Origin of the sequence: Pseudomonas trivialis, from assembly GCF_036864995.1 — a bacterium.
Classification (GTDB): Bacteria; Pseudomonadota; Gammaproteobacteria; order Pseudomonadales; family Pseudomonadaceae; genus Aquipseudomonas; species Aquipseudomonas trivialis.
Genome location: NZ_CP142151.1, coordinates 1,031,161 through 1,145,883 on the forward strand (window position 1 = coordinate 1,031,161; position 114,723 = coordinate 1,145,883).

Annotated in this window: 103 protein-coding genes and 1 pseudogene (1 of these 104 only partly in view); 54 read left to right on the forward strand and 50 right to left on the reverse strand. The window is 61.6% G+C overall.

Features of this window, described 5'->3' with window-relative positions:
* Window positions 1–65 precede the first annotated feature (65 nt).
* The 17 genes from VRB54_RS04485 to VRB54_RS04565 all read right to left on the reverse strand — a co-directional run bounded on the left by VRB54_RS04485 (window position 66) and on the right by VRB54_RS04565 (window position 23,871).
* Window positions 66–1,517 carry a mannose-1-phosphate guanylyltransferase/mannose-6-phosphate isomerase gene (locus VRB54_RS04485; RefSeq protein ID WP_209988827.1) on the reverse strand — a complete coding sequence of 484 codons (1,452 nt, stop codon included), beginning with the start codon at window positions 1,515–1,517 and terminating at the stop codon, window positions 66–68.
* A 49-nt stretch (window positions 1,518–1,566) separates the two neighbouring features.
* The gene (locus tag VRB54_RS04490; protein ID WP_338479676.1) at window positions 1,567–2,223 is read right to left on the reverse strand and encodes an alginate O-acetyltransferase AlgF; all 657 of its coding nucleotides are present in this window, start codon (window positions 2,221–2,223) and stop codon (window positions 1,567–1,569) included.
* A 16-nt stretch (window positions 2,224–2,239) separates the two neighbouring features.
* Window positions 2,240–3,418 carry an alginate O-acetyltransferase gene (locus tag VRB54_RS04495; RefSeq protein WP_338479677.1) on the reverse strand — a complete coding sequence of 393 codons (1,179 nt, stop codon included), beginning with the start codon at window positions 3,416–3,418 and terminating at the stop codon, window positions 2,240–2,242.
* An 11-nt stretch (window positions 3,419–3,429) separates the two neighbouring features.
* Window positions 3,430–4,962 (reverse strand): MBOAT family O-acyltransferase, encoded by a 1,533-nt coding sequence (locus tag VRB54_RS04500; protein WP_015371217.1) that lies wholly within the window; start codon window positions 4,960–4,962, stop codon window positions 3,430–3,432.
* Between the two features lie 216 nt (window positions 4,963–5,178).
* On the reverse strand, window positions 5,179–6,288 hold the full coding sequence (locus tag VRB54_RS04505; protein ID WP_338479678.1) for a mannuronate-specific alginate lyase: 1,110 nt from the start codon (window positions 6,286–6,288) through the stop codon (window positions 5,179–5,181).
* An 8-nt stretch (window positions 6,289–6,296) separates the two neighbouring features.
* Complete coding sequence (locus VRB54_RS04510) at window positions 6,297–7,745, reverse strand: alginate O-acetyltransferase (protein WP_338479679.1); 1,449 nt, start codon at window positions 7,743–7,745, stop codon at window positions 6,297–6,299.
* 11 nt (window positions 7,746–7,756) lie between these two features.
* A complete protein-coding gene (gene algG / locus VRB54_RS04515; RefSeq protein ID WP_338479681.1) occupies window positions 7,757–9,325 on the reverse strand; it encodes a mannuronan 5-epimerase AlgG in 1,569 nt (522 codons plus the stop codon).
* Window positions 9,325–10,812, reverse strand: coding sequence for an alginate export family protein (locus VRB54_RS04520; RefSeq protein WP_209988848.1), 1,488 nt, complete (start codon window positions 10,810–10,812; stop codon window positions 9,325–9,327). Before VRB54_RS04520 ends, algG begins: the two co-directional genes overlap by 1 nt.
* Window positions 10,809–12,233 carry an alginate biosynthesis TPR repeat lipoprotein AlgK gene (gene algK / locus VRB54_RS04525; RefSeq protein ID WP_422396092.1) on the reverse strand — a complete coding sequence of 475 codons (1,425 nt, stop codon included), beginning with the start codon at window positions 12,231–12,233 and terminating at the stop codon, window positions 10,809–10,811. The genes VRB54_RS04520 and algK overlap by 4 nt, the downstream gene beginning before the upstream one ends.
* Window positions 12,234–12,328: 95 nt before the next feature.
* A complete protein-coding gene (locus tag VRB54_RS04530; RefSeq protein ID WP_338479683.1) occupies window positions 12,329–13,495 on the reverse strand; it encodes an alginate biosynthesis protein Alg44 in 1,167 nt (388 codons plus the stop codon).
* Between the two features lie 36 nt (window positions 13,496–13,531).
* On the reverse strand, window positions 13,532–15,013 hold the full coding sequence (alg8, locus tag VRB54_RS04535) for a mannuronan synthase (RefSeq protein WP_162276077.1): 1,482 nt from the start codon (window positions 15,011–15,013) through the stop codon (window positions 13,532–13,534).
* Between the two features lie 77 nt (window positions 15,014–15,090).
* Window positions 15,091–16,407, reverse strand: a complete 1,317-nt coding sequence (locus VRB54_RS04540) for a nucleotide sugar dehydrogenase (RefSeq protein ID WP_338479684.1) — start codon at window positions 16,405–16,407, stop codon at window positions 15,091–15,093.
* Window positions 16,408–17,219: 812 nt separating this feature from the next.
* Complete coding sequence (gene yaaA / locus VRB54_RS04545) at window positions 17,220–17,999, reverse strand: peroxide stress protein YaaA (protein WP_338479685.1); 780 nt, start codon at window positions 17,997–17,999, stop codon at window positions 17,220–17,222.
* Window positions 18,000–18,161: 162 nt separating this feature from the next.
* The gene (gene icmH, locus VRB54_RS04550) at window positions 18,162–19,010 is read right to left on the reverse strand and encodes a type IVB secretion system protein IcmH/DotU (RefSeq protein ID WP_338479686.1); all 849 of its coding nucleotides are present in this window, start codon (window positions 19,008–19,010) and stop codon (window positions 18,162–18,164) included.
* 96 nt (window positions 19,011–19,106) lie between these two features.
* Window positions 19,107–20,213 carry a type VI immunity family protein gene (locus VRB54_RS04555; protein ID WP_338479687.1) on the reverse strand — a complete coding sequence of 369 codons (1,107 nt, stop codon included), beginning with the start codon at window positions 20,211–20,213 and terminating at the stop codon, window positions 19,107–19,109.
* Window positions 20,206–21,537, reverse strand: a complete 1,332-nt coding sequence (locus VRB54_RS04560; RefSeq protein WP_338479688.1) for a VRR-NUC domain-containing protein — start codon at window positions 21,535–21,537, stop codon at window positions 20,206–20,208. Before VRB54_RS04560 ends, VRB54_RS04555 begins: the two co-directional genes overlap by 8 nt.
* 3 nt (window positions 21,538–21,540) lie before the next feature.
* Complete coding sequence (locus VRB54_RS04565; RefSeq protein WP_338479689.1) at window positions 21,541–23,871, reverse strand: type VI secretion system Vgr family protein; 2,331 nt, start codon at window positions 23,869–23,871, stop codon at window positions 21,541–21,543.
* A gap of 239 nt (window positions 23,872–24,110) precedes the next feature.
* Between VRB54_RS04565 and VRB54_RS04570 the strand changes: the two genes are divergently transcribed.
* The 5 genes from VRB54_RS04570 to moaE all read left to right on the forward strand — a co-directional run bounded on the left by VRB54_RS04570 (window position 24,111) and on the right by moaE (window position 28,231).
* Window positions 24,111–25,235, forward strand: a complete 1,125-nt coding sequence (locus tag VRB54_RS04570; RefSeq protein ID WP_338479690.1) for a polysaccharide deacetylase family protein — start codon at window positions 24,111–24,113, stop codon at window positions 25,233–25,235.
* 347 nt (window positions 25,236–25,582) lie between these two features.
* A complete protein-coding gene (locus VRB54_RS04575; protein ID WP_057006789.1) occupies window positions 25,583–26,977 on the forward strand; it encodes a PhoH family protein in 1,395 nt (464 codons plus the stop codon).
* 89 nt (window positions 26,978–27,066) lie between these two features.
* Window positions 27,067–27,540, forward strand: coding sequence for a cyclic pyranopterin monophosphate synthase MoaC (gene moaC, locus VRB54_RS04580; RefSeq protein ID WP_338479691.1), 474 nt, complete (start codon window positions 27,067–27,069; stop codon window positions 27,538–27,540).
* Window positions 27,537–27,779: a molybdopterin converting factor subunit 1 gene (moaD, locus tag VRB54_RS04585; RefSeq protein WP_057006787.1), complete on the forward strand. Its 243-nt coding sequence runs from the start codon at window positions 27,537–27,539 to the stop codon at window positions 27,777–27,779. The genes moaC and moaD overlap by 4 nt, the downstream gene beginning before the upstream one ends.
* Window positions 27,780–27,781: 2 nt before the next feature.
* On the forward strand, window positions 27,782–28,231 hold the full coding sequence (gene moaE, locus VRB54_RS04590) for a molybdopterin synthase catalytic subunit MoaE (protein WP_338479692.1): 450 nt from the start codon (window positions 27,782–27,784) through the stop codon (window positions 28,229–28,231).
* Between the two features lie 149 nt (window positions 28,232–28,380).
* On the opposite strand, the gene rhlB is transcribed toward moaE, so the two are convergent.
* Complete coding sequence (rhlB, locus tag VRB54_RS04595) at window positions 28,381–29,826, reverse strand: ATP-dependent RNA helicase RhlB (protein WP_338481053.1); 1,446 nt, start codon at window positions 29,824–29,826, stop codon at window positions 28,381–28,383.
* A 95-nt stretch (window positions 29,827–29,921) separates the two neighbouring features.
* Window positions 29,922–30,578, reverse strand: a complete 657-nt coding sequence (locus VRB54_RS04600) for an alpha/beta hydrolase (protein WP_338479693.1) — start codon at window positions 30,576–30,578, stop codon at window positions 29,922–29,924.
* 345 nt (window positions 30,579–30,923) lie between these two features.
* Between VRB54_RS04600 and VRB54_RS04605 the strand changes: the two genes are divergently transcribed.
* The 5 genes from VRB54_RS04605 to VRB54_RS04625 all read left to right on the forward strand — a co-directional run bounded on the left by VRB54_RS04605 (window position 30,924) and on the right by VRB54_RS04625 (window position 35,443).
* Window positions 30,924–31,955 carry an amino acid ABC transporter substrate-binding protein gene (locus tag VRB54_RS04605; RefSeq protein WP_053254520.1) on the forward strand — a complete coding sequence of 344 codons (1,032 nt, stop codon included), beginning with the start codon at window positions 30,924–30,926 and terminating at the stop codon, window positions 31,953–31,955.
* A 72-nt stretch (window positions 31,956–32,027) separates the two neighbouring features.
* On the forward strand, window positions 32,028–33,209 hold the full coding sequence (locus VRB54_RS04610; RefSeq protein ID WP_338479694.1) for an amino acid ABC transporter permease: 1,182 nt from the start codon (window positions 32,028–32,030) through the stop codon (window positions 33,207–33,209).
* A 10-nt stretch (window positions 33,210–33,219) separates the two neighbouring features.
* Window positions 33,220–34,317, forward strand: coding sequence for an amino acid ABC transporter permease (locus tag VRB54_RS04615; RefSeq protein WP_057006782.1), 1,098 nt, complete (start codon window positions 33,220–33,222; stop codon window positions 34,315–34,317).
* Window positions 34,318–34,328: 11 nt separating this feature from the next.
* Window positions 34,329–35,093, forward strand: a complete 765-nt coding sequence (locus tag VRB54_RS04620) for an amino acid ABC transporter ATP-binding protein (protein WP_003171943.1) — start codon at window positions 34,329–34,331, stop codon at window positions 35,091–35,093.
* Between the two features lie 11 nt (window positions 35,094–35,104).
* Window positions 35,105–35,443 (forward strand): hypothetical protein, encoded by a 339-nt coding sequence (locus VRB54_RS04625; RefSeq protein ID WP_338479695.1) that lies wholly within the window; start codon window positions 35,105–35,107, stop codon window positions 35,441–35,443.
* A 16-nt stretch (window positions 35,444–35,459) separates the two neighbouring features.
* Here VRB54_RS04625 and VRB54_RS04630 read toward each other — a convergent pair whose 3' ends face one another.
* Both VRB54_RS04630 and VRB54_RS04635 read right to left on the reverse strand, forming a co-directional pair.
* Window positions 35,460–35,954: a type II toxin-antitoxin system MqsA family antitoxin gene (locus VRB54_RS04630; protein ID WP_338479696.1), complete on the reverse strand. Its 495-nt coding sequence runs from the start codon at window positions 35,952–35,954 to the stop codon at window positions 35,460–35,462.
* Window positions 35,951–36,262, reverse strand: a complete 312-nt coding sequence (locus VRB54_RS04635; protein WP_338479697.1) for a type II toxin-antitoxin system MqsR family toxin — start codon at window positions 36,260–36,262, stop codon at window positions 35,951–35,953. Before VRB54_RS04635 ends, VRB54_RS04630 begins: the two co-directional genes overlap by 4 nt.
* Window positions 36,263–36,458: 196 nt before the next feature.
* Between VRB54_RS04635 and VRB54_RS04640 the strand changes: the two genes are divergently transcribed.
* Window positions 36,459–37,724 (forward strand): CynX/NimT family MFS transporter, encoded by a 1,266-nt coding sequence (locus tag VRB54_RS04640; protein ID WP_338479698.1) that lies wholly within the window; start codon window positions 36,459–36,461, stop codon window positions 37,722–37,724.
* Window positions 37,725–37,727: 3 nt separating this feature from the next.
* Here VRB54_RS04640 and VRB54_RS04645 read toward each other — a convergent pair whose 3' ends face one another.
* The 9 genes and pseudogenes from VRB54_RS04645 to VRB54_RS04685 all read right to left on the reverse strand — a co-directional run bounded on the left by VRB54_RS04645 (window position 37,728) and on the right by VRB54_RS04685 (window position 46,137).
* Window positions 37,728–38,345, reverse strand: a complete 618-nt coding sequence (locus tag VRB54_RS04645) for a DUF1120 domain-containing protein (RefSeq protein WP_338479699.1) — start codon at window positions 38,343–38,345, stop codon at window positions 37,728–37,730.
* A 41-nt stretch (window positions 38,346–38,386) separates the two neighbouring features.
* Window positions 38,387–39,004 (reverse strand): DUF1120 domain-containing protein, encoded by a 618-nt coding sequence (locus VRB54_RS04650; protein ID WP_338479700.1) that lies wholly within the window; start codon window positions 39,002–39,004, stop codon window positions 38,387–38,389.
* Window positions 39,005–39,048: 44 nt separating this feature from the next.
* Window positions 39,049–39,693, reverse strand: coding sequence for a DUF1120 domain-containing protein (locus VRB54_RS04655; RefSeq protein ID WP_338479701.1), 645 nt, complete (start codon window positions 39,691–39,693; stop codon window positions 39,049–39,051).
* Between the two features lie 10 nt (window positions 39,694–39,703).
* Entirely contained in the window at window positions 39,704–40,831 is a 1,128-nt protein-coding gene (locus tag VRB54_RS04660) for a DUF1120 domain-containing protein (protein ID WP_338481054.1), read from the reverse strand.
* Window positions 40,832–40,842: 11 nt separating this feature from the next.
* Window positions 40,843–43,255: pseudogene (locus tag VRB54_RS04665) on the reverse strand (fimbria/pilus outer membrane usher protein).
* A gap of 159 nt (window positions 43,256–43,414) precedes the next feature.
* Window positions 43,415–44,161, reverse strand: coding sequence for a fimbria/pilus chaperone family protein (locus VRB54_RS04670; protein ID WP_338479702.1), 747 nt, complete (start codon window positions 44,159–44,161; stop codon window positions 43,415–43,417).
* Between the two features lie 2 nt (window positions 44,162–44,163).
* Window positions 44,164–44,790, reverse strand: a complete 627-nt coding sequence (locus VRB54_RS04675) for a DUF1120 domain-containing protein (protein ID WP_338479703.1) — start codon at window positions 44,788–44,790, stop codon at window positions 44,164–44,166.
* A 171-nt stretch (window positions 44,791–44,961) separates the two neighbouring features.
* Entirely contained in the window at window positions 44,962–45,486 is a 525-nt protein-coding gene (locus VRB54_RS04680) for a DUF1120 domain-containing protein (protein WP_338479704.1), read from the reverse strand.
* A 39-nt stretch (window positions 45,487–45,525) separates the two neighbouring features.
* Window positions 45,526–46,137 carry a DUF1120 domain-containing protein gene (locus VRB54_RS04685; RefSeq protein WP_338479705.1) on the reverse strand — a complete coding sequence of 204 codons (612 nt, stop codon included), beginning with the start codon at window positions 46,135–46,137 and terminating at the stop codon, window positions 45,526–45,528.
* 569 nt (window positions 46,138–46,706) lie between these two features.
* Between VRB54_RS04685 and VRB54_RS04690 the strand changes: the two genes are divergently transcribed.
* From VRB54_RS04690 to dacB, 8 genes are all read left to right on the forward strand, one after another.
* Window positions 46,707–47,525: a response regulator gene (locus VRB54_RS04690; protein WP_338479706.1), complete on the forward strand. Its 819-nt coding sequence runs from the start codon at window positions 46,707–46,709 to the stop codon at window positions 47,523–47,525.
* Between the two features lie 195 nt (window positions 47,526–47,720).
* Entirely contained in the window at window positions 47,721–48,362 is a 642-nt protein-coding gene (locus tag VRB54_RS04695; RefSeq protein WP_338479707.1) for a response regulator transcription factor, read from the forward strand.
* Between the two features lie 221 nt (window positions 48,363–48,583).
* On the forward strand, window positions 48,584–49,234 hold the full coding sequence (locus VRB54_RS04700) for a DUF1120 domain-containing protein (protein WP_338479708.1): 651 nt from the start codon (window positions 48,584–48,586) through the stop codon (window positions 49,232–49,234).
* Between the two features lie 98 nt (window positions 49,235–49,332).
* A complete protein-coding gene (locus VRB54_RS04705; RefSeq protein ID WP_338479709.1) occupies window positions 49,333–49,803 on the forward strand; it encodes a nuclear transport factor 2 family protein in 471 nt (156 codons plus the stop codon).
* A gap of 37 nt (window positions 49,804–49,840) precedes the next feature.
* Window positions 49,841–50,116 (forward strand): GIY-YIG nuclease family protein, encoded by a 276-nt coding sequence (locus tag VRB54_RS04710; protein WP_338479710.1) that lies wholly within the window; start codon window positions 49,841–49,843, stop codon window positions 50,114–50,116.
* A gap of 235 nt (window positions 50,117–50,351) precedes the next feature.
* Window positions 50,352–51,287, forward strand: a complete 936-nt coding sequence (locus tag VRB54_RS04715; RefSeq protein ID WP_338479711.1) for a glutathione S-transferase family protein — start codon at window positions 50,352–50,354, stop codon at window positions 51,285–51,287.
* Between the two features lie 109 nt (window positions 51,288–51,396).
* Window positions 51,397–53,811 (forward strand): TonB-dependent receptor, encoded by a 2,415-nt coding sequence (locus VRB54_RS04720; RefSeq protein WP_338479712.1) that lies wholly within the window; start codon window positions 51,397–51,399, stop codon window positions 53,809–53,811.
* Between the two features lie 229 nt (window positions 53,812–54,040).
* Window positions 54,041–55,495 carry a D-alanyl-D-alanine carboxypeptidase/D-alanyl-D-alanine endopeptidase gene (dacB, locus tag VRB54_RS04725; RefSeq protein WP_338479713.1) on the forward strand — a complete coding sequence of 485 codons (1,455 nt, stop codon included), beginning with the start codon at window positions 54,041–54,043 and terminating at the stop codon, window positions 55,493–55,495.
* 1 nt (window position 55,496) lies between these two features.
* Here the strand turns inward: dacB and VRB54_RS04730 are convergent, their stop codons facing one another.
* Window positions 55,497–56,279: an IclR family transcriptional regulator gene (locus tag VRB54_RS04730; protein WP_338479714.1), complete on the reverse strand. Its 783-nt coding sequence runs from the start codon at window positions 56,277–56,279 to the stop codon at window positions 55,497–55,499.
* A 120-nt stretch (window positions 56,280–56,399) separates the two neighbouring features.
* Here VRB54_RS04730 and hmgA point away from each other — a divergent pair, with 120 nt between their 5' ends.
* From hmgA to maiA, 3 genes are read left to right on the forward strand one after another with little or no spacing between them, the layout of a single operon-like run.
* Window positions 56,400–57,683 carry a homogentisate 1,2-dioxygenase gene (gene hmgA / locus VRB54_RS04735; protein ID WP_338479715.1) on the forward strand — a complete coding sequence of 428 codons (1,284 nt, stop codon included), beginning with the start codon at window positions 56,400–56,402 and terminating at the stop codon, window positions 57,681–57,683.
* Between the two features lie 2 nt (window positions 57,684–57,685).
* On the forward strand, window positions 57,686–58,972 hold the full coding sequence (gene fahA / locus VRB54_RS04740; protein WP_338479716.1) for a fumarylacetoacetase: 1,287 nt from the start codon (window positions 57,686–57,688) through the stop codon (window positions 58,970–58,972).
* Between the two features lie 12 nt (window positions 58,973–58,984).
* Window positions 58,985–59,620 (forward strand): maleylacetoacetate isomerase, encoded by a 636-nt coding sequence (gene maiA / locus VRB54_RS04745; protein WP_338479717.1) that lies wholly within the window; start codon window positions 58,985–58,987, stop codon window positions 59,618–59,620.
* A 272-nt stretch (window positions 59,621–59,892) separates the two neighbouring features.
* On the opposite strand, the gene VRB54_RS04750 is transcribed toward maiA, so the two are convergent.
* Window positions 59,893–60,696 carry a SirB1 family protein gene (locus VRB54_RS04750; protein ID WP_338479718.1) on the reverse strand — a complete coding sequence of 268 codons (804 nt, stop codon included), beginning with the start codon at window positions 60,694–60,696 and terminating at the stop codon, window positions 59,893–59,895.
* Window positions 60,697–60,882: 186 nt separating this feature from the next.
* Between VRB54_RS04750 and VRB54_RS04755 the strand changes: the two genes are divergently transcribed.
* Window positions 60,883–61,902, forward strand: coding sequence for a Leu/Phe/Val dehydrogenase (locus VRB54_RS04755; RefSeq protein WP_057006761.1), 1,020 nt, complete (start codon window positions 60,883–60,885; stop codon window positions 61,900–61,902).
* A gap of 53 nt (window positions 61,903–61,955) precedes the next feature.
* Here VRB54_RS04755 and VRB54_RS04760 read toward each other — a convergent pair whose 3' ends face one another.
* On the reverse strand, window positions 61,956–62,216 hold the full coding sequence (locus VRB54_RS04760) for a YebG family protein (protein ID WP_003171979.1): 261 nt from the start codon (window positions 62,214–62,216) through the stop codon (window positions 61,956–61,958).
* Between the two features lie 254 nt (window positions 62,217–62,470).
* Here VRB54_RS04760 and VRB54_RS04765 point away from each other — a divergent pair, with 254 nt between their 5' ends.
* Window positions 62,471–62,959, forward strand: a complete 489-nt coding sequence (locus tag VRB54_RS04765; protein WP_209988994.1) for a phosphate-starvation-inducible protein PsiE — start codon at window positions 62,471–62,473, stop codon at window positions 62,957–62,959.
* On the opposite strand, the gene VRB54_RS04770 is transcribed toward VRB54_RS04765, so the two are convergent.
* Both VRB54_RS04770 and VRB54_RS04775 read right to left on the reverse strand, forming a co-directional pair.
* Window positions 62,956–63,273, reverse strand: coding sequence for a DUF3509 domain-containing protein (locus VRB54_RS04770; protein ID WP_338479719.1), 318 nt, complete (start codon window positions 63,271–63,273; stop codon window positions 62,956–62,958). The genes VRB54_RS04765 and VRB54_RS04770 overlap by 4 nt on opposite strands.
* A 335-nt stretch (window positions 63,274–63,608) precedes the next feature.
* Window positions 63,609–64,985 (reverse strand): L-serine ammonia-lyase, encoded by a 1,377-nt coding sequence (locus VRB54_RS04775; protein WP_338479720.1) that lies wholly within the window; start codon window positions 64,983–64,985, stop codon window positions 63,609–63,611.
* Between the two features lie 137 nt (window positions 64,986–65,122).
* Between VRB54_RS04775 and VRB54_RS04780 the strand changes: the two genes are divergently transcribed.
* Window positions 65,123–66,070: a LysR substrate-binding domain-containing protein gene (locus VRB54_RS04780; RefSeq protein WP_338479721.1), complete on the forward strand. Its 948-nt coding sequence runs from the start codon at window positions 65,123–65,125 to the stop codon at window positions 66,068–66,070.
* Window positions 66,071–66,283: 213 nt separating this feature from the next.
* Entirely contained in the window at window positions 66,284–66,694 is a 411-nt protein-coding gene (locus VRB54_RS04785) for an HPF/RaiA family ribosome-associated protein (protein ID WP_057006756.1), read from the forward strand.
* A 64-nt stretch (window positions 66,695–66,758) separates the two neighbouring features.
* On the opposite strand, the gene fecA is transcribed toward VRB54_RS04785, so the two are convergent.
* From fecA to VRB54_RS04800, 3 genes are all read right to left on the reverse strand, one after another.
* Entirely contained in the window at window positions 66,759–69,098 is a 2,340-nt protein-coding gene (gene fecA / locus VRB54_RS04790) for a TonB-dependent Fe(3+) dicitrate receptor FecA (RefSeq protein ID WP_338479722.1), read from the reverse strand.
* 90 nt (window positions 69,099–69,188) lie between these two features.
* The gene (locus tag VRB54_RS04795; RefSeq protein ID WP_338479723.1) at window positions 69,189–70,130 is read right to left on the reverse strand and encodes a FecR domain-containing protein; all 942 of its coding nucleotides are present in this window, start codon (window positions 70,128–70,130) and stop codon (window positions 69,189–69,191) included.
* Window positions 70,127–70,615: a sigma-70 family RNA polymerase sigma factor gene (locus tag VRB54_RS04800; protein ID WP_338479724.1), complete on the reverse strand. Its 489-nt coding sequence runs from the start codon at window positions 70,613–70,615 to the stop codon at window positions 70,127–70,129. The genes VRB54_RS04795 and VRB54_RS04800 overlap by 4 nt, the downstream gene beginning before the upstream one ends.
* Before the next feature lie 170 nt (window positions 70,616–70,785).
* Between VRB54_RS04800 and VRB54_RS04805 the strand changes: the two genes are divergently transcribed.
* The 5 genes from VRB54_RS04805 to VRB54_RS04825 are packed head-to-tail and all read left to right on the forward strand — an operon-like array spanning window position 70,786 to window position 74,549.
* Entirely contained in the window at window positions 70,786–71,088 is a 303-nt protein-coding gene (locus VRB54_RS04805) for a DUF3649 domain-containing protein (RefSeq protein ID WP_209989015.1), read from the forward strand.
* A complete protein-coding gene (locus tag VRB54_RS04810) occupies window positions 71,085–72,659 on the forward strand; it encodes a PepSY-associated TM helix domain-containing protein (protein WP_338479725.1) in 1,575 nt (524 codons plus the stop codon). The genes VRB54_RS04805 and VRB54_RS04810 overlap by 4 nt, the downstream gene beginning before the upstream one ends.
* 1 nt (window position 72,660) lies before the next feature.
* Window positions 72,661–72,987, forward strand: coding sequence for a DUF3325 domain-containing protein (locus tag VRB54_RS04815; protein ID WP_338479726.1), 327 nt, complete (start codon window positions 72,661–72,663; stop codon window positions 72,985–72,987).
* Window positions 72,988–72,996: 9 nt separating this feature from the next.
* Window positions 72,997–73,575 (forward strand): RNA polymerase sigma factor, encoded by a 579-nt coding sequence (locus VRB54_RS04820; protein WP_338479727.1) that lies wholly within the window; start codon window positions 72,997–72,999, stop codon window positions 73,573–73,575.
* Window positions 73,572–74,549, forward strand: coding sequence for a FecR family protein (locus VRB54_RS04825; RefSeq protein WP_338479728.1), 978 nt, complete (start codon window positions 73,572–73,574; stop codon window positions 74,547–74,549). Before VRB54_RS04820 ends, VRB54_RS04825 begins: the two co-directional genes overlap by 4 nt.
* On the opposite strand, the gene VRB54_RS04830 is transcribed toward VRB54_RS04825, so the two are convergent.
* On the reverse strand, window positions 74,550–74,900 hold the full coding sequence (locus VRB54_RS04830) for a glutaredoxin family protein (protein ID WP_338479729.1): 351 nt from the start codon (window positions 74,898–74,900) through the stop codon (window positions 74,550–74,552).
* The gene (gene yejK, locus VRB54_RS04835) at window positions 74,900–75,904 is read right to left on the reverse strand and encodes a nucleoid-associated protein YejK (protein ID WP_338479730.1); all 1,005 of its coding nucleotides are present in this window, start codon (window positions 75,902–75,904) and stop codon (window positions 74,900–74,902) included. Before yejK ends, VRB54_RS04830 begins: the two co-directional genes overlap by 1 nt.
* Before the next feature lie 397 nt (window positions 75,905–76,301).
* On the opposite strand from yejK, the gene VRB54_RS04840 reads away from it, so the two are divergent.
* Window positions 76,302–76,583 carry an HU family DNA-binding protein gene (locus VRB54_RS04840; protein WP_003188840.1) on the forward strand — a complete coding sequence of 94 codons (282 nt, stop codon included), beginning with the start codon at window positions 76,302–76,304 and terminating at the stop codon, window positions 76,581–76,583.
* A gap of 67 nt (window positions 76,584–76,650) precedes the next feature.
* Here VRB54_RS04840 and rlmF read toward each other — a convergent pair whose 3' ends face one another.
* From rlmF to VRB54_RS04865, 5 genes are all read right to left on the reverse strand, one after another.
* Entirely contained in the window at window positions 76,651–77,667 is a 1,017-nt protein-coding gene (rlmF, locus tag VRB54_RS04845; RefSeq protein WP_338479731.1) for a 23S rRNA (adenine(1618)-N(6))-methyltransferase RlmF, read from the reverse strand.
* A 218-nt stretch (window positions 77,668–77,885) separates the two neighbouring features.
* Window positions 77,886–80,732: a valine--tRNA ligase gene (locus tag VRB54_RS04850; RefSeq protein ID WP_338479732.1), complete on the reverse strand. Its 2,847-nt coding sequence runs from the start codon at window positions 80,730–80,732 to the stop codon at window positions 77,886–77,888.
* Between the two features lie 210 nt (window positions 80,733–80,942).
* Window positions 80,943–81,290: a DNA polymerase III subunit chi gene (locus tag VRB54_RS04855; RefSeq protein WP_338481055.1), complete on the reverse strand. Its 348-nt coding sequence runs from the start codon at window positions 81,288–81,290 to the stop codon at window positions 80,943–80,945.
* Between the two features lie 7 nt (window positions 81,291–81,297).
* On the reverse strand, window positions 81,298–81,726 hold the full coding sequence (locus VRB54_RS04860) for a DNA polymerase III subunit chi (protein ID WP_338479733.1): 429 nt from the start codon (window positions 81,724–81,726) through the stop codon (window positions 81,298–81,300).
* A gap of 54 nt (window positions 81,727–81,780) precedes the next feature.
* Window positions 81,781–83,271: a leucyl aminopeptidase gene (locus VRB54_RS04865; RefSeq protein ID WP_231423036.1), complete on the reverse strand. Its 1,491-nt coding sequence runs from the start codon at window positions 83,269–83,271 to the stop codon at window positions 81,781–81,783.
* 283 nt (window positions 83,272–83,554) lie between these two features.
* On the opposite strand from VRB54_RS04865, the gene lptF reads away from it, so the two are divergent.
* The 10 genes from lptF (at window position 83,555) to tadA (ending at window position 94,065) form a co-directional block, all read left to right on the forward strand.
* Window positions 83,555–84,673, forward strand: coding sequence for an LPS export ABC transporter permease LptF (lptF, locus tag VRB54_RS04870; RefSeq protein WP_338479734.1), 1,119 nt, complete (start codon window positions 83,555–83,557; stop codon window positions 84,671–84,673).
* A complete protein-coding gene (gene lptG / locus VRB54_RS04875) occupies window positions 84,666–85,745 on the forward strand; it encodes an LPS export ABC transporter permease LptG (RefSeq protein WP_057006742.1) in 1,080 nt (359 codons plus the stop codon). Before lptF ends, lptG begins: the two co-directional genes overlap by 8 nt.
* Before the next feature lie 146 nt (window positions 85,746–85,891).
* Window positions 85,892–87,691: a translation elongation factor 4 gene (lepA, locus tag VRB54_RS04880; protein WP_338479735.1), complete on the forward strand. Its 1,800-nt coding sequence runs from the start codon at window positions 85,892–85,894 to the stop codon at window positions 87,689–87,691.
* Between the two features lie 5 nt (window positions 87,692–87,696).
* Window positions 87,697–88,551, forward strand: a complete 855-nt coding sequence (gene lepB / locus VRB54_RS04885; RefSeq protein ID WP_057006740.1) for a signal peptidase I — start codon at window positions 87,697–87,699, stop codon at window positions 88,549–88,551.
* Between the two features lie 147 nt (window positions 88,552–88,698).
* Window positions 88,699–89,388 (forward strand): ribonuclease III, encoded by a 690-nt coding sequence (gene rnc / locus VRB54_RS04890; protein WP_003188856.1) that lies wholly within the window; start codon window positions 88,699–88,701, stop codon window positions 89,386–89,388.
* Window positions 89,381–90,283, forward strand: a complete 903-nt coding sequence (gene era / locus VRB54_RS04895) for a GTPase Era (RefSeq protein ID WP_124422514.1) — start codon at window positions 89,381–89,383, stop codon at window positions 90,281–90,283. The genes rnc and era overlap by 8 nt, the downstream gene beginning before the upstream one ends.
* Window positions 90,284–90,468: 185 nt before the next feature.
* Window positions 90,469–91,158: a DNA repair protein RecO gene (gene recO, locus VRB54_RS04900; RefSeq protein WP_338479736.1), complete on the forward strand. Its 690-nt coding sequence runs from the start codon at window positions 90,469–90,471 to the stop codon at window positions 91,156–91,158.
* 51 nt (window positions 91,159–91,209) lie between these two features.
* Window positions 91,210–91,953 carry a pyridoxine 5'-phosphate synthase gene (gene pdxJ, locus VRB54_RS04905; RefSeq protein WP_338479737.1) on the forward strand — a complete coding sequence of 248 codons (744 nt, stop codon included), beginning with the start codon at window positions 91,210–91,212 and terminating at the stop codon, window positions 91,951–91,953.
* A gap of 235 nt (window positions 91,954–92,188) precedes the next feature.
* Window positions 92,189–93,565 (forward strand): multicopper oxidase family protein, encoded by a 1,377-nt coding sequence (locus tag VRB54_RS04910; protein WP_338479738.1) that lies wholly within the window; start codon window positions 92,189–92,191, stop codon window positions 93,563–93,565.
* On the forward strand, window positions 93,565–94,065 hold the full coding sequence (gene tadA, locus VRB54_RS04915) for a tRNA adenosine(34) deaminase TadA (RefSeq protein ID WP_338479739.1): 501 nt from the start codon (window positions 93,565–93,567) through the stop codon (window positions 94,063–94,065). The genes VRB54_RS04910 and tadA overlap by 1 nt, the downstream gene beginning before the upstream one ends.
* Before the next feature lie 74 nt (window positions 94,066–94,139).
* Here the strand turns inward: tadA and cmoB are convergent, their stop codons facing one another.
* From cmoB to VRB54_RS04940, 5 genes are all read right to left on the reverse strand, one after another.
* Entirely contained in the window at window positions 94,140–95,096 is a 957-nt protein-coding gene (gene cmoB, locus VRB54_RS04920) for a tRNA 5-methoxyuridine(34)/uridine 5-oxyacetic acid(34) synthase CmoB (RefSeq protein WP_338479740.1), read from the reverse strand.
* On the reverse strand, window positions 95,093–95,836 hold the full coding sequence (gene cmoA, locus VRB54_RS04925) for a carboxy-S-adenosyl-L-methionine synthase CmoA (protein WP_338479741.1): 744 nt from the start codon (window positions 95,834–95,836) through the stop codon (window positions 95,093–95,095). Before cmoA ends, cmoB begins: the two co-directional genes overlap by 4 nt.
* An 81-nt stretch (window positions 95,837–95,917) precedes the next feature.
* Window positions 95,918–96,307, reverse strand: a complete 390-nt coding sequence (locus VRB54_RS04930) for a protease inhibitor I42 family protein (protein WP_338479742.1) — start codon at window positions 96,305–96,307, stop codon at window positions 95,918–95,920.
* 190 nt (window positions 96,308–96,497) lie between these two features.
* A complete protein-coding gene (gene lon, locus VRB54_RS04935) occupies window positions 96,498–98,918 on the reverse strand; it encodes an endopeptidase La (protein WP_338479743.1) in 2,421 nt (806 codons plus the stop codon).
* 109 nt (window positions 98,919–99,027) lie between these two features.
* Window positions 99,028–100,017, reverse strand: coding sequence for a GntR family transcriptional regulator (locus VRB54_RS04940; protein ID WP_338479744.1), 990 nt, complete (start codon window positions 100,015–100,017; stop codon window positions 99,028–99,030).
* 311 nt (window positions 100,018–100,328) lie between these two features.
* On the opposite strand from VRB54_RS04940, the gene VRB54_RS04945 reads away from it, so the two are divergent.
* The 12 genes from VRB54_RS04945 to VRB54_RS05000 all read left to right on the forward strand — a co-directional run.
* Window positions 100,329–101,651, forward strand: coding sequence for an amidase (locus VRB54_RS04945; RefSeq protein WP_338479745.1), 1,323 nt, complete (start codon window positions 100,329–100,331; stop codon window positions 101,649–101,651).
* 11 nt (window positions 101,652–101,662) lie between these two features.
* Window positions 101,663–102,541, forward strand: coding sequence for a polysaccharide deacetylase family protein (locus tag VRB54_RS04950; RefSeq protein ID WP_003234086.1), 879 nt, complete (start codon window positions 101,663–101,665; stop codon window positions 102,539–102,541).
* A 27-nt stretch (window positions 102,542–102,568) separates the two neighbouring features.
* Window positions 102,569–103,909 carry an MFS transporter gene (locus VRB54_RS04955; RefSeq protein ID WP_209989080.1) on the forward strand — a complete coding sequence of 447 codons (1,341 nt, stop codon included), beginning with the start codon at window positions 102,569–102,571 and terminating at the stop codon, window positions 103,907–103,909.
* Window positions 103,910–103,919: 10 nt separating this feature from the next.
* Window positions 103,920–104,681, forward strand: a complete 762-nt coding sequence (locus tag VRB54_RS04960; RefSeq protein WP_338479748.1) for an SDR family NAD(P)-dependent oxidoreductase — start codon at window positions 103,920–103,922, stop codon at window positions 104,679–104,681.
* Between the two features lie 138 nt (window positions 104,682–104,819).
* Complete coding sequence (locus VRB54_RS04965) at window positions 104,820–105,569, forward strand: SDR family NAD(P)-dependent oxidoreductase (RefSeq protein ID WP_338479750.1); 750 nt, start codon at window positions 104,820–104,822, stop codon at window positions 105,567–105,569.
* A gap of 13 nt (window positions 105,570–105,582) precedes the next feature.
* Complete coding sequence (locus VRB54_RS04970) at window positions 105,583–105,879, forward strand: hypothetical protein (protein WP_209989093.1); 297 nt, start codon at window positions 105,583–105,585, stop codon at window positions 105,877–105,879.
* Complete coding sequence (locus VRB54_RS04975) at window positions 105,876–106,850, forward strand: GTP-binding protein (RefSeq protein WP_338479751.1); 975 nt, start codon at window positions 105,876–105,878, stop codon at window positions 106,848–106,850. The genes VRB54_RS04970 and VRB54_RS04975 overlap by 4 nt, the downstream gene beginning before the upstream one ends.
* A complete protein-coding gene (locus tag VRB54_RS04980) occupies window positions 106,847–108,022 on the forward strand; it encodes a PotD/PotF family extracellular solute-binding protein (RefSeq protein WP_338479752.1) in 1,176 nt (391 codons plus the stop codon). The genes VRB54_RS04975 and VRB54_RS04980 overlap by 4 nt, the downstream gene beginning before the upstream one ends.
* Window positions 108,023–108,501: 479 nt before the next feature.
* A complete protein-coding gene (locus VRB54_RS04985) occupies window positions 108,502–110,838 on the forward strand; it encodes a putative bifunctional diguanylate cyclase/phosphodiesterase (protein WP_338479753.1) in 2,337 nt (778 codons plus the stop codon).
* A 194-nt stretch (window positions 110,839–111,032) separates the two neighbouring features.
* Window positions 111,033–111,710 carry a methylamine utilization protein gene (locus tag VRB54_RS04990; protein ID WP_338479755.1) on the forward strand — a complete coding sequence of 226 codons (678 nt, stop codon included), beginning with the start codon at window positions 111,033–111,035 and terminating at the stop codon, window positions 111,708–111,710.
* Window positions 111,694–114,042 carry a putative bifunctional diguanylate cyclase/phosphodiesterase gene (locus VRB54_RS04995; protein ID WP_338479756.1) on the forward strand — a complete coding sequence of 783 codons (2,349 nt, stop codon included), beginning with the start codon at window positions 111,694–111,696 and terminating at the stop codon, window positions 114,040–114,042. The genes VRB54_RS04990 and VRB54_RS04995 overlap by 17 nt, the downstream gene beginning before the upstream one ends.
* A gap of 10 nt (window positions 114,043–114,052) precedes the next feature.
* Window positions 114,053–114,723: the 5' portion of a DUF3034 family protein gene (locus VRB54_RS05000; RefSeq protein WP_338479757.1), read on the forward strand. 184 nt of this gene lie beyond the right edge of the window; the window shows 671 of its 855 coding nt (coding positions 1–671); the start codon lies at window positions 114,053–114,055; its stop codon lies beyond the right edge, outside the window.

A 114,723-nucleotide genomic window follows, 5' to 3' on the forward strand; every position in this document is an offset into this window, starting at 1 on the left:
CCCCACCCGGCCCACTGCGGATAGGGGACGCAGTGGGCCGGGTGGGGGCTTGTTCTACGACCGTGTTACTGCGCGATAGTTTTCACCGACACGCCACGTTCAATCGGCGTCGAGCGGCCGTAGATGTCTTCGAAGCGCTCGATATCGTCTTCGCCCAGGTAGCTGCCCGATTGCACTTCGATGATCTCCAGCGGGATCTTGCCCGGGTTGCGCAGGCGGTGCACCGAGGCGATCGGGATGTAGGTGGACTGGTTCTCGCAGAGCAGGAACACGTTCTCGTCACAGGTGACTTCGGCGGTGCCGCTCACCACGATCCAGTGTTCGGCGCGGTGGTGGTGCATCTGCAGCGACAGGCACGCGCCCGGCTTGACCGAGATGTGCTTGACCTGGAAGCGCCCGCCCATGTCCACCGAGTCGTAGGAACCCCACGGACGATAGACTTCGCAGTGGTTCTGGGTTTCGCTGCGACCCTGCTCGTTGAGGGTGTTGACCATCTGCTTGACGCCCTGGACCTTGTCCTTGTGGGCAATCATCATCGCGTCCTTGGTTTCCACCACGACGATATTGTCCAGACCGATCACCGACACCAGCTTGCCGTTGCCGTGCACCATGCAGTTACGGCTGTCCTGGATCACCACATCGCCTTTGCTCACGTTGCCGTTGGCGTCCTTTTCGTTGACCGCCCACAGCGAGGCCCAGCAGCCCACGTCGCTCCAGCCGGCACTCAGCGGCACCACGCAGGCGCGCTGGGTTTTTTCCATCACGGCGTAGTCGATGGAGTTGTCCGGGCAGCAGGCGAAGGTGGCTTCGTCGAAGGTCACGGTGTCGGCGGTTTGCTCGCTGCGCTCAAGGGTCAGCAGGCAGGTGTCGTAAATGTCCGGATCGTGCTTTTTCAGCTCTTCGAGGAAGCGGCTGGCGCGGAACAGGAACATGCCGCTGTTCCAGAAATAGCCGCCGCTTTTGACGAACTCGACGGCGCGCTTCTCATTGGGTTTTTCCACGAACTGCTCAACGCGGCTGACGCCTTCGGGCAGCAGCGAGTCGTTGGCCGACTTGATGTAGCCATAACCGGTTTCCGGGCGGGTGGCCGGGACACCGAACAGCACCATTTCGCCGCGCTCGGCGGCCACGGTGGCCAGGGCCAGCGCGCGTTGCAGGGCTTTCTGGTCGTCGATCACATGGTCGGCCGGCAGCACCAGCATCAGGTCGTCACGGCCTTCGTTGACCAGCATCATCGCGGTCAGCGCCACGGCCGGCGCGGTGTTGCGACCGAAAGGTTCCATCAGGATGCGCTGGCACTCGAGCTTGCGGGCGCTCAACTGCTCGTTGACGATGAAACGGTGGTCCTTGTTGCACACCACAATCGGCGCGTCCATGCCTTCGAACACCAGGCGCTCCAGGGTTTGCTGGAACAGGGTGTGCTCACCGGTCAGGGCCAGGAACTGTTTTGGGAACTGTTTGCGCGAAAGCGGCCAAAGACGTGAGCCGCTGCCACCGGAAAGGATTACTGGAATCATCGGTATTTCTCCTTGAATCGATTGAGTCAGAGTCAATTTCAAAAGCTAATCAGCGGGTCGATACCGGGCGTTTCACCCACACTGGCGACAGGCTCGAACCTGTGCCGGTGACATACAGCACCGCCGCTTCACCACGTTCCAACGCAACCGGCTTCACATCGCCGACTTTCTTGTCACCGTCATACAACGCCAGGCTTACCTTCACCGGGTTGATTTCACGCTCGCCACGGCCCTTGGCGGCCACCGACTTGACCACATCGGTCTTGCCGTCGGCGGTTTTCAGGGTCAGGGCCTTGTCGCTGAGGTTCTGCACGCGCACCAGGGATTTCTGCTTGTTCTTGAACGGCGGCTCTTCGATCAGCTGCGGCTGGCCGCTGCCGCTGTTGACCAGGGTGTAGTAGTGATCGGCGGCCAACTTGACCGGCACGGTCTGGCTGCCGACCTTGGCGCTGTAGTCACCGCCGGGCATGAAGCTGAAGTCGCTGCTGACCAGTGGCGCAACCTCACTGAGGTTGGTGTTGCCCACGGTGGCGCTGACTTCCTGGTTGCTGGCGTTGTAGATGCGCACAAAGCTCGAGCCTTTTGGCGCGGTGGGGCCGTACAAGGCAGCGTCACCACCGGCGAAGGCGGACATCGATACGAAGCTTACGCCGGCAGCGATGGTCAGGGACTTGGCGAGATGGCGCGCAGTTGTAGTGAAAGTCATGTGAGTTACCTCTCTTTCAGTTTTGCGCCCGGTCGGGCGTCTCGGATTTTTTAAGGGTGTTGTTCAACGCCATGTTTTGCTGGCGCATACCGGCTTGTTTGAGCTGCGCAACCCAGTCGGGGTCGGCGTCGCCGATTTCGTTGTTCACAGGCAGATAACGTTCAGGAAATTCCCAGATCAGCACTTGCGGCGGGGTGTTCTTGAAGTCATCGCTTTTCAGGTAGCTGAGCATCGGCAGGATCGGGCCGTGGCCGTCTTCGGAGTAGTTGATGACGTCGCTGTGCAGGGCCTGCTTGAGCGCACCGACGAAGTTCCAGTTGGGGTTGGCGCTGTAGCTGGTGCCCACCAGTGCCACCGGAGTTTCGCTGTCGGCAAACAGGGCGTCGTCGCCTTTGTCTTCAGCCAGGTGCGTCACGCGCTTTTGCAGGGGCTCCTTGGGCGGCATCAGGTTTTCGAACAGCGGGTCCAGGGGCAGGAACAGGCGCAGGTCACCTTTGTGCGGCTCGGTTTTTTCCGCTTCGGTGACAAAGCGCTGCGGCTCGCCGCTCAACGGCGTTTTCTCGGAGATGGTTTTGGCCAACTGCCTGGCCGCGATTTCCGCGCCGTCCGGGGTCCAGTGGGTGTCGGTGCGCAGGAACACTTGCGTGCCAGCCAGCTTGGCCTGTTGCAGCGGCCCCAGCAGGTCCGGCGCGACGATCTTGTCGGCGGCGACACGGGCGTGGAAGTCCTGGTACAGGTTGGCGTGGATGCTCGCCGGTTTCACCTCATCCAGGTGCTCCGGGTACAGGCGCACCTTGGCCGGCACAATCGCCATCACCAGTTGGATGCCACGGGCCTTGAGCTTCTGGCGTACGCCTTCGACCAGCGCGTAGTTGTCTTGCAGGTTCTGGTCCTGGTTGGCGATGGCGTTGAATTCCTCATCGCTGTACAGCCAGTGATCGCGACCCAGTACCACACCAGTGCGGCCTTCGTTGAACAGCTTGTAGTCCAGCGCTGCCCACAGGTTGGTGCCCAGGCGCTTGATCGGGAACTCTTTGTCGTAATGGGTCTCGACGGCCTTGGTCCAGCGACCGTTGAGCACGGTCGCGTCGGCGTTGGTGCTGAAGCCCATGAAGCTGCGCAGCGACCAGGCGCCCAGGGCCAGCAGCAGCGCCAGGAACAGGCTGATGTAGAGAACGCGTAATGAACGGGTCATGGTCGGCTCCCTCAGAATTGGAAGTAAAGGAACGGCGAGAAACTCTGCGCCGACAGTTTCAGAATCGACGCCACGAACAGCAGCAGCACCGCCGCGCGCATTGCGTAGCGTGGCCAGTCAGCGGTCCAGTAGGCCGGTTGCACGGCCGCATCGCGACCCACGCTGAAACCGGGCTGATGGATGCTGCCGGGGTTGTCGCCCGGTACCGCCTTGATCAGGCTCGGGTCGGCCGGTTTGGCTTTATCCGCAGGGCGGTTGGTGTAGAAGTCGCGCAGGCCGAAGAACGCCAGGGTGGCGTAGGCCACTACCAGGGTTGCCACTTGCAGGCCGGTGAGGCTGGAACGGTTGAGTTCCGACAGCGACCACTCGCCAAAGCTGAACATGGCGCCGTACATACGCCCGGCCACGTGCAGGTTTTCGGCGCGGAAGATCACCCAGCCCATCACCACCAGCAGGAAGGTGAAGGCCCAGCGCACCACGTTGAAGCTGCGCGGCGCGGTGTTCAGGCCAATGGCTTTTTCAATCGCCAGCCACATGCCGTGCCAGGCGCCCCACACAATGTAGGTAATGTTCGCGCCGTGCCACAGGCCACCGAGCAGCATGGTCAGGAACAGGTTGCGGTAGGTGGTCAGTGTGCCTTTGCGGTTGCCGCCCAGGGTGATGTAGAGGTAGTCACGCAGCCAGGTGGAGAGGCTGATGTGCCAGCGCCGCCAGAACTCGGTGATCGACTGGCTGATGTACGGCTGCTTGAAGTTTTCCATGAAGCGAAAACCCATCATCAAGCCCAGGCCGATGGCCATGTCGCTGTAGCCGGAGAAGTCGAAGTACAGCTGCGCGGTGTAGGCCAGCGCGCCGAGCCAGGCATCGCCCGTGGTGGGGTTTTGCAGGGCGAAGCAATGGTCGGCCACCACCGCGAGGGTGTCGGCGATGAACACCTTCTTGATGAAACCCTGCATGAACCGCGTGCAGCCCTCGGAGAATTTATCCAGGGTGTGCGTACGGTTGTTGAACTGGTCGGCCAGGTCGCGGAAACGCAGCACGGGGCCGGCGATCAAGTGCGGGAAGATCGCCACAAACGCGGCAAAGTCGATGAGGTTGCGCGTGGCCGGGGTGTCGCCGCGATACACGTCGATGATGTAGCTGATGGACTCGAAGATGTAGAACGAGATGCCGATCGGCAGCAGTACGTGGGTGAGGATGAACGGCTCCAGGCCCGCCGACTTCATCATCACGTTGATGCTGTCGACGCCGAAGTTGGCGTACTTGAAGTAGCCGAGAATGCACAGGTCGACGGCCACGCCCAGCAGCAGCCAGCGCTGGGCCGGCTTGGTACGCACACCGGCGGCACCGACCTTCAGGCCGATCCAGTAATTCCACAGCGTGACGGCGGCGAACAGCGCCAGGAAGTCCACTCGCCACCAGGCGTAGAACACATAGCTGGCAATCAGCAGCAGCAGGTTGCGATAGCGTTGCCCGCTCAAGTAGTACAAGCCGAGAAAGATCGGCAAGAACAGAAACAGGAACACATTGGACGAGAAAACCATCCCGATCTCTCCATGTTTAACCAACAGTCAAGGGCCAGAGCCCCCCAAACCCCCCACGAAAAGACGGGGAGGGCGGTACAACATTCCTACTGACGAAACCGGCTCAAACTGTGGGAGGGGGCTTGCCCCCGATAGCGGTGTGTCATTCAACACAGATGGCGACTGTTACACCGCCATCGGGAGCAAGCCCCCTCCCACATTTCTAACCGAGTTTGCTCAGGAACCTTTGTTGCCTTTTTCATGCGCCGGGTCGTAGACCTTGGTCAGGTCACCCCCCAGGCGGAACGTCTTGAACGGTTGCATGCCGTGCTTGCGCTCGATCACGTCAGGAGCGCAGGTGTAGAGGGTGCAGAAGGGTTCGAGCCAGGCGAATTTCATGTCCTTTTTCAGGTCCTTCATGTCCTGCTCTTTGCCGTTCTTCTGCTCGAAGATCTCCGGGTCCTTGACCCCGGCCAGCACCTTGTCGCCCAGGCGCTTGAGCGCGCTGTTGTTTTCCTGGCGCAGGTCCACACCGTTCACCAGCGCGAAACTGGCGATCATCGACAGCGGCGGCAGGGCGTAGTTGTGGTACGACAGGGCGCGTTGCTGGCGCTTCAATTCATTGGGCAAAAAGCCCTGGTCGTCGACCTGATTCACGCCGACCTTGTATTCCTTCACGGCCCAGTCAAACAGGTCGCGACGGTTGGTGGCGACGGACGTGGCCATCACCGACCAGGCGGCCCAGTAGGAATGGTTGTTGGTTTTTTCCAGCGGCAGGTTGTCCCAGTCGCTCACCACCTGGTCGGCCAGCTTGTTGAACCAGGCTTCGATCAACTGCGATTCCTGCTGGTGATTGGCCAGCGGGTGCGAGTCGGAGAACTTCAGGCGCACATAGGCCGAGGCCATGCTGCCCAGCGCCCATTTGCGCATGGACTTGCCGGTGTGGTTGAAGTCCTTGGACATCAAGGCGTCGGCCTTGGCCCACGACACCAGCCAGTTCAGCGTGCATTCAAGCTGCTGCGGACGGCCGTCGCGCATGAACTGCATCACGCGCTTGCTGGTGTCTTTTTCCAGCTTGGTGATGTCGGCGGTGCTGTCGCGAAAGGCTTTTTCCGACTGCAGGTTCAGCGTGGAACGTGCCTTGTCGGAGCCTTCGTACTTGCTGCGAAACTGCAACGGCCCGGTGTAGGGCGTGGGCATGGTGTCGCAGTTTTCCTTGAAGTCGCCGGTCTTGAACGCTTCGATCGGGGCGAAATAGCCCTGGGGCGGACGCAGCGGCGCGGCGGCGTTGGCGGCGCCGGCAAAGATCGCCAGGCCGAGCAACGATGGAATCAATAGCTTTTGCATAGGTAACCTCACTTTCCGAGTTGGGCGGTCTGTTGACCACCGCCTGGAAATACGTTGCGTGTGCAAATTTTCGCTTCGACTTTCTGCGCGGCAGCGCCCGCTTCGGGGCCCTGCACTTCCACGGCCAGCAGGTTCTGCGAGGCCCAGTCTTCATCGGTGCGCAGTTCAAAGGCGAAACGCCCGTCTGTATCGGATGTTTCGGGTTTCTCGATCTTGATGTCCTCGTGGCGCCCGTTCATGTACCAGAGGGTGGCTTGCAAGGTTTTCACCGACGGATCGGCGAAGCGGATATCGACCTGGTGGTTTACGTTACGCAGGTCCTTGTTCGAACTGTTGACCATCAGTTCGTTCTTGCCGGGTTTGAGCGTGGTGCTGGCACTCATCTGCGCAGGCTTGCCTTCGCAGCCGTTGTCGAGCAGCGCCATCATCTGGCGGTAGATGGTTTCCTGGTCCAGGCGATACAGCGGCGAGAATTCCCAGATAAGGATTTTCGGCGGGGTTTTCTGGAATTCTTCGCTGCCCAGGTACTGGATCATCGAGCCTTCCAGGCCACCGCCGGGGAAGGCGACGTTGAGGATGTCGGCGCCGATTTCCTGCTGCAGGAACCCGGCGAAGTTGTAGTTCTTGCCGCTGTGGCTGGTGCCCACCAGGGTGATCTGCGGGTTGCCCGAATCGCTGAACAGGTCGCCGTCGCCCGCTTCGCCCTTGGGCTCGGTGGTGAACTGGTCCATGTACTGGATCGCGTAGCTGGTGCCGCACAGTTGGCCGGCCATGTTGTGCAGGGTGCCGGTCTTGCCCATGCGCCCGGAGCGCTTGGTTTCGAATTCGTGGCGGGGAATATCGGCAAATTCGGGCAGCGAGCGCACCTTGGCGCCGACGATCTTCGCGGTGCGCTGGGCGCCGTACGGGGTCCAGTGCTGGTCGCCGCGGAAGTAGAAATCGTGGGCCGGCAATTCATCCGGCAGTTGCTCGTTGGTCAATGGCGACAGGTCCGGCACCACGTAGCCCATTTTGGCGAAGCGGCCGAGCATGGTCTTGTAGTTGCCCAGTGCCTTGTCGAAATCGAACGAGGCTTTTTCCGCCGGGTTGAGCTTGTTGCGGTTCACCAGACCACGGGTCGGCTGGTAGACCAGCACCAGTTCCACGCCCTTGGCCTTGAACGCATCGTGCAGCTGTTGCAGACGTTTGTAGCCGGCGGGGCTGGTGTCGAATTCGGTGCGCAGGTCTTCCTGGGTACGGAACAGCCAGTCGCCCTGGGCTTGTACCAGGGTGGTGAAGTTCTGCTGATAGCGCGTGGTGTAGTTCTTCGCGTCATGGGCGGCCGGGCACAGGCTGCAGCACGGTTCGGCGGTGAAGGTCGGCGCCTTCACTTCGTCGGCGCGCACGCCCTGGCTGGCCGCCAGCAGGCCGAGGGTCAGACCCGAAAGGCTCAGCAGTTTGATCATGTGTGGGTGCATAAGGGTCATCCTCAGTCCAGCATTTCGGTCTGGCGTTCGACAGGGTCGATCAGCACGGCTTTCTGCTGGCGCACCAGCAGGTCGAGAATTTCTTCCTGGCGCTCACCGAGAATCCCGGAGAAGCTGATGCCACTGGTTTTGGCCGGTGCCAGCATCGACACGCGGTACAGCTCGATACTCAACGGCGAGTCGATCGACAGCGGCCCGCTGCCGTTACCGGCCAGTTCACCGCCGACCACGATCAGCGAAACCTTCGCGTCGAACGGGTCGAGCGCGATATCGCGGTCGGTGTCGGTCAGGTCCTTGATGTGGCCGTAGACGCCGGTCAGCCCGTTGGCCATCGAGGTGTTTTCGTACAGCTTGATGTTCACGCTGTTACGCACGCGGATGCCGTGACGACGGTTGCTGATCACCTTGTTGCCCCACAGCAGGTTGTCGCCGCTCTCATAGAGGGTGATGCCGTCGGTGTGGTTGCGGTAGATCTCGTTGTCGGCGATCAGGTTGTTGACGCTGTTACGGTCGATCACCAGGCCCGAGAGCTTGTTGTCGTAGCTGCGGTTGTTGAAGATGAAGCTGTCGTTCACTTCCCGGGAAATGATGATGCCGTGCTTCTTCTTCGTGCCGTACACGGTGTTGTCCGCGATGATCAGGCCGTGGGACCGGTCGTGGGGGTCAATGCCGTAGACGATGTTGTCCTTGTAGGTATTGCCCTTGATCACAAAGCCCGTGGTCTCGTAGCAGTAGAAGCCGTACCACATGTCCGAGAACTCTGAATCGATGATCCAGCCGGTCGGCTCAGGGCGCTTGAGCACCTTGGCCATGTTCGGCGTGTACTGGGAAATACTCACCCCGTACGACTTGCTGTTGGCGTAGCCGAAGCTGGCCATCTTGCTGTTGGCGATATAGGTCTGTGTGCCGCCCCAGGCCAGCAGGAACGGGCGGAATTCCTTGGGCGACTTGAACAGCGCCGGGCCGTTGGCTTTTTCATCCCAACCGGTAATTTTGGTGTCACGCACAAACAGCTGGCCGTCGTTGATCAGGAACGAACCGGCTTGCTGGGACAGGCGCAGCTCCTGGGTTTTGCTGTCGATTTCGAGGATGCCCTTGCGGCCCACCACAATCGGCAGCTTGGCCAGGAATACGCCCGGTGACGTTTCGCTCAGGTACTGTTTGGGCACTTTGGCCAACAGGTCCTTGAGGTTCATATAGCCGTCGTCGACAAAGATCGCCTGGGGAATGCCGTGCTGGCGCACCACCCATTCGGCCATCTTGTTGTCACCGCCGATAAAGTCCTTGAGCGCGTCTTCCTGCATCATGCGGCGGATGCTGACCTTGCCCGGCTTGTTGCGCACGATCTTCTTTTCCATCGCCGCTGCGGTGTAGCCCGAGAGGTCGGGCAGCGCCGGCTTGGCCATTTCCAGCGGCGCGGTGGGCGGGCTGGAAATGGTGTAGGTCTTGGCCTGTTGCAGTTCCTTGGCGATGGTCGGCGCCTTGGCCGCCGTGTCGGCAAAGGCCGTGGCGCTGGCCATCAGCATTGCCGCGACGAGTAGGCTTTGAGCATTCATTGCACAGGCTCCCATCAGAACTTCCAGATCACGTCGACAAAGGCGCGATGCATGTACGAGTCGACCTGGCTGCCATAGGCATCACCCGGCTTGAATACACCGGCACGAAAACGCACCAGCGCTGACGGCTCGTCAATCGACTGGCTGAGCGCGGCCGGCAGCAGGCCTTTCTTGAAGTATTTGGTGACGACCAGGTCCATCTCCTGGCCCAGGTCTTTCTTGCCGTCCTCGAGGGGCAGCGAGGTGCTGGAGAGGATCGCGCCGGTCACGTCATCGGTGTTGTTCTGCACCGCGTCGATGCCGTTGCTGCCCACCGGCTTGTTGCCGTCCACGCGCCAGAACTTGTGGTACACCAGGCTGGCGTCGTAGTCCTCGCGCAGCTGCCAGGAACCGAACAGGCTCATGGACTGCATGTTGTTCATCTCGCCACGAAACGCTTCGCCGAAGCGGTGCACGCGGGACTGGGTGCCGGTCCAGTTCGAACGGTTGCTTTGCAGGCCGTTCTGCTCGTACTCGGCGCTGGCACGGGAGTACGCCGCGCCCACTTGCCACTGCGGGTCCAGGCGCAGACGCACGCCCAGGTCGGTGGCCCAGCCGCTGATGTTGTCGCTGCGCTTGGCGGTGGCAGGGCGGCTGCCGTCGGCGTTCAGCGCGTTGACCGTGTCGCGGTCGCCCTTCATGCCGGTGACGCTGGCCCAGTAATTGACAGTGTTTGTGTTGCGCCAGTTATAGGCATCGCTGTTGGCTTCGATGCCGAGCCAGGTCAGGTCGCCGTTTTCGCGCTTGTCCAGCGAGTCGGTGGCCACGCCCGGTTCCGGGAAGTCGAGCTTGCCGTTGTCATGGGTATGGTGGCCGCGCAAGCCGATCCACTGGCCCGGCGTCCACTGGTAGGCGGCGTCGGCGTAGAGGTGCTGGCGGTCCTTGTCGACCGGGGACAGTTCCTTGAGGTCGGTGCGGTATTCACTGAAGCGTTCGGCGGCGCCCACATTGGCCTTGAGTAGGGTGGTGTCGAAGGTCCAGTTCAGCGCTTCGATGTTGGTGTCGCGCCATTGGCCGTCGTCATTGCGCAGGCGCTGGCGACCGAACTTGAGGAGCTCGCCGGGGTAGGGCGTGAAGCCGCCGTACGCCACCCAGAATTCGCGCATCGCCAGGTAATTCTTTTTAGTCTTGCGGTCGCTGTTGCTGGTTTGCTGGTTCTCGTCATCGGCCGACTGTTGCAGGGTGTCGGTCTCGATGATGTCGCTGGAGGCCACGGCCTGGCCCATGGCGTAAGCGCTCCAGTTGCCGCTTTCACCGTAGATCCACGGGCGCAGGTCGATACCGATACCGTTGACGTCGCCGCCTTTCTGGGTGCCCAGGTCGCGGTCGTCTTCGGACTGGCCGGTGACTTTGACTTCCAGGCCGAAGTTCTTCGCTTCGGTGAGCGCGGCCAGGGTCGGGCACGACCACAGCAGGGCGAAGGTCAGGCCGATACCGGCCTTGACGAATGGGTTGAGCTTCATAGGGATTCCTCGCCGTCGTCTTCTTCATCCAGGGCGTGCAATTGCAGCGTGCTCTGGGCCAGGGTGCCGCGGGCGGCCAGTTCCTGTTGCACCAGGCGTTGGCCTTCGGTGCGTTGCTCAGGCGTCAGCGGTGCTTCGAGCTGGGTGGCCAGCTCGTTGGCTTCCGGGGTGTCCTGGGCCTTGGCCAGCTGGCTGAAGACATAGGCGTTCAATGGGTCGGGCTTGGTGCCCTTGCCTTGGGAAAACAGTTGGGCGATGGCGAAGTCGGCGCTGTTCTGGCCGTTGCGCGCAGCGGTCAGCAGGTGGTCCAGAGCTTTCTGCGGATAGACCTTGCCCAGGTAGCCACGGCGGTAGATCTGGCCGAGGTAGTAGTCGGCGGCGACTTCCCTGCCCACGGCTTTTTCGAAATGCGCTTCGGCGGCCTTGGCGTCTGCCGGCACCCACTTGCCTTCGTAGTAGAGCTTGCCCAGCAGCAGTTCGGCGCGCGGTTGGTCGGCGGCACGGCCGTTGTCCAGGTACTGCATCATCTGGTCGACGTCGCCCAGTTCCGGGAAGTCGTAAAGCAGTTGCGCCAGGCTGACCCAGGACGCCGGGTAGCCGGGGGCGATTTTTTCCAGCAAGGCCTGGGCGGTCTTTTCATCCGGGGTGCCGAGGGTGGCATCGCCAAGCACGCGGGCGACGCTGTCGACACGCTGCGCAGTGACGGTGCCACGGCTGTAGCCGGCTTCGAGCTGCTTGAGCAACTCGGCCTGTTTTTCCGGTGCGGCCTGTTTCTGGTACACGGTGGCCAGTTCGACGTAGCAGATATCGGTGGTGTTGAGCGCGGCCTTGCAGATGCGCTCGACGTCAGCCAGATGCTGGTCGTAGGTGTCCTGGGTGCGATACAGCAGCACCTGGGCCAGGCCGGCTTCCGGGTAACCGGCAGCTTGCCATTTCGTGATCTGTTGCTGCGCGTTCACATTCGGGAAGCTGTGCGGGTATTGCAGGTACAGCATCGCCAGCGGGATCAGCGTGTTGCCTTCGCCATTGGCAAAGGCTTTTTTCAGCAGGCCTTCGGCTTCATGGTGCTCGGCTTCGGTGCTGCCCGGCTTGGCCACCAGCAGGCGGCCGAGGCGGGCCTGGGCGCGCGGCGAGGTGTCGGCCGCGGCGCGGTAAGTGGCTTCGGCCTGTTTGATTTGCTCAGGATCGCGGGTGCCCACCTGGATATCGGCCAGGCCCACTTGGGCCTCGCTGTAACCCAGGTCTGCCAGTTGCTGGTAATTGTGCTGCGCGGTGGCGGTGTCGCCGCGTTTGAGCGCTTCGTTGGCCAGGCGCTGGTCGGGCAGGCCGGCACAACCGGCCAGAGAAATGGCCAGTGCCAGCGCGCAGTAGGCCGAGGCGAAATGCAATCTGCCCTGGGTGGGAGCTGGCTTGCCTGCGATGACGGTGCTGGATTCACCACCGCTATCGCGGGCAAGCCCGGCTCCCACAAGGGTCGGTGTTGTGATTGAGATAGGGTTCACAGGCATGTCCTCGCTTACAGACCGTGAGCCATGGCTTTATCGATCAGCCAGTTCAGCGACGGGCCACGGTCGCTGGTGACTTCCACCGGGCGGCCGGCGTAGGCGCTGTCCAGCGGTGCATCGGGCTTGATCTGCACGCGAATGTCGGAGGACAGGTCGGCGCTGTTCAGGCTGGTGCTGCTGACGATGGTGCCGGTGCGCACCTGTTCTTCATCGGCCACCTGGAAACTCACCGGGGTGCCTGGGCGCACGTCGCCGAACTGGCGATAGGTGAAGCGCGCTTCCACGTTGGCCTGGGCGCCGCGTGGCACCAGTTGGAAGATCACATCGCCTTTGCTGGCGTATTGGCCGTCGGCGACCATTTGCTGGGCAACCACGCAATCGCACGGAGAGGTCAGGGTGCCGGTCATTTGCTTGCCGAACAGCTCCTCAACCTTGGCCGGTTGCAGCTGGTCTTCATCCAGATGGCCTTTGAGGACGTCGAGCATGCTGGTGCTGAAGGTGGCCAGCGGTGCGCCTTTGGCGGCAATCGCGTCACCTTTGAGCAGGCTCTGCACGGTGCCGTCGCGCGGCATGGTCACGTTCATGCCGGGTACGCTGACCAGGCCGGCCTGGGCGTGGCTGACAAAGTACATGCCGTAGACCGACTTGAAGACAAACCCGAACGCGGCCAGGCCGACGATGAAGATACCGGCGCTGAACACTACGGCGCGCAGGCGACCGAACGCGGTCATGCCGCTGCCGCCGTCCTTGACCTTGCGCGCCTTGGTGAAGTTGTCACGCTGCAGGGTGGCGAGCACGTCACCCATGGTCACGATGTCGCCGGACAGGTGCGAGGTGATCAGGTGGCGCAGGGTGGAAATATCCTGCTGTTCCAGGTTCTGGAACTGGCAACCGGTGCGGCCGGTCTGGCGGTCGTAGGAGCGGATCTGCAGCTCCACGTCCATCGCCAGGCCGAGGTTATCGATCACAAATTGCAGGCGGCCCTTGTGCACTTCACCCACGGTCAACGGCTGGGTGGCGGTGAACGCCAGGCCGCCGGCGGACAGGTCGATCACCCGGGCTTCGGTCTGGGTGCGGTCGGTGTTGAAAAAGCGCAGCTTGGCCGGGATTTTGACCCGGGCATGTTGGCGCTGGGCTTCGGACTCGTGGACAACGTTGGCGTTTACTTGGCTATTCATCGGTGTAATTCCTAGGTTAATTCAGGCTTGGCAGGGTCAGACCATCATCAAGAGCACGGCGACGAAAATGCTGCCGGCGGAGAAGGTCATGGTCCGAGACGACCAGGTGTTGAACCAACGTTGAAAGCTGGCCAAATCGCGGGTCAGTTTGGTGTCCTGGCGGGTCCAGGACTGTTGATCAAGGCGGAAGAACACGTAGATCTTCACCAGCGCGCCCATGATCTGGTTGTAATAGAGAATCGCCGGGTAAGCCGGGCCGATGGTGTGGCCGGAGCACGACAGCAGCAGGGTGAGGATCAGGCGGGTAATGCCGATCCACAGCAGGTACGCGAGGATGAAGGCGCCGCCGTACTTGAAGGTGGCAATGATCGCCACGGTCAGGCCGAGCAGGGAGGTCCACATCGACACGCGCTGGTCGAACAGCACGATGCTGGTGAACAGGCCGAGGCGGCGTACACCCAGGCCCAGGGCACGGGAGTTCTGGCGCAGGTTGTTGCCATACCAGCGGAACATCAGCTTGCGGCTGGCCTTGATAAAGCTCTTTTCCGGCGGGTGTTCCACGGTGTTGATCGCGGCGTCCGGCACGTAGAAGGTGTCGTAGCCCAGGCGCATCAGGCTGAACCAGCTGGATTTGTCATCACCGGTGAGGAACTTGAAGCGGCCCAGGCGCCAGTGTTGCAGCGAGTCGCTTTCCACGTCGGCGATAAAGCCCGGGTCGGTGACCACGCTGGCACGGAACACTGACATGCGTCCGGTCATGGTCAGCACGCGCTTGGACAGGGCCATTGAGCACATGTTGATGTGGCGCTGGGCGAAGCGCAGCTTGTGCCATTCGCTCATGATGTAGCCGCCGCGCACTTCGCAGAACTCGTTGGTGGTCAGGCCGCCAACGTTGCCGAACAGCTGGAACCACGGCACGGTCTTGCGGACAACACCTTCTGCGAGCACGGTGTCGCCATCGATCACGGCTACCACGGCGCGGTCATCCGGCAGGTGGCGGGAGATGGCGCGGAAACCGAAGGCCAGGCCGTCGCGCTTGCCGGTGCCGGCGATGCGCACGAAGTCGAGCTTCACGTGCTCGGGTGGGTTCATCTTCTCCCACAGGCTTTTCACCAGCAGCTCATCGGACATTTCCACCAGCGAGCAGACTACGGTGGTGGGGAAGCCGCATTCGATGGCTTCGCGGATCACCGAGCTGTAGACCTGCGCGGTGGTCAGCGCATCGATACGAAAACTGGTGACCATCAGGAACACATGGGACGGGTCGGCAGCCTTGCCCAGCTTGCGCACCTTGCGGCGCAGGTGCGGGTACACGACGTACAGGAACAGCATGCCGCGAAAGAAATGCGTCGCACCCATCGAATAGCGCCAGATACCCACGGCGCCAATCAGGAAAATAAAATTCTTCGACTCGGAGTCGAACGTGCTCGCCGGCAGCAGCAGGGCGAGTCCCATCAGCAGGCTGAGAAAGAACAGCCAGCCAGCCGATTGCAGGAGTACATGTTTTAACTTGGACATAAGCGTCATCCGAAGGTGAAGAAGGCTTCAAGCCGCAGGCGCCGTGTGCGCCTGCAGCTTGAAACTCGCCGTTGCTGTTACCAGCAAATGCCTTCGGTGCGACCTGTCGTGCAGGTGGCCTTGGACATGAAGCCCACCAGGTCGATCACTTGCTTGCCGTGCGGTGCGTTCTGCGCCAGGGCGCGGAATTTCTCGTCACGGTTGCCGAGGATGATCACGTCGGAGTTGTTGATCACCTCATCGAAGTCCGAGTTGAGCAGGGACGACACATGCGGGATCTTGCCTTCGATGTAGTCCTTGTTCGCGCCGTGGACACGGGCGTACTCGACGTTGCTGTCGTAGATGCTCAGGTCGAAGCCCTTGCCGATCAGCATTTCGGCCAGCTCCACCAGCGGGCTTTCGCGCAGGTCGTCGGTGCCGGCCTTGAAGCTCAGGCCCAGCAGGGCGACTTTGCGCTTGTCGTGGCTGTTGACGATGTCGAAGGCGTTCTGCACCTGGGATTCGTTGCTGCGCATCAGCGAGTTGAGCAGCGGCGCTTCCACGTCCAGGGAACCTGCGCGGTAGGTCAGTGCGCGCACGTCCTTTGGCAGGCACGAGCCGCCGAACGCGAAGCCTGGGCGCATGTAGTACTGGGACAGGTTGAGGGTCTTGTCCTGGCAGACCACTTCCATCACTTCGCGACCGTCGACGCCGACGGCCTTGGCAATGTTGCCGATCTCGTTGGCGAAGGTCACTTTGGTGGCGTGCCACACGTTGCAGGTGTACTTGATCATCTCGGCAACGGCGATGTCCTTGCGGATGATCGGTGCGTCGAGTTCTTCGTACAGCGACTGCAGGACGTCGCCGGAGGCTTTGTCGAACTCGCCGATAACGGTCATCGGCGGCAGGTCGTAGTCGGCGATGGCAGTGGATTCACGCAGGAATTCCGGGTTGACCGCGACGCCGAAGTCGACGCCGGCCTTTTTGCCCGAGCAGTCTTCGAGAATCGGGATGACCACGTTGGCCACGGTGCCTGGCAACACAGTGCTGCGCACTACCACGGTATGACGGGTGGCCTTGTCACGCAGCACAAAACCGATTTCGCGGCACACGGCTTCGATGTAGTCCAGTTCCAGGTCGCCGTTCTTCTTGCTTGGCGTACCGACGCAGATCATCGACAGGTCGGTGTCACGAATCGCTTCGGCGAAGTTGGTAGTGCCACGCAGTCGGCCGGTTTCGATACCCTGGCTCAACAGCTCGCCCAGACCAGGTTCAACGATAGGCGATTTGCCAGCGTTGATCAGGTCGATCTTGTCCTTGGAAATGTCTACGCCAACCACGTCGTGGCCACGGGCAGACAGGCAACCGGCACAGACTGCGCCAACGTAACCCAAACCAAATATGCTGATGCGCATCGCAATTACCTCTGTATTTAAATCATTGCCATTGGATGGCCGGAGTTCATGTTTGCAAGCGTCACTAATGCCGCGAAAGTTAGGCGAATAGACGCCGACTTGCCGCATGCAGGCATGTTGAATAACGAGTGACTAACTATTGCACTCAAGTTGTGCGCAACGTGGCCTTGTTATTGGGGCCTGCCCTCAAATGCAGCCAGCCTTCCTGGGAGAAGGACGTGGCGCCAGTGCCGCAAAGCCTTGATAGTGGCTATAAGCCTTTAATTATCAATACCTTGGGCTGTCTCACTGACCCATCAGGGGAAGCTCGGCCTTGGCCTTATAGTGTGTGGCAATGCATCCTTATCGCCGCTCTTAACTAGTGGGTTGGTGTTGTGACCCCTGAGCGAAAGTTGATGTGACAACTTCGCTACTTCCGTTGGTCTGCCATGTAAGTCATCTCCTACAGAAACATAGAATTTCGTTACCGGTGGTATGAGCAGTGCTTTGAGGTGAAGTTCCTGGCCGCTCATCCTGTTTCTGGAAATTTCTTGAAATATTAGAAAAGATGGCACTGGTATTATATTGATAGCACTTGCTACTTAAGCCAGTAGTTATGGGGGCATGGTGCGCAAAGATAGTTTTGTGCCACTAGTGTTTTGGAAAAGTGGTGCCACTACGAAAAAAATCGACGAATGTCGAGTGAAAGATTTTTCAGGATTTCATGTGAATTTTTTTTGACGCCAATAAAACGACGTTTTCAGGCGTGAGGGTCAGGTAAAAAAGTGGGAGGCTGCGTGCTCCCACCTTTGTATGTCAGTGTCGACCAGGCTCTATTGCGGTGCGTGATCGCGCAGGAACACCAGCTTGTCCGGTTTGGATTGCTCTGCATTGAAGCGATAGCCCTGCACGTCGAACTCCTTGAGCCTGGCCGGATCGTTGATGCGTTCTTCGATGACAAAGCGGCTCATCATGCCCCGGGCTTTTTTCGCGTAGAAGCTGATGATCTTGTACTGGCCGTTCTTCAGGTCCTTGAACTCGGTGTTGATGATCCGTGCGTTCAGGGCCGTGCGCTTGACCGCCGAGAAGTACTCGTTGGAAGCCAGGTTGAGCAGCACGTCATCGCCTTGTGCGGCCAGCGCTTCGTTGAGCCATTCGCTGATGCGCGTGCCCCAGAAGGCGTACAGGTCCTTGCCACGGGCGTTGGCGAGTTTGGTGCCCATTTCCAGGCGGTACGGCATCATCAGGTCGAGCGGGCGCAGCAGGCCGTAGAGGCCCGAGAGCATGCGCAGGTGATCCTGGGCGTAGCTGAAATCGTCGTCGCTTAAGGTGTCGGCGTTGAGGCCGGTGTAGACGTCGCCCTTGAACGCGAGCAGCGCCTGCTTGGCGTTTTCGGGGGTGAAGGAGGGCGTCCAGCTGCCGAAGCGCGCAGCGTTGAGGCCGCCGATCTTGTCGGAAACGTGCATCAATTCGCTGATTTGCGCCGGGGTCAGTTGGCGCAGTTGTTCGATCAGTTCCTGGGAGTGGTCGAGGTACTGCGGTTGGGTGAAGCGCTGGGTGGCCGGTTTTGACTCGAAGTCGAGGGTTTTGGCGGGGGATATCACCATCAGCATGAGGTTGGCTCCTGGAATCGTGGCGTGTAGCGTGGGCGGGATTCTAGGGGTTGGGGCGTTTCGACTCCACCTATGATGGTGATAGGCACATGATGAGTGCTGAATAAACGACCAAAGTGTCTCGGGCCACGGGCCCGCTGGGAAGAACACGCTGGAAATCGGTTAGAGGTTGAGAATCCGCTCCAGGGACACCAGCACTTCCTGAGTGATGGCGTTCAGGCGGATCGTGTAGATCGTGTAGGCGACCGTCAGCACGACGGCGGCCATGGCCCAAGGCGTCCACAATGGCCAGGCGCGTTTGATCCGGTAGTTGCGCGGCGCGACGTTTTTCAGCGGGTCGGTCAGGTGCTTGGGCGTCTTGCCGCGCAAGGGGCGCAACAGGCCGTGCAGTTGGTCGATGATTTTCTGTATTTCGTCATCGCCCCTGATATGGGCGCCGTATTTGCCCATGAGGCCGGAGATCAGGCACTGGTACATGAACTCCAGCACATGCTGATACCGAGCCGCTTCGGGGATCATGTTGTTCATGACGGTGAAGAATCTATCGCCGCCTTGGGTTTCTCCATGAAACTGGCTTAGCAATGAGCGCGCGCTCCACGTGGAGAGCCTGCCCCAGGTGGTGCGCATGACCACCTCGTCCACCAGCAGGCACAGGCTGTAGGAGTAGGCCTTGAGCATGCCGGCGTCGTAGTCGAGCTGGCTGACTTCTTCCATGATCGTGGTGATCTGGTTGCTGACGCTCAGGTACAGCGCAGGTACGTCATCGTGGTGGTCCAGACGGCGCAGGCGGATCACCAGACCGATCAGCGGCGTGGCGGCATCGCACAGTGGGTTCCAGGCCACGCCGCGCATGTCGAATTCCGGATCCGCGAGGAGAGCGGGTGGCTTTGGTTTGGTCTGCTCCACACTGAGGTCCGCGGCTTCGCTGCCGGTGTCCTGCGGCAAATAGTTGAAGAGCAGGCCGCTATCTCCCTCGGTAGGCACGTTTTTGCTGGGTGTGGATTCCCTCATTTTTCACTCCTGTTGTTCAGAACTGCAATTCAACATCCGGCGATTTATCGACGGGATGGCGATCGAACTCGATGGCACTGAGGCCAGCAGGGTCGATTACATTTTGGATTTGTCATCAGGTACCTGGTTTAGCAGGTCGTCAAACATCTTCCTGCTGGCGTTCAACTGTTGTTGCTCTGTTGCTGATATACGGCGGTACAGCGGTGAAGGCTGTTGCTTCGGAGTGTCTTTGGGGAGGTCAAAGCGGCGCAGCCATTGGTTGCTGGTGCGCTCGTTGAGGCGCACTTCGCCGGCAATCGAGCCATAGTGCAGTGAGCCAATATTGCTGACACGCAATGGTTTGAGCACTTCATTGACCATCACATATAACTCAGGGCGTGGGTCAACATTGGCTTTGCCCAGAGCCGGCCAGTCGCCGGCGCGAAAAATCGTACCCCACTCGTAAGGCAAGATACCTATGCGTACGTCGTTGAGTTGTTCGAGCAGGTCCTCGGTTTTACCTAGTTTGCTTACCCAGTGGTGGGCCAGGTAGGTGTACCAGTTGAGGTTGCTGTAGCCGGTTCGCCAAGTCTCGCTTGCAATGAGTAGGGTTAAATCTATGCCTCTATATTGTTCTAGTAGTTCGTATTCAATATGTTGGTAGTTTTGTATCTCGTAACTGTTCTGAATGCCCAGGCCGGCGGTTCCATGCAATGGGCGTAAAATCTTGCACGTGTCTAATATTAGTTTTTCAAAGTGTATTCTTCCACTGCCTTTAAGTTCTTCTACTGGAAGGTAAAATCTTATTGTCGTTAGAGAGTTATGGATTCGTTCGAACCATTCAACAGGGAGTATTGCCTCAAACATGTATTTTCCAGAGTGTTGAAATCCCTGCTGGGATGACCACATGAATGAAGCTGAGTCAGCAAGCCCATCAGACTGAATGTAGGAGAGGCAAAGGTTCATCGTCTGAGGGCAAAAATCTTGCGTGATGATTTTTTCACTTCCCATGTATCCCCATACCAGCTGTTCACCGAAATGCTTACAGTAAAGCTCAAAAGCCTCAGCAATATGTTTTCGGCGGACTGGAAGGTAAGCATCCACCAGGTAAAAAGTTGCTACTAACCCAACTTGCAAGACCGGCTGCTCTTCATCTTTTTCATCGACGATGGTGAAGTCCCAGCAATGGGCGTTGAAGTCTTTGAAAAACTGCTCTTCATTCATGATTTGCCTCCGGTACATCCTCCCAAAACACATAGTTATGGAGGGTGGTCTGTTGGTGTTGCTGGCGTTGCTTCCATTCAGCCCATCGGGCCTGAGTGTCATGATCGTCGTCGAAGAAAGATGAGCCTGACGACACTCTGTTGCCTTGGGCAAATGCGGGCATGGCGGTTCCAGCCCCTGCACTGCCACCGGCGAAAACTCGCTTGGCAGCAGTGATAAAAGGTTTGAAATGGATCGAATGCCCACCCGCATTGGCGACCAGAGCAGTCGCTTCTGCAGTAGCAGTAGCAGGTGCGGCCGCCATAGACACCATTGCAGCGCCAATAGCGACAAAGGGCGCCGCCAGCGTCATTTCAATGCTTGCAACCGCTCGTTGGTTTTGTGCCTGTATCGCCCGCTGATCCGGTGCCGCTGTCATCACTGGGGTTCCAGGCGCTACGAACTGGGTTTCCAGTCTCAGCCGCGCCGCTGCATGTTCAGCATCTATACGGCCCACCAACAGCTTGTGTCTGGCTGCGGAGGCGCGTGATGCCAGGCTAATGACTTGTTGGACTGGCCTATACACGGGCTCGCTTACCGAGGAGCGAACCCACTCACGCCATTTTTGTTTGTCACTGGAGTCGCAGTTTTTGGTCTCTAATAGTCTAAGTTTTGCCGTGTCTCCAGCAATACGTTGATATGCTAGTTGTTGAATCGGAGAGAGGCTATCCCCTGGAAATTTCATCTCAATCACCGATGACAAATTACTTTGACTGTATTGCGACTTACCTGGATTACCGAACGCCCTAAGGCGCAGCACATCAGGAATACGCAGCAATCCACGAGGGTTTTTTTGTCCATCAATCCACAGCGCACCGTTGCCAGTGGGTGGCGAGGGGGACAGCATCTGTTCAAGGTCGGTTTTGCTCAGTAGATCGGTTTCAACGCGCATGCTTGCCAGTTGCTCAAAATGGCGATTACGCAACTGTTGGTATTGAGAGAGTGGAAAACTGCTGGGACGATGAGGTTCGCGTTTGCTCATGATAGGTTGTGGCGGGCTTTTGCTCATATCAAACCCAACTTCACCACAGTATGGAAAGTGATACTTGAACGCCTCGTTATCACAGCGTACTAACTGCGATACGGTGCGCTGATACATCGGAGAGCCGTCTTTCGCCCGCTTGTATGGGGTTGCTTTAGCGTAGGAGGCTTTTTCACACAGATACCATAAATCGAGCGGGTCGGTGACAGGCAATACCCTACCGCTGTTAGAGGGTTTGGTGACGCTGCGGGTTTTGCCGTCAGGGGCACGGCTTGCTGTTCGCGGTTTTAACGGTTCACTCATGAGTTAGTTATCCTTCGACGTCGGACTTGAAGAAAAGTCGATGTCCATCACGCTAAAGTCATCCCAGTATCCGGCACTGAGCTTCACCAGATTTTTCTCGTCAGCGAATACTTGGATTTCCAAGGGTTCTGCATCGCTTGACTTGACGATTTTGGTTTTACCTTCGGCGTCGGTTCTTTCGCGTAAGGTGTGGCCACTGCCGCGCAGTATTTCATAAGGTCGATCAACTACCGGATTACCGGTATTAGCGTCGCGTAGAATAAAAAATTCTTGTAAGTTGCCCGTTGCAGGGCTGCCTTCGCCCCTCCAGCCGTCATGGGTTTTAGCGCCCCCCGACAGGTCAACCTGACCTTTTATGCTGATCACTATGCCGTCCAATGAGATGCCATTCTCGTCGAGGGTAAGAGTCCCGCCGGGGGCCTTGAAGACAATCCGCTGGCCTGCTTTAACTTCATAGCAAGTCGTCTTGTGTTCAATGGTCTTGCCCGCTGTCAGCCGATAATGACTGTGTACGTTGTGATCAACATTTCCGCCGGTTTGGATGTGATGGTGAGTCCCCGTTTTGTCGTGGCGTTCATTGCCAACCCATTCAATTCGATTGTTGCCGATGGTTATTTCGTGGTTGTGGCCAATGTGATGAAACCGATCACGAGCGACGGCATGGCATTGATCCTGACCAATGCTCACCGTTTCGTTGTTGCCGACTTGCTCTGTGCGGTCATGGCCAATCTCTATTTTTTCATCGTGCTCAACCCGCTCATTGCGGTCGTTACCGACGAAGATGCCGTTGTTGTTTTTGATGTGGACGTTCTTGTCTTTCTCGGCATGGATGAACACCTCTTGGTGTCCCAGCTCATCCTCAAAGCGCAGCTCGTTGAAACCCTCGCCCTTGTGGGTTCGGCTCTTGATGGTCATCCGCGTTTTGTGTTTGGGCAGTTGGTACGGCGGCAGATTGGTCTCGCGGTAGGTGCGGCCGGTGGCGATCGGCTGGTCAGGATCACCATCCAAAAAGCTGATGATCAGTTCCTGATTTATCCGAGGCACGGCCATGGCGCCCCAGGTCGCGCCGGCCCAGCCTTGCGCTACACGGATCCAGCACGAACTCTGGTCGTTGTTTTTGTCCGAACGGTCCCACGGAAACTGCACCTTGACCCGTCCCCATTCATCGCAATAGATCTCTTCCCCCGGCGGACCGACCACCGAGGCGATCTGCGGGCCGTCGATGCAGGGTTTGTCCCGCAGCGGCGCCTTCCAATCCGAAGTCCAGCGGATGGCACTGGCTTTCAACGAGTAAGACGTACCGAGGCCGCTACCAAATGATTCTTCCTGCAGGCTGGTGTGCTGCTTGCCTTCATGCTTGATGGCGATGGTTCGCCAGCGATCATTGAAGTCCTCACGGGGATGCTCGTTGAGGTCGAAGGCCAATCCCGGTTGCAGGCGTTCATCGTCGCCTTCCACATGGGCCAGTTTGGCGTCATTGCGCAGGGCGGCCAGGCGGGTCTTAGTGAAGGGCTTGCCGGCGATATCGCGTTTGTAGCGCCCGGGATAGTCGTAGCGTTCGTAGTCCTTGTGCTGGTTGTTCAGGTCCTGGTCGCCGGTGGCGGTATGCTGCTGGTTGTAGCGCGGGTGGGTGAAGGTGTAGTCGCGCTGCACCTGGCGCGCGGTGCGCACTTGTTCGGTGTAGTGGAAGCGGTTTAACGCTGGCTCCTTGGAATCGCCGCCACCCATGGGCTGGTAGATCACCGGGCAATTGGTGTGCGTGCCGATGGTGCCCAGGCCGCCGACGCGGTCGGTGAGGACCAGGGTATGGCCGTCGGCGCGGTGTTCGAAGGTGTAGAGCAGGCCTTCTTCGGCGGCAAGGCGGGCGATGAAATCGAGGTCGGTTTCGCCGGCCTGTACACAGTATTCGCGGGGTTGGTGCTCGAAGCAGATTTCCGTGCGCAGGTCGGTGAGCTTTTGCTCGGCCAGCATGCTGGTGATGATGTCGGGCACGGTCTGGGCCTGGAAGATGCGCCAGTTGGAGCGTAGATCAAAACGCTTCAGGGTTGGCTCGACTATGGCGGTGTAGCGGGTGCGGCGAAAGCCGGTGTCGCCTTGTTGAAACAGGCTGACCAACCCGTGCACATAGCGCACCGGGGTGTCCTCGCGCCAGATGGTGAAGACCGCATCCAGGTCGAGCATGCGGTAGAAGTCGATGGCGGGGTGGTGACTGACCAGCTCCAGTTCGAGTTTGAAGGTCTGGGAGAGGCCTTCCTCGAGGGTGAACGAGACCACCTCAAAGGGATCGCCCCGCAGCGGTTCGAAGGTGTAACGCAGGTCGCTTTGACGGGGCATGGGGCTTCCTTGTAATGCGCCAGGGTCAGTTGAGACGGACGCAATCCTAGGAAGCTATGATTGGGTGCTTCAATAGTGCTGAGGAAATACAGAGGGCTCTTACCAATTCGAATGCAATAGCTGTCGGACTTTTCTGTCTTTGTCGTGATGGAGTCGTTCAAGCTCAACCTGATCCGACTCCATCCAGTCCCATCACGATCGGCTATAGTGCGCGACGACTCTGGAGAGGGAGACCCCGTGTGCGAATAGCGCTTTTGTTGTCGGCTTGCTTGTTTTGCCTGAATGCACAGGCGGCGCCCGCTGACGTCGCCAGCCTGGACCGCGGCACCTGGCCCGAAAAGCTCGGCAGCCCGGCGCTGTTCGACGTAGCCTCGCGCGCCGAAATCCTGATGTTCTCCCGCAGCCTGCTGGCCAGCGAGTCCCTCGATGAACCCGCGCTCAAACAGCGCCTGGGCCTGAAAATCATCAACCTGGCCGCCATCGACGACCTGCGCCGCCAACTGTGGAAACGCCTGCTGGCGAACTATACCTTCGCCCAGCAGAGCTGCGAGGAAGATGCTTCGTTCTGCTATCTGGTGGAGAGCATGGACGACCTGCGCGAGCAGGTCGGCAAGCTGGAACTCAGCGAAGACTCCTTCTATATAGGCTGGGCCGCACCGAGCCATGCCTTTCATGAGCGTTACCTGGACGAATTGCTGCGCAAAGCGGCCCTGTTCCCGCAGATCAGCAGCGAAGTCGCGCGCTTCGGCGACCATGAACGCAACGGCGACGAATTCAATGACCGCCTGTTCCTGCTCACCTTCGATGGCGGCCCGGCAGCGGTCGGCGGCAATACCGACTGGCTCACCGATTACCTGCGCAAACAGAAAATGAACGCGACCTTTTTCGTGCTCGGCAGCAGCCTGCAAACCCGTGTGGAGCGCAGTTCGGCCAGTGACGTGCAGGCTTTGTATCAGGGGCAGTGTGTGGGGACTCAGGGTTGGCAGTACCGCTCCCACAGCCACTGGGTCGACTGGCAAAGCTCCATCACCCGCAGTGCCACGCTGGCACAGAACCTGATGCCGGAAAACTATGTGCCGCAGTTTCGGCCGCCCTATGGGCAGCGCCGTGCCGACAGCCAGGGATTTTTCCAGTCACAGGGTTTGCAGGTGGCGTTGTGGGATATCGATTCCCAGGACGAGCCGGGCAAGCTCAAGGCCGATGAGTCGGCGCAGCGAGTGCTCACTCTGATGCTGTTATGGCGCAAAGGCGTGATCGTATTCCACGACACCCAGGACCGGGCGCGGTTGGCATTGCCGATGTTGCTGCATGAAACGGCGCAAAGCGGGCTGGGATGGGAGGACTGTCGGGAGGCGTTTCGCTGAAAAGCGCAAGTGCCCGGCCCTGTTGGGTATGAGGCGCTTTTGCGGTGATTTTTCGAAACATTTCAAGGCAGGCGGACTTCCGACTTTAGCGGGGTAGATGGCACTCGGCTAGTGCTATTCGTCATCCTGAAAAATAAACTTCAAAAAAGCGTCAAAGTGCTTTTTTCTGTCATGGGTTTTGCGGTATTACGAAGTCAGACCGCCGAACCCTGCAACACAGGTGGCGTCTTCCAAGACTCCTCCTGTGGGCAATGCACTTGACGTCACTCAGGTGTGCGCGGTGGTCGAATCGAGGCGCAGCACCGCTCAGGTATTGCGTCGAATGGCTCCCACAAAGGTGACCGAGTATGGATGATCATGGACGTAACCCTTCTTCCGACCAGCCAATCCTTTATGTGCTTGATACCAACGTATTGATCCACGATCCAAACGCACTGCTTAACTTCGAAGAACACCACGTCGCCATCCCCATGATCGTGCTTGAGGAACTCGACAAACTCAAAAGCGGGCACCACAGCGTGGCCGCCGAATGCCGCCAGGCCATTCGCCTGATCGACAAGACGCTGGGCGAGGCTTCGCCCGAAGACGTTGAAGTAGGCGTGCCGATCCAGCGTGGTAAAAGCGGACCCAAGGGCCTGCTGTCGATCCTGATGAGCAAGCGCGGCGAGCCCAACAGCCTGCTGCCGGAAAACCTCAACGACAACAAGATCATCAACCAATTGATCGACCTGCACGCGCGCGACAAGGACCTGCGCCTGGTACTGGTGACCAAAGACATCAATATGCGCCTCAAGGCCCGCGCCTGTGGGATCGCGGCCGAGGATTACAGTACCGACCAACTGGTCGACGACGTGTCGATGCTCTCGCGCGGGTATCACACGGTACCGGGTTCGTTCTGGGACCTGGTGGCCAAGGTCGACACCCGTCAGGACCATGGCCGCACCTGGCACCAGGTGCAGTTGATCGACAATCTGCCATCCGTGCACATCAACGAGTTCATCATCGACGAACAGGGGTTTGTGGGCTGGATTAAAGAAATTCAGGTCGACAAGCTGCTGATCCTCGACCTGCATCAGGAGCCCCTGTTGCACCAGGAGGCCTGGGGCCTGAAACCGCGTGACATCTACCAGAGCCTGGCGCTGTATGCGTTGCTCGACCCGGACATTCACCTGGTCAACCTGACTGGCGCCGCAGGCTCGGGGAAAACCATCCTCGCCCTGGCGGCCGCCATCGAGCAGACCATGGTGACCAAGCGCTATCGCCGCATTATCGCGACCCGCAGTGTGCAGGGCCTGGACCAGGAGATCGGCTTTTTGCCCGGCACCGAGGCGGAGAAAATGGAGCCGTGGCTGGGGGCGATCACCGACAACCTCGAAGCCTTGCACATGGATGATGAAAACACCCATGGCAGCGTCGACTACATCCTCAGCAAAGTGCCGTTGCAGTTCAAATCCCTCAACTACATTCGAGGTCGCAGCTTCCAGCAGAGCCTGATCCTGATCGATGAGTGCCAGAACCTCACGCCGCACCAGATGAAAACCATCATCACCCGTGCCGGCGCCGGTTCCAAAGTGGTGTGCCTGGGCAACCTGGCGCAGATCGACACCCCTTACCTGTCCGCGACCAGCTCCGGGCTGACTTACCTGACGGAACGTTTCAAGGACTTCCCGAACGGCGTGCACATTGCGCTGCAAGGGGTACCACGCTCGATTCTGGCTGAATACGCCGAATCTCACCTATAAACGCGGTCAGTGTGGGAGGGGGCAAGTCCCCTCCCACATTTTGTTATGCGTTGGGTTTACAATCGCGGCTCCTGTTCAGGAGTAACGCTGTGCTGACTCATCTCGATTCCCAAGGTCGCGCCCATATGGTCGACGTCACCGATAAATCCGTGACGTTCCGTGAGGCGGTGGCCCAAGCGCGGGTGCGCATGTTGCCGGCCACCCTGCAAATGATTGTCGACGGCGCCCATCCCAAGGGCGACGTGTTCGCCGTGGCCCGCATCGCCGGGATCCAGGCGGCGAAAAAAACCAGTGACCTGATCCCCCTGTGCCACCCGCTGATGCTCACCGGCGTCAAGGTCGAACTCAGCGCCGAAGGCGTGGATACCGTGTGCATCGTGGCGCGCTGCAAACTCTCCGGGCAGACCGGCGTGGAGATGGAAGCCCTGACCGCCGCCAGTGTCGCCGCGCTGACGATCTACGACATGTGCAAGGCCGTGGACCGTGGCATGACCATCGAAAGCGTGCGCCTGCTGGAAAAGCTCGGCGGCAAGAGCGGGCATTTCAAGGCGGATGAGCAATGAGCATCAATGTGCTGTTTTTTGCGCGCTACGCCGAAGCGGTGGGCTTTGATTCGCTGGAGATGGAGGGCGATTTCGCCACCGTCGATGCAGTGCGCCTGGCGTTGGCGAGCGACCCTGAATTTGCAGTGCTCAACGAGAGCAGCTTGATGTGCGCGCGCAACGAGCAATTGTGCGACCTCAATGAACCGGTGCAGGCCGGTGATGAAATCGCGTTTTTCCCGCCCGTGACCGGAGGCTGAACATGGCGATTCGTGTGCAGGCCGGCGCCTTTGACCCGGGCGCCGAGGTCAATGCGATGCACGCGGCCAATGCCGGTGTGGGCGCGGTGGTCAGTTTTGTCGGCTATGTGCGCGACTTCAATGACGGGCGCGATGTGTCGGGGATGTTTCTTGAGCACTATCCCGGCATGACCGAAAAGGCCCTGGCGAAAATCGGCGTGGAGGCCGAGCAGCGCTGGCCGTTGCTCAAGCTGGAAGTACTGCACCGCATTGGCGCGCTGGAGCCGGGCGAGCCGATTGTGTTCGTCGCGGCCGCCAGTGCCCATCGCCAGGCTGCGTTTGATGCCTGTGCGTTTGTGATGGATTACCTGAAGACCCGGGCGCCGTTCTGGAAGAAAGAAAACACGCCGGACGGGCCACGCTGGGTGGAAGGGCGCAGCAGTGATCACGCGGCAGCGGATCGCTGGAAATAGCCAGCCGGACACATATCTCAACACCAGCAGAGATCAAAATGTGGGAGGGGGCTTGCTCCCGATAGCGGTGGATCAGTCACAACATCATTGACTGACAACCTGCTATCGGGAGCAAGCCCCCTCCCACATTGTTGACCGCGTTTTAGCCCTTAAGGGCGCTTGCGCTCGACGGCTCGCAACAGATGCGTCGACGGCGTTTCACAGCTGATCTTGCGCCCCAGCAGCGTCTCGATCGACGGCAACTGATACGAGTCATCTTCCCCGGCAAAGCTGATCGACACACCTGCAGCGCCCGCACGGCCGGTTCGGCCAATGCGGTGCACGTAGTCGTCCGGCACTTCCGGCAGGGTGAAGTTGATCACATGGCTGATGCCGTCGATGTGAATCCCGCGACCGGCCACGTCGGTGGCCACCAGCACGCGAATCTTGCCTTCGCGAAAGCCCTCGAGGGTCTTGATGCGTTTGTGTTGCGGCACATCGCCCGACAGTTGCGCAGCGTTGACGCCATCGCGCACCAGACGCTCCTCGATGCGGCGCACTTCGTCCTTGCGGTTGGCGAACACCATCACGCGCTCCCAACCGTTGTCGTTGATCAGGTTGTAGAGCAACTTGTACTTGTCGGCACCGGCCACGGCGTAGATGTGCTGTTCGACGTTTTCGCTGGCGACGTTCAGCGCTTCGATCTCGACGATGGACGGGTCAGTGGTCCACTGCTTGGCGAGGTTCATCACGTCTTCGGTGAAGGTCGCGGAGAACAGCAGGGTCTGACGCTCGTCTTTTGGCGGGGTCTGGCGAATGATCTGACGCACTTGCGGGATGAAGCCCATGTCGAGCATGCGGTCGGCTTCGTCCAGCACCATCACTTCGACCATGTCCAGGTGCACGTCGCCGCGCTGGTTGAAGTCGAGCAGGCGGCCTGGCGTGGCCACTAGGATGTCGCAGTGGCGGGCTTCGAGGTGCTTGAGCTGCTTGTCGAAATCCATGCCGCCCACAAACGTCATGACGTTGAGGCCGGTGTACTTGGTCAGGTCGGCGGCGTCCTTGGCGATCTGCACCACCAGCTCGCGGGTGGGGGCGATGATCAGCGCGCGCGGTTCACCCATGTAGCGCTCTTTGGGCGGTGGCGTCTGCAGCAGTTGGGTGATGATCGAGATGAGAAACGCGGCGGTTTTGCCGGTGCCGGTCTGGGCGCGGCCGATGGCGTCCTTGCCGGCGAGGGTGAAGCCCAGCACCTGCGCCTGGATCGGCGTGCAGTACGGGAAGCCCAGGTCCTGGATGGCGTGCATCAGTTCCGGGGCGAGCTTGAAATCGTGGAAGCGGGTCTTGCCTTCCTGGGGCTCGACGACGAAGTCTTCGAGTTTCCAGGGGATGACTACCGGTTTGGGCTTGGGCGCACGTTCGCGAGGTGGCCTGGGAGCGGCGACGGGTTCCACCGGTGCGGCAGGTTCAGGCGGTTGGGCAATCGGCGCGCTGCGTCCTGGCTGATGAGCGTCCGTGCGCCGAGGGGCGGCAGGGACAGGCGCACTGGCAACTGGCGCGAGCGGCTCAGCCTCGCTTTTGCCGAACATCTTCTTGAGTGCTTTGAGCACGGTGATCTCATTAATGGGTTAAGGAATGTACGCCGGCCAGTGTAATGCAAGAATCGGGCGCGGCGTAGTGCGTCTGTCATACGGCTACATAAACGCCGGTTTCAGCTCAGCCGCGCGAGCAGCCAGGCACCAATGTCGTGGATCTCCTGAGGTAACACTTCGTGGCCCATTGGGTATTCCTGCCATGTCACGGTGACACCACGGCTCTTCAAATGCTCGAAGGCGCTGCGGCCCATGGCGTTCTGTACCACCTCGTCGTACTGGCCATGCAGGCACAGCGCCGGAATGCGCTGTTGGCTGGCCGACAAGTGCAGCTCGTCGTCGAAGGTAGGCGCATAGGTGGAGAGGGCGATCACGCCACCCAACGGCCCCTGCCAGTTCAGATACGCGGTGTGAAATACCACTGCGCCGCCCTGGGAAAAGCCTGCGAGAAAAATCCGCGAGGCGTCTATTCCGGTTCTCTTCTGCGCTTCGATGAGGTCCGTGACCATCTGTGTGGACGCGTCCAACTCTTCCAGGCTGATCGAGCGTGCCGGGCTCATGGCCTTGATGTCGTACCAACTGGGCATTGCGTAACCGCCGTTGATGGTCACCGCACGGGTCGGCGCCTGGGGCAGCACGAAGCGGGTCGACAGCAGGGTTTCCTGCAGCGCTTCGGCCACCGGCATGAAGTCGTAGCGATCAGCGCCCAGGCCATGCAGCCAGATGACGCAGGCGTCTGCGGGCTTGGAGGGCTGAAGAATCAAGGGGTCGGTCATGTCTGCTCCATAAATGTGCGGGCGCTCCGATTGGGTGCGTCGGAACGGTGCGTAACGGGTTGATCTGTTAACAAAGTGTCGCAAGGTTGAATCTTTTGCTCTTGACCGTGTGCTGAATCGACTCAGTCGTCACTCTGGTACGGCGCTTGCTATGCACAGAGCGATGTCAGGTCTCTTCCACGTCGGTAACACTATCAGTGACGCCGCTTGTGGGATAGCAACTGGACTTATAGCGACAGCCTCAAACCGTTTGACCCCAAAAAAGCCAACACGGGTCAAAGTCGCCTCAAAAGGGTGCGGTGGGGTTCGAGCTCCGACACAACAAGAGCAAAACTGGAGGTTTGAATGAAGGTATTGAAATCCACCCTGGCCATCGTGACTGCGGCCGCTGTATTGGGTGTCAGTGGTTTTGCCCAAGCTGGCGCCACCCTGGACGCCGTGCAGAAGAAAGGCTTTGTGCAATGTGGCGTGAGTGACGGCCTGCCGGGTTTCTCGGTACCGGATGCCAGCGGCAAGATCCTCGGGATCGATGCTGACGTGTGCCGCGCTGTAGCCGCCGCCGTCTTTGGCGACGCGACCAAGGTCAAGTTCAGCCAGTTGAATGCCAAGGAGCGTTTCACCGCGCTGCAATCTGGCGAAGTCGACATTCTGTCGCGCAACACCACCATGACCAGCTCTCGCGATGCGGGCATGGGCCTGAAATTCCCGGGCTTCATCACTTACTACGACGGCATCGGCTTCCTGGTAAACAACAAGCTGGGCGTTAAAAGTGCCAAGGAACTGGACGGTGCAACCATCTGCATCCAGGCCGGTACCACCACCGAGCTGAACGTTTCTGACTACTTCCGTGGCAACAACCTCAAATACACCCCGATCACCTTCGACACCTCCGATGAAAGCGCCAAGTCGCTGGAATCCGGGCGTTGCGACGTGCTGACCTCCGACAAGTCCCAATTGTTCGCCCAGCGCAGCAAGCTGGCTTCGCCGAAGGACTACGTGGTTCTGCCGGAAACCATTTCCAAGGAACCGCTGGGCCCGGTCGTGCGTAACGGCGACGACGAGTGGCTGGCCATCGTGCGCTGGGTTGGCTACGCCATGCTCAACGCTGAAGAAGCCGGCATCACCTCGAAAAACGTTGAAGCTGAAGCCAAGTCCACCAAGAACCCGGACGTTGCACGTCTGCTCGGTGCCGACGGTGAATACGGCAAAGACCTGAAAGTGAAGAAAGACTGGGTCGTGCAGATCGTCAAGCAAGTCGGTAACTACGGCGAAGTGTTCGAGCGCAACCTGGGCAAGAGCACCCCGCTGGAAATCGACCGCGGCCTGAACGCGCTGTGGAATAACGGCGGCATCCAGTACGCACCCCCTGTGCGCTGATCGCTGATGGTTCTGTCACCCGGCGGGCCAACCGCCGGGTGATGTTCTGTTCCATTCTTTGCGGGGCACTTCATGCAAAATCAAATCGGCGCACCCAAGCAGAAGCTCAGCTTCAGCGATCCCAAAGTGCGTGCGTGGCTCTTCCAGATCATCACGATTGTGGCGGTGGTCTCGCTGGGCTGGTACCTCTTCAACAATACGCAAACCAACCTTCAGCACCGGGGCATCACCTCGGGGTTCGACTTTCTTGAGCGCAGTGCCGGCTTCGGCATCGCGCAGCACCTGATCGACTACACCGAATCGGACAGCTACGCCCGGGTGTTTGTGATCGGCTTGCTCAACACCTTGCTGGTGACCGTGATCGGCGTGGTCCTGGCGACCCTGCTCGGCTTCATCATCGGCGTGGCGCGCCTGTCGCCGAACTGGATGATCAACAAGCTGGCGACCGTGTATGTGGAAGTGTTCCGCAACATTCCGCCGTTGCTGCAGATCCTGTTCTGGTACTTCGCGGTGTTCCTGACCATGCCGGGGCCGCGTGCCAGTCACAACTTCGGCGACACGTTCTTCGTCAGCAGCCGTGGCCTGAACATGCCGGCGGCGCTGGCCGCCGACGGGTTCTGGCCGTTCGTGATCAGTGTGCTGCTGGCCATCGTCGCCATCGTGCTGATGGCGCGCTGGGTCAACAAGCGCTTCGAGGCCACGGGCGTACCGTTCCACAAGTTCTGGGCCGGTCTCGCACTGTTCATCGTGATCCCGACGTTGTGCGCCTTGATCTTCGGCGCGCCGCTGCACTGGGAAATGCCCAAACTGCAAGGCTTCAACTTCGTTGGCGGCTGGGTATTGATCCCTGAACTGCTGGCGCTGACGTTGGCGCTGACGGTCTATACGGCGGCGTTCATCGCCGAGATCGTGCGCTCGGGCATCAAGTCCGTCAGCCACGGCCAGACCGAAGCCGCGCGCTCCCTGGGCCTGCGCCCCGGGCCGACGCTGCGCAAGGTCATCATCCCGCAGGCGCTGCGGGTGATCATTCCGCCGCTGACCAGCCAATACCTGAACCTGGCGAAAAACTCGTCACTGGCCGCCGGTATCGGTTACCCGGAAATGGTTTCGCTGTTTGCCGGCACGGTGCTCAACCAGACCGGCCAGGCGATTGAAGTCATTGCCATCACCATGAGCGTGTACCTGGCGATCAGCATCAGCATTTCCCTGCTGATGAACTGGTACAACAAGCGCATTGCGCTGATCGAGCGGTGAGGAAACCTGCATGAGTTCGCATACGTTCAAACCTGATATGCCGCCGCCGAACAAAGTCTTCGGGCCGATGGCATGGATGCGCGCCAACCTGTTCTCCAGCTGGCTCAACACGCTGCTGACCCTGTTGGCGTTTTACCTGATCTACCTGGTGGTCCCGCCGATCCTCAGCTGGGCCATCCTCGACGCCAACTGGGTTGGCACCACCCGCGCCGACTGCACCAAGGAGGGCGCCTGCTGGGTGTTCATCCAACAGCGCTTCGGGCAGTTCATGTACGGCTACTACCCCGGCGACCTGCGCTGGCGCGTAGACCTTACGGTGTGGCTGGCCATCGTTGGCGTGGCACCGTTGTTCATCTCGCGTTTTCCACGCAAGGCGATCTACGGCCTGGGCTTTCTGGTGCTGTACCCGATCATCGCGTTCTTCCTGCTGCACGGCGGCGCTTTCGGCCTGACCAACGTGGCGACCAGCCAATGGGGCGGCCTGATGCTGACCCTGGTGATCGCCACCGTCGGCATTGCCGGCGCGTTACCGCTGGGTATCGTACTGGCGCTGGGACGGCGCTCGAACATGCCGGCGATTCGTGTGGTCTGCGTGACCTTCATCGAGTTCTGGCGCGGCGTGCCGTTGATCACGGTGCTGTTTATGTCCTCAGTAATGCTGCCGTTGTTTTTGCCCGAAGGCATGGGCATCGACAAGCTGCTGCGGGCATTGATCGGCGTGATCCTGTTCCAGTCGGCCTACGTGGCCGAGGTAGTGCGCGGCGGTCTGCAAGCTATCCCTAAAGGTCAGTACGAAGCAGCTGCGGCGATGGGCCTGGGTTACTGGCGCAGCATGGGCCTGGTGATTTTGCCGCAAGCGCTGAAGATGGTGATTCCCGGCATCGTCAACACGTTTATCGCGTTGTTCAAGGACACCAGCCTTGTGATCATCATCGGCCTGTTCGACCTGCTCAACAGCGTCAAGCAAGCTGCCGCCGACCCGAAATGGTTGGGTATGGCCACTGAGGGCTACGTGTTCGCTGCCCTGGTGTTCTGGATTTTCTGTTTTGGTATGTCGCGCTATTCCATTCATTTGGAACACAAGCTCGACACAGGCCACAAGCGTTAGGAGTTGATGTGATGAGCGAAGCGATCAAACAGCCTGTGAGCCCTGAAGGCATTATCCAGATGCAGGGCGTCAACAAGTGGTACGGCCAGTTCCACGTATTGAAAGACATCAACCTCAACGTCAAGCAGGGCGAGCGTATCGTGCTGTGCGGGCCGTCGGGGTCGGGCAAGTCCACCACCATCCGCTGCCTCAACCGCCTGGAAGAGCACCAGCAGGGCCGCATCGTGGTCGATGGCGTGGAGTTGACCAACGACCTCAAGCAGATCGAAGCGATCCGCCGTGAAGTCGGTATGGTGTTTCAACACTTCAACCTGTTCCCGCACCTGACCATCCTGCAGAACTGCACGCTGGCGCCGATGTGGGTGCGCAAGATGCCCAAGCGCAAGGCCGAGGAAATCGCCATGCACTATCTGGAGCGCGTGCGCATTCCGGAGCAGGCCCACAAGTTTCCGGGGCAACTGTCCGGCGGCCAGCAACAGCGTGTGGCGATTGCCCGTGCGCTGTGCATGAAACCGAAGATCATGCTGTTCGACGAACCGACCTCGGCGCTGGACCCGGAAATGGTGAAAGAGGTGCTGGACACCATGATCGGCCTGGCCGAAGACGGCATGACCATGTTGTGCGTGACCCACGAAATGGGCTTTGCGCGCACCGTGGCCAACCGTGTGATCTTCATGGACAAGGGCGAAATCGTTGAGCAGGCGGCGCCGAATGACTTCTTCGACAATCCGCAGAATGATCGGACCAAGTTGTTCTTGAGCCAGATTCTGCATTGATCGATGGTTGAATGAATAAGCCCGGCCTGGTGCCGGGTTTGTTTTTTGGGGCCAGGGCTAATGCCAGTCAGTTAAGCGAACGCCATGCTCAAGGCAACGAAGATCAACTGTGGGAGCTGGCTTGCCTGCGAAGACGATTTTTCGGTGTACCTATCCGTTTCTGCGGTAACGGCTGCTGGCGGTTCCGCCCTGACTACGGGTCACTTTGGAAAAGCCTGCGTTCGGCCAGCGTGTTTGACGGGGCGCCCCCCGATCAAGATCAAGAGCGCGGCGGCCTTAGAGCCGACCGGAATGGTTTGCCGAACGCTTTACATTTGATTTTCGTTGCCTTGAGCATTACGTCCGCTTAACTGAACGGCATTGGGGCTAGGACGCCTTGAGTGCGTCTGCGTCGTCGTTCACGGTGTAGGTGAAGGCGCCACGCAGATCAGCGCCGTCAGCCAGGATCTTCGCATCCGCAAGCAAATGCGGGTGACGATCCAGAAGCCGCATCAGCAGCACCAACGGTTTGGGGGCAAGCAACTCGCCACGTTCGTAGCGAGAGAACGCGTTGTGGCCGCCACCGGACAGCAACTCCACCGCTTCCTTTTGTGTCAGGTGCAATTTGCGACGGATGCGCTTCATCTCGGCACCGATCATTTGCCGAGCGGCGAGGATCAACTCATCCTTTGCTTCGCCGTAGCGGTCTGCGCTGTCGTTGTCCTGGTCCCAGAATCCGTCGCCGCATACCTTGCATTCCCAGCCTGATAGATTGTCGATCCGACGCTCCAGGCCCTTGATGCTGATGGTTTCGCTGCGACCCTCGAAGTGGTGCAATGCGTCGGGGGCGCCGCAGATGTAGCACAGCTCTGCTTTTTTCATGGATTTTTCTCCTTGAAAGAGACTACCGGAGGTCTACCGTTTGTTCGGTACGTGACCTTGATGTAAATCTGCGTGCCTGTTGAGTGAGTGTGGTACACGTCCTGCCAGACTCGATGGTCTCCATAAGTGGTCATCGACTTGTACAAAATCCAGTTTTGTAACTCATAAATGACGGCCTGCATGTCTTCGATGCTATAGCCAAGAGCCTCACCGCACTTCTCTGCCGTGCGGGTAAACGCTTTCCTGCCAAGCCGCCTCACATCCGCCTTTATCACCGCCAAATCGTAATGAGGTGTGTACTTTTCCATAAGACACCTGGGGCCAATAATTACCCTCTGAGGGTAATTTTACCAATCGAAAATACTGCTCCTTTTCCCTGCTCCTGAACCCTAGTGCGTTGCTCTTGTAGGAGAGTCCGAATAGGCTGTGGGGTATTCGCCAGATGCTCGGTCATTTGCGCCACGCACCTGTCAGACCTCGGTTTTCTTTTCCTACAGTTGATCCATGAGCCCTCAAGCCCCACGCACACCCGATCTGGAAGCACTGCTGATTGACGCCGAAGCCGACGACGACTTGGTGCAACAGCCCCCCGCGCCTGTGACTCGCCGGTGGCTGTTGCTGCTGGGCCTGATTCTGGTGGCGCTGAACCTGCGTCCGGCGCTGTCCAGCCTCGCACCGCTGCTCAGCCAGGTGTCCGACAGCCTCGGGTTATCGGCGGTCAAAGCCGGGTTGCTGACCACCTTGCCGGTGCTGTGCCTGGGCCTGTTCGCGCCGTTGGCACCGATCCTGGCGCGACGGTTCGGTGCCGAGCGCGTGGTACTGGGCATTTTGCTGATGCTGGCCGCTGGTATTACGTTGCGCAGCGCGTTCGGTGAGGCGGGCCTGTTCACCGGCAGCGTGATTGCCGGTGCAAGCATCGGCATCATCGGCGTATTGCTGCCTGGCATCGTCAAGCGCGACTTTGCCAGACAGGCCGGTGCGATGACTGGTGTCTACACCATGGCGCTGTGCCTGGGTGCGGCGTTGGCGGCAGGGGCGACGGTGCCGTTGAGCAACTACTTTGCCGGCAATTGGTCGATCGGCCTCGGTTTCTGGATGGTGCCCGCGCTGGCGGCGGCGCTGTTCTGGCTACCTCAGGCCAGGCAGAAACACGCCGCTCACCAGGTTACGTATCGGATGAAGGGTTTGCTGCGCGACCCGCTGGCCTGGCAGGTAACCCTGTACATGGGCCTGCAATCCTCGCTGTCGTATATCGTGTTTGGCTGGATGCCTTCGATTCTGATCGACCGCGGTTTGAGTGCCACCGATGCCGGGTTGGCGCTGTCGGGCTCGATCATCGTGCAACTGCTCAGCGCCCTCACCGCGCCTTGGCTGGCCACGCGTGGCAAGGACCAGCGCCCGGCCATTGTGGTGGTCATGGTGCTTACCCTCGGCGGTTTGTTCGGTTGCCTGTATGCGCCGATCGAGGGGTTATGGGACTGGGCGATTCTTCTCGGGCTGGGGCAGGGCGGTACGTTCAGCCTGGCGCTGACCTTGATCGTCCTGCGCTCGCGCGACTCCCATGTTGCGGCCAACCTGTCGGGCATGGCCCAGGGTATCGGTTATACGCTGGCTTCCCTGGGGCCGCTGGCTGTCGGCGTGCTGCATGACTGGACCGGTGGCTGGGGCGCCACCGGCTGGGTCTTCGGCGTGATCGGCCTGGGTGCCATCGTTGCCGGCCTGGGGGCAGGCCGGGCGTTGTATGTTGGCGTCAGTAGTGAAAGGCTCTAAGGGCTAGAGGTACTTCACTTCCAGGGTTACCGAACCGTCGATAGATACCTCGTTGCTCAGGTCCAGGCCGTCCGTCCTGGCGATTGAGGTGTTTATATTCAGCTCTGCCGCCAACTCCTTGACGGAGATAGGCAGCGAAGAGCCACCAATGGCGGCGACCGATACGTACACGCCCGGGTCAAACCAACTGTAGTCATACCAGGTGTGGCCAGCATCCTCGGAGACCACCGATTTCACCTCGACGCCGTCGGCGACAGCTTTCTCCCATGTCAGGTAGAACCACCCGAGTTTCTGTGTACCGTTAATCAGTCCCAACCCGAAGCTTGCCTGTGAGGACGAGCCCGGCCGGTTATCGACGCCGAGCAGGGCAAACGGGGTTGCGCTGTCACAGGTCATCGAGATTGCCATCGATCGTGTGCCAAGAAAGGTGGGTTTGGTCGGGTTAAGGTCTTTGGAGGAAATTTTCCCGTAATCGACGATTCCGCCACTGGCCAAACTCGGCCTGCATGCACTGGGGGTAATCAAACCCTTGACGGCCAGGTCGACGTCGGACGCCGCGACAGCATGCCCGGCACCGGCCAGTATCAGTGTGCCCATCAGGATCTTCAGGGACTTGCGCATAGGTCATTCCTATTTTTTTAGGGTAAGTGTTGGGGCAGGGCTTACAGGTATTTGACTTCCAGGACGGCGGAACCGTCGATTGGCACCTCGTTGCTCAGGTCAAGGCCGTCGGTCTTGTAAATCACAGTTTGGATTCGCAGGTCGAGCACCAGCTCCTTAGTGGGAAGCGGTTGGCTGTGATCGGCCATGGTTGCGATTGACATATACAAGTCAGGCTCCATGAATTTCTCCTTGATCCACGTGTTGCCTAGGTCGTAGGAAGCAATCGGTTGTACCGCCACGCCGTCTGCGACCGGGTTGACCAGCGTAATTTGGAACTGCCCCAACTTCTGATCCCCATTGATCAGGCCCAGGCCGAAGTTGCTACTCATGCTCGATCCGGCACGGTTATCGAGTCCCCGCAGGGCAAACGCGATGGCTGCTTCGCAGTTGACGTGCAACGTCAGCGTATGTGTACCGATGAGGGTAGGGTTGTTTGGCTTCAGGTCTTTGGCCGAGATTTTGCCGTGATCAATCAGCCCTCCATCGGACAGGCTCGGCCTACACGCATTCGGGGTGATCAGGCCCTTGACGTTCAGGTCGACGCTGGATGCCGCGACAGCATGCCCGGCACCGGCCAGTATCAGTGTGCCAATCAAGATCTTCAGGGACTTGCTCATAGGTCATTCCTGTTTTTTTAGGGTAAGTGTTGGTGGCACGGGGTTTACAGGTACACCACCTCCAACGTGGCAGCCCCGTCCATCGGCGTTTCCACGCTGAGGTCCAGGTTCTGCCGTGCGTTGATCGTGGCTTCAAGCTTCAGGGTGCTGGTGAGGGTCTGGATCGCCGAGGGGCCGGCGGTACTGCCGGCGACGTCGGTGAACCCGAGAAGACTGCGCGAGCCGATATCGATGGGGTTGAGGTTGGCCGTACGCCAAGCCACGCCGCCGGTGGTGGACTCGGTGCCGTATACCACGGGCAGGTCGTCGACGACCGTCTGCTTTGGGTCGAAACTCACTGAGTACACGCCGATCTTGTTGCCGCTGGTGTCCAGCCCCAGCCCGTAGAAAATCTCGCTGTTGACGTGGCCCGTGCCGTCGCGGTTGTCACGCATGCGCAGGGCGAAGCGGCCGGGGGCGTTGCAGTTGACCGTCAACGTCAGGTAGTGGTGGGGCAGGCGGGTGCCTTTGTCGAGGTTGAGGTCGTTGCGCGAGATCTTGCCGAAGTCCACCAACCCACCGCTGGATAACAGCGGCGTGCAGGCCATCGGTGTGATCAGGCCCGTGACGCTCAGCTCAACGGTGGAGGCGGCATGCGCAGAGCCCGCCGCGAGGGTGGATGCAGTGAGCGCAATCAGCAGGTTTTTCATAACGATGCTCCTAGAGGTAGTGAAGTTCGAGGGTGGCCGCGCCGTCGAGCCGCACCTCGCTGCCCAGGTCCAGTGAGCCCAGCGGTGCGATCACCGCTTCCAGGCTCGTCGTGGCGCTGAGTTGTTGAATCGGCACGGGGCCGCTGGTACTGCCGGCGCTGGCGCTAAACCCCAGGTAACGGCTGGCGCCAATGGCCAATGGGCTGGCGCTGGCGCTGCTCCAGGACGAAGTGCCCGTGGCAGAATCGGTGCGGTATAGCTGGGGGAAACCGTCGGCGGCGGCGCGCGTCGGGTCGAAGACCACCCGGTAGCGGCCGATCTTGTTGTGCCGGGCGTCCAGACCCAGGCCGAACGTGGTGTCGTCGGTGGGACCGGTGGCCGACCCTCGACGGTTGTCCTGCAGGCGCAGGGTGAAGCTGCTCGGGGCATCGCACGCCACGCTGACCACCAGGGGGCGAGCGGGCAGGACGGTGTCTTTGTCGATGTTCAGGTCCGTCACCGACAGCTTGCCAAAAGCCACCGTGCCGCCGTTGGACAGGTTCGGTGTGCAGGCTGCCGGGGCGAAGCGTGCTTGCAGGCGCAGTTCCCGCGAGCGGCCGGATTGGATGGCGTCGAATACGCCGCTGGTTTCCCAGGTGACCGCATCATTGACGCGTAAAGCCTCGTCGCTGGCCCAGGCGCGGGTCTCGATCTGCAACGACAAGCTGCGCCCACTCACCGGCACACCGGCACGCATCGGCACAATGCCGTGCTCGGGGCGCCAGTGCAGGCGTGCGCCAGTGCTGATGGCGGGTTGGCCGCGCCCGGCCAGCAAGCCCAGGTCAACCGCCTGGCCGTCGAGTACGGCTTCGCTCACCTGCATGCCGTAACTGCCGCGCGGGGTGAACTGAAACCGTTCGGCACCCGCCGCCAAGCCGCGATAAAACAGGCTCATGTCCGTTGGGTTGGGGCAGTTGAGGGTCAGGCTCAAGCGCCGCTCGCCCACTAGGCGCTCGGCAGCCGGCCCCCCAGCGACTGTACGGTTCATCAGGCCAAAATCCACAACGGTTTCACTGAGGTTCAACTGGCACTCATCCGCCCCCCAGGCGTTGGCGCCCAGTAACACGGCCAGTGACAGCAAGACAGATTTCCAGCCCATGGTGAACGTCCTCATGGTTGGCACCTTGCGGGTGCCGTTTCGTAATACACCTCGGGATCGCCGCGCTCAGGCAGCTTGAAATCCAGTCGGCAACGGGGTTGGTCGGGGGCGCTGACCCACAGCACGCGGCGGTCGAGCACATTCGGCAGGAACACTTGGCTGCCTTCCTGCACCAGCGTCACAAACTCACCGTCCTCGGTGCTGACAGTGGCACCCCGTGGCAAGGCTTGACCGTCAACGCTGGTCACGTTGAGCAACGCCCGGCGGGTCAGGGCCACGCCGAACTCAACCTTGTCCACCGCGCCGCGCCCGGCGGAGAGCACCGCCAGGCCATTACTGATATCGGCATTGCGCGGCAACGAGCGGGTTTGCACTTCCACCGGGCTGCGGCCGTACGCGGCCAATTGCGGGACAACCGCCTGGCCTTGCCAGTCGGTCCACACCGGGCCACTGGGGGTAGTGACCTTGATCCCGGCCATATCACCCACGGACATCACGGCAAAGGTCTCGCGTACCGTGTACGGCGAGAACGTCAGGCCATCGCCGTGCAGCACCACGCCGCCGCGCGCACTGCCTTGATAGCTGGCGCGGTCGGCGTTGTTACGGGTGTAGTTGAAGTCCAGTTGGCTGTAATACGCCAGCGCCGAGACGCCGACGGATGACTCCACCTCACGGTCGCGGCTGTCGCGCTCGACGCCGACGCGATAACTCAACTGGCCGTTGAGTTGCTCGTTGACGCCGGCACCCACGCGGTGCTCACCGCCAGCATTACGAACCCATGCACGTGCGCGGCGGTTTTCGCCCAGCGGCACGCTGATGTTCAGGTAGACACTGTCATCGCTTTGCTGGCGCCCGCCGACTTGCCACTCGGCACTGGCAGACACCGATACCCGGCCAATGTTGGTGCCCCAGGACGCCAGCGCGCGGCTGCTGCTGTCGCCGGTAAAGCTTGATGAACGCGAAAACCCGGCACTGAACGCACCCAGCATCGGGTGCGACCATGACGCCGTGGCGCTCTGCTGGTCGCGGTAGCGCAGAGCGTTGTTGTTCGCGGGTGGGGGTGGTGTAAGTGGAGTCCTCAAGGTCGCGATACCCCAGGCTGCGCCATGAGCCCGCCGTGGTAATCGCCCAGCGCTCGGTCAGGCGCTGCGACCACGACAGGTCGGTTTGCACGCCGTATTCATTCCCTTCGCGACTGGCCTGTGCGAACTGCGCAGACAGCTGGAACTGACTGTCCTGTGACGGCAACCATCCCAGGTTCAGCCCGCCTGCGCGATAGTCTTCGGCCGTCAGCACGCCGGCGCCGACGCTGACTTGCGGGTGCAGCGCGCCGCTCCAGCCAGCACTGACTACCCAGGGCTCTGCACCGTCGCTGTCGCCGACCTTGCGCACGCGCCCGGCGGCCAGCGAATAACCGGGCGCCGGCAAGCCCAGGCCCAACATGGCGGCCGGCACGGTAAAGCGTCGCTCTTGGCCAGTGGTTTCCCTGACCGTGACTTCCACGTCGGAACGGCCATTGAGGCGTCGCACATCGGTCAGGGTAAACGGGCCGGCGGGCACCACGGTGGAATGAATCAATGTGCCGTTCTGGCGCACTTCCACCTGGGCCGGGCTGTTGGCGATACCCGTGAGGGTCGCGCCCTGGTTCTGGTCCTGCAGCGCAGTTTCGGTCAGTACCTGGGCACCGGTGATCTGCGCGCCGGCCAGCACCGGGTTATACAGGTTGATCTGGCCGGTCTGGAACACGGCCTGTTGCTCGGCAAATGTGCGCTGGGCGTAGGCGTCCATGTGGGTGGTGCGCGAGACCTTGTCCTGCCAGGTGCGTACTTGGCGGCTGCGCACAATCCAGTCGCCGGCGTTGAACCCTACCTCGGTGTTGGCCGAGGCGAAGCGGCTGTCGTCGTCGCCATATTCATTGTGCAGGCCCGTGATGTCGTAGTTGAGCAAGCCGGCGAAGCCCCCGGTCTGGTAACCGGAAACATCTTGCACTGCCGGACGCAACGCTTCGGTGGGCACCACCAGCGACAGGCTGAGGCTGGCCGGGTCTTGTTCGATGACGGTCTGTGGATAAGCGTCGAGAAACCCGTGGCAGTCGACCTCTACCCCCGGCACCCGCAAATTGCCCGCGTCCAGCAGTGCCTGGTTGAAGCACAACGCACTCTGATCATTGAACGTCACGTCTACCCGGCCGCGCCGCTGGCCATTGACGTTCAGGTTGAGGGCATGGCGCCCGGCGGCGAAGCGCGGAGCCTGCAGCAGCAGGTTGGCCAGTTGCGGGTCAATGCCGCGCTGGGACAAGGTTTGTGGGTCGAACGAGCCGCTGTTGTCGTCGGCCAGCGCTTCGTTGCTGGGCAGTGTGGTGCCCAGGGTCAGTGCCAGGCTGGCCAACAGCCGGCGCGCCCGGCGCGGTGAAACGCGGGGCATGGCTTTGCCGTCGCGATCAGTCTTAACTGTGCTCACAAGTTGTACTCAAATGATGGAGCGTGCTGCGCGCCACTCCCTGGCGCGGCCAGGCTCCTGGTGGCCTTCAATGGGAGGCCACTTCGTTATTTGTGCGCCGGACTTATCCCGCCGGCGCAGCGATCAAAGGGTGATCGGTGCCTGGTAAGGCTCCACGGCAAAGCCGTAGACGGTGGCCGGTTGCAGTTGCACGGTACTGGCAGCGGCCTGGCTGGCGGTTACGCTCAAGGTTTCACCCGGTAGCACGTAAGTGCGTGGCAGCAGCGCCGAACCGTCCCCAGGCAGCAGCTTCAATTCCTGGGCCAGGCGCACCACGTAGGGGGTTGGGTTGTGCACGCTCAGTTGAGCGTTTTGCAGGCGCCAGGTCAGCCCTGTCCACGGTGTGCGATTCGGCGCAAGGCCCTTGGGGTGCAGAATCACCGGCAGGTTCTGGCGCACCGTCACACCCACCCGTGCATGGCCCGCTTCGGCGGCGGGGCGGCCCTGGGGCATACCTTCGAAAATCACCCGCTTCAAACGTTGGGTCGTCAGCGGCGTGGACGTTTGCAGGATGAAACGGATCAATTGGCTCTTGGACGGCTCGACCCGGGTCAGCGGCGGTGTGACAAACAACAACGCTGCGGTGTCCTCGGGAATGTCTTCCAGGGTCACATGCAGCAGGGCCAGTTTCGAGTCGGTATTGGTCACCGACACCGAGGCCTCGCCATCCGCCTCGTTGACGATCACCACCGAGGTGTCCGGCACCATGCCGTCGGCCAGTACCAGGCTTGGCGCCCACAGCGTCAGGCCTAACGCGCCGAGGTACAGGCCGGCATACCGCACGAAGGTGAAGGTCCGGGTAAAAAAGGCAAAACGGGGAAGGGGAAACATGACTATAGATACCTCAGGTCTAGCACGATGGAGCCGTCCAGCGGCACTTCTTGGTCGAGGGTCAGGTGGGCGGCGGCGTTGATCGATGTTTCGATTTGCAAGGAGGCGCTGATAAGCCGATAAGGGGTGGGAACCAGCGTCCCCAGTGGCGCGAAGCCTATGTAGAGGTCCGGGTAGACATTGGATTCTGGAAACCAGGTCTCACCTTTGTTGCTGGATGCCAGGACCAGCACGGGCTCGTCGTCACCCATCGCTTCACGCAAGGCCATCGACACGGAGCCCAAGCGTTCCAGCGGGGCATGAATGTTATTGCCCAGGCCGTAATAGAAGCCGGGCCCCACCGACGAGGCGGCGCGGTTATCCACGCCCACCAGCACAAACAGCACCGGCTCGTTACAACTCACACCGAGGTCGAGGTTCTGGCTGGGCAGCTTGGTGAACTCGTAGAAATTGAGGGAGCGAGCAGGGACCCGCCCGTGATCGACAATGCCGTTGGACGACAGGGTCGGCGTGCAGGCGCTGGGTGTGATGACACCGGTCAATGCTATTTCAACCGATGAAGCACACAGGGCAGGGGTGGCGGTCAGGCAGAGACAAAGCGCTGCCAGGCGACGTGAGAAGGTGAACATGGTCGTGTTTGCAGCCGTGAGTGAAGGGGCATGCGTGGTAACCGCGCCCCGCCGGCAGGCGTGGCGCGACTGGATGTCAGAGATACTTGACGGTCAGCGTGACGGAACCATCGATGGCGACTTCGTTGTTCAAGGTCAGGCCACTGGCTGGAGCAATGATGGGGCTGATCATCATATCTGCCGTGAACAATTGAACTGGAAGGGGGCATCGATGCCGATGTTGGCGACCGACAGGATGTTGTCATGGGTGAAATAACGTTCGTAGTACCAGGTCAAACCGCCGTCTTCTGACGCGATCATTCTGCCTGCCACGCCGTCGGCAACAGCGTTGATAAGCCGCATTTCCATGGCACCGAGTTTTTCGGTGCTGTTGATCAGCCCCAAACCGAACAAGTCATATTGCTCGATATAGGCGGAGCCTTTGCGATTGTCTTTAGCCTCCAGCGCCATGAGGGTTTGTGCGTCGCAGGTGACGCTCAGTTGTAGAGACTGGTCTGCGAGTGTCGTTGGTTTGTCGGCGTTCAAGTCCCTGGCGGAAATCTTGCCGAGGTCGACATTACCGCCGTTGGACAGGTCCGGTTTGCAGGCACTCGGCGTGATCAGCCCGCGTACGGTCAGGTCAACGGTGGAGGCGGCGAAGGCACTGCCAGCGCCTATGAGCAGTAGCGTGGCAAACAGGGTGTTGAGGGATTTCATGGTGACGCTCCTTACAGGGGGGAAGGTTGCAATAGGGCTTTACAGGTACTTGAGCTGCAATGTGGCGTGACCGTCGACGGGGATTTCATCGAGCAGCGTCAACTCGGTGGCCGGCGCTATCAAAGAAAAGGCACGCATGCGTGCACTCAGGTGCTTCAAGGCGATAGGGGCGTTGACGCCAGGGTGGGCGAACGAGGTTTGTGCTGCGTGGCCCAGGTAGGGCGACAACTGCCAGCTGATGCCGCCGTCGCGAGAAACGATTACGTTGACTGGTTTTGCATCTGCCACCGGATCGAACAGGGTGAACGCCACGCTGCCGATTTTTTCGTCGTTGGGGGTCAGGCCCAGGCCGTGGTTCGAGGCATTGATGGTTTCGGTGCCCGCACGGTTGTCGAGGGTGGTCAGGGTGAAAAAGGTTTCGCCTTCGCACAGCACCTCAAGGCGCAGTTCCTCGGGGGCGAGCAGCGTGGGCATGTTGGGTTGCAGGTCCCTGGAGGTCATCTTGCCGTGGTCGATCACCCCGCCATTGGTCAGGCTCGGCATACAGGCACTGGGGACTATCGCGCCGGATACGGTCAAGTCGGTATTGCTGGCGGCGAAAACGCTTGGCATGCACGCCGCGAGCAGGAAGGCGAAGAGGATTCTTTCCATTGGGACACGTCCTTGGGTTTGGAGAAATTGCCGCGGGTTGAGCTCAACCGCCCTCAGGCAGCTGTCCCGTCTCCTGGCGGGAGCAGGTGCATTGCGTCGGTGATGTTCAAAGGCGCTTTGGCGCTGGCAAGCCGCTCTGGTCATTGATGCGCTACGGGGCGCTCGGTACGAAATTTAACGTTCGCAGGGCAGGGCGCAAATACAACAATTACGAATGACACGGTGCCAATGGCCTCGCCATCCCGGTGTGCAAACACAGAATCCGGCAGGCCTTCGACGATTGAGGGGGGTTACGCGCATGGGACGATTTTCAATGTGGTCGATGCGCATGGGCGCGAATGTCGTACGGCAAAAAACGGCATTGTCCGATTGCTTTATCAAATAGTGCTGTTGCGGAGCGGTTTTCGTAGTTGTTGTATCGCTGGGTAACATTCGTTCGGATATGTTCAAAGCTCGAAGCACATTTTTGTACTTGTCAGTTGAAGTGCAAAACATCGTCTTGGGGCGAAAGGTTCGCGTGTGGCCTCTGTCATGGCGGCTGAGCTGTTCGCTCTCTGAAAGAGGGCTTTATGCCGGGCAAGGTTCCAGAACGGAGTGCGTGCCAGGCAGAGCCCGGCGGCGCGGCGCCATGGCATAAAAGTGGTACTCGCATACTGGTGGTGGACGATCATCGTACCTACCGGATGTTACTCAGCGCTCTGCTGGAACGACTGGGCGTCGCGCACCAGTGTTGCTGCGACGGTCGACAGGCGTTGGACGCCGTGGCCGTGCAGCCCTTCGATATGATCATTACCGACTGCCGCATGCCGGTCATGGATGGGTATGCAATGACCCGAGAACTGCGCCGACGTGAACGGGTCGCAGGTCGCCCGGCGTGTTGTGTGCTGGCCTTGACTGCAAGCCCGGGGCAACTGGAAATCCAGCACTGTCTGGCCTGCGGCATGGATGGATGCCTCGTCAAACCGATTGGTCTGGTCAAGCTGCGTGAGGTCTTGCGCTATTGGTTGTCGGCGCCCCGGGGCAGGGCGCACACGCTGGAGCGCCCCGCAAGGTCCTCGGGCGTGAGGCGTCCCACGCGTGCCAGTCTGATTATCCTGTTCGGTTCCTGGGAGCTGGTGCAGCCGCTGTTATCGAGTCTTATCCAGGAGGCCCAGCGTGACCTGGTCATCCTGACGCAGGCCATGGCCCGCCTGGACGCAGTGTTGATCAGTCAGCGCCTGCACCGTTTGATGGGCAGCGTGGCCTTTTTAGGCGACACCGGCCTTGAGTGCCTGGCGGCGCACTTGATTGAGCGGGTCAACCAATCGGGGGTGTCGGACAATGCAGTGGCCTTGGGGGATTTTTTTCAAGATGTGGAAATTTACCTACAGTACTTGAGCAGACTCTAATCCTTAGTTGCTGTAGGAATTATTTCCTTTGTGTTGTAGTACCTATCTGTACGTTATTTCCTTTATTTGTGTGGGTTGCAACTGATGGCACTTAAAACATTGAGCGGGACAAATTTCATGCAGTTATCGACGGTTGTTGCCTACAGCCAGTCGGGATATTTTGCTGCTAACTAACTGCCATCATGGAAATAACCAATGCTTCGCATAATTATTGCTGACGATCACCCTATTGTCCGGGTGGGGCAAAAAGTCGTGATTGAGGCGAGTGGCAAATGCAAAGTCGTGGGCGAGGCCAATGGCCCGGACGAGCTGCTGGCACTGGTGAACAAGACCCCCTGTGATGTGATCGTGACGGATTTTGCAATGCCGGGCGACCAACAAGCGGATGGCTACGGCTTGCTGGGCTTGCTGCACCGCCAGTTTCCCAGGGTGCCGGTGATCGTGGTGACCATGTTTGCCAATGTCGCGACTCTGCGTACCGCGCTTTCCCACGGTGCTCGTGCGGTAGTGGCCAAAAGTGCATCGGCGCGCGAGTTGCCCCTGGCCCTGCAGACCGTGATTCAGGGGCGTACCTTTATCAGTGAGTCCCTGCGTGCGCAGCTCGACCTGGCCGGCCTGGCTCAGCCTACACAGGCACCGCAATTGTCGGGCAAGGAGCAGGAGGTGGTAAGGATGCTGGCCAGCGGCATGACCGTCAGCCAGATCGCGGCGCGGGTCAATCGCAGCATTTCCACGATCAGCAAGCAGAAAAGTACCGCCATGCATCGGTTGTGTATTTCAACGGATGTAGATCTTTACGCCTATGCCCGGGAAAGTGGATTAGTGCCCAATCACTGACGTCAGTTGCGGTGGATGACATCCGCACTTATTGGGATTCGTAATAGTTGTATTCAGGCAAACTTCTGCGTGCGTCAAGATTATGGGGATGTTACTGCCCAGTGCGGTGGTTACATTAAATCCCTGGTCTAATAATTGAATCGAAACTGTTGAGTTGCTTTGCGAGATTGCTCGCCGGGCTGTTTGATAGTTATAAGGATTCTTCGTGTGAGCAATATCGAATGAAACAGTCTCTGACTATGCTGGCGGCGGCCTTTTTGCTGGCTGCCGTTAGCCCTGCGCATGCGTCCTCCAGCGTCGACTTGAGCGTGAAGGGGCTTATTACGCCGTCGGCGTGTATTCCTTTGTTGTCGGACGGCGGCGTGGTGGATCATGGCAAAATAGCGGCCAAGGACCTGAACAAATACAGCAATACCCAACTGCCCGATGCCACGCTGCGATTGACCATCAATTGTGAAGCGGTAACCCTGATTGCGCTCAAGAGTACGGATAACCGCCATGGAACTTCTATTGTTCATTCGCCGAACTATTCCGAGCCCAGTGCTTTTGGTCTGGGGTTAGCCTCTGGTAACCGGAAAATTGGGGGCTATATGCTAAAAATGCTCAGCTCGACGGCTGAAGGCACGCCTCGGGGAGTGATTGAATCAGTTGATGGCAAGACATGGTTCGACGCGCCGGATGGCACGGTCTGGCAACCTGGTTGGATGCGTACTCTCAGTGCGGCAACTGGTAGCGCTGCAATGCCGCTGCCAATGAAGGTGTTTAGCTCGGACTTGAATATTTCGACCTGGATATTTCATGCGAACTATTTGCCGATCGCTGAGGAAATTCCGCTCGACGGCAACGCAACGCTGGATGTTGTTTACCTCTGATCCTGCCGGCATCACTCAGGCCCGTGGCGAATAGCCATGGCTTTCCCCGGTCGCGCGGATTATCGTTCAGTGCCCTGACATTCGCCCGGAGATTGCCCATGAGTGATGCCCATACCGCCCTGATTACCCGCTTCTACCAAGCGTTCCAGCGCCTGGACGCCGAAGGCATGGCCGCCTGCTACAGCGACGACGTGGTGTTCAGCGACCCGGCCTTTGGCGAGTTGCGCGGACGCGACGCGGGCGACATGTGGCGCATGCTCACCACGCGGGCCAAGGACTTCTCCCTGACCTTCGACCATGTGCGCAGCGATGACACCACCGGCAGTGCGCACTGGGTGGCGACGTACCTGTTCAGTGCCACCGGCAATACGGTGGTCAACGATATCGGCGCGCGGTTTGTGTTTCGCGACGGCAAGATCTGTGAACACCACGACCACTTCGACCTGTGGCCCTGGTCACGCCAGGCGCTGGGTGTCAAAGGCTGGCTGCTGGGCTGGTCGCCGGCCCTGAAAAACGCGGTGCGCGCCCAGGCGGTCAAAGGCTTGAGGGCATTCCAGGCCGGTCGTTGATAAACTCCGCGTTCTTCCCGTTCGCAGCCATCGATCCGTGACCACTTCTACTGAACCCAAACCCTGGTTCGTCTACCTGGTGCGTGCCGCCAATGGCTCCCTGTATTGCGGCATCAGCAATGACCCGCAGCGCCGTTTTACCATGCATCAGAGCGGCAAGGGCGCTCGGTTCTTCCTGTCCAGCCCGGCCGTGGCGCTGGTGTACACCGAGCAATGCGCGAGCAAGGGCGAGGCATTGCGCCAGGAACGCTTGATCAAGAAGTTGAAGAAGAGCGCCAAGGAGTGTCTGGCGGGCAGTGGTGCGTTGAGCTGAACGGTTGATCTCTTCGTGGAGCAGCCTCCCCCGGGCGAAGATCATTGCCAAGGGCATGATCTACAGCACCGATCACGGCTATCTGGACTTTACCGTTCCCCTGTTTGCGCAGTATATGCGCAGACAGGGTGTGCCCTTGCCCTGATGCCCATTGATCCGGCTGATAAGGCGTCATCACTCCCGCCATGCGTCTCGCGCGTTAAGCTGCGGGTTCATCTGTTAAGTGGACTCCCGCATGTCTGAGCTCATCCTGCACCACTACCCGACATCCCCCTTCGCCGAAAAAGCGCGGCTGCTGCTGGGTTTCAAAGGGTTGTCCTGGCATTCCGTGCAGATTTCGCCGGTGATGCCCAAGCCCGATCTGACCGCCCTGACCGGTGGTTATCGCAAGACGCCGGTGCTGCAGGTGGGTGCTGATATCTATTGCGATACGGCCCTGATCGCTCGCCGTCTGGAACAGGAAAAAGCGACCCCGGCGCTGTTCCCCCACGGCCAGGAAATGACCACGCAAACCTTCGCCACCTGGGCCGACAGTGTGGTATTCGCTCACGCCGTAAGCCTGGTGTTCCAGCCCGAATCGGTGGCGGTGCGCTTCGGCAAATTGCCGCCGGAGGCGGTCAAGGCATTTCTCGCCGACCGCGCTGCGCTGTTCAGCGGCGGCACAGCGAGCCGGCTGCCGGCCGAGCTGGCCAAGCATCAATGGCCAGCGATCATGGCGCGCCTGGAGCAGCAATTGCGCGCGGGCGCCGGGGACTTCCTGTTCGGCCAACCCTCGATTGCCGACTTTGCTCTGGCCCATTGTCTGTGGTTTCTCAAGGCCACGCCGGTGACTGCGCCGCTGGTTGATGCGTATCCGGCGGTGACCGCGTGGCTGGCCCGGGTGCTCGAGTTTGGTCACGGCACTGCCACGCAGATGACTGCCGAGCAGGCGCTGGAGGTTTCGCGCAATGCCACGCCGGCCGCGCTGCCCGACGAGGTGTTCGAGGACTTGAATGGCTTCCACGCCGGGCAGACCGTTACCGTCAGCGCGATTGACTACGGCGTCGACCCGGTAGCGGGCGAGTTGTTGTTTGCCGGGCGCGAAGAACTGATCCTGCGCCGCACGGACGAACGCGCCGGCACCGTGCACGTGCACTTCCCGCGCTGGGGTTTTCGCCTTCAGGCGCAATAACTGAAAATATTTGCAAACAAATGTGAGGTAAACCTGCGGCCCATCCGTGTAGTGCTTGAAACTGCGAGCTATTCGCATTACCAGCTTTTCTATACGGGTTCCTTTGAGCATGAAGTCGACGGCGGGCAGTTGGGTTAAACAGTGGCTGGGAGCCTCGGTATTGGCGGTCTCGGGGCTCGCGTTGCTGCCCTTGGCGGTGGCGCAGGCGCAGGAGCAGCAAAGCGCGCGGTTCAACTTTGCCCTGGCAGCCAAACCGCTGCCCCAGGCGCTGAGCGATTTCAGCCGGGTTACCGGGCTCAGCGTGATCTACACCGACGAAGCGCCCTATGGCCTCAAGGCGCCTGCGGTCAGCGGGCAGATGAGCGCCACCGAGGCGCTGCAACGCCTGCTGGGCAACTCAGGCTTTACCTTCCGCCAGATCGATGCGCATACCCTGGCTCTGGAACCGGTGCCCACCAGCGGCGCGGTCAACCTCGGCGCAACCACCATCAGTGGCGCCGGCCTGGCCCAGGACAGCACCAGCTACCAGCCGCCGCCCACCAGTTCGGTGATGCGCTCCCAGGGCTTGCTGCTGGAAACCCCGCAGACCGTCAACGTGGTGCCCGCCCAGGTGTTGCGCGACCAGACCCCGCGCAACCTCGACGACGCCCTGGCCAACATCAGCGGCATCACCCAGGCCAACACCCTCGGCAGCACCCAGGACGCCGTGATGCTGCGCGGCTTTGGTGACAACCGCAACGGCTCGATCATGCAGGACGGCATGCCTGTGGTGCAGGGGCGTGCGCTGAACGCCACCGCCGATCGCGTCGAAGTGCTCAAGGGCCCATCGTCATTGCTGTACGGCATCCAGGACCCGGGCGGTGTGGTCAATATCGTCAGCAAGAAGCCCGCACTGGTGCAGTCCACCTCCCTGACCGCGCGCGGCTCGACCTTCGGTGACGGCAAGAACGGCAGCGGCGGCAGCCTCGACACCACCGGGCCTATCGGTGACTCAGGCCTGGCCTACCGCTTGATCGTCGACCATGAAGACGAAGACTACTGGCGCAATTTCGGCACCCATCGCGAGACACTGGTGGCACCGTCCCTGGCCTGGTATGGCGACACTACCAAGGTGGTGTTTGCCTACGAGCACCGCGAATTTCTCTCGCCTTTCGACCGTGGCACCGCCATCGACCCCAAGACCAACCACCCGTTGAACATCCCCGCAACCCGACGCCTGGATGAGCCCTTCAACAACATGGAAGGGCGCTCCGACCTGTACCGTCTGGAAGTCGACCACGATCTTAACGACGACTGGAAGGCCCACTTCGGCTACAGCTGGAACCGCGAGACCTACGACGCCAGCCAGGTGCGTGTCAGTGCGGTGAACGCCAACGGCACCCTGACCCGCAGCATGGACGGCACCCAGGGCGCGATCACCACCGACCGTTTCACCACGGCCAGCCTGGAAGGCAAGGTGCAGGCCGGCGGGCTGCAACATGACCTGGTGTTCGGCCTGGATGACGAGTACCGCAAGGTCTACCGCGCCGATTTGATTCGGCAGAAACCGCGCGGTGTCTTCGGCTACCTGAACCCGGTGTACGGCAGCGAAGTGGCGGGCTCTACCGTCAGTGCCCCGGACAGCGCCCAGACCGACCTGCTGCGCAGCGACTCGCTATTCTTCCAGGACGCGATCCACCTGACCGACCAGTGGATTCTGGTGGGCGGCGCGCGTTACCAGATGTACGACCAGTACGCCGGCAAAGGCGTGCCGTTCAAGGCCAATACCGACGGCAACGGCCAGAAGTGGGTGCCGCGTGCCGGTCTGGTGTATCGCTACACCGATGAACTGTCGTTCTACGGCAGCTACACCGAGTCGTTCAAACCCAACTCCACCATCGCGGCGCTGGCGGATGGCAGCACCCTGAGCGGCAGCCTCACGCCGGAGGAATCCAAAGCCTGGGAGCTGGGCGCCAAGCTGGATATACCGGGGCGCATCACCGCCAGCGCCGCGTTGTTCGATATCAACAAGCGCAATGTGCTGGTGTCGGTGGGCACCGGGCTGGACACGGTCTACAGCGTCGCCGGCCAAGTGCGCTCGCGCGGCCTGGAGCTGGATGCCACTGGCCAGCTCAGCGACAACTGGAGCCTGATCGGCAGCTATGCCTACACCGACGCCGAAGTCACCAAAGACCCGGCCCTGGAGGGCAAGCGCCTGCAGAACGTGGCCAAGCACACCGGCTCACTGTCGGCGGTGTACGACTTCGGCAGCCTGGTGGGCGGTGATGACCTGCGCGTGGGCGCCGGCGCACGCTACGTGGGCCAGCGCGAAGGCGACGCGAGCAACAGCTTCAACCTGCCGGGCTACACCGTGGCCGACGCGTTTGCCACCTACGACACTCGGATCGAGGGGCAGAAGGTCAAGTTCCAGTTCAACGTGAAGAACCTGTTCGATCGCACCTACTACACCTCGGCGGCGAGCCGTCTGTTTGTGTCGATGGGCGATGCACGGCAGGTGTCGGTGTCCAGTACGCTGGAGTTCTAGCGCTGGGCGGGTTTGCTGCGAAAAGGGCTGATGGGGTAGCTGTTGTGGCGAGCGGGCTTGCCCCGCGTTGGGCTGCGCAGCGGCCCTGGACCTGGCGCTGTGGTGTATCTGGAAAAGCGCGTTGACTTTATTGGGGCCGCTGCGCAGCCCAACGCGGGGCAAGCCCGCTCGCCACAGGGGAGGCGAACTGGTAGCGTTGCCGCAACTTTTTTGCGGATACACCCTGGCGATGCATTTTGGACGATGGTTACATCCCCTCACGCTGCTGGCGGGCCTGAGCCTTTTACTGGGCGGCTGCGCGAGCGTCTCGCAGACGTCCATGGCAACGCTGGACCACTTGCTGGCGGATCCTGCGCTCAATGGCGCCACCGTGTCGCTGATGGTGCGCGACGCCCGCAGCGGCAGCACGCTGTACCAGCACAACCCGCGTACACGGCTGATTCCCGCGTCCAATCTCAAGCTGCTCACCACGGCGGCGGCGATGGATGTGTTGGGGCCGCAGTACCGCTTCGCCACGCAATTGTTGAGCAACGGCGCGCAGCAGGGTGATCGCCTGACGGGCAACCTGTACCTGCGTGGCCTGGGCGATCCCACTATGCAGTTCGCTGATTACCAGGCCTTGGCCGCGCAATTGGCGAGCCTCGGTGTGCGCCAGGTGCAGGGTGATCTGGTGGTCGACGACACCTGGTTCGACGCCGAGCGCCTGGGCGTCGACTGGGCCCAGGACGATGAGTCCACCTACTACGGCGCGCAGATTTCGGCGCTGACCGTGTCGCCGAATGCTGATTTTGATGCGGGCACCTTGCTGGTCACCGCCAAGGCACCCGTGACGGTCGGGCAGCCGGTGAGCGTGGAGATCAGCCCCGCCACCGATTACGTGCAACTGAGCAATCGCGCCGTCAGCGGGCCGGGCAACACTTACGGCATCACCCGCCAGCACGGCACCAACCTGCTGCAACTGAGCGGCGCGCTGGCGCCGGGCAAGCAGAGCCGGCAGTGGGTCAGTGTGTGGGAGCCGACGCAACTGGTGGCCAATCTGTTTGAGCAGGCCCTGGCGCAGCAGGGCATTCAGGTGATGGGCCGGCGGGTGATCGGTGGCGCCAGCCCGGCTAGCGCGTTGCTGTTGGCCGAGCACCAATCGGCACCGTTGCGGCAACTGATCACGCCGCTGCTCAAGCTCTCGAACAACAACATGTCCGAAGCGCTGCTCAAGGCCATGGGGCGCAAGACCGCCAATGCGGGCACCGCGCAGGCCGGTGTGGCGGCGGTGGCTGCGTTCATGAAGCGCCAGGGCATGGACCCGGCAACGTTGAGTCAGGTCGATGGTTCGGGGCTGTCGCGGCGTAATCTGGTGTCTTCGCAGAACCTCACGGACGTGCTGCTGGCGACGGCAAAACAGCCCTGGTTCGACGCCTGGTACAACGCCTTGCCGATTGCCGGCAATGCCGACCGCCTCACCGGCGGCAGCCTGCGTTATCGCCTGCGGGGCACCGCCGCCGCGAACAACCTGCACGCCAAGACCGGCTCGATGGCCGGGGTGTCGTCACTGAGTGGCTACATCACCGACGCCGGCGGGCGGCGTCTGGTGTTCTCGATGATCAGCAATAACTATGTCAGCGATGCGGCGCCGATTCGCGCCCTGGAAAATTGCCTGGCCGTCGCGCTGAGCCAGTGGCACGACTGATTCACGGCTGCTGGTAGCCCATCCGCCAACTCACGGCCCGGGTCGCTGCCAGCAGGCGCTGCGCCGCCGGGCCGTCTTCATCGGCGTGGAACACCGAAGTGGGGCCGACCACGGTCATCACCGCCGCCACCTGCCCGACCGCGTTGAACACCGGCGCCGACAGCGCATCCACGCCGGGCATCAGCAAACCATGTACAAAATGCAGGCCGCGGCTGCGGATCTGCGCGCAGGTGCTGGCGTAGGCCTGATCGTCCGCCAGTACGTGGGCGATGCCGGCCTGGATTTCGCGCTCACGCAAGTCCACGGTTTCCCGCGCGGGCAGGTAGGCGCTGAACACCAGTCCGGTGGACGAGCCGAGCAGCGGCAGCACCGAACCCAACTGCGTCACCACCGTGACCGCGCGCACCGCCGGTTCGATCTGCACCACGGTCGCGCCCTGGTTGCCCCACACCGCCAGGAAGCAGGTTTCATTCAAGTCATCGCGCAGTTCGGCCAGGGGCAGGGCGCCCACCTTGAGCACGTCCATGCTGCCCAGTGCGGCGAGCCCCACGCGCAGGGCTTCGCGGCCCAGGCCGTAATGGTTGGTGGCAGCGTTCTGTTCGGCAAACCCCGAGGCGATCAACGCCTGGAGATAGCGGTGCACCTTGCTGGCCGGCATCTGCACATGCTCGGCCAGACGCGACAGCGAAGTGGCCGGTGACAGCTCGGCGAGGGCCTTGAGGATATCGGTGCCCACTTCGGCCGAGCGGACTTTCTGTTTGCCTGTGTCGCGGGGCTTTTCCATGGAAGGGCGAGAATCCGAGAGATGAGTGGGCGTCTTTATAGCTTGACGCTCGACAGCGATCAAATTACGTTGTGCGTAACTGGATTACGATAAAAACAACTTCCTTGCAGAGGACGATCCATGCACCTGGACTATCTGTCGGGCTTCGGCAATCAATTTGCCAGCGAAGCCTTGCCCGGCGCCTTGCCCGTCGGCCAGAACTCCCCGCAAAAAGCGCCCTACGGGCTGTACACCGAACTGTTCTCCGGCACCGCCTTTACCGTGGCGCGCAGTGAAGCCCGGCGCACTTGGCTGTACCGCATTCAGCCGTCGGCCAATCACCCGGCGTTCGTCAAGCTGGACCGGCAGTTGGCCGGCGGGCCGCTGGGCGCGGTGACGCCTAACCGGCTGCGTTGGAACCCCCTGGAGATTCCGGATGAGCCGACGGACTTTATCGACGGCCTGGTGGGGATGGTTGCCAACGCGGCGTCGGAAAAACCGTCAGGCATCAGCATTCATACCTACCGTGCCAACCGTTCGATGGAGCGTGTGTTCTTCAACGCCGACGGCGAACTGCTGATCGTTCCCGAGCAGGGCCGATTGCGCATCGCCACCGAACTCGGCGTGCTGGACGTGGAGCCGCTAGAAATTGTCGTGCTGCCGCGCGGCCTCAAGTTCCGCATCGAACTACTCGACGCACAGGCTCGCGGCTACGTTGCCGAAAACCACGGCGCGCCGCTGCGCTTGCCTGATCTTGGGCCGATCGGTAGCAATGGTCTGGCCAACCCGCGCGACTTTCTCAGCCCGGTGGCGCACTACGAAGACCTGAAAAAACCTACGACGCTGGTGCAGAAGTTCCTCGGTGAACTCTGGGCCTGCGAGCTCGACCATTCGCCGCTGAACGTGGTGGCCTGGCACGGCAACAACGTGCCGTACAAATATGACCTGCGCCGTTTCAATACCCTGGGCACCGTGAGTTTCGATCATCCCGACCCGTCGATCTTTACCGTCCTGACCTCGCCCACCAGCAACCACGGCCTGGCCAACCTCGACTTCGTGATCTTCCCGCCGCGCTGGATGGTGGCCGAAAACACCTTCCGCCCGCCGTGGTTCCACCGCAACCTGATGAACGAATACATGGGCCTGATCCAGGGCGCGTACGACGCCAAGGCCGAAGGCTTCCTGCCCGGCGGCGCGTCCCTGCACAGCTGCATGAGCGCCCATGGCCCGGATGGCGAGACTTGCACCAAAGCGATCAACGCTGACCTTGCGCCGCACAAGATCGATAACACCATGGCGTTCATGTTCGAGACCAGCCAGGTGCTGCGGCCCACTCGGTTCGCCCTTGAATGCGCGCAATTGCAACCTTCCTATGACGCGTGCTGGGCCTCGCTGCCCGCCACCTTCAACCCGAATCGGAGATAACCATGACGCAGCCAACCTTCACCCGCAGCTGGGTCGCCTCCGCCAACGGTCACCCTGATTTCCCGTTGCAGAACCTGCCCCTGGGCATGTTCAGCGTCAACGGTTCTGCCCCTCGCAGTGGCGTGGCGATTGGTGACTGCATTCTCGACCTGCACGCCGCCCTGGATGCGTTCGAGGGCCAGGCACGCCGCGCCGTCGAGGCCACCGCTGGCGGCCAGTTGAATGCCTTCTTCGAACTCGGCCGTGGCCCGCGCGTGGCGCTGCGTGAACGCCTGCTGGAGCTGCTGGCCGAAGGCAGCTCACTGCAGGCGCGTGAGGCCCAGGTGCTGCATCGCGCCGCCGACTGCCAGATGCACGTGCCGGCCAGAATCAACGACTACACCGACTTCTATGTCGGCATCGAGCACGCGCAGAACGTCGGCAAACTGTTCCGCCCCGACAGCCCGCTGCTGCCCAATTACAAGTACGTGCCTATCGGCTATCACGGCCGTGCGTCGACCATTCGCCCGTCGGGCACCGAGGTGCGTCGCCCCAAGGGCCAGACCCTGCCGGCTGGCCACACCGAACCGGTTTTCGGCCCCTGTGCGCGACTCGATTACGAGCTGGAGCTGGGCATCTGGATTGGCCAGGGCAATGCCATGGGCGACGCGATTGCCATTGGCGATGCGGCCGAGCATATCGCCGGTTTCTGTTTGCTCAACGACTGGTCGGCGCGCGATATCCAGGCCTGGGAATACCAGCCGCTGGGGCCGTTCTTGTCGAAGAGCTTCATCACCACCCTGTCGCCCTGGGTGGTGACGGTGGAAGCGCTGGAACCGTTTCGCAAGGCGCAGCCGGCACGACCCGAAGGTGATCCGCAACCGCTGTCCTACCTGCTGGACACCCGCGATCAAGCTGCCGGCGCCCTGGATATCGAGCTCGAGGTGCTGCTGCTCACGCAGGCCATGCGCGAGCAGAATCTGCCGGCGCACCGTCTGGCCCTGAGTAACAGCCTGCATATGTACTGGACCGTCGCGCAGTTGGTGGCGCATCACAGCGTCAACGGTTGCCAGTTGCAGGCTGGTGACCTGTTCGGTTCGGGCACCCTGTCCGGGCCCGAAGCAGGACAGTTCGGCAGCCTGCTGGAGATGACCGAAGGCGGTAAACGGGTGGTCGAATTGCCCAACGGCGAGGTGCGCAAATTCCTTGAGGACGGCGATGAAATCATCCTGCGCGCACGCTGCCGCCGTGACGGGTTTGCGTCCATCGGATTCGGTGACTGCCGGGGTACTGTCATCGCGGCGCGCTGAGAGGGCAGGGCGATGCAACTCTATACCTATTACCGTTCCACCTCGTCGTACCGGGTGCGTATTGCGTTGGCGCTGAAAGGCCTGGCCTTCAGCGCGGTGCCGGTCAACCTGCTGGTGCCGCCGGGCGGCGCGAATCATCAGCCCGAGTACCTTGCGATCAACCCTCAAGGGCGCGTTCCGACGTTGCGCACGGATGACGGCGAACTGTTGATTCAGTCACCGGCGATCATTGAGTACCTGGAGGAGCGTTATCCACAGGTGCCGCTGCTGTCCAGAGATCTGGCGACCCGTGCCCACGAACGTGCGGTGGCGTCGATTATTGGCTGTGATATTCACCCGTTGCACAACTCCAGTACCCAGAACCTGCTGCGCCAGTGGGGGCACGATGAGGCGCAGTTGCTGGAGTGGATCGGTCACTGGATCAGCCAGGGCTTGGCGGCAGTGGAACAGTTGATTGGCGATGAGGGGTATTGCCTGGGCGAGCAGCCGGGGCTGGCGGATGTGTTTTTGATTCCGCAGGTGTATGCCGCGCAGCGCTTCAAAGTGTCGTTGGCGGTGTATCCGCGGATTCAGCGGGTCGCGGCGTTGGCGGCGCAGCATCCGGCGTTTATCCGGGCACATCCCGGCAGTCAAGCGGACGCGCCTTAGTTTCAAATGCGGGAGGCTCTGTGACGAGCGGACTCGTTGTGGCGAGCGGGCTTTTTGTGGCGATAGGGCTTTTTTGTGGCGAGCGGGCTTGCCCCGCGTTGGGGGGCGAAGCGCCCCCAATCAATAAACACGCGGTGTACCTGATACTGCTCAGCGCCTGGTTTTGGGGCGGCTTCGCCCCCCAACGCGGGGCAAGCCCGCTCGCCACAGCAAGCCCGCTCACGACAAGCCGGTTCGCCACAACAGGCTCTATGCCACAGGAATGCACGTGTTCAGTGCACGACCGAGTTGGGTGGCAGGTGACCCAGTCGTTCGGCCAGGCGCAGGCGCTGGATGGGGTCTTCGCTGAGCAGCAGCGCATGTTCCAGGTCAAACCGCTCGGCGCTGGGGCAGTCCAGGCGCTGGTACAGGCTGGCCCGCGCCAGATAGTCGGCGGCGCTGGCGTTGCCCAGTTCCAGCACGCGCTCGGCGTCGACCAGCGCGGCCAGGTAATCATCATTGGACAGGTGCAACTGCCGCAGGTTACGTGACAGCCGTTGCAGGATCGAACGCGGCTCGGCGGTGAGCAGGTGCTCGGATTTCAGCGTGAGGTTGGGGCCGTATTGGCGTTGCAGCAGCTCGCGGCAGTCGTTGGGGTAGAGGCGTCGACCGCCGCAGGGGTCGAGCAGATGATCGGCACCGGGCACGCGCAGCAGGAAGTGGCCGGGGAAGTTCACGCCTTGCATGGGAATCTCCAGGCGCCGCGCCAGTTCCAGTGCGATCAGGCCCATTGCCAGGGGCTGGCCGCGCTTGCGTTGCAGCACCTTGTCCAGCAGGGCAGCGGCGGGGCGCAGCGGGGTGAAGTCGTCCTGGGCAAAGCCCAGGTCATTCATGCGTCGCAGCAGCGGCTGGCCGAGTTCATCCATCGGCAATATCGGCATGGCCAGGCTGACCTGTTGTTGCAGCAAGGCAACGTCACGCAGGATCGCCGCCGGTTGCACGGCGGGGTCGTGCTCGGCGGCAATCCACAGCGCGGCTTCAAACAGCGCAGGCGGCGAGCGTTGCAGGCAGGCGAAAAAGGCTTGGCGGGGAGTCATTGCATTCTCCGGCAGATGCCCCGTTTTAGCCTTGCTGCGAATGTACGTCCAGTGCCTTGAGAAATATCCTACCTGCTTATGTCGGAACGCCTACAAAACCCGCCTGCTTATTCCAGCACGCTTCAGCGGATTTTTACCGCGAGCCTATACTTGGCCCACGACCAGACGTGATCCGGGAGCTTGACGATGTTTGCTCTCATGCATGACACCCGCCTTGAATCGCTGCACCTGAGCATCGACCCGGTGACCGGGCTGAAGGCGATCATCGCTATTCACAACAGCCGCCTCGGTCCTGCCTTGGGCGGTTGTCGCTACCTTGCCTATCCCGATGACGAAAGCGCCGTGGCGGATGCTGCGCGCCTGGCCCAGGGCATGAGTTACAAGGCAGCCCTGGCCGGTCTGCCGGTGGGCGGCGCAACGGCGGTGATCCTGCGGCCTGCCCATGTGGAAGACCGTGCGGCGCTGTTTGAAGCCTTTGGCCGCTGCATCGAGCAACTGGGCGGTCGCTACATCACGGCCACCGACAGCGGGACCTCGGTGGCCGATATGGATTGCATCGCCCAGCACACCCGTTTTGTTACCAGCACCAGCGCTGCCGGGGATCCTTCGCCCCATGCGGCCATGGGCGTCTTCGCCGGCATTCGAACCACCGCCATGGCGCGCCTGGGCAGCGACAACCTCGAGGGCTTGCGCGTGGCGATCCAGGGCCTGGGCAATGTGGGCTACGCGCTGGCCGAACAACTGCACGCCGCCGGTGCAGAACTGCTGGTCAGCGACATCGACCACGGCAAGGTGCAACTGGCCATGGAACAGCTCGGCGCGCACCCTATCGCCAACGACGCCTTGCTCAGCACGCCCTGCGATATCCTCGCGCCCTGCGGCGTCGGTGCCGTGCTCAACCGCCAGAGCGTTGCCCAGCTGCGCTGCGCCGCCGTGGCCGGTTCTGCCAGTGCACAACTGACCAACCTGCAGATCGCCGACCAACTGGAAGGGCGTGGCATTCTCTACGCCCCGGACTACGTGATCAACTCCGGCGGACTGATCTACGTGGCCCTCAAGCACAGCGGCGCGCAATTGCCGACCATCACCGCGCACCTTTCCAACATCGGCACGCGCCTGACCGAAATTTTCGCCCATGCCCAGGCCGAAAAACGCTCACCCGCACGCGTGGCCGACGAACTGGCCGAGCGCCTGCTCTACCGCTGACGGGGCATTAAAAAGGCCCTGAATCAAGGATTCAGGGCCTGTTCAATTCTGGCTTATTCCGCCGCTGCGTTAAGCAACTCGGACAACGCGTCCGGCTGGCTCTTGAACGCCTTGGCAAACACATCGCGATTCTTCGCCATGTAGATCCCGGCTTCCTCCACCTGCTGCTCGCTCAGGGACGGCACGGCTTTTTGCAACACTTCTGCCAGCAACTCAGCGAGTTCAAGCATTTTGTCATGACGGTCAGCTTCGGCTTTATCCATGAACAAACGCTCCAGATCTCGGCTGCTGCGGTATACCACTTCGACGGCCATTCACCACCTCACATGCCTTCACGATAGATGTCTTTTGCGACTACTGTATTTATATACAGCGAAAAGCATAAGCCAAACGCAGCGGTTTGGATAGCAGGATTTTTATAGTAGTCAGGAAATAGCATCGAGTGATCAATCTGTGCCTCATATCACGCCGCCACCCTCTCATCAGCACTGGCCTTTTTTCTGCATGCAGAACAACCGTCACGTCCATCCCGCATTATCCGGTCGAGTCGACCTAAGGAAGCACCATCGTGAAAATCAACTGGGCCGAAAGGCTGCGCCGGCAGGTACACGGGCTGGCCGAGTCGCTGGGCAATCTGTTTGTCGAAACCTTCCACTATCTGGCGTTGTTCGCCATTGGTGCGGTGACCGCATGGGCAGCGGTGATGGAATTTCTGGGGATGCTGGAGAACGGGCACATCAAGATTGATGACATCCTGCTGTTGTTCATCTATCTGGAACTGGGCGCGATGGTCGGGATTTATTTCAAGACCAATCACATGCCGGTACGCTTCCTGATCTACGTGGCGATCACCGCGCTGACGCGCCTGCTGATCTCCAACGTGTCGCACCACAACCCGCCGGACCTGGGCATCATCTACCTGTGTGGCGGCATTCTGTTGCTGGCGTTCGCGATTCTGGTGGTGCGCTACGCCTCGTCGGCCTTCCCGTCCATGAAGATCGAAGGCCCGCGTCGCAAAGGCGAGGCGAGCCTGGAGACCGAGAAGGGCGAGCTCTAGAACCCGGCGCTGAAGGGCTGGTTACGAGGGGGCGGTGGCTGCAGCATTTTGTGGCTGTCGCCATCGGTCATCACTGCCAGGATATCCATGGCGCTGTGGCCCTGCTCGATGGCGATGCCGAACTGGATGCTCTGCACCAGGCGTTTGAGTCTTTTCGGGTCGTTGCGCTGTTCGGCGCTGATCATGCGTTTGGCCACCACGCCATCCTCATTGGAGAGGGTGAGCATGATGCTGCCGTCCAGCCGCTGGATGCTCAGGTTGACGCGGTATTGAGCGCTGAAGGTGTCGGTGATGATCTGAAAAGGATTGTCCATGGTGCGTTACCGCCTGATAAGAACATGCAGTCATTGACGACCGGTGTCGGGATTGGTTCGCATTGCCTGACCACCGGTCACTCCGTCGCTGAGGGTTCACAAGGTCCGTTTTCCTCAATAGCTGTACAGCAAAGGGCGTGCCGTACAACAGTCTCTGTTACAAGGAGATGCAACTGTGGGAGGGGGCTTGCTCCCGATAGGGTGTGTCAGCCAATGGATACTTGGTTGATGTACCGCTATCGGGAGCAAGCCCCTCCCACAAGAGTGTCGGTGGTGTGGTGGAAAGGGTGACCTGTTTCAGGGCAGCGCCGATAAAACGGTCGCTTGCAGCGCACTCAGCACTCCACCCAGTTGACCGCCAGGCCGCCGCGCGAGGTTTCCTTGTATTTGTCGTGCATGTCGGCACCGGTGTCGCGCATGGTGCGGATCACCCGGTCCAGCGAGATGAAATGCTTGCCGTCACCGCGCAGGGCCATTTGTGTGGCGTTGATGGCCTTGACCGCCGCGATGGCATTGCGCTCGATGCACGGCACTTGCACCAGGCCGCCGACCGGGTCGCAGGTGAGGCCGAGGTTATGTTCCAGGCCGATTTCGGCGGCGTTTTCCAGTTGTTCGGGCGTGGCGCCGAGGATGTCGGCCAGGCCTGCGGCGGCCATGGCGCAGGCCGAGCCCACTTCACCCTGGCAGCCGACTTCAGCGCCGGAGATCGAGGCGTTTTTCTTGCACAGGATGCCGACGGCAGCGGCGGCCAGGAAGAAATTCACCACATCATCGTCAGACGCGTCGGGATTGAACTTCATGTAGTAATGCAGCACTGCGGGGATAATGCCCGCCGCGCCATTGGTGGGCGCGGTGACCATGCGCCCGCCGGCGGCGTTTTCTTCGTTAACGGCCAGGGCGAACAGGTTGACCCATTCCATGGCTGATAACGTCGAGGTGATGACGTTGGGCTTGCCGATCTCCAGCAGGCTGCGATGCAGTTTTGCCGCACGGCGCGGCACATCCAGGCCGCCGGGCAGAATGCCCTCATCGCGCAGGCCTTGCTCCACGCACTCGCGCATCACCGACCAGATATGCAGCAGGCCGCTGCGGATCTGTTCGTCACTGCGCCAGGCGCGCTCGTTGGCCATCATCAATTCGGAAACCCGCAGGCCGTGTTTGTTGCACAAAGCCAGCAGTTCAACGGCGCTGGAAAAGTCGTAGGGCAATTCAACATCGCTGGCCGGCGCAATGCCCGAGTCCGCTTCAGCCGCGTCAATGATGAAGCCGCCGCCGACCGAGTAGTAGGTTTGTTCGCTCAATAGCCCGTTGTCACCGTAGGCGTGCAGGGACATGGCGTTGGGGTGGTAGGGCAGGCTTTCGTCCAGCAGCAGGAGATCGGTGTGCCAGTCGAAGGCGATTGCCTGTTGGCCTGCCAGCAACAGCCGGCCGGACTCGCGCAATTGCTGGATACGCGGGTTGATCGAGGTGGGATCGACCTGATCCGGCCATTCGCCCATCAGTCCCATGACGCAGGCGCGGTCGGTGGCATGACCCACGCCGGTGGCGGACAGCGAACCGTACAAGCGCACTTCGACGCGGCGTGTTGCGGCCAGCACCTGTTGGTCGATCAGCGCCTGGGCAAAGGTCGCCGCCGCCCGCATCGGGCCGACGGTATGGGAGCTGGAAGGGCCGATGCCCACCTTGAATAGATCAAAAACACTGATAGCCATGCTAAACCCTTACAAGCAATGGAACAGAAATCGCTGCCATCTTTTGTGGGACGAGCGCAATTGGCGTGATACTGAGCGTGTGGATTGGTGCTGACCAACGAATTATCCTAAGAAACCCTTTAGCAGGACTAAACCCTATGCCACGTCCCCTCCATGGCCAGACCTATATGTGGCTGCATGTGTTTTCCTGCGCCGCGAGGCACTTGTCATTTACCCGTTGCGCAGAGGAATTGCACATCACGCCGGGCGCGGTGAGCCAGCAAATCCGCCAGTTGGAGGAGCGCCTGGGCTTTCGGCTGTTTCATCGACGGGCTCGGGGCGTGGAGCTCAGCGCCGAAGGGCAGCGGTTGGCGACCACGGTGGGGGAGGCGTACGGCAGCATCGACGCCGAACTGCAGCGGCTGGATGCGGGCATGATCAGTGGCACCCTGCGGCTGCGCTCGATCCCGTCGTTTCTCGGCAAATGGCTGACGCCGCGCCTGCCACGGCTGCAGCAGCGTTTTCCCGACATCCAACTGCGTCTGGTTGCCGAAGACAGCAGCGTCGCCCTGCATGAAGGGGATTTCGATCTGGCCATTGACCTGAATGACGGCAGCTACCCCGGCCTGTTATCCACAGCCCTGCTGGATGAGCAGATTTTTCCGGTGTGCGCGCCCAGCCTGCTGCGTGGCCGCCCGCCGCTGCACGGGCCGGCGGACCTGGTGCACTTTCCATTGCTGCACGACATTACCGCCTGGCGTGGGAGTTATGAGTACGCGGAGTGGGAGTTCTACCTGAATGAAATCGGCTATCACCACGCCGATGTGCGCCGTGGGCACACGTTCAACCGCAACCATTTGACCATCGAGGCCGCCATCGCCGGCATGGGCGTGGCCATCGCGCGGCGCACCTTGCTCAACGATGAGCTGGAACGCGGCACCTTGATCGTGCCATTCGGCCTGGCCGTACCCAACCATAAACGCTATGTGCTGCTGTACGCGCCGGGTGCGCTGAATCATCCGGGTGTGCGGGCGGTGCATGATTGGCTGGTGGAGGAAGCGGGAAATTTTCGCGTATTGCACCCGTTGGGGGAGGGGCAATCATGAGGAAATGTGGTCGTAAGAAGATGTAACCAACTCCCCACCCTAACAGCGTTTCTGCTTGTCGTCAGGGTTAATTTGTAATGTAGGATTTATCTTTGCAAAGGGGTTGAATTGTTTCAGCGGGTGCTCAATTGTGTAAGCAGGAGGTCATGGTTTCACCACCCCGGTGTTGCAGTTTGTGATCTCTGGCGAGCTAGCTGAAATAAGGGAAGAACTATGCAAATCCAAGTCAATAGCGATAACCATATTGAAAGCAGCATCCGACTGGAGGAGTGGGTACGTACTACCATTGAAAGCACGCTCGAACGTTATGAAGAAGACCTGACCCGCGTTGAGGTTTACCTGCGCGATGAGAACGGCGACAAGCCCGGTCCTCACGATTTAAGTTGCCGCCTGGAAGCACGGCCAAAGGGCCATCAGCCGCTGTCGGTCCTGCACAAGGCCGATACCCTGGAACAGGCAATCGACGGTGCAGCCACCAAGCTCGATCACGCGCTGGAGCACTTGTTCGGCAAACTGCAAGGCAAGCCCCGCGCTGCCGCGAAAAACCAGCCGATCAATAAAGTGAATGAAGACGCGCTGGAACAGGAATTCCTGGAAAACGAAAACGCCGCGATCAACAGCTGACGGTTTTTCACCCCCCTGATAAAACGGGCCTGCAGATGCAGGCCCGTTTTCGTTCAAGCGTCGATCAGAATGCGATGGAGGTTTGCACGTACACCGTGCGCGGCTCACCGACGTATTTGCCCTTGTTGTTATCGTCAAACGAGCGTGTGTAGTACTGCTTGTTGAAGATGTTTTTCACGCCCACTGCCACGTTCAAATCCGACAGTTGCGGGCCGAAATCGTAGGCCGCGCGGCTGCTGAACAACATGTAGCCGGGAATGCGCCCGTTGGCACCGTCGGCGCTTTCGGCGCGGGTGTTGGCGTTGTCGGCGAACTGGCTGCTCTGATAGCTGCTGTCCAGGTTGAGCTTCCAGTGGCCTTCGGTGTAGCCCACGCCCAGGGTGCCTTTGTGTTTGGACGAGAAGGGCACGCGGTTGCCCTTGTTCGGACCGTCTTCGCGGATGGTGGCGTCGACATAGGCGTAGCTGGCGTACACATCAAAGCCGACCAGCGCCGGGCTCAAGCCGTCGAGGGCGTAGTTGACGCTCGACTCGACGCCCTGATGACGCGTCTCGCCGCGAGCGATCACCGAATCGTTGGTCTGGTTGCTTTCGTACTGGTTGTCGAAGTTGATCAGGAACGCGCCGATTTCCGCGCGCAGGTTGCCGTTGTCATAGCGCGTACCCAGTTCCCAGGTGCGGGCCTTCTCCGGTTTGACTTCGCCGCTGCTCACGCGGTTGGGCATCTGGCTGTATTGCACGCTGCCGAACGAACCTTCGGTGTTGGCGTACAGGTTCCACTCGTCGGTGACGTGATAGAGCACGTTCAGCGCCGGCAGCGCGGTGTTGTAGTCGCCCTTGTACTTGACGTTGCTGAGGTTGTTGGTCTGCTGCGACTCGATCATCTCGTAGCGAATGCCCGGGGTGATGGTCCATTTGCCGATATCGATCCGGTCATCGATAAAGAACGCATTGGCTTCGGTGCCGCCACGGGTGTCGCGGTCGTTGCGACTGTTGGTGGTGGGCATCTGCTGGTTGTTGGCCGAGATCGGCGTGCGGTAGCGCAGCTCGTGACCGGCTTCGTTGATGTAGCGGTAGCCGATGCCCATTTCATGGCTGGTGGGACCGAGGTCGAAGCCCTGGGCGAAGCGGGTCTCAATGCCGCGTACCCAGTATTCGCGCGGCGACAGGGAAAGGAAGCTGCCCTGGTCCAGGTAACCGCTGCGCAGGGTCTTGGTGAAGAAGCTGTTGATGGTGAATTCGCGGCGGTCCTGCTCGTAGCGGTAGCCGACGTTGAACATCGTGCGACGGCCCCAGAATTTGTCGTAGGCGCGGGTGGACTGGTACGGATCGGCCTTGTAGTCGGCCACGTTCAAACCGCCGGGCATGTCGGCCTGGCCTTCGTAGTACTGCGCCATGGCGTTGAAGCTGTTGGCGTCGTCCAGTTGGTATTTGCCCTTGAGGATCAGGTCGTCGATACGCGTGTCGCTGTTTTCGCGCCAGTCGCCGCCACGGGTGCCCGAATACAACAGGGCGCCGCCCAGGCCATTGTCGGCGGTGCCGCCAGCAAGCAGGTTGCCGGTGGTCTTGAAGCCGTCGTGGCTGGAAGACGGGCTGGTTTCGGTCTGCAGGCCGCCCTTGACGGTGGGCGCATCCGGGATCGCGCGGGTCACGAAGTTGACCACGCCGCCCACGTTCTGAGGGCCGTAACGCACTGCACCACCGCCACGCACCACGTCGACGGCGTCCATGTTGCCCATGCTGATCGGCGCGAACGACAGCTGCGGCTGGCCATAGGGCGCGAACGGCACCGGAATGCCGTCCATCAGCACGGTGGAGCGCGATGCCAGGCGTGGATTGAGGCCGCGAATGCCGAAGTTCAGCGCCATGTCATGACTGCCGGTGCCGTTGTTGTCCGGGGCATTGACGCCGGGGATACGGTTGAGCACGTCCTTGGCCTGGGTGGCGCCCTGGCGTTCGAATTCCTCGCGGCGGATCACATCGCGGGCGCCGGGGTGTTCGAAGACGTTGGTCTGCGCAGCATCGCCGAGCCAGTCGCCGACCACGCTGGAGGTGGCCAGCTCCAGCGTGGCCGGCGCGTCTGCCGGTTGCAGACTGAAGGCGTTGTTGCCTTCAGCGCGGGCTTGCAGGCCGGTGCCTTCCAGCAGTTTGTGCAGGCCTTCGGCGGCGCTGTAATTGCCCGACAATCCACGGGTCTGCATGCCGGCCGTCACTTCGGAACCGAAGGAAATCAGCACACCGGCTTCGCGGCCAAACTGGTTCAGGGCTGTTTCCAGCGAGCTGGGGGCGATGTGATAAGGCTTGGCATCGGCCGCCATGACGGGCGGCAACAGGATGAAACTGAGGCTGGCGCCCAGTAACAAGTGGCGCAGGGTGCGGGCGAGCAGGGAGGGTTGCTGGGGCATGGGACGCGGTCCTGAGAAGACGGATCAAGGGGGCTTTCCTTCTCTGTCACGCGAGGTATGGAAAACGGCTCACTCGGTAGGAAAATATTTTCAGGCACGCGCCTGCACGGTGACCCAATAGCGGGTAAACCGCCGCACTTTTACCGGCAGGCTGACTTCCAGCAGGTCGAGAATGCGCTCGCTGTCGTCCAGCGGATAACTGCCGGAGATCAGCAAGTTGGCCACCTGCGGATCGCAATTGAGCTGGCCGCGCCGATAGCGGCCCAGTTCACCGAGGAAATCCTCCAGGCGCATGTGCGCGGCCATCAGCATGCCGTCGGCCCAGGCGCCGCTGTTGGCGTCGGTGGACCGTGGCGTGTCCCAACCCTTGCGGGTGAAATTGACCTGACGCGCGGCGTCCACTGTCAACGGCAGGCCGCTGTAGCGGTTGGGCATCACCTCGACATGGCCGTCGAAGACCGCCAGTTGCGTATGGTCATTGAACTGACGCACGTTCAGCCGCGCTGCCTGGCTGCTGAGCAGGCCCTGGCCGGTCAGTACGCGCAGCGGTGTGTCGCCGGTGCGGGCGGTCAGCAGGATTTCCCCTTCGAGCAGGCGGATCAGCCGCTGTTGACCATCGAAATGTACATCCACCGCACTGCCGGTGTTGAGTTTGAGCTGACTGCCGTCCGCCAGTTGTACCGTGCGGCGCTGACCCACCGGGCTGCGGTAGTCGGCGCTCAGCGGCGGCAGCATATGTTGCTGGCGCAGGCCCCAGGCCGCCGCCGAGCCGGCGCCGAGGATCAACAGCAGTTTAAGCGCCTGACGCCGGCTGCTGGGCTTGGGCGCGTTCAGTGCTGCGTGGGCGAGAGGCGAAGGCATGCCGCGCAGACGCTGGTTGACGCGCTGGATGTGATCCCAGGCGCGCTGATGTTCGCTGTGGGCATTCAGCCACTGTTTCCAGGCTGCCTGCTGGCGCGGGTTGAGCGCGCCTTGCTGCATTTCCATCAGCCAGTGCACGGCTTGTTCGGCCACCTGGGTCGAGAAATTCATAGGGCAAAGTAGCAGCGCATGGCCGCTTTGTTCAGGTGGCGTTTGACGGTGGCGAGGGAGATGCCCAGTTCGGCGCCGATCTGCGCGTAGGTCAGGCCATCGAGCTGGGCCAGCAGGAACGCACGTTTGACGAGCGTTGGCAGGCCGTCCAGCAACTGGTCAAGCTCCAGCAGGGTTTGCAGAATGATCGCGCGTTCTTCTTCCGACGGCGCGACCTGTTCCGGCATCTGCGCGAGGGCGTCAAGATAAGCGCGCTCCAGGTCCTGGCGGCGGTAGAAGTTGAACAACACCCGCTTGGCGACGGTGGTGAGGAACGCGCGGGGCTCGATCAGTGTGGGTGTTGGCGGCGCGGTGAGCACGCGCATGAAGGTGTCCTGCGCCAGGTCTGCAGCACTTTCCGGGCAGCCAAGCTTGCGTCGCAACCAGCCGTTGAGCCAGTGGTGATGGTCCTGATACAAAACTTCGACGGTGGTGGACGGGCTCAACGCAAACACTCCGCAAGCATGAGCAAGCTTTAGAGAACAAGAATTGTTCGCATTGTAGGGCGCGCGAGTGGGTTCGGCAATGCGCCAGCGCAGGTGATTCATCCGTTCGGTTTTGCTTATGAGAATATTTATCATTAATATCGCCAGCTGAATAATCTGGCGCCGCCGCAATGAAAAGCAAAACCACACTGCCCGTCTCCTACCGCCTCGCCGTCACCTCGCGCGTGCTGGCGGCCGTGGTCGGCGGCTACCTGATGGCGTCTCTGGCCGCCGTTTGCCTGGCGCTGTGGCTGCCCACGTCACGCGCCGATGCGGTGGTGACCGGCATGATGAGCTCATTCGTGTTCTACCTGCTCGCGGTGCTCTGGTGCTTCGCCTGCCGCAGCGCCTGGCGGGCCTGGTTTGGCGTGATGCTGCCGACGGCGGCGTTTGCCACCCTGGCGGGCGTGGGGTTGTGGATGGTGCGCACATGAAAGAGGGCTTTCGTCAGGCCATGGCCTGGTTGCATACCTGGGCCGGACTGATCTTTGGCTGGCTGCTGTTTGCGATTTTTCTGACAGGCACCATGGCCTATTTCAAGGACGAGATCACCCACTGGATGCAGCCCGAGGTGCAGGCGCATCCGCTGGACGATGCGCGCAGCCTCACCGTCGCCCAGGCCTACCTGCAGCAGCACGCGCCCGACGCCGCGCGCTGGTTTATCACCTTGCCCAACAGCCGCGATCCCGGCCTGTCGGTGATGTGGCAAGACAAGCTCGACCCCGGCAAGCGCGGCAATTTCGTCCAGAAGGTCGTTGATCCGGTCAGCGGTCAGGCTGTGCAAGCCCGAGACAGCAAAGGCGGCGAGTTCTTCTACCGTTTCCATTTCCAGCTGCAAATGCCGTATCCATGGGGCCGCTGGCTGTCGACGCTTGCGGCCATGGTGATGTTCGTGGCGCTGATCACCGGCATCGTCACCCACAAGAAAATCTTCAAGGACTTCTTCACCTTCCGCCCGCGCAAGGGCCAGCGTTCGTGGCTTGACGGGCACAATGCGGTGGGGGTGCTGGTGCTGCCGTTCCACTTGATGATCACCTACAGCAGCCTGGTGATTTTCATGAGCATGGTCATGCCGGCGCCTATCATGGCGTCCTACGGCGACGACAGCCGCGCGTTCTTCAGCGAGCTGTTCCCCGCCACCGACAACGCGCCGGCCCTCGGGCAGCCGGCACCGTTGCAGTCGCTGGTGCCGATGTACACGCAGGCACGCGCGCAGTGGGCGGGCGGGCAGGTTGGCCGGCTGGCGGTGAACAACCCGGGCGATGTGAATGCGTCGGTGAACATATTCCGCTCAGGCTCCGACCGCGTTGCGCAGGACTTTGGCAGCGTGGTGTCGTTTAACGGCGCCACGGGTGAGTTGCTGCGGGTGGGCGGCGGGCAGTCGTTGCCGACGCTGGTCAGCGGCACGTTCTATGGCCTGCACATCGGCCATTTCGCTGGCCCGATGCTGCGCTGGCTGTACTTCATCTGTGGCCTGGCCGGCACGGCGATGATCGGCACCGGGCTGGTGATGTGGCTGGGCAAGCGCCAGCTCAAGCACGCCAGGAACGGTGTCATGCCGTTCGAATTGCGACTGGTGGAGACGCTGAACATCGCCAGCATGTCCGGGCTGCTGATCGCCATCGGCGCGTTCTTCTGGGCCAACCGCCTGCTACCGGCGAGCTTTGCCGAGCGTTCCGATTGGGAGGTGCAGGCGTTCTTTATTACCTGGGGCCTGAGCCTGTTGCATGCCGCGCTGCGCCGCGGCCGCCAGCGCTGGGTCGAGCAACTGAGCTGCGCGGCGCTGTTGTTTGCGGCCGTGCCGCTGTTGAACGTCATCACCACCGATCAGCACTTGGGCGTGTCACTGGCCAGGGGCGACTGGGCCATGGCCGGCTTCGACCTGACATGCCTGGGCAGCGGAGCCTTCCTGGCCTGGGCCGCGTGGAAGATGCGGCACCGCACGGTGCCTCAGCCCAAGGCCGAACGCGTCCCTCGGCTGAACCTCAAGCAGGAGGCTCACTGACATGCTGCTCGCGCTGCTGTTGTGCTACGCCGGGTTCACTGCGCTGTGCCTGTCCACCGACCGGCACCACGGCGAGCTGCTGCACAGCAAGCCAACGCCACGGCGCCGTCTCGGTTTGCGCGCGAGCGGCTGGCTGCTGTTGCTCGGCTCGATCTGGCCGGCCGTCGCCATTGCCGGTTGGAGCCAGGGCCTGGTGGAGTGGTGCGCGGTGCTGATGCTCAGCGCACTGCTGCTGGTGCTGCTGTTGCCCTATCGGCCAAGGCTGGCCTTGAGCCTGGCGGGTGCCGGGTTGCTGGCCAGCCCCGTTGCGGCGTTTGTGACCCTCTGAGCCGCCGCCATGATGATCAGCATGCCACCGGATTCCGAAGACAGCCCACCCGCTGATGCAGTGTGCGGCCGTGCGCATTTTCTGCAGGTGTTTTTGTCTCAGCGTTCGCAGATGGAAGCCCTTGTGAGCCGGCGCGTCGGTTGCCGCGCGACAGCGGCCGACCTGGTGCAGGATTTGTTCCTGCGCTTCTGGCGCCGGCCGCTGGTGCAGGTCGAGGAACTCAGCACTTATCTGCTGCGCTGCGCCGGCAACATCGCCATTGACCACCTGCGCAGCGAAGGTGCCCGCGTGCGCAGCCGTGAAGGCTGGCTGCCGGAGCAACAGGACAATCACGGCGCCGAACCCCAGGCCGCGCTGGAGGCGGGCAATGATCTGCGTCACGTCGAAGCCGCCCTGCGCAGCCTGCCGGAGCGAACCCGGCAGATCTTCCTGCTCAACCGCATCCACGGGCGCAAATACGCGCAGATCGCCAAGGCCATGGGGCTGTCCCAAAGCGCCGTGGAAAAACATATGATGCGCGCCCTCGAAGCCTGCAAGGCCAGCCTTCGCGAGCCACCGCCTCCACGCACGCCAGGGAAAGCACCGTGAACGTCCAACCGACCCCCGCTCAGCAACAGGCCGCGCTCGCCTGGCTGAGCCTGCTGCACGATGAGCCCAGCAGCGGCGACCAGTTCAGGTTCAGCCACTGGCTGCGGGCCGACCCCGCCCATGCCGAGGCGTACTCCCAGGCCCAGGTGCTGTGGGAATTGAGCGAAGAGCCTGCGCGAACACTCGCGGATGAAGAGGTGCTTGTGTTGCAGGGCTACCTGAACGCCATGGCCACCTCCAGGCGCTCGCGGGTGGCGCGCTGGTCGGGTGCGCTGGCGATGGCCGCCTGTCTGCTGGTGATGGTATCGATGGGCGCCGGCTGGCAGCCGTCGCGTTGGGTCGATGACTTGGGCGCCGATTACGTGACCGCGCCGGGGGAGGTGAAGACTTTTATGCTCGTCGATCAATCCAGCGTCACCCTCGATGCGGACAGCGCGATTGCCGTGGATTTCAGCCATGGTGAGCGGCATATCCGGTTGCGTCGCGGTGCCGGTTTTTTCAAGGTGAGCCACACCGGCGAGCCCTTCGCGGTCGAGGCGGGCAGTGGAGAAGCGCGGGTGCTGGGCACGCAGTTCGAAGTGCGCCTGCAACCGGCGGGCGCCGAGGTGACGGTGTTGTCGGGGCGCGTCGGTGTCACCGCTTCAAAGCAGGGCCCGCAGCAGATCCTGACGGCCGGCCAGCAAGTGGCTTATGCCGATGGACTGGCCGAGCCCTTGCACGCGGTCGACAGCGAATCACGCCTGGCCTGGCGCGAGGGTTGGCTCAACTATTACAAGGCGCCGTTGGCCGACGTGATCAAGGACCTGGGCCGCTATTATCCGGGGCGGATCCTGTTGCTCAACGAGGAGATGGGCGCCAGGCGCGTGAGCGGCAGCTTTCCAAGCAAGGACCCGGCGGCCGTGCTGACGGCTTTGCAGGCCGTGCTGGGGTTCGAGCAACACAGCCTGCTGGGCCGGGTGATCGTGGTGCGCTGATTATTTCAGCGCCGCCATGATCGCGTCCGGGTTGTAATCCCGAATCAACGTGCCGTTCACGTCCACAAACGGAATGCCGCCGCCGCCCAGCGCTTCGTACGCCGTGCGGGCCTGGGCGTCCTTCTCTATATCGAAGGCCTGGTAAGGAATGCCTTTCTTGTCCAGAAAGCGGCGGATCTGCTTGCAGTAGCCACACCATTGCGTGGAATAAAGCACCACGCGCGCCGACGTGCGTACCTGCTCCGACACCACCTGCGACGGATTGAACGCCCGCTCGATCTTGCCCCAGTTCTGGATCACCACCACGACCAGCAACACCAGCAGGACTTTTTTAAAGACCCCGCCGAGCATCAGTTGCGGCGCTTGAGCTGGTCGGTCAGTTGGGTCGGCAGGCCCTTGATGATCAGCGTGCCTGCGGCTTCGTCGTACTCGATCTTGTCGCCCAGCAGGTGCGCTTCAAAGCTGATCGAGAGGCCTTCGGCGCGGCCGGTGAAGCGGCGGAACTGGTTAAGGGTGCGCTTATCGGCCGGAATCTCCGGCGACAGGCCGTAATCCTTGTTGCGGATGTGGTCATAGAACGCCTTGGGCCGATCCTCGTCGATCAGGCCCGACAGTTCCTCCAGGCCCATGGGCTCGCCAAGCTTGGCCTGGCTGCTGGCGTAGTCCACCAGGGTCTTGGTCTTTTCGCGGGCGGACTCGTCCGGCAGGTCTTCGCTCTCAACGAAGTCGCTGAACGCCTTGAGCAGGGTGCGGGTTTCGCCGGGGCCGTCGACGCCTTCCTGGCAGCCGATGAAGTCGCGGAAGTATTCCGAGACCTTCTTGCCGTTCTTGCCCTTGATGAACGAGATGTACTGCCTGGACTGTTTGTTGTTCTGCCACTCGGACACGTTGATGCGCGCCGCCAGGTGCAACTGGCCAAGGTCCAGATGGCGTGACGGGGTTACGTCCAGCTCGTCGGTCACCGCCACGCCTTCGCTGTGGTGGAGCAGGGCGATCGCCAGGTAGTCGGTCATGCCTTGCTGGTAGTGGGCAAACAGCACATGGCCGCCGGTGGAGAGGTTGGACTCTTCCATCAGCTTTTGCAGATGCTCGACCGCTGTGCGGCTGAAGGCGGTGAAATCCTGGCCACCGTCGAAATACTCTTTCAACCAGCCGCTGAACGGGTGCGCGCCGGACTCGGCATGGAAAAACCCCCAGGCCTTGCCTTGCTTGGCGTTGTAGCTCTCGTTGAGGTCGGCCAGCATGTTCTCGATGGCGGCCGATTCGGACAGCTCCGAGTCGCGCGCATGAAGAACTGCAGGTGTGCCGTCGGGTTTTTTGTCGATCAGGTGGACGATGCAATGACGGATCGGCATAGGCTTCTCGGCTGGTTGAGGGGGAGCGGTGGGCCTCCCCAAAAAGTCGTCCAGTGTACCGCACCCATTGGTCGGGGCGCGCCTGGAAGCTGTTTTGCCCGCTCGCTTACGGGCCATATGCCTTTTTTTCACGGTTTAGAGCGATAAAGCTGACCAAATGGGTAGGTAGAGGCGGATATTTCCCCGTCTCTGTGCTAGTTTTGCCCGGTCTTGCGCCAAGTCTCGGCGTTAAGCGTGCATTCAGCATCTGTCAGGTCGAACCAATCCCTGTTTAGAGCATCTATAACCCCGATCTCCGACGGTTATAAGCCAGGGGTGCCAGGCCTAGATGGCAGGGCTCGATGGCTGACACTGCACTCTGCAATCCATATGAATTTGATAGGGAAGGAACACCACAATGGCTATTACTAAAGACCAACTGATCGCTGACCTGGCTGAAGCAGTAGACGCACCGAAAACCACCGTGCGCGCTCTGCTGGACCAACTGAGCCAGGTTGTTGCCGATCAGCTGGAAAACGGCGGCGAAATCACTCTGCCAGGCGTTGGCAAACTGAAAGTGACCGAGCGTCCTGCCCGTACTGGCCGTAACCCTTCGACTGGCGCTGCCATCGAAATCGCTGCCAAAAAAGTTATCAAGCTGGTTGTGGCCAAAGGCCTGACCGACGCTGTTAACAAGTAAGACGCAGCAAAAAAAACCGTGCTCCGGAGCGATCCGGGCACGGTTTTTTGTTGCCTGCGATTTAGTCCTAGCGCACCCAGCGCTGGCGCCACAGTTGCTGTTCGTTTTTGGTCTGGAAAGTCCAGGCCACGAACCGGCTCTGCTTTTGCCCCTGTGACATCTCCACCACCTGGCTCTCCAGCACGCCGGCTTTTTTCAGGGCGGTTTCGATGGTCGGCAGGTTGGAGGCTTTTGACACCAGGGTGCTGAACCACAGCACCTTGTGCGCAAAATGCGCGCTCTCGGCGATCAACTGCGTCACGAAGCGCGCTTCGCCGCCTTCACACCACAGCTCGGCCGACTGGCCACCGAAGTTCAGCACCGGCAGCTTTCGCTTCGGATCGGCCCTGCCCAGGGCACGCCATTTGCGTTCACTGCCCTTGGTGGCTTCATCCATGGACGCGTGGAACGGCGGGTTGCACATGGTCAGGTCAAAACGCTCGCCCGGCTCCAGCAGGCCCAGCAGGATCTGCTTCGGGTTGGGTTGCAGACGCAGCTGGATGACCTTGCTCAGGTCGTTGGACTGCACGATGGCCTTGGCCGCTGCGACGGCGGTAGGGTCCACCTCGGAGCCGAGGAAGTTCCAGCGGTATTCCATGTAGCCAATCAGCGGGTAGACGCAGTTGGCGCCCATGCCGATATCCAGCACCTTGACGATCGAACCACGCGGGATCTTGCCTTCATTGCCGCTGACCAGCAGGTCGGCGAGGAAGTGCACGTAGTCGGCGCGCCCCGGCACCGGCGGGCACAGGTAGTCGGCCGGTATATCCCAATGCTGGATGCCATAGAACGACTTGAGCAACGCCCGATTGAAGACGCGCACCGCGTCGGGGCTGGCGAAGTCGATGCTTTCCTTGCCATACGGGTTGATGATCACGAATTGCGCCAGTTCCGGCGTGGTCTTGATCAACGCCGGGAAGTCGTAACGGCCTGTGTGGCGGTTGCGCGGGTGCAGGGTAGCCTCTTTGCGCGGTGCGACGGGCTTGGCCGTGGCGGCGGTTTTGGGCTTCTTGCGCGGAGGTTTAGGCGTAGTGGGGGCGGTCATGTTGATTCTGGTGTTGGCTCAAAGTGGGGGGCATTGTCACACATTCCCCCTGTCTACCTGGGTTAAATGTGGGACCTGGCTTGCCTGCGATAGCATCCCCCTCGGTTGGACTGCCAGACCGAGTCGCCTGCATCGCAGGCAAGCCAGCTCCCACACTGATCGGGTTTGCAGGGCAAAAAAAGAGACCCGAAGGTCTCTTTTCTCACACGGCTCAAGCCTTACAGGCTGGAAATCCGCGCATGCTGCTCCGCCAGCTTGCCCAGGGCCTGTTCAGCCTCGGCCAGCTTGGCGCGTTCCTTGTCGATCACTTCAGCTGGCGCCTTGTCGACGAAGGCCGCGTTGGACAGCTTGCCGCCTACCCGTTGCACTTCGCCTTGCAGGCGCAGCATTTCCTTGTCGAGACGGGCCAGTTCCGCGCCCTTGTCGATCAGCCCGGCCATCGGCACCAGCACTTCCATGTCGCCCACCAGTGCGGTGGCCGACAGCGGTGCTTCGGCGCCATCAGCCAACACGGTGATCGACTCCAGCTTCGCCAGTTTCTTGAGCAGCGCATCGTTCTCATCGAGACGACGCTGATCCTCGGCGCTGGCGTTCTTGACGAACACTGCGAGTGGCTTGCCCGGCCCGATGTTCATTTCGGCGCGGATGTTGCGCGTGCCGAGCATCAGGGTCTTGAGCCATTCGATATCGCTTTCGGCGGCTTCATCGATGCGGGCTTCATTGGCCACCGGCCACGGCTGCAGCATGATGGTTTTGCCGTCGATACCGGCCAGCGGCGCCAGGCGCTGCCAGATTTCTTCGGTGATGAACGGCATGAACGGATGCGCCAGGCGCAGCGCCACTTCCAGCACGCGCACCAGGGTGCGACGGGTGCCGCGCTGGCGTTCGACCGGCGCGTTTTCGTCCCACAGCACCGGCTTGGAAAGCTCCAGGTACCAGTCGCAATACTGGTTCCAGATGAACTCGTACAAGGCCTGTGCCGCCAGGTCGAAACGGAACTGGTCGAGCTGGCGGGTCACTTCGGCTTCGGTGCGCTGCAACTGCGAGATAATCCAGCGATCAGCCAGGCTCAGCTCATAGGCTTCGCCGTTCTGACCGCAGTCCTCGCCTTTGTCCAGCACGTAGCGCGCGGCGTTCCAGATCTTGTTGCAGAAGTTGCGATAGCCTTCGACGCGGCCCATGTCGAACTTGATGTCGCGACCGGTGGACGCCAGCGAGCAGAAGGTAAAGCGCAGGGCGTCGGTGCCATAGCTGGCAATGCCGTCGGCGAATTCGTCGCGGGTCTGCTTCTCGATTTTCTTCGCCAGTTTCGGCTGCATCAGGCCCGAGGTGCGCTTTTCTACCAGCGCTTCGAGTTCGATGCCGTCGATGATGTCCAGCGGGTCCAGGACGTTGCCTTTGGACTTGGACATCTTCTGGCCCTGGCCATCACGCACCAGGCCGTGCACATACACGGTCTTGAATGGCACCTGCGGCGTGCCGTCTTCGTTTTTCACCAGGTGCATGGTGAGCATGATCATCCGGGCAACCCAGAAGAAAATGATATCGAAGCCGGTGACCAGCACGTCGGTGGAGTGGAATTTCTTGAGGAATTCAGTCTGCTGCGGCCAGCCGAGCGTCGAGAACGTCCACAGGCCCGAGCTGAACCAGGTGTCGAGTACGTCGTTGTCCTGTTGCAGCGCAATGTCCGCGCCCAGGTTGTGCTTGGCCCGTACTTCGGCTTCGTCGCGTCCGACATAGACCTTGCCCGACTCGTCGTACCAGGCCGGAATGCGATGGCCCCACCACAGTTGACGGCTGATGCACCAATCCTGGATGTCACGCATCCACGAGAAGTACATGTTTTCGTACTGCTTGGGCACGAACTGGATGCGACCGTCTTCGACAGCGGCAATCGCAGGCTCGGCCAGCGGCTTGGTGGACACATACCACTGGTCGGTCAACCACGGTTCGATCACGGTGCCGGAGCGGTCGCCCTTCGGCACTTTCAGACCGTGGTCGTCCACGCTCACCAGCAGGCCGGCGGCATCGAACGCGGCAACGATCTGCTTGCGCGCTTCGAAACGGTCCAGGCCTGCGTATGCGGCCGGGATCTTGCCGTCGATGCTGTCGTTGAGTGTGCCGTCCAGGTTGAACACCTGGCAGGCCGGCAATACGGCGGCGTTTTTATCGAAGATGTTCACCAGCGGCAGGTTGTGGCGCTTGCCGACTTCATAGTCGTTGAAATCGTGGGCCGGGGTGATCTTCACGCAGCCGGTGCCGAATTCGGGATCGCAGTAGTCGTCCGCGATGATCGGAATGCGGCGGCCGACCAGCGGCAGCTCGACGAATTTGCCGATCAGGGCCTGGTAGCGCTCGTCATTCGGGTTAACCGCGACGGCGGCATCGCCGAGCATTGTTTCCGGACGGGTGGTGGCGACGATCAGGTAGTCGTTGCCTTCGGCGGTCTTGGCGCCGTCGGCCAGCGGGTATTTGAGGTTCCACAGGAAACCTTTCTCGTCGTGGTTTTCCACTTCAAGATCGGAGATTGCCGTATGCAGCTTGGTGTCCCAGTTGACCAGGCGCTTGCCACGGTAGATCAGGCCGTCTTCATGCAGGCGCACGAAGGCTTCTTTCACCGCCTCCGACAGGCCATCGTCCATGGTGAAGCGCTCGCGGCTCCAGTCGACGGACGAACCCAGGCGGCGGATCTGACGGCTGATATTGCCGCCGGACTGGTCTTTCCATTCCCAGATCTTCTCCAGGAATTTCTCGCGGCCCAGGTCATGACGGCTTTGGCCGGTGGCTTCCAGTTGACGCTCCACCAGCATCTGCGTGGCGATGCCGGCGTGGTCGGTGCCCGGCTGCCACAGGGTGTCTCGACCCTGCATGCGGCGGAAACGGATCAACGCATCCATGATTGCATTGTTGAAGCCATGGCCCATGTGCAGGCTGCCAGTGACGTTCGGTGGCGGAATCATGATGGTGTAGGGGTCGCCCGCACCTTGTGGGGCGAAATAATTCTCGGACTCCCAGGTGTTGTACCAGGAAGTTTCAATAGCGTGGGGCTGATAGGTCTTATCCATGCGCGGCGGGACCCTAGTTGGCATTTATTCAGGAAAGCCGGCAAGTATAACGGGGGATAGGGGAGAGGGCGAGACGAAGACAGGCTTAAGGGGTACGCGATCAACTGTGGGAGGGGGCTTGCTCCCGATAGTGGCGTATCAGCTATGAATTGATGACTGACACACCGCTATCGGGAGCAAGCCCCCTCCCACACGGGATATGGGTGAAGCTCAGGACTGGTATTGGCTGAGCAGCCGCTCCATCCGTGCACCCAGTCGGCGCTTGATCTCGGTTTCGATGTGCGGGGCGTAATCGTCGATCACGTCCTGCATGATCAATTGCGCAGCGGCACGCAGCTCGTTGTCCAGGTGCAGCAACAGGGCGTCCTGCGGTTTTTCCGCTGTCGCGGCGGCAGGCTTCGGTGCTGGCGTGTCGAACGCCATGGCAATCTGTGCCTCGTCCACCACCGCTTCGGTCAGCAACGGCGGCTGCAGGTCATCATCACCCAGCAGCTGACGGATCGACTCGAGGTCGTCCAGTAAATGGTCGTCTTTTTTAATCGGGTTTGGCGTGTCCATCATCTACTCAAAGTCGTTGTAGCCGGTGATCCTGCAGAGGATAGCCCTGTTCGCGATAGAAACGAAAACTCTCCCGCGCGGCCTGACGAACAGCCGGGTCTTCCACCACCACCTCCGCCACGCGGGCGAATGCCCTGGCAAAGGCCGGTACTTTCAGGTCCAGGTTGATCAGCAGGTCCTGGTGATCGCCGCAGCTGTCGCCCAACCCCAGCACCACACGGCCGTCGGGTTCGGATTCTGCGGGACCGTGGGGCACGAAGCTTTCGCCCTTGAAGCGCCACAGGCGCGCATCCAGCTCATCGCGCTGGCCGGCATCGCTGCAATGCAGGTAGATGCGGTGGCCCATGCGCCAGGCTTTTTCGGTGAGCTTGCAGGCAAAGTCCAGGCGCGCGAGCGGGTCGGCGCTGGGCAATATATAGAAGTCGACTTGGGTCATTGCGGTTCCTGAGGCCGGGACGGCGAAATGATCACCGCCCCGGCGTCTTCAGTTTCAGGCCTTGGCGCGATCCAGCAGGTACTGGGTCAGCAGGGGCACCGGACGGCCGGTGGCGCCCTTATCCTTGCCGCCGCTGGTCCAGGCGGTGCCGGCGATGTCCAGGTGGGCCCAGTTGAAGTTCTTGGCAAAGCGCGACAGGAAGCAGGCCGCGGTGATGGTGCCGGCTTTCGGGCCGCCAATGTTGGCGATGTCGGCGAACGGGCTGTCCAGCTGTTCCTGGTACTCGTCGAACAGCGGCAATTGCCAGGCGCGGTCGTCGGCTGCCTGGCCGGCGCTGAGCAGTTGCTCGATCAACTCGTCGTTATTGCCCAAAAGGCCCGAAGTATGGGCGCCCAGGGCGACCACGCAGGCGCCGGTCAGGGTTGCGATGTCGATCACGGCCTGTGGCTTGAAGCGCTCGGCGTAGGTGAGGGCGTCGCACAGCACCAGGCGGCCTTCGGCGTCGGTGTTGAGGATCTCGACGGTCTGGCCGCTCAGGGTAGTGACGATATCGCCCGGACGGGTCGCGCCGCCGCTCGGCATGTTCTCGGCGCAGGCCAGGATGCACACCAGGTTGATCGGCAGCTTGAGTTCCAGCACGGCACGCAGGGTGCCGAACACGCTTGCGGCGCCGCCCATGTCGTACTTCATCTCGTCCATGCCCAGGCCAGGCTTGAGGCTGATGCCGCCGGTGTCGAACGTGATGCCTTTACCTACCAGGGCGTAAGGCTTCTCGGACTTCTTGCCGCCGTTGTATTGCATCACGATCAAGCGTGGAGGCTGGTCGCTGCCCTGACCCACGGCGTAGAACGAGCCCATGCCCAGTTCCTTGATCTTTTTCTCGTCCAGCACTTCAACCTTCAGCCCCTTGAACTCCTTGCCCAGTGCCTTGGCCTGTTCGCCCAGGTACGTCGGGTGGCAGATGTTCGGCGGCAGGTTGCCCAGGTCACGGGTGAACGACATGCCGTTGGCAATCGCGGTGGCGTGGGTCACGGCGCGCTGCACTTCGGCCTGGGCGGCTTTGATGGTCAGCAGGGTGATTTTCTTGAGCGCGCGCGGTTCGGCTTTCTGGCTTTTGAACTGATCGAACACGTAGCCGCCGTCCACCAGGCTTTCGGCCAGCAGGCGGGTCTTGCCGTAGCTGTCACGGCCCTTGACGACGATTTCATCGAGTGCCAGCACGGCCTCGGTGCCGCCCAGGCCCTTGAGGGTGGTGAGGAGGGTGCTGATGATCTTGCGGAACGGGCGGTCACCCAGTTCGGCGTCCTTGCCCACTCCCACCAGCAATACGCGGTCGGCCTTGAGGTTGGGCAGGCTTTGCAGCAGCAGGCACTGGCCCACTTTGCCGGCCAGGTCGCCGCGCTTGAGGATCGCGCTGATGGCGCCGCCGCTCAATTCGTCGAGTTGGCTGGCGGCGACGCCCAGCTTGCGGCCTTCGCCGATGGCGACCACGAGGGTGGCGGTCTTCAACGTTTCGGGGCTAACGCTTTTTACAACCAGTTCCATGTTCGGGTCCCTTATAAAGGTCGGTGAGCCTGGCGTCTGTATAGCCAGGCTTAAAGCGAGGCAGCTGTGTAAACCGCCCGCGACAAGGGCCGCAGTTTGAACCTCGCAGGCGAAGCCTGACAACCCTCGGCGCACGCTTTGTGCTCGCGCATGAGGTTGCTCCGTGACAGGCGCGGTCAATCACAGGATAATGCGCCATCTTTTTAGCCGGCCCGTGCAAACGGGTCGCTCGGTATGCTTGCTTGTTTGGCCGCCTTAGCCTGACAACCCTGGAGTGTCTGGTTTGATCGTCTTCCGTTATCTATCCCGCGAAGTCCTGCTGACCCTGAGTGCCGTGAGTGCGGTATTGCTGGTCATCATCATGAGTGGTCGTTTCGTCAAATACCTGGCCCAGGCGGCTTCCGGCGCCCTCGACCCCGGTTCGCTGTTCCTGATCATGGGCTTTCGCCTGCCGGGTTTTTTGCAGTTGATCCTGCCGCTGGGCCTGTTTCTCGGGATCCTGCTGGCTTATGGCCGACTGTACCTTGAGAGCGAAATGACCGTGCTGTCGGCGACCGGCATGAGCCAGCAACGCCTGCTGGCCATGACCATGATCCCGGCAGCCGGCGTTGCGCTGATCGTGGCCTGGCTGAGCCTGAGCCTGGCGCCCCAGGGCGCCATGCAATTTCAGCTGGTACTGAACAAGCAGGACGCCATGACCGAGTTCGATACCCTCGAACCGGGCCGCTTCCAGGCGCTCAACGACGGCACCCGGGTGACCTACACCGAAACCCTGACCGACGACCGCGCCAACCTCGGCGGGGTGTTCATCTCCGAAAAACGCCTGGGCCAGGACAAGAAGGACCGTGGCATCTCGGTGCTGGTCGCCGATGCCGGGCGCCAGGAAGTGCGCCCCGACGGCAGCCGCTACCTGATCCTGGAAAACGGCTATCGCTATGATGGCAGCCCCGGCCAGGCCGACTACCGCGCCATCAAGTACGACACCTACGGCGTGATGCTCGCGCGGCCGGACGTCAGCGACGAAGTCACCGACCGCGATGCGATCCCCACCCAGGAGCTGTTCGGCAGCACAGAACTGCGCTCCATTGCCGAGTTGCAATGGCGTATTTCCCTGCCGCTGCTGGTGTTTATCGTGACCCTGATGGCTGTGCCGCTGTCGCGCGTCAACCCGCGCCAGGGCCGCTTCCTCAAACTGCTGCCGGCGATCCTGCTGTACATGGCCTACCTCACCATCCTGATTTCCGCCCGTGGCTCCCTGGAGAAGGGCAAGCTGTCGCCGACCCTTGGTCTGTGGTGGGTGCACGCGATCTTCCTGGTGATCGGCCTGGGGCTGCTGTACTGGGAACCTATCCGCTTGAAAATGAAGAGCCGTCGTGGCCAGAAGGAGATGGCGCGTGGTTAAGCTCGATCGCTACATTGGCAAAAGTGTACTGGTCGCCATCCTGGCGGTATTGGGCATCATCCTCGGTCTGGCGTCACTGTTTGCCTTTATTGATGAGGTCAGCAACGTCAGCGACACCTACACGGTGACCGACGTGCTGAGCTACGTTGCCCTCACCGCGCCACGCCGTCTCTACGACATGATGCCGATGGCCGCGCTGATCGGTTGCCTGATCGGCCTGGGCAGCCTGGCCAGCAACAGCGAACTGACCATCATGCGCGCTGCCGGGGTTTCCGTCGGCCGTATCGTCTGGGCGGTCATGAAGCCCATGCTGCTGCTGATGGCGTGCAGCGTGCTGATCGGCGAGTACGTCGCGCCGCCGGCCGAAACCACCGCCCAGGCCAATCGCGCCCTGGCCCAGGGTTCCGGCGATGCGCAAAGCGCCAGGCACGGCCTGTGGCACCGCCAGGGTGAAGAATTCATCCACATCAACGCCGTGCAACCAGGCGGCCTGCTGATCGGGGTGACGCGCTACACCTTCGACAAAGAGCGCCACATGTTGTCGTCCAGTTTCGCCAAACGTGCGCAGTACAGCGCCAATCAGTGGCAACTGACCGACGTCACCACCACTTATTTCCGCAATGTGGGTCAGGGCACCAAGGCCAGTACCGAAGTGATCAACGTGCCGACCGAGCAATGGGACATTGCCCTCAAGCCGGAGCTGCTCAATACCGTGGTGATGATCCCGGAAAGCCTGCCGATCTCCGGGTTGTGGAGCTATATCCATTACCTCAAGGACCAGGGCCTGAACAACGGCCGTTACTGGCTGGCATTTTGGGTCAAGGTGTTGCAGCCGGTGGTCACCGCCGCGCTGGTGCTGATGGCGATTTCGTTCATCTTCGGCCCGTTGCGCTCGGTCACCCTCGGCCAGCGCGTATTCACCGGTGTGCTGGTGGGCTTTACCTTCCGCATTGCCCAGGATCTGCTCGGGCCGTCGAGCCTGGTGTTCGGTTTCTCGCCGCTGTTTGCGGTGCTGGTGCCGACCGCCATCTGCGCCCTGGCCGGGTTCTGGCTGCTGCGCCGCGCCGGGTAAGAATGCCCCGGCAAGCGAAAGGCCCCGTATTGACGGGGCCTTTTGCGTTCTGGACAGCAAAGATGACGTCTGGCCCGAGCATCAGGTACAATTCCCGGCTATTTTTCAGCGGGCAATCTGCCTGCAGCCTTTTTGAGTGTTGATCCGTGAGTGATTTGAGTCATATCCGCAATTTCTCCATCATCGCCCACATTGACCATGGCAAGTCGACGCTGGCCGATCGATTCATCCAGATGTGCGGCGGCCTTGCCGAGCGTGAAATGGAAGCCCAGGTCCTGGATTCCATGGACCTCGAGCGCGAGCGCGGGATCACCATCAAGGCCCACAGCGTCACCCTGTACTACACCGCCAAAGACGGTATCCGGTACCAGCTGAACTTCATTGACACTCCTGGCCACGTTGACTTCACCTACGAAGTCAGCCGCTCGCTGGCAGCCTGCGAAGGTGCGTTGCTGGTAGTGGATGCGGGCCAGGGCGTGGAAGCCCAGTCCGTGACCAACTGCTACACCGCCATCGAGCAGGGCCTTGAAGTGATGCCGGTGCTGAACAAGATCGACCTGCCCCAGGCCGATCCGGACCGCGTCAAGGAAGAAATCGAAAAAATCATCGGCATCGACGCCACCGACGCCGTCGAGTGCAGCGCCAAGACCGGCCTGGGCGTGGACGAAGTGCTCGAGCGCCTGGTCAAGACCATCCCGGCCCCCACTGGCAATTACGAAGATCCGCTGCAAGCGTTGATCATCGATTCCTGGTTCGACAACTACCTGGGCGTTGTTTCCCTGGTACGCGTGCGCCACGGCCGTGTGAAGAAGGGCGACAAGATCCTGGTCAAGTCCACTGGCAAGATCCACCTGGTGGACAGCGTCGGTGTGTTCAACCCGAAACATACCGCGACCACGGATCTGAAAGCCGGTGAAGTAGGCTTCATCATCGCCGGTATCAAGGACATCCACGGTGCGCCGGTGGGTGACACCCTGACCCTCAGCTCCACGCCTGACGTCGACATGCTGCCGGGCTTCAAGCGTATCCAGCCGCAGGTTTACGCCGGCCTGTTTCCGGTCAGCTCCGACGATTTCGAAGACTTCCGCGAGGCCCTGCAAAAGCTGACCCTCAACGACTCGTCGTTGCAATACACCCCGGAAAGCTCCGACGCCCTGGGCTTCGGCTTCCGCTGCGGGTTCCTCGGCATGCTGCACATGGAGATCATTCAGGAGCGCCTTGAGCGCGAATACGACCTGGACCTGATCACCACCGCGCCAACCGTTATTTTCGAATTGTTGCTGAAAACCGGTGAAACGATTTACGTCGACAACCCCTCCAAGCTTCCAGACCTGTCTTCCATCGAAGACATGCGCGAACCGATCGTGCGCGCCAATATCCTGGTGCCCCAGGAACACCTGGGCAACGTGATTACCCTGTGTATCGAAAAACGTGGCGTGCAGCACGACATGCTGTTCCTCGGTACCCAGGTGCAAGTGACCTACGATTTGCCGATGAACGAAGTGGTCCTGGACTTCTTCGACCGTCTCAAATCCACCAGTCGCGGCTATGCTTCGCTGGATTACCATTTCGACCGCTACCAATCGGCCAATCTGGTGAAACTGGATGTACTGATCAACGGCGACAAAGTGGATGCCCTTGCGCTGATCGTGCACAAGGACAACGCGCATTACAAAGGTCGCCAGTTGACCGAAAAAATGAAAGAACTGATTCCGCGTCAGATGTTCGACGTCGCGATCCAGGCCGCCATTGGCGGGCAGATCATTGCGCGAACCTCCGTCAAGGCTCTCAGAAAGAACGTATTGGCCAAATGCTACGGCGGTGACGTAAGCCGTAAGCGCAAGCTGCTTGAGAAGCAAAAGGCCGGTAAAAAACGCATGAAGCAAGTGGGCAATGTGGAAATTCCACAAGAAGCCTTCCTTGCGGTGCTCAGGTTGGATAGTTAGGTCCTATGTCACTAAATTTCCCGCTGTTGCTGGTCATTGCCGTCGCCGTCTGCGGCCTCCTGGCGTTGCTCGATCTGGTGTTCTTCGCGCCACGTCGGCGCGCGGCTATTGCGTCGTATCAGGGCAGCGTCAGCCAGCCTGACGCGGTCGTGGTCGAGAAGCTGAACAAGGAACCGCTGCTGGTTGAATACGGCAAGTCGTTCTTCCCGGTGCTGTTCATCGTGCTGGTGCTGCGTTCGTTCCTGGTGGAGCCGTTCCAGATTCCTTCGGGATCGATGAAACCTACCCTGGACGTGGGCGACTTCATCCTGGTGAACAAGTTTTCCTACGGAATTCGCCTGCCGGTGGTCGACAAGAAAGTCATCGAAGTCGGTGACCCGCAGCGCGGCGACGTGATGGTGTTCCGCTACCCGAGCGATCCGAACGTCAACTACATCAAGCGTGTGGTCGGCCTGCCGGGCGACGTGATTCGCTACACCAGCGACAAGCGTCTGTTCATCAACGGTGAATCGGTGGCCGAGAAGCTGCTGGGCGCCGAGCCGAACACCCTGGGCAGCGCCGAGCTGTATCAGGAAAAGCTCGGTGCGGTGGAGCACCAGATCCGCAAGGAAATGAGCCGCTACCGCGCCACGCCCGATGGCGAGTGGAAAGTGCCGGCCGGGCACTATTTCATGATGGGCGACAACCGCGACAACTCCAACGACAGCCGCTACTGGGATGATCCCAGCATTCCCAAGGAGCTGCTGGGCATGGTCCCCGACCAGAATATCGTCGGCAAGGCCTTCGCGGTCTGGATGAGCTGGCCGGAACCCAAGCTCAGCCACCTGCCGAACTTCTCGCGGGTCGGGCTGATCAAGTAGTACAGGCGGCGCTGTGAACACAGCGCCGAATGCTTTTCTGGGGCCTGGACAATGTCCGGCCTCACGCGGTAACTATCAGGATTTGAATTTGAACACTGCGTCAATCGTCGATGGCCGCCGGTGCCACCAACTAGATATGGATAAACCGTGACCGTTTCTCTGAGTCGTCTCGAGCGCCAGCTCGGCTACACCTTCAAGGATCAGGAATTGATGGTCCTTGCCCTCACACACCGCAGCTTTGCAGGGCGCAACAACGAGCGTCTGGAATTCCTCGGTGATGCCATCCTCAATTTCGCCGCCGGTGAGGCGTTGTTCGAGCGCTTCCCCCAGGCCCGCGAAGGCCAGTTGTCACGCCTGCGTGCACGGCTGGTCAAAGGCGAGACCCTGGCCGTGCTGGCCCGTGGTTTCGGCCTGGGCGAGTACCTGCGCCTGGGCTCTGGTGAATTGAAGAGCGGTGGTTTTCGTCGTGAGTCGATCCTGGCCGATGCCCTCGAAGCCCTGATCGGCGCGATCTACCTGGATGCAGGCATGGAGACCGCCAAAGAGCGTGTGGTCGCCTGGCTGGCATCGGAGATCGAGAGCCTGACTCTGGTCGACACCAACAAGGATCCCAAGACCCGCCTGCAGGAATACCTGCAGTCACGCGGGTGCGAACTGCCACGCTACGAAGTGGTGGATATCCAGGGTGAGCCCCATTGCCGCGTGTTTTTCGTGGAATGTGAAATCACCTTATTGAACGAAAAAAGCCGAGGTCAGGGTGTGAGCCGTCGTATTGCCGAACAGGTAGCGGCTGCTGCAGCACTGATTGCCCTGGGCGTGGAGAATGGCCATGACTGATTCAACCGCAACACGCTGTGGCTATGTTGCCATCGTCGGCCGCCCCAACGTGGGCAAGTCCACGTTGCTCAACCATATCCTCGGCCAGAAGCTTGCGATCACCTCACGCAAGCCGCAGACCACCCGGCACAACATGCTCGGCATCAAGACCGAAGGCCATGTGCAGGCGGTGTACGTCGACACCCCGGGTATGCACAAGGGCGGCGAGAAAGCCCTCAACCGCTACATGAACAAAACCGCCTCGGCGGCGTTGAAAGACGTCGACGTGGTGATCTTCGTGGTCGACCGCACCAAGTGGACCGACGAAGACCAGATGGTCCTGGAGCGTGTGCAGTACGTCACCGGCCCGTTGATCGTGGCGCTGAACAAGACCGACCGCATCGAAGACAAAGCCGAGCTGATGCCGCACCTGACCTGGCTGCAGGAGCAACTGCCGAACGCGCAGATCATGCCGATCTCGGCCCAGCACGGTCACAACCTCGAAGCCCTGGAGCGCGTGATCGCCGGCTACCTGCCGGAAAACGAACACTTCTTCCCGGAAGACCAGATTACCGACCGCAGCAGCCGCTTTCTCGCCGCTGAACTGGTGCGAGAGAAAATCATGCGCCAGATGGGCGCCGAGCTGCCGTACCAGATCACCGTTGAAATCGAAGAGTTCAAGCAGCAGGGCAAGACCTTGCACATCCACGCGCTGATCCTCGTCGAGCGTGACGGTCAAAAGAAAATCATCATTGGCGACAAGGGCGAGCGCATCAAGCGCATCGGCACCGAAGCGCGCAAGGACATGGAGCTGCTGTTCGACTCCAAGATCATGCTCAACCTGTGGGTGAAGGTGAAGGGTGGCTGGTCCGATGACGAGCGTGCATTGCGCTCACTGGGCTACGGCGACCTGTAAGCACACCGCAGGGCAAAAATGTGGGAGGGGGGCTTGTGTGGGAGCTGGCTTGCCTGCGATGCAGACACCTCGGTAGTTAGCTGTACCGAGGTGATGCTATCGCAGGCAAGCCAGCTCCCACACAAGCCCGCTTTCACATTGGATAATCGTTGTTTTCCAGACCGTGTTCGCGCAGCGAGAACCCAATGTCCCAACCCCCACCTCCCAGCCAACTCGCCTACGTGCTGCACAGCCGCGCCTACCGCGAGACCAGCGCCCTGGTGGACTTCCTCACGCCCCAGGGCCGCCTGCGTGCGGTATTGCGCAGTGCACGGGGCAAGGCCGGCACACTGGCTCGGCCGTTCGTGGCGCTGGACGTGGAGTTTCGCGGCAAGGGCGAGCTAAAAAACGTCGGTCGCCTGGAAAGCGTCGGCACCTCCGCCTGGCTCAATGGCGATGCGCTGTTCAGTGGCCTCTATCTCAATGAACTGTTGATCCGCCTGCTGCCCGCCGAAGACCCGCACCCCGGCGTGTTCGATCACTACGCCGCCACCTTGCTCGCCCTCGCCGAAGGTCGCCCTTTGGAGCCGCTGCTGCGTGCCTTCGAATGGCGCCTGCTGGATGACCTGGGCTACGGCTTCGAGCTGAGCAACGACCTGCACGGTGAGCCCATCGCCGCCGACGGCATGTATCGCCTGCAGGTCGACGCCGGCCTCGAGCGCGTCTACCTGCTGCAGCCGGGGCTGTTCCAGGGCGCCGAGTTGCTGGCCATGAGCGAGGCGGACTGGAGCGCGCCCGGCGCGCTGTCCGCTGCCAAGCGCCTGATGCGCCAGGCCCTCGCGGTGCACCTGGGGGGCAAGCCACTGGTCAGTCGCGAGTTGTTTCGAAAGCCCTGACATCCCCGTGTATGCTGTGCACCGATTCTTTCCCTTTTCAGGAGCGCTTTCGTGAGCACCAGCAATCGCATTCTTCTTGGCGTCAATATCGACCACGTCGCCACCCTGCGTCAGGCCCGGGGCACCCGCTACCCGGACCCGGTCAAGGCCGCGCTGGACGCCGAAGAAGCAGGTGCCGACGGCATCACCGTGCACCTGCGCGAAGACCGTCGTCATATCCAGGAACGCGATGTGCTGCTGCTCAAGGATGTGCTGCAAACCCGCATGAATTTCGAAATGGGCGTCACCGAAGCGATGATGGCGTTCGCCGAGCGCATCCGCCCGGCGCACATCTGCCTGGTGCCGGAAACCCGCCAGGAACTCACCACCGAAGGCGGCCTCGATGTGGCCGGCCAGGAAGCGCGGATCAAGGCTGCGGTGGAGCGCCTGTCGCAGATCGGCAGCGAAGTCTCGCTGTTCATCGACGCTGACGAGCGCCAGATCGAAGCCTCGCGCCGTGTCGGCGCACCGGCCATCGAGCTGCACACCGGCCGTTACGCCGAGGCCACTACACCCACCGAAGTCGCCGACAAGCTGCAGCGCGTCATCGACGGCGTGAACTGTGGCCTCGCTCAAGGTCTGATCGTCAACGCCGGCCATGGCCTGCACTACCACAACGTGCAGGCGGTGGCCGCGATCAAGGGCATCAACGAACTGAACATCGGCCACGCGCTGGTGGCCCATGCACTGTTCGTCGGTTTCAAAGGCGCGGTGGCCGAGATGAAGGCGCTGATCCTCGCCGCTTCCAGAGCCTGAAGAACGCAGAAAATCCAGTGTGGGAGGGGGCTTGCTCCCGATGGCGGTGGGTCAGACAGGGATTGGCTGGCTGACACACTGCTATCGGGAGCAAGCCCCCTCCCACATTTTGATCGCCATCAAAGCTTCAGCAATCAACTATGTGGCAATGCGAAGCCTTACTGTTTAGCCCTCGCAGGTGTATCGTATCCGCCCTTTGCAGGCCCTGCGCCTGCGGCTGATACGCGAGGTTGTTGTGTCCCGATCCTTTTCCCGTCGACAAATCCTGGGTGGTCTTGCAGGCCTGGCCGTTGTAGGCGTCGGCGCCGGGGGCGGCTATCGCTACTGGCTGGGGAAAGTCGCCGAGTCCGAGGCGGGGCACGATTACGAACTGATCGCTGCGCCTCTGGACGTGGAACTGGTCCCTGGCCACATCACCCAGGCCTGGGCGTTCGGCCCCTCGGCGCCCGGCACCGAGCTGCGGGTGCGTCAGGGCGAATGGCTGCGGGTGCGTTTCATCAATCACCTGCCGGTAGCCACCACCATCCACTGGCACGGCATCCGCCTGCCGCTGGAGATGGACGGCGTGCCCTACGTCTCGCAGCTGCCGGTATTGCCCGGCGAATACTTCGACTACAAATTCCGCGTGCCCGATGCCGGCAGCTACTGGTACCACCCCCATGTGAACAGCAGCGAAGAACTCGGCCGTGGTCTGGTCGGCCCGTTGATCATCGAAGAGCGCGAACCCACCGGCTTCAAGCACGAACGCACCCTCAGCCTGAAAAGCTGGCATGTGGACGAAGACGGCGCGTTCGTTGCGTTCAGCATTCCACGCGAGGCGGCGCGCGGCGGTACGGCGGGGCGTCTGTCGACCATCAACGGCGTGTCCCAGGCGGTGATCGACCTGCCGGCCGGGCAGATCACCCGCGTGCGCCTGCTCAACCTCGACAACACCCTGACCTATCGCATCAACATCCCGGACGTCGACGCGCAGATCTACGCGCTGGACGGCAACCCCATCGAACCGCGCCCGCTGGGCAAGGAATACTGGCTGGGGCCTGGCATGCGCATTTGTCTGGCGATCAAGGCGCCGCCGGCGGGTGAAGAGCTGTCGATCCGTAACGGGCCGGTGCGCCTGGGCACTTTCCGCTCGGTGGCCAATACCGATGCGCCCGGCCAATGGCCGCCCGCGTTGCCGGCCAACCCGATCAGCGAGCCGGACCTGGCCAATGCGGAGAAACTCAACTTCAATTTTGAATGGGTGGGCACGGTGTCGGTGGATGACGGCAAGCCGCCGAGCCTGTGGCAGATCAACGGCAAGGCGTGGGACATCACCGACAAGACCTGCGCCGACCGCCCGATTGCCAGGCTGGAAAAGGGCAAGAGTTACATTTTTGAACTGAAGAACATGACCCAATACCAGCACCCAATCCACTTGCACGGCATGAGCTTCAAGGTGATCGCCTCGAACCGTCACAAGGTGGTGCCGTACTTCACCGACACTTACCTGCTGGGCAAGAACGAACGCGCCCGCGTGGCCTTGGTGGCGGATAACCCCGGGGTGTGGATGTTCCATTGCCATGTGATCGACCACATGGAAACCGGCCTGATGGCCGCCATCGAGGTGGTGTGATGCGCCAGATTCGCCCCGCAGCGATCATCGATCGCAGCCGCGACCAGCACTTCATGCGCGAAGCCCTGGCCCTTGCTGCCCAAGGCGCGGCACTCGGCGAAGTGCCGGTGGGCGCGGTGCTGGTGCAAAACGGCGAAATCATCGGCCGTGGCTTCAATTGCCCCATCAGCGGCAACGACCCCAGCGCCCACGCCGAGATGGTCGCGATTCGCGCGGCAGCCCAAGCCATCAGCAACTACCGGCTGGTGGGCAGCACGCTGTATGTGACCCTGGAGCCGTGCAGCATGTGCGCAGGCTTGATCGTGCATTCGCGGGTTGCGCGGGTGGTGTATGGCGCGCTGGAGCCCAAGGCCGGGATTGTGCAGAGCCAGGGGCAGTTTTTTACCCAGGACTTTCTCAACCATCGGGTATTGTTTGAAGGTGGGGTGCTGGCCGAGGAATGCGGAGCCGTTCTGAGCGAGTTTTTCAAGGGCCGCCGAGCCAAACCCTCTTCTAGCTGACACCGGGAAACCAATGTGGAGGCAGGCAAGCCCGCTCCCACAGGTGATCTTCATTTAGTCAGGGACGTTGTGGTTTATTTCCTGGCAATGATCACCGCCCGCATCGGTGCCGGCAGCCCTTCGATAGTCTTGCTGTGATCTTGCGGATCAAGAAAATCACTCAGCGACTGATACCTCATCCACTCGGTCCCGCGCTGCTCCTCCACCGTGGTCACGCTCACGTCCACGCAGCGCACTTCGCTGAACCCGGCGCGGCGCAGCCATAGCATCAGGGCCGGCACCGAGGGCAGGAACCACACGTTGCGCATCTGCGCGTAGCGGTCTTCGGGCACCAGCACCTGTTGCTGGTCGCCGTCCACCACCAGGGTTTCCAGAACCAGTTCGCCGCCCTTGACCAGGGTGTCCTTCAATGCCAGCAGGTGCTCGATGGGCGAACGCCGGTGATAGAACACGCCCATGGAAAACACCGTATCGAAGCCTTCGAGGTTCGCTGGCAAGTCTTCGAACGGGAACGGCAGGTGCCAGGCTCTGGGTTCGGACAGGTAGCGTTGCACCGCCTGGAACTGGCAGAAAAACAGCCAGTTGGGGTCCACGCCGATCACGCTGTCGGCACCGGCGCCGAGCATGCGCCACATGTAGTAGCCGTTGCCGCAGCCCACATCGAGGATGCGTTTACCTTTCAAGTCCAGATGCGGCGCCACCCGCGACCATTTCCAGTCCGAGCGCCATTCGGTGTCCACATGCACGCCGAACAGGTGGAACGGCCCTTTGCGCCACGGGCTCAGGCCCATCAGGGCGGTGTGCATCTGCGCGCGGGTCTGGTCGTCGCAATCGGTGTCCAGCGTCAGGCCGTTCAGCAGGTCGACGGTGCTCGGCTGAATGGCCGGCAGCGCATCCAGCGCGCTTTGCCAGCGCTCCAGGTCGCCGTGACCTTTTTCCATCTTGCTATCGAGCTGCGCTTGCAGGCCCTGGGCCCACACGGCCAGGGGAGTGCCAACCAGATGGCGGGCGAGGGGGGACAGATCAATCATGGCAAGGCAATCAACGAGGCAAAGTTAAGACACTGAAACCACGGCACCACGCTCGAGAACCCGGTCGCCAGCAGGCGTTCGCGGTGTTCTTCGAGGCTGTCGGGCTTCATGACGTTTTCGATGGCGCTGCGCTTCTGGGCGATTTCCAGTTCGCTGTAGCCGTTGGCGCGTTTGAACGCGATATGCAGGTCGGTGAGCAACGTGTGCTCCTGCGCGTCATTGAATCTCAGCTTTTCCGAGAGAATCAGCGCGCCGCCCGGCACCAGCGCCTGGCGAATGCGCGAGAGCAAAGCCAGGCGCTCGTGCGGAGCGATGAATTGCAGGGTGAAATTCAGTGCCACCACCGACGCCTGCTGGAACTGCAAGGCGAGGATATCGCCCTCGATCACTTCAACCGGCAGCAGCTCCTGGAACATCGAGTCCTGGCCATTGAGGTATTCACGGCAACGCTCGACCATCGCCGCCGAATTATCCACCGCGATCACCCGGCAGCCGTCCGTGCGCACATGGCGACGCAGGGCCTGGGTGACGGCGCCGAGGGACGAGCCGAGGTCGTAGAGCACGCTGCTCGGCTGGGCGAATTGCGCCGCGAGTACGCCGAGGTTTTCGACGATGGTCGGGTAACCCGGCACCGAGCGCTTGATCATGTCCGGGAACACCCGCACCACGTCCTCGTTAAAGGCGAAGTCCGGCACCAGGGGCAAGGGCTGGGCGAATAGGCGATCGGGTTCTTTGCTCACAGTTGTTCCGGCGACGAAAGGGAAGGGCCGGCATTTTAGCCAACTTGGCCCGTCGGTGCGCGGGTTGTCTGATGGGGGGCCCTAGTTCACCGTAATGGCGCAGTCGAAGGTGTCGACCGGTTCGGCTTCCGGCTGCCACGGTTGCTGAGAGGTGAGGCGCAAACGGCCTTGCCCGGCGGTGAACGCCTGGAACCGCCAAGTGGACTGGCCGCCGCCGCCAATCACGCCGGATTCGCTGCTGCTGTAGACCTCGGGGCTCAGCGCGCGCAACACGCCGCCGGCCGAGTCCTGAATGGCCCAGCGGTAGCCGGTGGTGGGGTTGCTCGGCAGAGTGAGGATCAGGTTCTGACCGGATTTGAGCTGCAGCGGGCAGGCGCTTTGGTCGTCCACGGTGATGTTTTGCTTCGGCGCGCTGGCGCACGCGGACAACAAGGCAAGGCTCAAGGGGAGAAACAGGCGGGCAACGGTCATGGGGGCTCCGGTTGTACACGACGAAGGGCGAGCATAACCGAAGATGGAGCGAGGTGTGACAGGCGAGGTGTGTGGTGTGGCGGATGGCGCTATCGGGAGCAAGCCCCCTCCCACATTTTGAAGTGTGAATACCTTCAAGTGTGGGAGGGGGCTTGCTCCCGATGAGGCCCTTACCGGCACTGCATAACGATCAGAACAACACCTTGGCCACATCCGCAAAGCGCTTGGCAAAGTGCACCGTCATGCCTTCCTTCAGGTACTCCGGCAACTCTTCGAAACTGCCACGGTTGGGCTCGGGCAGGATCAGCTCATGGATCTTCTGGCGCCGTGCCGCAATCACTTTCTCGCGTACCCCGCCAATCGGCAGCACGTGCCCGGTCAGCGTCAGTTCGCCGGTCATGGCCACGCCTTTTTTCGGCGCCTGGTTGCGCGCCAGCGACAGCAGCGCACTGGCCATGGTCACGCCCGCGCTCGGGCCGTCTTTTGGCGTGGCGCCTTCCGGCACGTGCAAGTGCACGAAGGCTTCGTCGAAGAACTTCGGGTCACCGCCAAACGACTTCAGGTTGGAGCTGATGTAGCTGTAGGCAATTTCGGCGGACTCCTTCATCACCTCGCCCAACTGCCCGGTGAGCTTGAAGCCGCGATTGAGCGTGTGGATACGCGTCGCTTCGATCGGCAGGGTCGCGCCGCCCATGCTGGTCCAGGCCAGGCCGGTAATCACACCGGTGCCGGATAGCACTTGCTCGTTGCGAAACACCGGCATGCCCAGTGAGCTTTCCAGGTCCTTGTTGCCGATCTTGATCACCGAGTCCGGCGCATCCAGCAACTTGACCACCGCCTTGCGCACCAGTTTGCCCAGTTGCTTCTCCAACTGGCGCACCCCGGCTTCGCGGGCGTAGCCGTCGATCAACGCACGCAAGGCGCCGTCGCTGATGGTCAGGCTGTTTTTCGCCACGCCGGCTTTTTCCAACTGCTTGGGCCACAGGTGGCGCTTGGCGATGGCGACTTTTTCTTCGGTGATATAGCCCGACAGGCGAATCACTTCCATGCGGTCCAGCAACGGGCCGGGAATCGAATCCAGGGTGTTGGCGGTGCACACGAACAGCACTTTGGACAGGTCCAGGCGCAGGTCGAGGTAATGGTCGAGGAATTCGACGTTCTGTTCCGGGTCGAGGGTTTCCAGCAGCGCCGAGGCCGGGTCGCCCTGGAAGCTCTGGCCCATTTTGTCGATCTCGTCGAGCATGATCACCGGGTTCATCACTTCCACATCTTTCAGCGCCTGCACCAGCTTGCCCGGCAGGGCACCGATGTAGGTGCGGCGGTGGCCCTTGATCTCGGCCTCGTCGCGCATGCCGCCGACGCTGAAGCGGTAGAACGGCCTGCCCAGGGACTCGGCGATGGACTTGCCGACGCTGGTCTTGCCCACGCCCGGTGGGCCCACCAGCAGCACGATGGAGCCGGCAACCTCGCCTTTATAAGCACCCACCGCGAGGAACTCGAGGATGCGGCTCTTGATGTCGTCCAGCCCGGCGTGGTGTTTGTCCAGCACCTTGCGCGCGTGTTTGAGGTCGAGCTTGTCCTTGCCGTACACGCCCCACGGCACCGAGGTGGCCCAGTCGAGGTAGTTGCGCGTGACCGCGTATTCCGGCGAGCCGGTTTCCAGGATCGACAGTTTGTTCAGTTCTTCATCGATGCGTTTTTTTGCCTGGGTGGGCAACACTTTGCCCTCCAGGCGCTGCTCGAACTGCTCGACATCCGCGCTGCGGTCGTCCTTGGTCAGGCCCAGCTCCTGCTGGATGACCTTGAGCTGTTCCTTGAGGAAGAATTCGCGCTGGTGCTCGCCGATCTTGCGGTTCACCTCGGCGGAGAGCTCTTTTTGCAGGCGTGCGACTTCCACCTCTTTGCGCAGCATCGGCAGCACTTTTTCCATGCGCTTGAGCATGGGCACGCAGTCCAGCACTTCCTGCAACTCGTTACCGGTGGCCGAAGTGAGCGCGGCGGCAAAGTCGGTGAGCGGCGATGGGTCGTTGGGGCTGAAGCGGTTGAGGTAGTTCTTCAGTTCTTCGCTGTACAGCGGATTGAGCGGCAGCAGTTCCTTGATCGCATTGATCAGCGCCATGCCGTAAGCCTTGACCTCATCGGTCGGCTCGCTCGGCTGGTGCGGGTATTCGACTTCCACCAGATAGGGCGGGCGATGGTGCTTGAGCCAGGTCTTGATGCGCACGCGGGTCAGGCCCTGGGCGACGAACTGCAGCTTGCCGTTCTCGCGGCTGGCGTGGTGCACCTTGACCAGCGTGCCGTACAGCGGCAGGGCCGAGGTGTCGAAGTGGCGCGGGTCTTCCGGCGGGGTTTCCATGAAGAACAGGGCCAGGGAGTGGTGATCGGATTTGCTCACCAGTTCCAGGGTTTCGGCCCACGGCTCTTCGTTGACGATCACCGGCAGCACTTGCGCCGGGAAGAACGGGCGGTTGTGGATCGGGATGATGTAGACCTTGTCCGGCAGGTTTTGCCCAGGCAGCGCCAGCCCGGTGTTGGACGAAGCGGATTCAGCGTTTTCGGGGTCGGCGTAATCGTTGATGTCGTAATCAGGGAAATCTTGCTGGTCGCTCATGGGGCACCTGCATAAGGAAGTATGGTGCTTAGATGGGGCGGGGCAGCGAGGGTTTCAATGGTGCGGCGGCGATAGCAACATATTGCATAAAATAACCGGTGTGACGCCGTCAGCTGATTTTGTGCAGGTAGGCCGGAATCGGCTGTTCCGGCAGTACCGACAACACTTTCAAACGCTGCAACATGCGCTGGCTGGCCCGTTGCAGGTGCTCGCGCAGGTTCAACGCGGCCGCATCCACGGCGCCGTGCAGCAACAATTCCAGGATCAGGCGATGTTCGGCCAGCATTGCCGGGTCGGCGCCGATGCCGAGCAGGCGATGGAAAATCCGGCTGATGATCATCGGGCTCTGACCCTGGCGAATCAGCGCGGCCATCTTGCGGTTCTGCAGACCCGCCAGGCAGCGCTGGTGCAAGTCTTCCTCGATCTGCTCGATGGCCTGCAGGCTGCACTGCGGGTTGTCCTGGGCTGCCAGCACCCGTTGCAGCATCGCCTGCAGTTCTGCGCGGTCGAGGTTCGGCGCGCTCTGGCGCAGGGCTTCGGGCTCGAGGCACGCGCGCAGTTCGTAGTCTTCGGTGACTTCGCGCGCGGTCAGCGGGCCGGCCAGCCACTGGGAGTAGGGTTCCTTTTCCACCAGGCCACGGTCGCGCAGGCGCATCAAGGCTTCGCGCACCACCGCGCGGCTGACCTTGAAGTGGTCGGCGGCGGCCTGTTCATCCAGGCGGTAATGGCCGAAGGCGATGCAGGTGGACAGCGCCGCGCCGATGTCCTCGACGATGCGCTCGCCCAGCGGCCGTGTGTCCACCAACTCGGCTTCGCCGTTGAGGCCCAGGTGCGCATGGCTCAGGGGCAGGCGCAGCGGCTCTATCGCCAGGTCGTCGGGGTTGATCAGGTAACCCCGGCCGTTGAAGCGGCAGATCAGCCCTTCGGCATGCAGCAGGTCCAGCGCCTTGCGCACCGGCACGCGGCTGGTGCCGAACAGTTCTGCCAGCGGCGCTTCGAGCAATACCAGGCCATGACGCGCGGTGCCGTTGACGATCGAGTCACGCAATACCTGGTGAATCATCGCGTAACGGGAGGCCGGGGCGGACACTGCTTTCATCGGTTTCTCGGGACCTTGTAGGACGGGCGACGGATTCTCTCATAGATGCAGCTGTCACTCTGCGCCACGTCGGCGGCGCTGTTTTGGGGCTGGTGTTACCTTTCTGCACCAAAATGTACTTTTTACTAAAAGATACATTATTCCATTCAAGACCCTTAGGGCGGGCTGCGCCAGTATTTTTATCGCTCCGCACACCATCTAGCCCGCAGCTATGCTGTAAAAGCGCAAAAGCCGATGTAGAGACTGGCACGAAAGCTGCCTTTGTAAAATGTACATTTTATTAATATGTACGTTTTATGAGGTTGATCCCGATGTCAGACGCCACCTCAATGGCCGAGGATTTCGCCAGCGGCCGTAACGACCCGGTGCAAGCCCTCGAACAGGCGCTCGAAAAAGCCGCCCGCTCACCCTCGGTGTTTATCAGCCTGAGCACCGAGCGCGCCCGCCGCGAAGCCGAAGCCGCCGCCGCGCGCTGGCGTGCCGGGCAGCCCTTGAGCCGGCTCGATGGTGTGCCGCTGGCCTGGAAGGACCTGTTCGACGTCGCCGGCAGCGTCACCACGGCGGGCGCCGCCTACCGCCGCGATGCGCCGGCCGCTCTGCTCGATGCGCCAGTGGTCGGCCTGTTATGCCGCGCGGGGATGGTCAGCCTGGGCAAGACCAACCTCAGCGAACTGGCATATTCGGGCCTGGGCCTGAACCCGCATTTCGGCACCCCGCACAATCCCCATGGCCTTGATCAGCCGCGCATTCCCGGCGGTTCATCGTCCGGTTCGGGCGTGGCCGTCGCTGCCGGTATCGTGCCCATCGCCATGGGCACCGACACCGCAGGCTCGATTCGCATTCCCGCCGCCCTCAACGGTCTGGTGGGTTACCGCAGCAGCAGCCGGCGCTATAGCCGCGACGGCGTGTTCCCGCTGGCACACACCCTCGACAGTCTCGGCCCGCTCACCCGCAGTGTGCGCGATGCGCTGACCCTCGACGATCTGCTGCATGGCCGCACTCAGCAGCACAACGCCCGCAGCCTCAAGGGCCAGCGCTTTGTGCTGGCGCAACAGGACGTCGAACCGGCCGTGGGCAACAACCTGCTGCGCGCCATGGAGCAACTCAAGGCCCGGGGTGCGCTGATCGAAGAGCGCGAATGCCCGCCCTTCCAGGCAACGCTGGACCTGATCAAACACCACGGCTGGCTCGGCGCCTTCGAAGCCTTTGCCCTGCATCAGGCGCTGCTCGACAGCCCCGATGCCGAACGCCTCGATCCTCGCGTACGCCGGCGCCTGGAAGCTGCGCGGGCATTGCCGGCCAGTCAATTGATCCACCTGACCGACGCGCGCCGCCAGCTGCAACAGCAACTGCTCGACGACCTCGACGGCGCCATCCTCATCACCCCCACCGTGGCCCATGTCGCGCCGCCGTTGGCCGCGCTGGAAGCCGATGACGCGTTGTTCGTCAGCACCAACCTCGCCACCTTGCGCCTGACCATGCCCGGCAGCCTGCTCGACATGCCCGGCGTTAACGTGCCCAGCGGCCGCGATGCCCAGGGCCTGCCCACCGGGCTGCTGCTCAGCGCCCCCAGCGGCGAAGACGCACGCCTGTTGCGCGCCGCGTTATCCGTTGAATCCGTACTGAATATTTAAGGAGACACACCATGGCTAAAGACATCCTCTGTGCATTTGGCGTCGACGTTGATGCCGTCGCCGGCTGGCTCGGTTCCTACGGCGGCGAAGACTCGCCGGACGACATCTCTCGCGGCCTGTTCGCCGGTGAAATCGGCGCGCCGCGCCTGCTCAAACTGTTCGAGCGCTACGGCCTGCGCACCACCTGGTTCATCCCCGGCCACTCGATGGAAACCTTTCCCGAGCAAATGAAAGCGGTGGCCGACGCCGGCCATGAAATCGGCGTGCACGGCTACAGCCACGAAAACCCTATCGCGATGACCGCCGAGCAGGAAGAAATCGTGCTGGATAAATCCATCGAGTTGATCACCCAGGTGACCGGCAAACGCCCGACCGGCTACGTGGCGCCGTGGTGGGAATTCAGCAAGGTGACCAACGAGCTGCTGCTGAAAAAAGGCATCAAGTACGACCACAGCCTGATGCACAACGACTTCCATCCGTACTACGTGCGCAAGGGCGACAGCTGGACCAAGATCGACTACAGCCAGCACCCCGACACCTGGATGAAGCCCTTGGTGCGCGGCGAAGAAACCGACCTGGTGGAGATCCCCGCCAACTGGTACCTCGACGACCTGCCACCGATGATGTTCATCAAAAAAGCCCCCAACAGCCACGGCTTCGTCAACCCGCGTCACCTCGAGGAAATGTGGCGCGACCAGTTCGACTGGGTCTACCGCGAACACGAACACGCGGTGTTCACCATGACCATCCACCCCGACGTGTCCGGTCGCCCGCAAGTGCTGTTGATGCTCGAGCGCCTGATCGAACACATCCAGAGCCATGCCGGCGTGCGCTTCGTCACCTTCGACGAAATCGCCGACGACTTCATCCGCCGCCAACCCCGAACCTGATTTCACCCCACCCTTGAGGCGCGACCCATGTCCATCTACAACAAGCTTGACCTGACTGGCTGGAAACCCCGGCAACTGTCGTCCCAGGAAGTACGTTTCGCCACCTGGATCGCGTTTTTCGCCTGGGTGTTTGCGGTGTATGACTTCATCCTGTTCGGCACCTTGCTGCCGGAGATCGGCCGGCACTTTGGCTGGGGTGAAGTGGAGCAGGCGCAGATCGCGACCTGGGTGGCAGTGGGCACGGCGGTGGTGGCCTTTGCCATTGGCCCGGTGGTCGACAAGCTGGGCCGGCGCAAAGGCATCATCTTTACCGTGGCCGGCTCGGCCTTGTGCTCGGCGCTCACCGCCATCGGCGGGGCGTGGGGCAAGTCGCCGCTGATCCTGATTCGTTCGCTGGGCGGCCTGGGCTATGCCGAGGAAACCGTCAACGCCACCTACCTGAGCGAGCTGTATGGCGCCTCGCAGGATCCGCGGCTGACCAAGCGCCGTGGCTTCATCTACAGCCTGGTGCAGGGCGGCTGGCCGGTGGGGGCGTTGATCGCGGCGGGGTTGACCGCGCTGTTGCTGCCGATCATCGGCTGGCAGGGCTGCTTCGTCTTCGCGGCCATCCCGGCCGTTGTCATTGCGATCATGGCGCGCAAACTCAAGGAGAGTCCGCAGTTCCAGATTCACCAACGCATCAGCCAACTGCGCAAAAGCGGCCAGGTGACCGAGGCGCAAAACGTCGCGGTGACCTATGGCGTGGACTATGACGAACACAGCAAGGCTGGCTTGAAGGCAGCCTTCCGTGGCCCGGCCCGTCGCGCCACTCTGGTGATCGGCGCGGCACTGCTGCTCAACTGGGCAGCGATCCAGGTGTTCAGCGTGCTGGGCACCTCGGTGATTGTCAGCGTGCACCACATCTCGTTCGAAAACTCGCTGATCATCCTCGTGCTGTCCAACCTGGTGGGCTACTGCGGCTACCTCAGCCACGGCTGGATGGGCGACCGGATCGGCCGCCGCAACGTCATCGGCCTGGGCTGGATGCTCGGCGGGCTGTCATTCGCCGGCATGCTGTTTGGTCCGAGCAATATGGCGATGGTGGTGGGGCTGTACAGCCTGGGCCTGTTCTTCCTGATCGGGCCGTATTCGGCGGCGCTGTTCTTTATCAGTGAAAGTTTCCCCACCAGCATCCGCGCCACCGGCGGCGCGATCATCCACGCGATGGGGCCCATTGGTGCAGTGGTCGCAGGGTTTGGCGCCACACAGGTGTTGTCCGCCGGCAGCGACTGGCAGACCGCCGCACTGTGGTTCGGCGCCGTGCCGTGCTTTTTGTCCGGTGTGCTGATGTTTGCCGCACGCCATGTGCGCCCGGAAACCGTTCAGTAAGGAGTGATCGATGAGTCGCAAAGTGGCTGTAATTACCGGTGCCGCCAGCGGCATCGGCCAGGCGCTCGCGGTGGCCTATGCGCGCCACGGCGTTGCGGTGGTCGGCGGATATTATCCGGCCGACCCGCACGACCCGGCCATTACCGTGTCGCAGGTGGAAGAGGCCGGCGGCGAGTGCCTGATGTTGCCGTTGGACGTGGGCGACACCGCCTCGGTCGATGCCCTGGCCGAGCAGGCGGTGCAGCATTTCGGCCGCCTCGATTACGCGGTGGCCAATGCCGGCCTGCTGCGTCGCGCACCGTTGCTGGAAATGACCGATACGCTGTGGGACGAGATGCTCAATGTCGACCTGACAGGGGTGATGCGCACCTTTCGCGCGGCGACCCGCCACATGAAGGAAGGCGGCGCGCTGGTGGCGATTTCTTCGATTGCCGGCGGTGTGTATGGCTGGCAGGAACACAGCCACTACGCCGCGGCCAAGGCCGGGGTGCCGGGGTTGTGTCGGTCGCTGGCGGTGGAATTGGCGCCGCTGGGCATTCGCTGCAATGCGGTGATTCCGGGGCTGATTGAGACGCCGCAGTCGCTGGACGTGAAGAACTCGCTGGGGCCTGAGGGTTTGGCCAGGGCGGCGCGGGCGATCCCGCTGGGGCGGGTCGGGCGCGCGGATGAAGTGGCGTCGCTGGTGCAATTTCTCACCAGTGAGGCGTCGAGTTACCTGACCGGGCAAAGCATCGTTATCGACGGCGGTTTAACCGTGCGCTGGCCCGACTGAGGGATGTACTCAATCCAAGTGTGGGAGGGGCTTGCTCCCGATAGCAGTGTGTCAGATACAGCTGTTTTACCTGGGCCACCGCTATCGGGAGCAAGCCCCCTCCCACATGGGACCTGTGTTTGTTTGAGGAGAATTTACATGCTCGCTCTCTCTAATCGCCGCGCCGTCATCACTGGCGCCGGCAGCGGCATCGGGGCCGCCATCGCGCGCGCTTATGCTGCCGAAGGCGCCCGTCTGCTGCTGGCCGACCGTAATGCCGCGAGCCTCGCTGAAACCGCGATCACCTGCCGCAACCTCGGCGCCGAAGTGGTCGAGTGCGTGGCCGACGTGGGCTCCGTCGAAGGCGCCCAGGCCAGCGTCGACCGCTGCGTCGAGCATTTCGGCGGCATCGATATTCTGGTCAACAACGCCGGCATGCTCACCCAGGCGCGCTGCGTCGACCTGTCCATCGAGCAGTGGAACGACATGCTGCGCGTTGACCTCACCAGTGTGTTCATCGCCAGCCAGCGCGCCTTGCCGCACATGCTCGCGCAGCGTTGGGGGCGGATCATCAACGTCGCTTCGCAGTTGGGCATCAAGGGCGGAGCCGAGTTGACCCACTACGCGGCGGCCAAGGCCGGGGTGATCGGCTTCACCAAGTCCCTGGCGCTGGAAGTGGCCAAGGACAACGTGCTGGTCAATGCCATCGCCCCCGGGCCGATTGAAACGCCGCTGGTGGGCGGCATCAGCGCCGACTGGAAACGCGCCAAGGCCGCCGAGCTGCCGCTGGGGCGCTTCGGCCTGGCCGACGAAGTGGCGCCCACCGCCGTGCTGCTGGCCAGCGAGCCGGGTGGCAATCTGTTCGTCGGCCAGACCCTCGGGCCGAACTCCGGCGACGTCATGCCATGAGCGGGGTGTAACCATGTGCGGACTCTGCGGATTGCTCGGCGAAGACCTTCACTGGAGCGATCCCCTGGGCGACGAGGTGCCCCGGCGCCGCGAACGCCTGCGCCGGATCGCGGCGATCAACCAGGTACTGGCGGTGTTCCGGCTCAAGGTCGAAGATTTCCAGGGCGCGTCGTACCTGCTGCTGGGGGCCACCGGCAAACAGGCATTGGCCAGCGGTCTGGATCAATTGTGGCAAGCGGCCGAGGCCATGCTCGGACGACCGCTGGACCCGCTTGATCCACGCCTGCTCGACCATCTGGAGTCAGCATGAGCATCGCCCTTAACGTCATCACCGGCTTTCTCGGCAGCGGCAAGACCACCTTGCTCACGCGCCTGCTGCATGGTGAAAGCCTCGGTGACACCGCCTTGCTGATCAACGAATTCGGCGATGTGGGCATCGACCATCTGTTGGTGGAGGAAGTCGCGCCGGACACCGTGCTGCTGCCCAGTGGCTGCGTGTGCTGCTCGATTCGCGGCGAGTTGAAAGACGCGCTGCTCGGCCTGCTGCAACGTCGCGAGCGCGGGGACATTCCGCCGTTCAAGCGGGTGATCCTGGAAACCACGGGCCTGGCCGACCCGGCGCCGATCCTCGCCACCCTGAACAACGACGTGCAACTACGCGGGCGTTTTCATATTGGTTTGGTGATCACCTTGGTCGACGCCAGCCACGCCGCCCTGCAGGAACGCCTGCACCCGGAATGGCTGGCCCAGGTGGCGGCGGCCGACCGTCTGCTGCTGAGCAAGACCGACCTGGTGGACGACTGCGCACCGCTGCGCGCGCACCTGCAGGCGCTCAATGCCGGCACGCCGATCCTCGACACCCACACGATCCACAGCGGCGACCAGTTGCTGCTCGGCGAAGGCCTGCGCAGCGCTGAGCCGGCGGTGGAAGTGCGCCGCTGGCAACTGCATCAGGCCACCACCGTCATCCACGGCGACGCGCAAGTGTGCTGCCTCACGTTTGAACAGCCGCTCGACTGGGTCGGTTTCGGGGTGTGGTTATCGATGCTGCTAAGATGCCACGGCGAACGAATCCTTCGCGTCAAAGGACTGCTCAACGTGAACGCAAGCTCGGCCCCCATCGTCATTCATGGCGTGCAGCACTGCCTGCATGCCCCGGTGCACTTGCCCGCGTGGCCGGGCAGCGACCGCCAGTCGCGGCTGGTGTTCATTCTGCGCGGTCTCGACCCCGTGCAACTGCGGCGCTCCTTCGACGTGTTCTCGCGGCGCTTCGCGGCATGATCACCCTGCGCGTGCTCGGCACGTCGGTGACCCTGCTCGAATGTCTGCGGGTGAGGGCGGAGCAGGAGCTGGGGATTCGCCTGGTGTACCAGGTGTACGACGTTGCCCAGGCCCAGCGCATCGCGGTGATGCAGCCCGACAGCTACGACCTGTATGACCAGTGGTTCCACAACGTCGACTTCGTGTGGCCGGCGCGGGCGATCCAGCCTATCGACACGCGGCGCATCGCGCTGTGGCACGAGATCAACGACCTGCCCAAGCGCGGTCGCCTGTCGCCCAACGATCGTCTCGGCAGCGGCAGCGTACCCAGCGAGCGCCTGTTCGTGCAGCACGACGGCAGCCTGGGCAGCAGCGTGACCGAGCGCATCAGCATGCTGCCCCTGACCCACAACGCCGACAGTTTCGCCTACCGCCCCGAGCGCGTGCCCGAAGGGTTCAGTCACGGCAATGAAAGCTGGGGCTGGTTGCTCGACCCGGCCTGGGGCGCGCGCACCGCGCTGCAAAGCGATGCTGCCATCGGCGCGCTGGACGCGGCACTGGCGGTGCAGGGCGCGGGCCTGGCGCGCTTCAACGACATCGGCAATATGAGCATCGAAGAGATTGATGTGCTGGCTGACATCCTTGTGCGCAAACAGAAGGCAGGGCACTTCGCGGCGTTCTGGTCGGACGATGAAGAAGCGGCGCAACTGATGCTCAGCCCGAATGTGGATATCCAGAGCCTGTGGTCGCCGACCCTGATGCGCCTGCATCGCGCCGGCGTGAAATACCGGCTGGCGGTACCGCGCGAAGGCTATCGCGGGTGGTTCGGCGGTTTGTCGCTGTCGCGCCACGCCCAGGGGCCGGTGCTGGATGCGGCGTATGCGTACCTCAATTGGTGGTTGTCCGGCTGGCCGGGCGCGGTGATGGCGCGGCAAGGGTATTACATTGGCAATCCGGCGCGCAGCCGTGATCATTTGAGCGCGGCGGAATGGGATTACTGGTATGCCGGCAAGCCCGCGCGCGAGGAGTTGCCGGGGAGTGACGGGTTGCCCCTGATCGAGGTGGGGGAGGTGCGTGATGGGGGGGCGTATGAGCAGCGTATGGGGCATATTGCGGTGTGGAATTCGGTGATGGATGAGCATAATTATCTGGTGCGGCGGTGGGGGGATGTGATGCGGGCTCGGTTGGTTTGAAAGCAACCCAAAATGCAGGCATGCCAGCTCTTGTCAAACGCAAGATAACGTGTTGATTTTAAAGCACGAAATTCCAGACAGCCACATCCCTGTGGCAAGCCCTAATGCCAGTCAGTCAAGCGCAGATCCCCTGTGGGATCGGGCAAGCCCGCGAAGGCGTCTGCCCAGCAAACATTGACGTTGACTGACCCACCGCCTTCGCGGGCAAGTCCGCTCCCACATTTGATCTTCGTCGCTTTTGGCATTGCGTCCGCTTAACTGAACGGCATTACGGAGCCAATACCCCGCCATCACCCAAAAAACGGATATTCACCCAACCAAAACGCCAAAAACCCGCCACCCCTCTCAGCAATCTGCTAAAACCAATCATTCCACCAAAATAGATATATTCCTGACACCCCACCACCAGGCCGCAAGGAATGCACATACCGACAGCCACCAGCGGTCAAGAACGGCGAGCCTCTCCCGAAAGCTCCGCCATGACCTGGCGTCACACCTTCCAGACCCGCATCGCCGCGGTCCTGGCGCTGTTGCTGTTGATCGTGGTCGCCGCCACCTACTTCGCCGTCAAGGTCGCCACCACCCGTGCCGTGGAAAACCAGGCGCATGTCCAGATGAAAACCGGCAGCGAGGTATTCGAACGCCTGCTCGACCTGCGCGGTCGCCGGCTGCACTACGGTCTGGACTGGCTGACCACCGATGCCCCGTTCAAACAGGCCGTGGCCGAGGGCAACAGCGAGGCGATTCTCGCGGCCCTGCGTCGGCACGGCTCCGGTATTCGTTCGAGCGAAGTGTTCGTGCTGGGGCTCGACGGCAAGGTGGTGGTCAGCACTTTACCGGTGTTCACGCGCGGCCAGCCGTTTCCCGCTGACGGCGCTCTGCGCCAGGCGCGGCGCAAGGGACTGCAGATGCTGATCGTGGCGATGGACGGGCGGCCCTACCTGCTGGTGCAGAAAGACGTGTACGACCCGTTGCCCATCGCCCGCGTGGTCATGGGCTTTCCCATGGACACGCAGTTCGCCAGCGAACTGCGCTCCATGAGCAACCTGGATGTGTCGTTTATCAGCGTGCATGGCGGTCAACCCGGTCCGCTGTTCAGCACTCAGCCCGAGGGCTGGCAGGCCGGCGTCGTCAGTCTGCTGCGTGAGGCGCCCCTCAACCCCGAACCACAGATCACCCGGTTTTACGGCGAGCGTGTGCTCAGCCAGGTGCTGGCCCTGGCCAACACCGGCGACAGCGGTGAGGTGCGCGTGCTGCTGCAAACCCCGCTTGACCAGGCGCTGGAGTCCTTTGAACCACTCGACCGGCAGTTTCTCGGTATCGCCCTGGCGGTGCTGCTGGTGTCGCTGGCCGGGGCATTGTTCCTCGCGCGGCGGGTGTCGCGCCCGCTCAGTGCCCTAGTGGACGCCGCCGCGCGCATCGGCGCCGGGGATTACCGCACGCCCGTGCGGGTGCGCGGCCAGGATGAATTCGGCCTGCTGGCCCGCGCGTTCAACGCTATGCAAAGCGGCATCGCCATGCGCGAGCGGCAACTGGCGCACAACGCCCTGCATGATCCGCTCACCGGCTTGCCCAATCGCGCGCTGGCGATGGAGCGCCTGGGCAGCGCGATCAGCGCACGGCGGCCGGTGGTGTTGCTGTACCTGGGCATCGAAAATTATCGGGTGATCAATGAGGGCTTCGGGCCGGAGGGCGTCGAGGAAATGCTGCGTGAAGCCAGCCGCTGCCTGTCCATGAGCCTGCTGACCAGCGACACGGCAGCGCGCATCGCCGGCAGCGAGTTTCTGTTGCTGCTGGAAAACACCCAGGTCGACCGCGCCGTGGCCCGCGCCGACCGCCTGCATGCGTTGCTCACCGAGCCCCGGCGCATCGGCGATGACGAGGTGCGCCATGAAGTGAGCATCGGCATCGCCGCCTACCCCGCCGATGGCCAGCAGGTGGAAGAGCTGATCAGCCGCGCCGCCATCGCCCGGCATGATGCGGCGAGCCTGCCCGGCCACCTGCAGATCTACCAGCAGGACCGCGACCTGGCCCACCAGCGCCAGATCACGCTGATCCGCGACTTGCGCCGCGCCCCCGTCGAAGGCCAATTGCTGCTCTGCTACCAGCCCAAACTCGACCTCAAGCTCGGCCATGTGTGCCAGGCCGAAGCCTTGCTGCGCTGGCAGCACCCGACGCTGGGCCTGGTCTCGCCGGCCGAATTTATCCCCCTGGCCGAGCGCACCGGCAGCATGGGCCTGCTCACCGCCTGGGTGATCGAAGAGGCCATCCGCCAGATCGCCGACTGGGCCCGGCGCGGGCTGCTGATCCAGCTGTCGGTGAACATTTCCGTGGATGACCTGGCCGACGATGACCTGGCCATGCGTGTCACCGGGTTACTGGCGCAATACGGCGTGCCGGCCCGGCAACTGATTTTCGAGATCACCGAAAGCGCGATCATGCACAACCCGCAGCAGGCCCTCAGCGTGCTGGAGCAACTGCGCGATTGCGGCATCAGCCTGTCGGTGGATGACTTCGGCACCGGTTACTCGTCGCTGGCGCAGTTGCAGCGCCTGCCGGTGCAGGAGTTGAAGATCGACCAGTCTTTCGTGCGCAACCTCGACAGCGCCGCCGGTGACGGCGTGATCGTGCGGTCCACCATTGAAATGAGCCATAACCTGGGGCTCAGGGTGGTGGCCGAAGGGGTCGAATTCGAGCCCAGCCTCAGGTTACTCAAGCTGTGGAACTGCGACACCGCCCAGGGTTACCTGATCAGCCGGCCGTTGGAGGCGATGGCGTTCGAGCAGTGGATGGGTCAGCAAAGCGTGCCGGTCTGATCCCTACAGTTTTTGCGCAGGCAGGCGATAACCTCAATGAGCCTGACCGATTGCATAGGTTTTTTACCGACCGACGGTCAGGCGTGCGACGCTGTTCAATGGTGGCCCTTTGCCTTGCTTGCGGCATCATAGCTGCCATTGGTTCCAATTTTTGCCAAGGCTGGCCGCTTTTCTCCTTAATTCGCGGATCTCCCATGGGTCGAGTTGTTCAACTGCTATCTCGCGCGGCGCTGTTACTGGCGGCGGCTGGCCCCGTCTCGGCGGCCACGCTCGAGGTGGTCATGCATCAGGCCGATGGCAGCCCGGTGGCGGATGCAGTGGTCACCCTGCAGGGCCCGGCCCATGCGCCGACGGGGCTGCTCAAGGCCGATATGGACCAGCGCGGCCAGCGTTTCGCGCCTCATGTGCTGGCCGTGCACACGGGCACCCAGGTGCTCTTCCCCAACAGCGACAACATTCGTCATCAGGTGTATTCCTTCTCGGCCGCCAAGCGGTTCGAGTTGCGCCTGTATGAAGGCACGCCGAGCGAACCGCTGCTGTTCGACAAGGCCGGCGTGGTGGTGCTGGGCTGCAATATCCATGACTGGATGCTCGGCTACATCTACGTCACCGACGACCCGGTGTTCGGTGTCAGTGACGCTCAGGGCCGTGTGCGCCTGGAGCAACTGCCGCCCGGCGACTACCACGCCACCCTGTGGCACCCGCAACTCAAGGCCATGCAGCCGTTGGACGGCGGCACCCTGCACATTCCCGCCACGGGCCTGAGCCACAGCGTGGTGCTGGCCCTGGAGCCGGTGTCCGCCGATCTTCCGCCCACGCCATCGGCGTTTGGCGAGGCCTTCCATCGAGCCGCCCATGAAACTGCGCAGTAGTTTCCAGGCGCGGGTCGCCACGGTATTGATCCTGCTGTCGCTGGTGGTGATCGGTGCGTTGTATTTCAGTGTGAAAGTCGCGACCCGCTCAGCGGTGCGCGGCCAGGCCATGACCCAATTGGAGGTAGGCTCGCGGGTGTTCGAACGCCTGTTGGATGCGCGCAGCCGACGCCTGGCCGATGCTGTGCAACTGCTGGCCACTGACTTCGGCTTTCGCGATGCGGTGGCCAGTGGCGATTCGGCGACGATGCGCTCGGTGCTGCTTAACCATGGCAAGCGCATCAATGCCAGCGACATGATCCTGCTCGGCATGGACGGCAAAGTCCTGTCCAGCACCCTGAGCGAAGTGCCTGAAGGCTCGACCTTCCGCTACGACCAGGCACTGCGCGAAGCCAAAAGCAAGCACCAGGCCACGCTCATCGTGCCGCTGCAAGGCCGGCCGCACCTTCTGGTGGAAGCGTCGGTGCTGGCACCGCTGCCGATTGCGCGGGTGGTGATGGGCTTCAGCATGGACGGCACGTTTGCCGATGAGTTGCGCTCGTTGAGCAACCTGGAAGTGTCGTTCCTGGCAATCGACAAAGGGGTGCCCGGCGAGTTGGTCAGCACCCAGCCGCAGGCGCTGCGCGAAAGCATCCTGGACCTGATGGAGGGCGATTCGAGCCGCCGGGGCGTATCGACCACTGATCATCTGGAACACAGCTTCCTCAGCCAGTCGCTGGTGCTGGCCAGCGACGACGACGGTAAAGTGCTGGCGCTTCTGCAAAGCCCCTTGGATGCGGCAATGCAGGCGTTCGTGCCGCTCGATGAAAAGATCCTCGGCATTGCGCTGGTGGCGCTGCTGGCCTCTTTGATCGGTGCCTTGCTGCTGGCGCGCACGGTGTCGCGACCGGTGCAGGCGCTGGCATCGGCGGCCGAGCGTATCGGGCAAGGCCACTACCTCACGCCGGTGACCCTGACCCGCAGCGACGAACTGGGTTTGCTGGCCGGCGCGCTCAATGCCATGCAAAAAGGCATCGCCGAACGCGAGCAGCAACTGGCGCACAACGCGCTGCATGATCGCCTCACCGGCCTGCCGAACCGCGCACTGGCGATGGAACGTCTGGGCAGCGCGATTGCCCTGCAGCGGCCGATTGCGCTGATTCACCTGGGCATCGATAACCTGCGTGCCGCCAGCGAAGCTGCCGGGCCGGACGCGGTGGACCAATTGCTGCTCACCGTCGGCCGGCGCCTGCAAGCGGTGCTGCGCCCCGGCGATACGCTGGCGCATCTGATCGCCGACGAGTTTCTGTTGTTGCTCGAAGGCGCCGGCAGCGACGAGGCGGTGGGCATGGCCGACAAACTTCAACAATTGCTGCTGCGCCCCCAAAGCATCAACGGCCATGACCTGGCGCTGGACTGCCGCCTTGGCATCGCGACCTACCCGGCCGATGGCGAAACCGCACACACCTTGCTCGAACGCGCCGCGATTGCCATGACGGACGCCGCGAAAATCCCCGGGCGCCTGCAGGTTTACAAGCAGGGCAGTGACCTTGCCCATCGCCGCCAGATCACCCTGATCCGCGACCTGCGCCACGCGCCCGGCCAGGGGCAATTACTGCTGCACTATCAGCCCAAGCTGGACATTCGCCACGGCCATGTGCGCCAGGCCGAAGCCTTGCTGCGCTGGCAGCACCCGCACTTCGGCATGATCTCGCCGGCGGAATTCATCCCCCTGGCCGAGCGCTCCGGCAGCATCCGCTTGCTGACCCAGTGGGTGATCGAGGAGGGCATCCGCCAGCTGTGCGAATGGAACCGGCGCGGCCTGTACCTGCAACTGTCGCTGAACATCTCGGCAGAAGACTTGCAGGGCGACGAACTGGCGCACCGCGTCTCGGCGCTGCTGCGGCGCTATGGCTTGCCGGCCGAGCAACTGGTGTTCGAGATCACCGAGAGCGCGGTGATGCGCGAGCCGGAAAAGGCCCTGAAAGTCCTGCACCTGCTGCGCGACTGCGGTATCAGCCTGTCGGTGGATGACTTCGGCACCGGTTATTCATCGCTGGCCCACCTCAAGCGCCTGCCGGTGCAGGAGCTGAAGATCGACCAGTCGTTCGTGCGCAACCTCGATGAAACCAGTGAGGACGCGGTGATCGTGCGTTCCACCATCGAGATGAGCCACAACCTTGGCCTCAAGGTGGTCGCAGAGGGCGTCGAGTACGCCCACAGCCTGCGCCTGCTGGAGCGCTGGCAGTGCGACACGGCGCAAGGCTACCTGATCAGCCGGCCGTTGAGCGCCGATGCTTTCGAAGCCTGGGTGGCGTTGCCGCTCAGTGCGCAAACTTCCCTGGTTCATTGAGTAGGCCGACGTGCGTCTTTTCCTGATCGGCTGCCTGGCCGCCCTGACTGTGCAAACCGCCCAGGCCGATAACGGCCGCCTGATCGCCACCGGCGGTGCCAGCAGCCTCGAAGGCGCAGCCGGCGGCGGCATCACGCCGTGGGCGGTACTTGCCGGTTATGGCGAGCAGCACGAGTGGGGCGCCACGGCGTTCGCCACCACGGTCAACCTGCCGGATTATCGCCTGGATGTGGCCGGGCTGGCGCTGGCCTATGACAACCGTGTCGAGCTGTCTTTCGCCCGGCAACGTTTTGACCTCGGCACCCTGGTGCACCGGCTCAACCTGCCGGATGACCATCTTGGCCAGGATGTGCTGGGGATGAAGGTGCGGTTGTTCGGCGACGTGATTTACGACCGTTTGCCCCAGGTGTCCCTGGGCCTGGAATACAAACACCAGAACAATTTCGACATTCCTCGCCTGGTCGGCGCCAGGCGCGACAGCGATGTGGAAGGCTATCTCGCCGCCAGCCGTTTGTTGATGGGCGCGGCCTTTGGTTACAACGTGCTGGTCAACGGCAGCCTGCGCTACAGCCGCGCCAATGAAACCGGCCTGCTCGGTTTTGGCGGCGACCGCCGCGACCGTCGCAGCCTGCTGAAGGAGGGCTCGGTGGCGGTGCTGTTCAACCCGCGCTGGGCGGTCGG

Coding starts and splice junctions, on each gene's coding strand:
- VRB54_RS04485 (WP_209988827.1), bottom strand. CDS start 1,517: ATGATTCCAGTAATCCTTTCCGGTGGCAGCGGCTCACGTCTTTGGCCG.
- VRB54_RS04490 (WP_338479676.1), bottom strand. CDS start 2,223: ATGACTTTCACTACAACTGCGCGCCATCTCGCCAAGTCCCTGACCATC.
- VRB54_RS04495 (WP_338479677.1), bottom strand. CDS start 3,418: ATGACCCGTTCATTACGCGTTCTCTACATCAGCCTGTTCCTGGCGCTG.
- VRB54_RS04500 (WP_015371217.1), bottom strand. CDS start 4,962: ATGGTTTTCTCGTCCAATGTGTTCCTGTTTCTGTTCTTGCCGATCTTT.
- VRB54_RS04505 (WP_338479678.1), bottom strand. CDS start 6,288: ATGCAAAAGCTATTGATTCCATCGTTGCTCGGCCTGGCGATCTTTGCC.
- VRB54_RS04510 (WP_338479679.1), bottom strand. CDS start 7,745: ATGCACCCACACATGATCAAACTGCTGAGCCTTTCGGGTCTGACCCTC.
- algG (WP_338479681.1), bottom strand. CDS start 9,325: ATGGGAGCCTGTGCAATGAATGCTCAAAGCCTACTCGTCGCGGCAATG.
- VRB54_RS04520 (WP_209988848.1), bottom strand. CDS start 10,812: ATGAAGCTCAACCCATTCGTCAAGGCCGGTATCGGCCTGACCTTCGCC.
- VRB54_RS04530 (WP_338479683.1), bottom strand. CDS start 13,495: ATGAATAGCCAAGTAAACGCCAACGTTGTCCACGAGTCCGAAGCCCAG.
- alg8 (WP_162276077.1), bottom strand. CDS start 15,013: ATGTCCAAGTTAAAACATGTACTCCTGCAATCGGCTGGCTGGCTGTTC.
- VRB54_RS04540 (WP_338479684.1), bottom strand. CDS start 16,407: ATGCGCATCAGCATATTTGGTTTGGGTTACGTTGGCGCAGTCTGTGCC.
- yaaA (WP_338479685.1), bottom strand. CDS start 17,999: ATGCTGATGGTGATATCCCCCGCCAAAACCCTCGACTTCGAGTCAAAA.
- icmH (WP_338479686.1), bottom strand. CDS start 19,010: ATGAGGGAATCCACACCCAGCAAAAACGTGCCTACCGAGGGAGATAGC.
- VRB54_RS04555 (WP_338479687.1), bottom strand. CDS start 20,213: ATGAATGAAGAGCAGTTTTTCAAAGACTTCAACGCCCATTGCTGGGAC.
- VRB54_RS04560 (WP_338479688.1), bottom strand. CDS start 21,537: ATGAGTGAACCGTTAAAACCGCGAACAGCAAGCCGTGCCCCTGACGGC.
- VRB54_RS04565 (WP_338479689.1), bottom strand. CDS start 23,871: ATGCCCCGTCAAAGCGACCTGCGTTACACCTTCGAACCGCTGCGGGGC.
- VRB54_RS04575 (WP_057006789.1), top strand. CDS start 25,583: ATGGATGATCATGGACGTAACCCTTCTTCCGACCAGCCAATCCTTTAT.
- moaD (WP_057006787.1), top strand. CDS start 27,537: ATGAGCATCAATGTGCTGTTTTTTGCGCGCTACGCCGAAGCGGTGGGC.
- moaE (WP_338479692.1), top strand. CDS start 27,782: ATGGCGATTCGTGTGCAGGCCGGCGCCTTTGACCCGGGCGCCGAGGTC.
- VRB54_RS04600 (WP_338479693.1), bottom strand. CDS start 30,578: ATGACCGACCCCTTGATTCTTCAGCCCTCCAAGCCCGCAGACGCCTGC.
- VRB54_RS04605 (WP_053254520.1), top strand. CDS start 30,924: ATGAAGGTATTGAAATCCACCCTGGCCATCGTGACTGCGGCCGCTGTA.
- VRB54_RS04610 (WP_338479694.1), top strand. CDS start 32,028: ATGCAAAATCAAATCGGCGCACCCAAGCAGAAGCTCAGCTTCAGCGAT.
- VRB54_RS04615 (WP_057006782.1), top strand. CDS start 33,220: ATGAGTTCGCATACGTTCAAACCTGATATGCCGCCGCCGAACAAAGTC.
- VRB54_RS04620 (WP_003171943.1), top strand. CDS start 34,329: ATGAGCGAAGCGATCAAACAGCCTGTGAGCCCTGAAGGCATTATCCAG.
- VRB54_RS04625 (WP_338479695.1), top strand. CDS start 35,105: ATGAATAAGCCCGGCCTGGTGCCGGGTTTGTTTTTTGGGGCCAGGGCT.
- VRB54_RS04630 (WP_338479696.1), bottom strand. CDS start 35,954: ATGAAAAAAGCAGAGCTGTGCTACATCTGCGGCGCCCCCGACGCATTG.
- VRB54_RS04635 (WP_338479697.1), bottom strand. CDS start 36,262: ATGGAAAAGTACACACCTCATTACGATTTGGCGGTGATAAAGGCGGAT.
- VRB54_RS04640 (WP_338479698.1), top strand. CDS start 36,459: ATGAGCCCTCAAGCCCCACGCACACCCGATCTGGAAGCACTGCTGATT.
- VRB54_RS04645 (WP_338479699.1), bottom strand. CDS start 38,345: ATGCGCAAGTCCCTGAAGATCCTGATGGGCACACTGATACTGGCCGGT.
- VRB54_RS04650 (WP_338479700.1), bottom strand. CDS start 39,004: ATGAGCAAGTCCCTGAAGATCTTGATTGGCACACTGATACTGGCCGGT.
- VRB54_RS04655 (WP_338479701.1), bottom strand. CDS start 39,693: ATGAAAAACCTGCTGATTGCGCTCACTGCATCCACCCTCGCGGCGGGC.
- VRB54_RS04660 (WP_338481054.1), bottom strand. CDS start 40,831: ATGGGCTGGAAATCTGTCTTGCTGTCACTGGCCGTGTTACTGGGCGCC.
- VRB54_RS04670 (WP_338479702.1), bottom strand. CDS start 44,161: ATGTTTCCCCTTCCCCGTTTTGCCTTTTTTACCCGGACCTTCACCTTC.
- VRB54_RS04675 (WP_338479703.1), bottom strand. CDS start 44,790: ATGTTCACCTTCTCACGTCGCCTGGCAGCGCTTTGTCTCTGCCTGACC.
- VRB54_RS04680 (WP_338479704.1), bottom strand. CDS start 45,486: ATGAAATCCCTCAACACCCTGTTTGCCACGCTACTGCTCATAGGCGCT.
- VRB54_RS04685 (WP_338479705.1), bottom strand. CDS start 46,137: ATGGAAAGAATCCTCTTCGCCTTCCTGCTCGCGGCGTGCATGCCAAGC.
- VRB54_RS04690 (WP_338479706.1), top strand. CDS start 46,707: ATGCCGGGCAAGGTTCCAGAACGGAGTGCGTGCCAGGCAGAGCCCGGC.
- VRB54_RS04695 (WP_338479707.1), top strand. CDS start 47,721: ATGCTTCGCATAATTATTGCTGACGATCACCCTATTGTCCGGGTGGGG.
- VRB54_RS04700 (WP_338479708.1), top strand. CDS start 48,584: ATGAAACAGTCTCTGACTATGCTGGCGGCGGCCTTTTTGCTGGCTGCC.
- VRB54_RS04705 (WP_338479709.1), top strand. CDS start 49,333: ATGAGTGATGCCCATACCGCCCTGATTACCCGCTTCTACCAAGCGTTC.
- VRB54_RS04715 (WP_338479711.1), top strand. CDS start 50,352: ATGTCTGAGCTCATCCTGCACCACTACCCGACATCCCCCTTCGCCGAA.
- VRB54_RS04720 (WP_338479712.1), top strand. CDS start 51,397: ATGAAGTCGACGGCGGGCAGTTGGGTTAAACAGTGGCTGGGAGCCTCG.
- dacB (WP_338479713.1), top strand. CDS start 54,041: ATGCATTTTGGACGATGGTTACATCCCCTCACGCTGCTGGCGGGCCTG.
- VRB54_RS04730 (WP_338479714.1), bottom strand. CDS start 56,279: ATGGAAAAGCCCCGCGACACAGGCAAACAGAAAGTCCGCTCGGCCGAA.
- hmgA (WP_338479715.1), top strand. CDS start 56,400: ATGCACCTGGACTATCTGTCGGGCTTCGGCAATCAATTTGCCAGCGAA.
- fahA (WP_338479716.1), top strand. CDS start 57,686: ATGACGCAGCCAACCTTCACCCGCAGCTGGGTCGCCTCCGCCAACGGT.
- maiA (WP_338479717.1), top strand. CDS start 58,985: ATGCAACTCTATACCTATTACCGTTCCACCTCGTCGTACCGGGTGCGT.
- VRB54_RS04750 (WP_338479718.1), bottom strand. CDS start 60,696: ATGACTCCCCGCCAAGCCTTTTTCGCCTGCCTGCAACGCTCGCCGCCT.
- VRB54_RS04755 (WP_057006761.1), top strand. CDS start 60,883: ATGTTTGCTCTCATGCATGACACCCGCCTTGAATCGCTGCACCTGAGC.
- VRB54_RS04760 (WP_003171979.1), bottom strand. CDS start 62,216: ATGGCCGTCGAAGTGGTATACCGCAGCAGCCGAGATCTGGAGCGTTTG.
- VRB54_RS04770 (WP_338479719.1), bottom strand. CDS start 63,273: ATGGACAATCCTTTTCAGATCATCACCGACACCTTCAGCGCTCAATAC.
- VRB54_RS04775 (WP_338479720.1), bottom strand. CDS start 64,985: ATGGCTATCAGTGTTTTTGATCTATTCAAGGTGGGCATCGGCCCTTCC.
- VRB54_RS04780 (WP_338479721.1), top strand. CDS start 65,123: ATGCCACGTCCCCTCCATGGCCAGACCTATATGTGGCTGCATGTGTTT.
- VRB54_RS04785 (WP_057006756.1), top strand. CDS start 66,284: ATGCAAATCCAAGTCAATAGCGATAACCATATTGAAAGCAGCATCCGA.
- fecA (WP_338479722.1), bottom strand. CDS start 69,098: ATGCCCCAGCAACCCTCCCTGCTCGCCCGCACCCTGCGCCACTTGTTA.
- VRB54_RS04795 (WP_338479723.1), bottom strand. CDS start 70,130: ATGAATTTCTCGACCCAGGTGGCCGAACAAGCCGTGCACTGGCTGATG.
- VRB54_RS04805 (WP_209989015.1), top strand. CDS start 70,786: ATGAAAAGCAAAACCACACTGCCCGTCTCCTACCGCCTCGCCGTCACC.
- VRB54_RS04810 (WP_338479725.1), top strand. CDS start 71,085: ATGAAAGAGGGCTTTCGTCAGGCCATGGCCTGGTTGCATACCTGGGCC.
- VRB54_RS04815 (WP_338479726.1), top strand. CDS start 72,661: ATGCTGCTCGCGCTGCTGTTGTGCTACGCCGGGTTCACTGCGCTGTGC.
- VRB54_RS04820 (WP_338479727.1), top strand. CDS start 72,997: ATGATGATCAGCATGCCACCGGATTCCGAAGACAGCCCACCCGCTGAT.
- VRB54_RS04830 (WP_338479729.1), bottom strand. CDS start 74,900: ATGCTCGGCGGGGTCTTTAAAAAAGTCCTGCTGGTGTTGCTGGTCGTG.
- yejK (WP_338479730.1), bottom strand. CDS start 75,904: ATGCCGATCCGTCATTGCATCGTCCACCTGATCGACAAAAAACCCGAC.
- VRB54_RS04840 (WP_003188840.1), top strand. CDS start 76,302: ATGGCTATTACTAAAGACCAACTGATCGCTGACCTGGCTGAAGCAGTA.
- rlmF (WP_338479731.1), bottom strand. CDS start 77,667: ATGACCGCCCCCACTACGCCTAAACCTCCGCGCAAGAAGCCCAAAACC.
- VRB54_RS04850 (WP_338479732.1), bottom strand. CDS start 80,732: ATGGATAAGACCTATCAGCCCCACGCTATTGAAACTTCCTGGTACAAC.
- VRB54_RS04855 (WP_338481055.1), bottom strand. CDS start 81,290: ATGGACACGCCAAACCCGATTAAAAAAGACGACCATTTACTGGACGAC.
- VRB54_RS04860 (WP_338479733.1), bottom strand. CDS start 81,726: ATGACCCAAGTCGACTTCTATATATTGCCCAGCGCCGACCCGCTCGCG.
- VRB54_RS04865 (WP_231423036.1), bottom strand. CDS start 83,271: ATGGAACTGGTTGTAAAAAGCGTTAGCCCCGAAACGTTGAAGACCGCC.
- lepB (WP_057006740.1), top strand. CDS start 87,697: ATGTCACTAAATTTCCCGCTGTTGCTGGTCATTGCCGTCGCCGTCTGC.
- era (WP_124422514.1), top strand. CDS start 89,381: ATGACTGATTCAACCGCAACACGCTGTGGCTATGTTGCCATCGTCGGC.
- recO (WP_338479736.1), top strand. CDS start 90,469: ATGTCCCAACCCCCACCTCCCAGCCAACTCGCCTACGTGCTGCACAGC.
- tadA (WP_338479739.1), top strand. CDS start 93,565: ATGCGCCAGATTCGCCCCGCAGCGATCATCGATCGCAGCCGCGACCAG.
- cmoB (WP_338479740.1), bottom strand. CDS start 95,096: ATGATTGATCTGTCCCCCCTCGCCCGCCATCTGGTTGGCACTCCCCTG.
- VRB54_RS04930 (WP_338479742.1), bottom strand. CDS start 96,307: ATGACCGTTGCCCGCCTGTTTCTCCCCTTGAGCCTTGCCTTGTTGTCC.
- lon (WP_338479743.1), bottom strand. CDS start 98,918: ATGAGCGACCAGCAAGATTTCCCTGATTACGACATCAACGATTACGCC.
- VRB54_RS04940 (WP_338479744.1), bottom strand. CDS start 100,017: ATGAAAGCAGTGTCCGCCCCGGCCTCCCGTTACGCGATGATTCACCAG.
- VRB54_RS04945 (WP_338479745.1), top strand. CDS start 100,329: ATGTCAGACGCCACCTCAATGGCCGAGGATTTCGCCAGCGGCCGTAAC.
- VRB54_RS04950 (WP_003234086.1), top strand. CDS start 101,663: ATGGCTAAAGACATCCTCTGTGCATTTGGCGTCGACGTTGATGCCGTC.
- VRB54_RS04955 (WP_209989080.1), top strand. CDS start 102,569: ATGTCCATCTACAACAAGCTTGACCTGACTGGCTGGAAACCCCGGCAA.
- VRB54_RS04960 (WP_338479748.1), top strand. CDS start 103,920: ATGAGTCGCAAAGTGGCTGTAATTACCGGTGCCGCCAGCGGCATCGGC.
- VRB54_RS04965 (WP_338479750.1), top strand. CDS start 104,820: ATGCTCGCTCTCTCTAATCGCCGCGCCGTCATCACTGGCGCCGGCAGC.
- VRB54_RS04970 (WP_209989093.1), top strand. CDS start 105,583: ATGTGCGGACTCTGCGGATTGCTCGGCGAAGACCTTCACTGGAGCGAT.
- VRB54_RS04975 (WP_338479751.1), top strand. CDS start 105,876: ATGAGCATCGCCCTTAACGTCATCACCGGCTTTCTCGGCAGCGGCAAG.
- VRB54_RS04980 (WP_338479752.1), top strand. CDS start 106,847: ATGATCACCCTGCGCGTGCTCGGCACGTCGGTGACCCTGCTCGAATGT.
- VRB54_RS04985 (WP_338479753.1), top strand. CDS start 108,502: ATGACCTGGCGTCACACCTTCCAGACCCGCATCGCCGCGGTCCTGGCG.
- VRB54_RS04990 (WP_338479755.1), top strand. CDS start 111,033: ATGGGTCGAGTTGTTCAACTGCTATCTCGCGCGGCGCTGTTACTGGCG.
- VRB54_RS04995 (WP_338479756.1), top strand. CDS start 111,694: ATGAAACTGCGCAGTAGTTTCCAGGCGCGGGTCGCCACGGTATTGATC.